Annotated in this window: 110 protein-coding genes, 1 pseudogene, 1 riboswitch and 1 other annotated feature (2 of these 113 only partly in view); of the genes and pseudogenes, 37 read left to right on the top strand and 74 right to left on the bottom strand. The window is 53.9% G+C overall.

Features of this window, described 5'->3' with window-relative positions:
• Positions 1 to 835 carry the 3' portion of an L-glutamate gamma-semialdehyde dehydrogenase gene (gene pruA / locus KNP60_RS02960; protein WP_034778762.1) on the top strand. Its footprint begins 710 nt before the window's first position, so the window shows 835 of its 1,545 coding nt (coding positions 711-1,545); the start codon falls outside the window, past its left edge; the stop codon is at positions 833 to 835.
• A gap of 85 nt (positions 836 to 920) precedes the next feature.
• On the opposite strand, the gene KNP60_RS02955 is transcribed toward pruA, so the two are convergent.
• The 6 genes from KNP60_RS02955 to KNP60_RS02930 form a co-directional block, all read right to left on the bottom strand.
• Entirely contained in the window at positions 921 to 1,736 is an 816-nt protein-coding gene (locus KNP60_RS02955; RefSeq protein ID WP_214754002.1) for a ZIP family metal transporter, read from the bottom strand.
• A 95-nt stretch (positions 1,737 to 1,831) separates the two neighbouring features.
• Entirely contained in the window at positions 1,832 to 2,296 is a 465-nt protein-coding gene (ribH, locus tag KNP60_RS02950) for a 6,7-dimethyl-8-ribityllumazine synthase (RefSeq protein WP_034778766.1), read from the bottom strand.
• Positions 2,293 to 3,477 carry a 3,4-dihydroxy-2-butanone-4-phosphate synthase gene (gene ribB / locus KNP60_RS02945; RefSeq protein WP_214796902.1) on the bottom strand — a complete coding sequence of 395 codons (1,185 nt, stop codon included), beginning with the start codon at positions 3,475 to 3,477 and terminating at the stop codon, positions 2,293 to 2,295. The genes ribH and ribB overlap by 4 nt, the downstream gene beginning before the upstream one ends.
• Positions 3,477 to 4,118, bottom strand: coding sequence for a riboflavin synthase (gene ribE, locus KNP60_RS02940; protein WP_214796901.1), 642 nt, complete (start codon positions 4,116 to 4,118; stop codon positions 3,477 to 3,479). The genes ribB and ribE overlap by 1 nt, the downstream gene beginning before the upstream one ends.
• Positions 4,099 to 5,178, bottom strand: coding sequence for a bifunctional diaminohydroxyphosphoribosylaminopyrimidine deaminase/5-amino-6-(5-phosphoribosylamino)uracil reductase RibD (ribD, locus tag KNP60_RS02935; protein WP_214796900.1), 1,080 nt, complete (start codon positions 5,176 to 5,178; stop codon positions 4,099 to 4,101). Before ribD ends, ribE begins: the two co-directional genes overlap by 20 nt.
• A 152-nt stretch (positions 5,179 to 5,330) precedes the next feature.
• Positions 5,331 to 5,473, bottom strand: a riboswitch (FMN riboswitch).
• A gap of 93 nt (positions 5,474 to 5,566) precedes the next feature.
• Entirely contained in the window at positions 5,567 to 6,379 is an 813-nt protein-coding gene (locus tag KNP60_RS02930; protein WP_034778775.1) for an undecaprenyl-diphosphate phosphatase, read from the bottom strand.
• 452 nt (positions 6,380 to 6,831) lie between these two features.
• Between KNP60_RS02930 and KNP60_RS02925 the strand changes: the two genes are divergently transcribed.
• Positions 6,832 to 7,473: a homing endonuclease associated repeat-containing protein gene (locus tag KNP60_RS02925; RefSeq protein ID WP_233004553.1), complete on the top strand. Its 642-nt coding sequence runs from the start codon at positions 6,832 to 6,834 to the stop codon at positions 7,471 to 7,473.
• 340 nt (positions 7,474 to 7,813) lie between these two features.
• Here KNP60_RS02925 and KNP60_RS02920 read toward each other — a convergent pair whose 3' ends face one another.
• Positions 7,814 to 9,496: a GGDEF domain-containing protein gene (locus KNP60_RS02920; RefSeq protein ID WP_214796899.1), complete on the bottom strand. Its 1,683-nt coding sequence runs from the start codon at positions 9,494 to 9,496 to the stop codon at positions 7,814 to 7,816.
• Positions 9,497 to 9,618: 122 nt separating this feature from the next.
• The gene (locus KNP60_RS02915) at positions 9,619 to 10,449 is read right to left on the bottom strand and encodes a DegV family protein (protein WP_214754012.1); all 831 of its coding nucleotides are present in this window, start codon (positions 10,447 to 10,449) and stop codon (positions 9,619 to 9,621) included.
• A gap of 168 nt (positions 10,450 to 10,617) precedes the next feature.
• Between KNP60_RS02915 and KNP60_RS02910 the strand changes: the two genes are divergently transcribed.
• The 4 genes from KNP60_RS02910 to KNP60_RS02895 all read left to right on the top strand — a co-directional run bounded on the left by KNP60_RS02910 (position 10,618) and on the right by KNP60_RS02895 (position 15,829).
• Complete coding sequence (locus KNP60_RS02910) at positions 10,618 to 11,316, top strand: ABC transporter ATP-binding protein (protein WP_214796898.1); 699 nt, start codon at positions 10,618 to 10,620, stop codon at positions 11,314 to 11,316.
• A gap of 5 nt (positions 11,317 to 11,321) precedes the next feature.
• Positions 11,322 to 13,643, top strand: a complete 2,322-nt coding sequence (locus KNP60_RS02905) for an ABC transporter permease (protein WP_214796897.1) — start codon at positions 11,322 to 11,324, stop codon at positions 13,641 to 13,643.
• Positions 13,644 to 13,729: 86 nt separating this feature from the next.
• The gene (locus KNP60_RS02900; protein WP_034778786.1) at positions 13,730 to 14,458 is read left to right on the top strand and encodes a DUF4261 domain-containing protein; all 729 of its coding nucleotides are present in this window, start codon (positions 13,730 to 13,732) and stop codon (positions 14,456 to 14,458) included.
• Positions 14,459 to 14,554: 96 nt separating this feature from the next.
• Positions 14,555 to 15,829, top strand: a complete 1,275-nt coding sequence (locus KNP60_RS02895; protein WP_214796896.1) for an RNA-binding domain-containing protein — start codon at positions 14,555 to 14,557, stop codon at positions 15,827 to 15,829.
• An 8-nt stretch (positions 15,830 to 15,837) separates the two neighbouring features.
• On the opposite strand, the gene KNP60_RS02890 is transcribed toward KNP60_RS02895, so the two are convergent.
• The 7 genes from KNP60_RS02890 to pulA form a co-directional block, all read right to left on the bottom strand.
• Positions 15,838 to 16,755 carry a DUF5996 family protein gene (locus tag KNP60_RS02890; protein ID WP_214796895.1) on the bottom strand — a complete coding sequence of 306 codons (918 nt, stop codon included), beginning with the start codon at positions 16,753 to 16,755 and terminating at the stop codon, positions 15,838 to 15,840.
• A 106-nt stretch (positions 16,756 to 16,861) separates the two neighbouring features.
• Positions 16,862 to 17,185 (bottom strand): thioredoxin family protein, encoded by a 324-nt coding sequence (locus KNP60_RS02885; protein WP_214710921.1) that lies wholly within the window; start codon positions 17,183 to 17,185, stop codon positions 16,862 to 16,864.
• Between the two features lie 20 nt (positions 17,186 to 17,205).
• A complete protein-coding gene (locus KNP60_RS02880) occupies positions 17,206 to 18,057 on the bottom strand; it encodes a DegV family protein (protein ID WP_214796894.1) in 852 nt (283 codons plus the stop codon).
• 133 nt (positions 18,058 to 18,190) lie between these two features.
• The gene (locus tag KNP60_RS02875) at positions 18,191 to 18,607 is read right to left on the bottom strand and encodes an RDD family protein (RefSeq protein ID WP_233004560.1); all 417 of its coding nucleotides are present in this window, start codon (positions 18,605 to 18,607) and stop codon (positions 18,191 to 18,193) included.
• A gap of 18 nt (positions 18,608 to 18,625) precedes the next feature.
• Positions 18,626 to 19,699, bottom strand: coding sequence for a nitric oxide synthase oxygenase (locus KNP60_RS02870; RefSeq protein WP_214754026.1), 1,074 nt, complete (start codon positions 19,697 to 19,699; stop codon positions 18,626 to 18,628).
• A gap of 104 nt (positions 19,700 to 19,803) precedes the next feature.
• On the bottom strand, positions 19,804 to 22,656 hold the full coding sequence (locus tag KNP60_RS02865; RefSeq protein WP_214796893.1) for an EAL domain-containing protein: 2,853 nt from the start codon (positions 22,654 to 22,656) through the stop codon (positions 19,804 to 19,806).
• Positions 22,657 to 22,851: 195 nt separating this feature from the next.
• A complete protein-coding gene (pulA, locus tag KNP60_RS02860; protein ID WP_251131301.1) occupies positions 22,852 to 25,773 on the bottom strand; it encodes a type I pullulanase in 2,922 nt (973 codons plus the stop codon).
• Between the two features lie 214 nt (positions 25,774 to 25,987).
• Here pulA and KNP60_RS02855 point away from each other — a divergent pair, with 214 nt between their 5' ends.
• A complete protein-coding gene (locus tag KNP60_RS02855; protein WP_214796892.1) occupies positions 25,988 to 27,118 on the top strand; it encodes a GGDEF domain-containing protein in 1,131 nt (376 codons plus the stop codon).
• Positions 27,119 to 27,299: 181 nt separating this feature from the next.
• On the opposite strand, the gene KNP60_RS02850 is transcribed toward KNP60_RS02855, so the two are convergent.
• From KNP60_RS02850 to KNP60_RS02825, 6 genes are read right to left on the bottom strand one after another with little or no spacing between them, the layout of a single operon-like run.
• A complete protein-coding gene (locus KNP60_RS02850) occupies positions 27,300 to 28,958 on the bottom strand; it encodes an FAD-dependent oxidoreductase (RefSeq protein ID WP_214796891.1) in 1,659 nt (552 codons plus the stop codon).
• A 12-nt stretch (positions 28,959 to 28,970) separates the two neighbouring features.
• Positions 28,971 to 30,257, bottom strand: a complete 1,287-nt coding sequence (locus KNP60_RS02845; RefSeq protein WP_214796890.1) for an arsenic transporter — start codon at positions 30,255 to 30,257, stop codon at positions 28,971 to 28,973.
• Positions 30,258 to 30,287: 30 nt separating this feature from the next.
• Positions 30,288 to 30,566, bottom strand: a complete 279-nt coding sequence (locus KNP60_RS02840) for a Fe-S cluster assembly protein HesB (protein WP_214706911.1) — start codon at positions 30,564 to 30,566, stop codon at positions 30,288 to 30,290.
• Positions 30,563 to 32,320 (bottom strand): arsenical pump-driving ATPase, encoded by a 1,758-nt coding sequence (gene arsA, locus KNP60_RS02835; protein WP_214796889.1) that lies wholly within the window; start codon positions 32,318 to 32,320, stop codon positions 30,563 to 30,565. The genes KNP60_RS02840 and arsA overlap by 4 nt, the downstream gene beginning before the upstream one ends.
• A 14-nt stretch (positions 32,321 to 32,334) precedes the next feature.
• A complete protein-coding gene (arsD, locus tag KNP60_RS02830) occupies positions 32,335 to 32,694 on the bottom strand; it encodes an arsenite efflux transporter metallochaperone ArsD (RefSeq protein ID WP_034778806.1) in 360 nt (119 codons plus the stop codon).
• A gap of 13 nt (positions 32,695 to 32,707) precedes the next feature.
• Positions 32,708 to 33,025 (bottom strand): ArsR/SmtB family transcription factor, encoded by a 318-nt coding sequence (locus KNP60_RS02825; RefSeq protein WP_052090154.1) that lies wholly within the window; start codon positions 33,023 to 33,025, stop codon positions 32,708 to 32,710.
• Positions 33,026 to 33,249: 224 nt separating this feature from the next.
• On the opposite strand from KNP60_RS02825, the gene KNP60_RS02820 reads away from it, so the two are divergent.
• The 6 genes from KNP60_RS02820 (at position 33,250) to KNP60_RS02795 (ending at position 38,577) form a co-directional block, all read left to right on the top strand.
• The gene (locus KNP60_RS02820; protein WP_214796888.1) at positions 33,250 to 34,731 is read left to right on the top strand and encodes a SulP family inorganic anion transporter; all 1,482 of its coding nucleotides are present in this window, start codon (positions 33,250 to 33,252) and stop codon (positions 34,729 to 34,731) included.
• Positions 34,732 to 34,840: 109 nt separating this feature from the next.
• A complete protein-coding gene (locus KNP60_RS02815; protein WP_058764343.1) occupies positions 34,841 to 35,254 on the top strand; it encodes a universal stress protein in 414 nt (137 codons plus the stop codon).
• Positions 35,255 to 35,360: 106 nt separating this feature from the next.
• On the top strand, positions 35,361 to 35,564 hold the full coding sequence (locus tag KNP60_RS02810; protein ID WP_082665716.1) for a PLD nuclease N-terminal domain-containing protein: 204 nt from the start codon (positions 35,361 to 35,363) through the stop codon (positions 35,562 to 35,564).
• Positions 35,561 to 36,409 (top strand): ABC transporter ATP-binding protein, encoded by an 849-nt coding sequence (locus KNP60_RS02805; RefSeq protein ID WP_214796887.1) that lies wholly within the window; start codon positions 35,561 to 35,563, stop codon positions 36,407 to 36,409. The genes KNP60_RS02810 and KNP60_RS02805 overlap by 4 nt, the downstream gene beginning before the upstream one ends.
• On the top strand, positions 36,409 to 37,167 hold the full coding sequence (locus KNP60_RS02800) for an ABC transporter permease (RefSeq protein WP_214796886.1): 759 nt from the start codon (positions 36,409 to 36,411) through the stop codon (positions 37,165 to 37,167). The genes KNP60_RS02805 and KNP60_RS02800 overlap by 1 nt, the downstream gene beginning before the upstream one ends.
• A gap of 174 nt (positions 37,168 to 37,341) precedes the next feature.
• Positions 37,342 to 38,577 (top strand): exo-beta-N-acetylmuramidase NamZ family protein, encoded by a 1,236-nt coding sequence (locus KNP60_RS02795; protein ID WP_214796885.1) that lies wholly within the window; start codon positions 37,342 to 37,344, stop codon positions 38,575 to 38,577.
• Positions 38,578 to 38,674: 97 nt separating this feature from the next.
• Here the strand turns inward: KNP60_RS02795 and KNP60_RS02790 are convergent, their stop codons facing one another.
• Positions 38,675 to 39,328: an SMI1/KNR4 family protein gene (locus tag KNP60_RS02790; RefSeq protein WP_214796884.1), complete on the bottom strand. Its 654-nt coding sequence runs from the start codon at positions 39,326 to 39,328 to the stop codon at positions 38,675 to 38,677.
• Positions 39,329 to 39,539: 211 nt separating this feature from the next.
• Here KNP60_RS02790 and KNP60_RS02785 point away from each other — a divergent pair, with 211 nt between their 5' ends.
• On the top strand, positions 39,540 to 40,463 hold the full coding sequence (locus KNP60_RS02785) for a CAP domain-containing protein (RefSeq protein WP_214796883.1): 924 nt from the start codon (positions 39,540 to 39,542) through the stop codon (positions 40,461 to 40,463).
• 39 nt (positions 40,464 to 40,502) lie between these two features.
• On the opposite strand, the gene KNP60_RS02780 is transcribed toward KNP60_RS02785, so the two are convergent.
• Both KNP60_RS02780 and KNP60_RS02775 read right to left on the bottom strand, forming a co-directional pair.
• Positions 40,503 to 40,700, bottom strand: a complete 198-nt coding sequence (locus tag KNP60_RS02780; RefSeq protein WP_214796882.1) for a CsbD family protein — start codon at positions 40,698 to 40,700, stop codon at positions 40,503 to 40,505.
• 56 nt (positions 40,701 to 40,756) lie between these two features.
• The gene (locus tag KNP60_RS02775) at positions 40,757 to 41,155 is read right to left on the bottom strand and encodes a hypothetical protein (protein WP_214796881.1); all 399 of its coding nucleotides are present in this window, start codon (positions 41,153 to 41,155) and stop codon (positions 40,757 to 40,759) included.
• Between the two features lie 146 nt (positions 41,156 to 41,301).
• On the opposite strand from KNP60_RS02775, the gene KNP60_RS02770 reads away from it, so the two are divergent.
• The 3 genes from KNP60_RS02770 to KNP60_RS02760 are packed head-to-tail and all read left to right on the top strand — an operon-like array spanning position 41,302 to position 44,466.
• A complete protein-coding gene (locus tag KNP60_RS02770) occupies positions 41,302 to 42,234 on the top strand; it encodes an ABC transporter ATP-binding protein (RefSeq protein ID WP_214796880.1) in 933 nt (310 codons plus the stop codon).
• Positions 42,235 to 42,239: 5 nt separating this feature from the next.
• On the top strand, positions 42,240 to 43,379 hold the full coding sequence (locus KNP60_RS02765; RefSeq protein ID WP_251131299.1) for an ABC transporter permease: 1,140 nt from the start codon (positions 42,240 to 42,242) through the stop codon (positions 43,377 to 43,379).
• Positions 43,366 to 44,466 (top strand): ABC transporter permease, encoded by a 1,101-nt coding sequence (locus tag KNP60_RS02760; protein WP_214796878.1) that lies wholly within the window; start codon positions 43,366 to 43,368, stop codon positions 44,464 to 44,466. Before KNP60_RS02765 ends, KNP60_RS02760 begins: the two co-directional genes overlap by 14 nt.
• A 42-nt stretch (positions 44,467 to 44,508) precedes the next feature.
• On the opposite strand, the gene KNP60_RS02755 is transcribed toward KNP60_RS02760, so the two are convergent.
• Positions 44,509 to 47,193 (bottom strand): HD domain-containing phosphohydrolase, encoded by a 2,685-nt coding sequence (locus tag KNP60_RS02755; protein ID WP_353048630.1) that lies wholly within the window; start codon positions 47,191 to 47,193, stop codon positions 44,509 to 44,511.
• A gap of 201 nt (positions 47,194 to 47,394) precedes the next feature.
• On the opposite strand from KNP60_RS02755, the gene KNP60_RS02750 reads away from it, so the two are divergent.
• Together KNP60_RS02750 and chrA are read left to right on the top strand one after the other, a co-directional pair.
• Complete coding sequence (locus tag KNP60_RS02750) at positions 47,395 to 47,703, top strand: PadR family transcriptional regulator (RefSeq protein ID WP_058764359.1); 309 nt, start codon at positions 47,395 to 47,397, stop codon at positions 47,701 to 47,703.
• A 5-nt stretch (positions 47,704 to 47,708) separates the two neighbouring features.
• Complete coding sequence (gene chrA / locus KNP60_RS02745; RefSeq protein WP_214796877.1) at positions 47,709 to 48,893, top strand: chromate efflux transporter; 1,185 nt, start codon at positions 47,709 to 47,711, stop codon at positions 48,891 to 48,893.
• A 35-nt stretch (positions 48,894 to 48,928) separates the two neighbouring features.
• Here the strand turns inward: chrA and KNP60_RS02740 are convergent, their stop codons facing one another.
• The 19 genes and pseudogenes from KNP60_RS02740 to KNP60_RS02650 form a co-directional block, all read right to left on the bottom strand.
• Positions 48,929 to 49,432, bottom strand: coding sequence for a YdcF family protein (locus KNP60_RS02740; protein WP_214796876.1), 504 nt, complete (start codon positions 49,430 to 49,432; stop codon positions 48,929 to 48,931).
• A 101-nt stretch (positions 49,433 to 49,533) separates the two neighbouring features.
• On the bottom strand, positions 49,534 to 50,946 hold the full coding sequence (locus KNP60_RS02735) for a glycosyltransferase (protein WP_034778835.1): 1,413 nt from the start codon (positions 50,944 to 50,946) through the stop codon (positions 49,534 to 49,536).
• Between the two features lie 37 nt (positions 50,947 to 50,983).
• Entirely contained in the window at positions 50,984 to 52,225 is a 1,242-nt protein-coding gene (locus tag KNP60_RS02730; protein WP_214796875.1) for a DHHW family protein, read from the bottom strand.
• 18 nt (positions 52,226 to 52,243) lie between these two features.
• The gene (locus KNP60_RS02725) at positions 52,244 to 53,677 is read right to left on the bottom strand and encodes an MBOAT family O-acyltransferase (protein WP_034778837.1); all 1,434 of its coding nucleotides are present in this window, start codon (positions 53,675 to 53,677) and stop codon (positions 52,244 to 52,246) included.
• Between the two features lie 24 nt (positions 53,678 to 53,701).
• A complete protein-coding gene (locus KNP60_RS02720; protein WP_034778840.1) occupies positions 53,702 to 54,181 on the bottom strand; it encodes a hypothetical protein in 480 nt (159 codons plus the stop codon).
• Positions 54,182 to 54,257: 76 nt separating this feature from the next.
• The gene (wecB, locus tag KNP60_RS02715) at positions 54,258 to 55,364 is read right to left on the bottom strand and encodes a non-hydrolyzing UDP-N-acetylglucosamine 2-epimerase (RefSeq protein ID WP_034778842.1); all 1,107 of its coding nucleotides are present in this window, start codon (positions 55,362 to 55,364) and stop codon (positions 54,258 to 54,260) included.
• A gap of 80 nt (positions 55,365 to 55,444) precedes the next feature.
• Positions 55,445 to 56,221 (bottom strand): annotated as a pseudogene (gene tagH, locus KNP60_RS02710) (teichoic acids export ABC transporter ATP-binding subunit TagH); the annotation flags it as partial.
• Positions 56,222 to 56,228: 7 nt separating this feature from the next.
• On the bottom strand, positions 56,229 to 57,026 hold the full coding sequence (locus tag KNP60_RS02705) for an ABC transporter permease (protein ID WP_034778846.1): 798 nt from the start codon (positions 57,024 to 57,026) through the stop codon (positions 56,229 to 56,231).
• Positions 57,027 to 57,042: 16 nt separating this feature from the next.
• Positions 57,043 to 58,332 (bottom strand): nucleotide sugar dehydrogenase, encoded by a 1,290-nt coding sequence (locus KNP60_RS02700; protein WP_214754072.1) that lies wholly within the window; start codon positions 58,330 to 58,332, stop codon positions 57,043 to 57,045.
• Between the two features lie 141 nt (positions 58,333 to 58,473).
• On the bottom strand, positions 58,474 to 60,648 hold the full coding sequence (locus KNP60_RS02695) for a glycosyltransferase (protein WP_214796874.1): 2,175 nt from the start codon (positions 60,646 to 60,648) through the stop codon (positions 58,474 to 58,476).
• Positions 60,645 to 63,716, bottom strand: a complete 3,072-nt coding sequence (locus tag KNP60_RS02690; RefSeq protein WP_214754076.1) for a CgeB family protein — start codon at positions 63,714 to 63,716, stop codon at positions 60,645 to 60,647. The genes KNP60_RS02695 and KNP60_RS02690 overlap by 4 nt, the downstream gene beginning before the upstream one ends.
• An 82-nt stretch (positions 63,717 to 63,798) precedes the next feature.
• Complete coding sequence (locus KNP60_RS02685; RefSeq protein ID WP_034778855.1) at positions 63,799 to 64,125, bottom strand: hypothetical protein; 327 nt, start codon at positions 64,123 to 64,125, stop codon at positions 63,799 to 63,801.
• Positions 64,126 to 64,135: 10 nt separating this feature from the next.
• Positions 64,136 to 66,823: a glycosyltransferase gene (locus KNP60_RS02680; protein WP_214796873.1), complete on the bottom strand. Its 2,688-nt coding sequence runs from the start codon at positions 66,821 to 66,823 to the stop codon at positions 64,136 to 64,138.
• 197 nt (positions 66,824 to 67,020) lie between these two features.
• Positions 67,021 to 69,096: a bifunctional metallophosphatase/5'-nucleotidase gene (locus KNP60_RS02675; RefSeq protein WP_214796872.1), complete on the bottom strand. Its 2,076-nt coding sequence runs from the start codon at positions 69,094 to 69,096 to the stop codon at positions 67,021 to 67,023.
• A 262-nt stretch (positions 69,097 to 69,358) separates the two neighbouring features.
• Entirely contained in the window at positions 69,359 to 71,302 is a 1,944-nt protein-coding gene (locus KNP60_RS02670) for an asparagine synthetase B family protein (RefSeq protein WP_214796871.1), read from the bottom strand.
• A 71-nt stretch (positions 71,303 to 71,373) separates the two neighbouring features.
• Positions 71,374 to 71,874, bottom strand: coding sequence for a hypothetical protein (locus KNP60_RS02665; RefSeq protein ID WP_214796870.1), 501 nt, complete (start codon positions 71,872 to 71,874; stop codon positions 71,374 to 71,376).
• Positions 71,875 to 72,097: 223 nt separating this feature from the next.
• Positions 72,098 to 74,503 carry an Ig-like domain-containing domain gene (locus tag KNP60_RS02660; protein ID WP_214763491.1) on the bottom strand — a complete coding sequence of 802 codons (2,406 nt, stop codon included), beginning with the start codon at positions 74,501 to 74,503 and terminating at the stop codon, positions 72,098 to 72,100.
• Between the two features lie 760 nt (positions 74,504 to 75,263).
• On the bottom strand, positions 75,264 to 76,589 hold the full coding sequence (locus KNP60_RS02655) for an Ig-like domain-containing protein (RefSeq protein WP_214754086.1): 1,326 nt from the start codon (positions 76,587 to 76,589) through the stop codon (positions 75,264 to 75,266).
• A gap of 153 nt (positions 76,590 to 76,742) precedes the next feature.
• Positions 76,743 to 77,117, bottom strand: a complete 375-nt coding sequence (locus KNP60_RS02650; protein ID WP_034778866.1) for a nuclear transport factor 2 family protein — start codon at positions 77,115 to 77,117, stop codon at positions 76,743 to 76,745.
• 180 nt (positions 77,118 to 77,297) lie between these two features.
• On the opposite strand from KNP60_RS02650, the gene KNP60_RS02645 reads away from it, so the two are divergent.
• A complete protein-coding gene (locus KNP60_RS02645) occupies positions 77,298 to 77,579 on the top strand; it encodes a hypothetical protein (protein WP_052090159.1) in 282 nt (93 codons plus the stop codon).
• Between the two features lie 73 nt (positions 77,580 to 77,652).
• Positions 77,653 to 77,885 (top strand) — a binding site (T-box leader).
• On the opposite strand, the gene KNP60_RS02640 is transcribed toward KNP60_RS02645, so the two are convergent.
• Positions 77,882 to 78,454 (bottom strand): DUF3885 domain-containing protein, encoded by a 573-nt coding sequence (locus tag KNP60_RS02640; protein ID WP_214796869.1) that lies wholly within the window; start codon positions 78,452 to 78,454, stop codon positions 77,882 to 77,884. It overlaps the preceding feature by 4 nt.
• Before the next feature lie 43 nt (positions 78,455 to 78,497).
• Here KNP60_RS02640 and trpE point away from each other — a divergent pair, with 43 nt between their 5' ends.
• On the top strand, positions 78,498 to 79,829 hold the full coding sequence (trpE, locus tag KNP60_RS02635; protein ID WP_214796868.1) for an anthranilate synthase component I: 1,332 nt from the start codon (positions 78,498 to 78,500) through the stop codon (positions 79,827 to 79,829).
• On the top strand, positions 79,826 to 80,404 hold the full coding sequence (locus tag KNP60_RS02630; RefSeq protein WP_214796867.1) for an anthranilate synthase component II: 579 nt from the start codon (positions 79,826 to 79,828) through the stop codon (positions 80,402 to 80,404). Before trpE ends, KNP60_RS02630 begins: the two co-directional genes overlap by 4 nt.
• Positions 80,405 to 80,407: 3 nt before the next feature.
• Here KNP60_RS02630 and KNP60_RS02625 read toward each other — a convergent pair whose 3' ends face one another.
• The 7 genes from KNP60_RS02625 to KNP60_RS02595 all read right to left on the bottom strand — a co-directional run bounded on the left by KNP60_RS02625 (position 80,408) and on the right by KNP60_RS02595 (position 86,115).
• Complete coding sequence (locus tag KNP60_RS02625; protein WP_214796866.1) at positions 80,408 to 81,106, bottom strand: ferredoxin--NADP reductase; 699 nt, start codon at positions 81,104 to 81,106, stop codon at positions 80,408 to 80,410.
• A gap of 18 nt (positions 81,107 to 81,124) precedes the next feature.
• Positions 81,125 to 81,877: an iron ABC transporter ATP-binding protein gene (locus KNP60_RS02620; protein ID WP_058764412.1), complete on the bottom strand. Its 753-nt coding sequence runs from the start codon at positions 81,875 to 81,877 to the stop codon at positions 81,125 to 81,127.
• Positions 81,874 to 82,950 carry an iron chelate uptake ABC transporter family permease subunit gene (locus tag KNP60_RS02615; RefSeq protein WP_214796865.1) on the bottom strand — a complete coding sequence of 359 codons (1,077 nt, stop codon included), beginning with the start codon at positions 82,948 to 82,950 and terminating at the stop codon, positions 81,874 to 81,876. Before KNP60_RS02615 ends, KNP60_RS02620 begins: the two co-directional genes overlap by 4 nt.
• Complete coding sequence (locus tag KNP60_RS02610) at positions 82,947 to 83,939, bottom strand: ABC transporter permease (protein ID WP_251131333.1); 993 nt, start codon at positions 83,937 to 83,939, stop codon at positions 82,947 to 82,949. Before KNP60_RS02610 ends, KNP60_RS02615 begins: the two co-directional genes overlap by 4 nt.
• A 24-nt stretch (positions 83,940 to 83,963) precedes the next feature.
• Complete coding sequence (locus KNP60_RS02605) at positions 83,964 to 84,965, bottom strand: siderophore ABC transporter substrate-binding protein (protein WP_200881490.1); 1,002 nt, start codon at positions 84,963 to 84,965, stop codon at positions 83,964 to 83,966.
• Positions 84,966 to 85,255: 290 nt separating this feature from the next.
• Complete coding sequence (locus tag KNP60_RS02600) at positions 85,256 to 85,546, bottom strand: hypothetical protein (RefSeq protein WP_214796863.1); 291 nt, start codon at positions 85,544 to 85,546, stop codon at positions 85,256 to 85,258.
• The gene (locus KNP60_RS02595) at positions 85,543 to 86,115 is read right to left on the bottom strand and encodes a zinc dependent phospholipase C family protein (protein WP_214796862.1); all 573 of its coding nucleotides are present in this window, start codon (positions 86,113 to 86,115) and stop codon (positions 85,543 to 85,545) included. The genes KNP60_RS02600 and KNP60_RS02595 overlap by 4 nt, the downstream gene beginning before the upstream one ends.
• Before the next feature lie 111 nt (positions 86,116 to 86,226).
• Between KNP60_RS02595 and KNP60_RS02590 the strand changes: the two genes are divergently transcribed.
• From KNP60_RS02590 to KNP60_RS02570, 5 genes are all read left to right on the top strand, one after another.
• Positions 86,227 to 86,754, top strand: coding sequence for a TetR/AcrR family transcriptional regulator (locus tag KNP60_RS02590; protein WP_214796861.1), 528 nt, complete (start codon positions 86,227 to 86,229; stop codon positions 86,752 to 86,754).
• 1 nt (position 86,755) lies between these two features.
• Positions 86,756 to 87,064, top strand: a complete 309-nt coding sequence (locus tag KNP60_RS02585; protein WP_034778888.1) for a DMT family transporter — start codon at positions 86,756 to 86,758, stop codon at positions 87,062 to 87,064.
• 11 nt (positions 87,065 to 87,075) lie between these two features.
• A complete protein-coding gene (locus tag KNP60_RS02580) occupies positions 87,076 to 87,417 on the top strand; it encodes a DMT family transporter (protein ID WP_214796860.1) in 342 nt (113 codons plus the stop codon).
• Positions 87,407 to 87,754, top strand: coding sequence for a nuclear transport factor 2 family protein (locus KNP60_RS02575; protein ID WP_214754104.1), 348 nt, complete (start codon positions 87,407 to 87,409; stop codon positions 87,752 to 87,754). Before KNP60_RS02580 ends, KNP60_RS02575 begins: the two co-directional genes overlap by 11 nt.
• Before the next feature lie 136 nt (positions 87,755 to 87,890).
• Positions 87,891 to 88,400, top strand: coding sequence for a hypothetical protein (locus tag KNP60_RS02570; RefSeq protein WP_214796859.1), 510 nt, complete (start codon positions 87,891 to 87,893; stop codon positions 88,398 to 88,400).
• Between the two features lie 35 nt (positions 88,401 to 88,435).
• Here the strand turns inward: KNP60_RS02570 and KNP60_RS02565 are convergent, their stop codons facing one another.
• The 5 genes from KNP60_RS02565 to KNP60_RS02545 all read right to left on the bottom strand — a co-directional run bounded on the left by KNP60_RS02565 (position 88,436) and on the right by KNP60_RS02545 (position 91,401).
• Positions 88,436 to 88,798 carry a VOC family protein gene (locus KNP60_RS02565; protein ID WP_214796858.1) on the bottom strand — a complete coding sequence of 121 codons (363 nt, stop codon included), beginning with the start codon at positions 88,796 to 88,798 and terminating at the stop codon, positions 88,436 to 88,438.
• The gene (locus KNP60_RS02560) at positions 88,795 to 89,568 is read right to left on the bottom strand and encodes an ABC transporter permease (protein ID WP_214751501.1); all 774 of its coding nucleotides are present in this window, start codon (positions 89,566 to 89,568) and stop codon (positions 88,795 to 88,797) included. The genes KNP60_RS02565 and KNP60_RS02560 overlap by 4 nt, the downstream gene beginning before the upstream one ends.
• Entirely contained in the window at positions 89,565 to 90,269 is a 705-nt protein-coding gene (locus KNP60_RS02555) for an ABC transporter ATP-binding protein (RefSeq protein ID WP_021066401.1), read from the bottom strand. Before KNP60_RS02555 ends, KNP60_RS02560 begins: the two co-directional genes overlap by 4 nt.
• Before the next feature lie 63 nt (positions 90,270 to 90,332).
• Positions 90,333 to 90,551 carry a DUF6440 family protein gene (locus KNP60_RS02550; RefSeq protein WP_214796857.1) on the bottom strand — a complete coding sequence of 73 codons (219 nt, stop codon included), beginning with the start codon at positions 90,549 to 90,551 and terminating at the stop codon, positions 90,333 to 90,335.
• A 133-nt stretch (positions 90,552 to 90,684) separates the two neighbouring features.
• On the bottom strand, positions 90,685 to 91,401 hold the full coding sequence (locus tag KNP60_RS02545) for a GntR family transcriptional regulator (protein WP_214796856.1): 717 nt from the start codon (positions 91,399 to 91,401) through the stop codon (positions 90,685 to 90,687).
• A gap of 174 nt (positions 91,402 to 91,575) precedes the next feature.
• Between KNP60_RS02545 and KNP60_RS02540 the strand changes: the two genes are divergently transcribed.
• The 5 genes from KNP60_RS02540 to KNP60_RS02520 are packed head-to-tail and all read left to right on the top strand — an operon-like array spanning position 91,576 to position 95,521.
• The gene (locus KNP60_RS02540) at positions 91,576 to 92,895 is read left to right on the top strand and encodes a 6-phospho-beta-glucosidase (RefSeq protein WP_214796855.1); all 1,320 of its coding nucleotides are present in this window, start codon (positions 91,576 to 91,578) and stop codon (positions 92,893 to 92,895) included.
• Positions 92,892 to 94,211, top strand: a complete 1,320-nt coding sequence (gene celB, locus KNP60_RS02535) for a PTS cellobiose transporter subunit IIC (RefSeq protein ID WP_214796854.1) — start codon at positions 92,892 to 92,894, stop codon at positions 94,209 to 94,211. Before KNP60_RS02540 ends, celB begins: the two co-directional genes overlap by 4 nt.
• Positions 94,208 to 94,540, top strand: a complete 333-nt coding sequence (locus tag KNP60_RS02530; RefSeq protein ID WP_353048629.1) for a PTS lactose/cellobiose transporter subunit IIA — start codon at positions 94,208 to 94,210, stop codon at positions 94,538 to 94,540. Before celB ends, KNP60_RS02530 begins: the two co-directional genes overlap by 4 nt.
• Positions 94,537 to 94,833 carry a PTS sugar transporter subunit IIB gene (locus KNP60_RS02525; RefSeq protein ID WP_214796853.1) on the top strand — a complete coding sequence of 99 codons (297 nt, stop codon included), beginning with the start codon at positions 94,537 to 94,539 and terminating at the stop codon, positions 94,831 to 94,833. The genes KNP60_RS02530 and KNP60_RS02525 overlap by 4 nt, the downstream gene beginning before the upstream one ends.
• A 10-nt stretch (positions 94,834 to 94,843) precedes the next feature.
• Positions 94,844 to 95,521 carry a carbohydrate deacetylase gene (locus tag KNP60_RS02520; protein WP_251131298.1) on the top strand — a complete coding sequence of 226 codons (678 nt, stop codon included), beginning with the start codon at positions 94,844 to 94,846 and terminating at the stop codon, positions 95,519 to 95,521.
• 33 nt (positions 95,522 to 95,554) lie between these two features.
• Here the strand turns inward: KNP60_RS02520 and KNP60_RS02515 are convergent, their stop codons facing one another.
• A complete protein-coding gene (locus KNP60_RS02515; RefSeq protein ID WP_214796851.1) occupies positions 95,555 to 96,115 on the bottom strand; it encodes an AAA family ATPase in 561 nt (186 codons plus the stop codon).
• Between the two features lie 145 nt (positions 96,116 to 96,260).
• Between KNP60_RS02515 and KNP60_RS02510 the strand changes: the two genes are divergently transcribed.
• The gene (locus tag KNP60_RS02510) at positions 96,261 to 98,312 is read left to right on the top strand and encodes an SH3 domain-containing C40 family peptidase (protein ID WP_214796850.1); all 2,052 of its coding nucleotides are present in this window, start codon (positions 96,261 to 96,263) and stop codon (positions 98,310 to 98,312) included.
• 96 nt (positions 98,313 to 98,408) lie between these two features.
• Here the strand turns inward: KNP60_RS02510 and KNP60_RS02505 are convergent, their stop codons facing one another.
• The 3 genes from KNP60_RS02505 to KNP60_RS02495 are packed head-to-tail and all read right to left on the bottom strand — an operon-like array spanning position 98,409 to position 101,533.
• Complete coding sequence (locus KNP60_RS02505) at positions 98,409 to 99,188, bottom strand: VLRF1 family aeRF1-type release factor (RefSeq protein ID WP_214796849.1); 780 nt, start codon at positions 99,186 to 99,188, stop codon at positions 98,409 to 98,411.
• 15 nt (positions 99,189 to 99,203) lie between these two features.
• The gene (locus KNP60_RS02500; RefSeq protein ID WP_034778917.1) at positions 99,204 to 100,373 is read right to left on the bottom strand and encodes a hypothetical protein; all 1,170 of its coding nucleotides are present in this window, start codon (positions 100,371 to 100,373) and stop codon (positions 99,204 to 99,206) included.
• A 32-nt stretch (positions 100,374 to 100,405) separates the two neighbouring features.
• Complete coding sequence (locus tag KNP60_RS02495; RefSeq protein ID WP_214796848.1) at positions 100,406 to 101,533, bottom strand: AI-2E family transporter; 1,128 nt, start codon at positions 101,531 to 101,533, stop codon at positions 100,406 to 100,408.
• Positions 101,534 to 101,695: 162 nt separating this feature from the next.
• Here KNP60_RS02495 and KNP60_RS02490 point away from each other — a divergent pair, with 162 nt between their 5' ends.
• The gene (locus KNP60_RS02490; protein WP_214796847.1) at positions 101,696 to 102,946 is read left to right on the top strand and encodes a hypothetical protein; all 1,251 of its coding nucleotides are present in this window, start codon (positions 101,696 to 101,698) and stop codon (positions 102,944 to 102,946) included.
• Between the two features lie 12 nt (positions 102,947 to 102,958).
• Here the strand turns inward: KNP60_RS02490 and KNP60_RS02485 are convergent, their stop codons facing one another.
• Together KNP60_RS02485 and KNP60_RS02480 are read right to left on the bottom strand one after the other, a co-directional pair.
• Positions 102,959 to 103,123 carry a hypothetical protein gene (locus tag KNP60_RS02485; RefSeq protein WP_034778922.1) on the bottom strand — a complete coding sequence of 55 codons (165 nt, stop codon included), beginning with the start codon at positions 103,121 to 103,123 and terminating at the stop codon, positions 102,959 to 102,961.
• Positions 103,124 to 103,142: 19 nt separating this feature from the next.
• The gene (locus tag KNP60_RS02480) at positions 103,143 to 103,370 is read right to left on the bottom strand and encodes a DUF3221 domain-containing protein (RefSeq protein ID WP_214796846.1); all 228 of its coding nucleotides are present in this window, start codon (positions 103,368 to 103,370) and stop codon (positions 103,143 to 103,145) included.
• 124 nt (positions 103,371 to 103,494) lie between these two features.
• Between KNP60_RS02480 and KNP60_RS02475 the strand changes: the two genes are divergently transcribed.
• On the top strand, positions 103,495 to 104,379 hold the full coding sequence (locus tag KNP60_RS02475; RefSeq protein ID WP_251131297.1) for a tetratricopeptide repeat protein: 885 nt from the start codon (positions 103,495 to 103,497) through the stop codon (positions 104,377 to 104,379).
• Positions 104,380 to 104,428: 49 nt separating this feature from the next.
• Here the strand turns inward: KNP60_RS02475 and KNP60_RS02470 are convergent, their stop codons facing one another.
• The 7 genes from KNP60_RS02470 to KNP60_RS02440 all read right to left on the bottom strand — a co-directional run bounded on the left by KNP60_RS02470 (position 104,429) and on the right by KNP60_RS02440 (position 110,047).
• The gene (locus KNP60_RS02470) at positions 104,429 to 105,178 is read right to left on the bottom strand and encodes an SDR family NAD(P)-dependent oxidoreductase (RefSeq protein ID WP_214754121.1); all 750 of its coding nucleotides are present in this window, start codon (positions 105,176 to 105,178) and stop codon (positions 104,429 to 104,431) included.
• 126 nt (positions 105,179 to 105,304) lie between these two features.
• Complete coding sequence (locus tag KNP60_RS02465) at positions 105,305 to 107,011, bottom strand: methyl-accepting chemotaxis protein (RefSeq protein ID WP_084592853.1); 1,707 nt, start codon at positions 107,009 to 107,011, stop codon at positions 105,305 to 105,307.
• A gap of 190 nt (positions 107,012 to 107,201) precedes the next feature.
• On the bottom strand, positions 107,202 to 109,025 hold the full coding sequence (locus KNP60_RS02460) for a methyl-accepting chemotaxis protein (RefSeq protein ID WP_214796845.1): 1,824 nt from the start codon (positions 109,023 to 109,025) through the stop codon (positions 107,202 to 107,204).
• A gap of 119 nt (positions 109,026 to 109,144) precedes the next feature.
• Positions 109,145 to 109,357, bottom strand: a complete 213-nt coding sequence (locus tag KNP60_RS02455; protein WP_034778930.1) for a DUF2922 domain-containing protein — start codon at positions 109,355 to 109,357, stop codon at positions 109,145 to 109,147.
• A 29-nt stretch (positions 109,358 to 109,386) separates the two neighbouring features.
• Positions 109,387 to 109,599: a hypothetical protein gene (locus KNP60_RS02450; protein WP_058764453.1), complete on the bottom strand. Its 213-nt coding sequence runs from the start codon at positions 109,597 to 109,599 to the stop codon at positions 109,387 to 109,389.
• A 26-nt stretch (positions 109,600 to 109,625) separates the two neighbouring features.
• Positions 109,626 to 109,766, bottom strand: a complete 141-nt coding sequence (locus KNP60_RS02445) for a YvrJ family protein (protein ID WP_016510821.1) — start codon at positions 109,764 to 109,766, stop codon at positions 109,626 to 109,628.
• Between the two features lie 68 nt (positions 109,767 to 109,834).
• Positions 109,835 to 110,047: a hypothetical protein gene (locus KNP60_RS02440; protein WP_029594867.1), complete on the bottom strand. Its 213-nt coding sequence runs from the start codon at positions 110,045 to 110,047 to the stop codon at positions 109,835 to 109,837.
• Positions 110,048 to 110,367: 320 nt separating this feature from the next.
• Between KNP60_RS02440 and KNP60_RS02435 the strand changes: the two genes are divergently transcribed.
• Complete coding sequence (locus KNP60_RS02435; protein ID WP_034778934.1) at positions 110,368 to 110,808, top strand: MerR family transcriptional regulator; 441 nt, start codon at positions 110,368 to 110,370, stop codon at positions 110,806 to 110,808.
• A gap of 29 nt (positions 110,809 to 110,837) precedes the next feature.
• Here the strand turns inward: KNP60_RS02435 and KNP60_RS02430 are convergent, their stop codons facing one another.
• From KNP60_RS02430 to KNP60_RS02415, 4 genes are all read right to left on the bottom strand, one after another.
• Complete coding sequence (locus KNP60_RS02430; protein ID WP_058764455.1) at positions 110,838 to 111,593, bottom strand: Fic family protein; 756 nt, start codon at positions 111,591 to 111,593, stop codon at positions 110,838 to 110,840.
• Between the two features lie 154 nt (positions 111,594 to 111,747).
• Positions 111,748 to 112,092: a YxeA family protein gene (locus KNP60_RS02425; protein ID WP_214796844.1), complete on the bottom strand. Its 345-nt coding sequence runs from the start codon at positions 112,090 to 112,092 to the stop codon at positions 111,748 to 111,750.
• 13 nt (positions 112,093 to 112,105) lie between these two features.
• The gene (locus KNP60_RS02420) at positions 112,106 to 113,935 is read right to left on the bottom strand and encodes an FtsX-like permease family protein (protein WP_214796843.1); all 1,830 of its coding nucleotides are present in this window, start codon (positions 113,933 to 113,935) and stop codon (positions 112,106 to 112,108) included.
• Positions 113,922 to 114,680 (bottom strand): ABC transporter ATP-binding protein, encoded by a 759-nt coding sequence (locus KNP60_RS02415; protein WP_214796842.1) that lies wholly within the window; start codon positions 114,678 to 114,680, stop codon positions 113,922 to 113,924. Before KNP60_RS02415 ends, KNP60_RS02420 begins: the two co-directional genes overlap by 14 nt.
• Positions 114,681 to 114,788: 108 nt before the next feature.
• Between KNP60_RS02415 and KNP60_RS02410 the strand changes: the two genes are divergently transcribed.
• Positions 114,789 to 115,343 carry the 5' portion of a response regulator transcription factor gene (locus KNP60_RS02410; RefSeq protein WP_214796841.1) on the top strand. Its footprint extends 138 nt past the window's final position, so 555 of the gene's 693 nt are visible here — the first part of the coding sequence; it begins with the start codon at positions 114,789 to 114,791; the stop codon falls past the right edge of the window.

The raw sequence follows: 115,343 nt of genomic DNA, 5'->3' as shown, positions 1-115,343 counted from the left end.
CGCTGAAGTCGGTGACTACCTCGTCGACCATCCGAAGACACGCTTTATCAGCTTCACAGGTTCACGTGACGTGGGCTTGCGCATCAACGAGCGCGCCTCGAAATTGAACGACGGCCAAATCTGGCTCAAACGCGTCATCGCTGAGATGGGCGGAAAAGACACGATCGTCGTCGACGAATCAGCGGACCTCGAACTCGCGGCCCAATCGATCGTCAAATCGGCATTCGGTTTCTCAGGTCAAAAATGTTCGGCTTGTTCACGTGCCGTCATCGTCGACAGCGTGTATGATACGGTGCTCGATCGCGTCGTCGAATTGACGAACGAACTCTCGGTCGGCAACACGGAGCAGAACGAACACTTCATGGGACCAGTCATCGATGCGGCCGCGTTCAAGAAGATCACATCATACTTCGATGTCGCCAAAGAAGAAGGCAAAATCGTCGCCGGCGGAAAAGCGGACGACTCGACAGGCTACTTCGTCGAGCCGACGGTCGTCGCCGACGTCGCACCGAAAGCACGTCTCATGCAAGAAGAGATCTTTGGACCGATCGTCGCCTTCACGAAAGCGAAAGATTTCAAAGAAGCGATCGACATCGCCAACAACACGGAATACGGCTTGACGGGTGCCGTCCTCACGCGTGACCGCTCGAACCAAGAGTACGCGCGTCAGAACTTCCACGTCGGCAACTTGTATTTCAACCGTGGCTGCACAGGCGCCATCGTCGGCTATCAGCCGTTCGGCGGATTCAACATGTCAGGCACAGACTCAAAAGCAGGCGGACCGGATTATATCCAACTCCACATGCAAGCAAAAACGACGTCTGAGACGTTTTAATCCATCAGCCCGGCTCATTTGAGCCGGGCTGTTCATTACATAAAGGAGCGCCGACGCAACCGTCAGCGCTCCTTTTGTCATGCCCTCATCCGAGCGCCACGTCTAAAATCATCATGATCGTGAAGCCGAGCATCAATGCCATCGATGCCATATCTTTATGCCCGTTCTCTTGCGACCCAGGGATGACCTCTTCGACGACGACGAAAATCATCGCCCCGGCGGCAAAGCTGAGCGCGAACGGCAACAGCGGCTCCATGACGAGCACGGCCCAGACACCGACCAAGGCAGCCGCCGGTTCGACCATGCCCGATAACTGACCGTAGAAAAAACTTCGGCGCCGGGAGAGGCCGTCTCGTCTGAGCGGGAGCGACACGGCCGCACCTTCCGGAAAGTTTTGAATGCCGATGCCGATGGCCAAGGCGATGGCACCCGTCAGCGAAGCGGACGGGAAATCGGCCGCGACCGCCCCGAAGGCGACGCCGACGGCCAGTCCTTCCGGAATGTTGTGCAGCGTGATCGCCAAGACGAGCAACGTGCTCCGCTTTCGTTTTTGCGGGCGGATACCTTCCGCGTCCTCAATAGGAGATGTCGGATGCACGTGCGGGATCAGTTTGTCGACGACCGCCAAAAACAGACCGCCCGCTAAAAAGCCGACGGTCGCCGGCAACCAAGCCGGCATCGCGTCTTGCTCCGCCATCTCGATGGCTGGCGCAAGGAGTGACCAAAAACTAGCGGCGATCATGACCCCGCCGGCAAACCCGAGCATACTGTCCATCAACCGCGCGTTGATCGACTTCGTCATAAAGACGATGGCCGCCCCAAGCGCGGTCATCCCCCACGTGAACATCGTCCCGAGCAGTGCCTGCATGGCCGGGCTCAGTTGAGCCACCCATTCCCACATCACCGTCGCCCCCTTTTCACCTTATTCTTTTCCCGGGACACACGCGTTGCTAACGACAAAAAAAGAGGAGAGCCGGTTCGCTCTCCTCCATACTATTAAAACGCGCGCATCAAGTTCGCCATCTCGATGGCCGCCGTTGCCGCTTCCCAGCCTTTGTTCCCGGCTTTCGTGCCGGCGCGCTCGATGGCCTGCTCGATCGTCTCGGTCGTCAAGACGCCGAAGATGACCGGTACTTCTGACTGATAACTTGCTTGGGCGACACCTTTTGCCGCTTCGCTACAGACGTAGTCGAAGTGCGGCGTCGCGCCGCGGATGACCGCCCCGAGCGTGATGACGGCATCATATTTCTTGCTCATCGCCATTTTTTTGGCGACGAGCGGGAGTTCGAACGCGCCCGGGACGAACGCGATCTCGACGTCATCTTGTTCGACGCCGTGGCGCTTGAGCGCATCTTTCGCTCCGTCCAGTAAGCGCATCGTGATGAGATCATTGAACCGTCCGACGACGATTCCGACTTTCAAGCCTTTTCCTACCAAGTTTCCTTCAAATGTATGCATCATGATTCTTCTCCTCCAAAATGGTTCATTTTTTGTTGTTTCGTCATTCGGTACTTCTCGTTCGCCGCATGGGCGCCGACGATAATCGGGACACGTTCGATGACCGTGATCCCGCACGCTTCTAAGGCATCGACTTTTTCTGGGTTGTTCGTCATGAGCCGGACGTTCGTGATCCCGAGGTCACGAAGCATCGCCGCGCTGACCCGGTAATCGCGTAAATCGGCGTGCAGACCGAGCGCAACGTTCGCCTCGACCGTATCTAGCCCTTGTTCTTGTAGTTCGTACGCCTTCAACTTGTTGAGCAGACCGATGCCGCGCCCTTCTTGTCTCATATACAAGATGACACCACCTTCGGCTTCCACTTTCGCCATCGCTGTATCGAGTTGTGGCCCGCAGTCGCAACGATATGAGCCGAACACGTCGCCGGTCAGACACTCGGAATGGATGCGGACGAGCGGCGCATATTCGAGCTCACCTTTAAGGAGTGCGACGTGTTCTTCCCGGTCGAGGACGTTCCGATACCCGATCAATCGGAAGTCCCCTTTCACCGAGGGGAGCGATACGTCCGCCTCTCGGCTGACGAGATCCGTCTCCATATAGCGGACGAGCGCTTCGATCGTGATGAACTTTAAATCGTGTTCTTCCGCGACGCGTTCGAGGTCCGCCACCCGGGCCATCTCGCCGTCTGGGCGGATGATTTCACAGATGACGGCGACCGCTTCACTTCCGGCGAGGCGCGCCAAGTCGACCGACGCTTCCGTATGCCCGCGCCGGACCGAGACGCCACCTTTTTTGGCGATGAGCGGGAAGATATGACCGGGACGTTGGAAATCGGCTGGACGGGCGTTGATGTTCGCGAGTTCGCGGACCGTATGGGCCCGTTCGCTCGCCGAGATGCCCGTCGTCGAATCGACGTGATCGACGCTGACCGTGAACGCCGTCCCGTGTGGATCGGTGCTGTTCGCGACCATCGGCTGCAAATCGAGCCGGACGGCCACTTCTTCGGCCAGGGAGGCGCAGACGAGCCCTTTCCCTTCCGTGATGAGGAAGTTCATCGTCTCTGCTGTCATTTTATCCGCGAGGACGACGAAGTCTCCTTCGTTCTCACGGTCCTCATCGTCGACGACGATAATCGGTCGTCCCATCTTCAAATCTTCGACTGCTTCTTCAATCGTGTGGAACATTACCATCCCGCCTTTCCATACCCTTGCGACGCCAATGATTCAAGCGTCATCGGTTTTTGATTTACGAGTTTTTCCATATATTTAGCCAACATGTCACATTCCAAATTGACCGCGTCTCCTGCCTGTTTCATCCCGAGCACCGTCTCACTGTACGTATGTGGGATGAGTGACAACGTGAACCCGCGTTCGGTGACATCAAACACCGTCAAGCTCGTCCCGTCGACCGAAATCGAACCTTTTGGGACGATATAGCGGAGGAGCGACGGCTCGCAACTGATGTCGACATAGACGGCGTTCGCGAGCGACCGTTTTTTCACGATGCGCCCGACCCCATCGACGTGACCCGAGACGAAATGGCCGCCGAAGCGTCCGTTCGCGGGCATAGCCCGCTCCAAGTTGACGTTCGTGCCGGGGCGGACCCCATCAAGACTCGACGCTTTGAGCGTCTCCGGCATGACGTCGACCGAGAAACTGTCGCGATCGAACGTCGTCACCGTGAGACAGATGCCGTTGACGGAGATGCTGTCACCGAGCTTCACGTCCTCGAGGACGACCTGTCCGGCGAGCGTGAGCCGCAGGGATGACCCGTTCCGTTTCACTGCCTTGACACTACCAATCTCTTCAACGATTCCCGTGAACATCGGACTCCCCCTTTCGCATGATCAGTTTAATGTCGGTGCCGACCGTCTCGACCGATTGAACCTCATACCGTTCGACCGTATCGAGCGGCCCGTCATGATGCGAGCGGTAGAAACCGCCCTTGCCGCCGAACACGCGTGGCGACTGATACATGACCCACTCGTCGACGAACTGTCCGTCCAAGAGTGAAGTGACGAGTGTCGGTCCCGCTTCGACGAGCATACGACCGACGCCGCGTGCGTAGACGTCTTGCAGGACAGCTTCGAGCGATGTGTAGTCGGCGAGCTCAACGCCGCGTTGTGTGAACGCGTCCCGCTTCACTCGATCGTCGGACGTCGTGTAGAGCAATACCGGCACATCGTTCGCCGTCCGGACGAGCTGACTCGAGAGCGGCGTACGCAACTCACGGTCGAGCACGATTCGGAGCGGTTGTGTCGTCTCACGGTCGAGCCGGACGGTGAGTGCCGGATCGTCGGCGAGGACGGTGCCGACACCGGTCAAAACGGCGTCGACCGTCGCCCGCAGTTCATGGACGTCCCGTCTCGCTGCCGTCCCCGTCACCCACTTGCTGTCACCGTGATCGAGCGCGACTTTGCCGTCGAGGCTCGTCGCCGTCTTCAAGATGACGTAAGGCCGCTTCGTCTCGAGTGAACGTAAGAACGCCGTATTGAGCGCCCGCGCCTCACGCTCGAGCAGCCCGACCTCGACGTCAATCCCGGCCGCTTTCAACCGGGCGATGCCGCGCCCTGAGACGAGCGGATTCGGGTCTTCCATCGCGATGACGGCACGCTTGATGCCGGACTCGACGAGCAGGTCGGCACACGGCGGCGTCTTGCCGTGATGCGAGCACGGTTCGAGCGTGACGTACATCGTCGCACCGTAGGCGGCAGCGCCGGCCATGCGGATGGCATGCACCTCGGCATGCGCTTCCCCGGCTTTCAGATGAGCGCCGAACCCGACGACCCGGCCGTCTTTGACGACGACGGCGCCGACGCGCGGGTTGATGCCGGTCGATGAGGCGGACTTGGCCAATTGGATGGCTTGTTGCATGTACTGATTCATAATCTCCCTCCTTGTTTCGCACAAACAAAAAGACCTCAAGGAATGATCCTCAAGGTCTCGGTGGGAGGTGTCGGTCGTCATTTGGGCAAGCCAAATAAGCGTTTTCTTTACAGAAAAACGTACGACGAACTACAGGTCACGTGGACCTGTTCTGTTTCCTTCTCCCATCCAGACTATACTGTCGGCTCTAGAATCGCACTAGATCCACCGTTCGCACACGTGCGCCCGGGTCACGGACTTAAGGCTCGCGCCTATCACCGCCGGTTGGGACTTTCACCCGACCCCGAAGGAATATTTGTTTGTACGATTCCACTTTAGCGCAAAAATAAATCGATGGCAAAACGAAATGCGCAAAAAGGCGCCGCTCGAGTGAGCAGCGCCTTCAGAATCATGCCAAGAATAGGACGACGAGGAGACCGACGATCCAGCAATAGAACGAGAAATATTTGAGTTCGCCTTTTGCCATGATGTGTTGGAACCATTTGAGCGAGATGGCCGTGAGCGCATACGAGGCGATGAACGCCAAGATGAGCGGTCCGAACAGTTCACGCGTTTCCGGATTCGTGAACAGCGCCGGTCCATCTAAAATCATCGTCCCGAGACTGACCGGGATGAATAAGAAGAACGAGAAGCGGAGGGCCGACTCTTGCTTGATGCCGAGGAGCATCGCCATGACGATTGTGGCGCCGGAGCGGCTGATCCCTGGAATGAGTGCGACCGCTTGAGCAAGTCCAATCAAAATCGCGTCGCGGAGCGTGATGCCGCCGTCCCCTTTGTTTCCACGCATGTTGCGGATGAACCAGAGCGCAAGCCCGGTCAAGATGAGCGTGTAACCGACCGTGGCGACTCCACCGAGCGTCTCCCCGATCCAATCACCGAACAAGACACCGAGCAAACCAGCCGGGACGGTCGCGACAAGCAAGAGCCCGATGAACTTAACATCAATCATCGTTTCGTCGCTACGATCTTTCTTAAATAAGAACGTCCACAGACTGACGACGAGACGGACGACGTCTTTCCGATAAATCGTCAAGACGGCGAGCAGCGAGGCGAAGTTCACGAATATCTCGAACGAGAGTCCCGGCAGTTCGATATCGAACAGCTCTTGGAAGATGACCAAGTGACCGCTTGACGAAATCGGGATCGGCTCCGTGAAGCCTTGAATCAAACCGAGCAGTAAGTAGAACAACCATATTGTCATATCGTAATATCCTCTTTTCTTTTTTACATCAATTCCATTATTTTAGCAGACCGTCTGTTTCACTGACCAGCCTTTCAAAAAAAATTCGTTATTTTCAAAACTTTCATTGATTAGTCTGAAAATTAAATTTATTATAGAAGAGTACTCAACTGGTGCAACGGTGATGACCCCATTGGCCAGTTGGGTACTTTTTCGTACAGAATATGACATTTACGCCATCATAAAACTTTTTGTTTACAATTGAACCCATTTAATATTAAATTTGTAATAGAACTGTTACCATTTTTTCAAAGTATAAACAGGTCTTTAGACCTACCAGTTCATAAAATCGGTTTAAAAAAACTTGAAGAATGCACTTATAAATTGTAAAAACTGGCCGATAGTATGATTGTAGAAGCAACTTCGTCATCTTTGTCGGTTCAGATATGAGTCCATGGAAGGAGGAACCATCATTGAGTCAAACGCTATCCACTAAATCCCACCACTTGTCCACCGAACAGCAGAGGATGATTCACTGTATCCGTCTACTCGGCGACTTGTTGAAGGAACGTCCCCGTCGCTCTGTATATCGTCGCTTCGCGATGGAACAAAGCTGGCCATCTCCCGAGTCGATTATCCGACAGTTCGGGTCATGGGCAGAGGCGCTCGCCATCGCCGGCTACGAATGGCATGGAGAGGCGACCGTCGACCTCCCAGATAAAATGCCGAAGTACACGCGCGAAGATATCATCGAGACGCTCGCCCTCTACTCGCGCGACATGGGATCGATCATCACGCTCAAAAAATATCAGGAATGGCGCAAGCTTCATCCGAAAGCACCAAGCCATTACCATATCGTCAAGACGTTCGGCTCGTGGCATGACGCCTGTGCCGAAGCCGGACTTGAAGCGAGTGTGACCTATTCCAAATCCGAGCTCTCGAACGCACTCCGTGAAGCGATTCACGAGATGGGCTTCTCTCTTTCCTTCGAGGCGTATCGCGAATGGGCAAAACGAAACAACAAACCATCCACGAAAGCCATCCTTCATCGTTACGGCTCGTGGTCGGCTGCGATTCACGCGGTCGAGTCAGAAATCTTCAATCAGAAATTATAATCTTTCATTCATAAGGAGGACGCCGGGTATCCGGTGTCCTCCTTTATTGCGTTAACAATTGATTGCTTGATCATAGAGGATCGCCACCTCAGCCGGCACCCTCCATTCCTGGGGCGCTGCGGATGCCTCCGCAGCGCGTGCCGCGCTTTACGGGGTCATCCTTGCATCGCTCTCCCCTAGGAGTTCGGGCGCCGGCCTTGGTTAGCGAATCGAACACATCTCACTTGCGTTACAGTCTAACCTCAACTTATAGAAACTGATTAAGCTTCATGTCTGGACGAGTCTAGTCATTTCGGAACACAAGTAAAGGAGAATCTCGATGATTGAGATTCTCCTTTTATCATTGAATCCGTTCCGTCGACGTGTCGCGATAATGGGCGACCCGGTCCCGGCCGTTAAATTTCGCACCGACGTACATGGCCCGGTCTGCGTGACGCAGCAACGTGTCGAGTTCCTCATACTCGTGAATTGTCTCGATGCCGATGCTCGCCGTCACCTGGACGCGAATTCCTTCCGAGCCGAACGGATGAGTGCGAAGCGCTTGGCGAATCTTCTCCCCCGTCACGATGGCAGCAGCCTCATCCATGCGTGGGAAGACGAAAACGAACTCTTCGCCGCCGTAACGGGTGACGAGATCCCCGCTTCGGATAAGACGCGTGAACAATTCCCCAGCCTCGATCAACACCTCATCGCCGAACGCGTGACCGTACGTGTCGTTGATCGCCTTAAAATGATCTAGGTCGACCAAGAACACTGACAACGGATACGATGCGACATCGTTCAACCGCTCTTTCGTCCACCGCTTGAGCGCCCGCTGGTTCGGGAGTCCCGTCATCGGATCGGTCAAACTTTCATGTTGGAGACGGTTCCGCTCGTCAATCCGTTCGAGCGACCAGGACAGTGTCTTCAACAGGCGATGGAGCTCGACGGCGATCGCCCCGTCGTAAGCCCCGTTCGCCGTCGTCGAGATCATACAGCTGACCGCGTTCGTCGTGCTCGACACCGGTTGGATGACGAGTGCCGAATGATGGAGCTCGGTTTGATGTGCCTGCAGGTCGGGATGCCACTCATGAAGCGAATCGTACACAAAGTACGGTTCTTCCGCGTCGCGGTGCCGCTCGAGTGTGGAGGCGTCGGCGACGGGGGTGGACGTACGGCCGCTGATATCATAAAACGTCCGGTGCCCGTCCCGATTGACTTGGAGCCAGCCGCGCTCGAGCTCGACGACTTCCCGTAGCCCGTTCCAAAACTTCTCGATGAGCAGTTGCTCGTTGTCGACGCGGTAAAGTTGCTCTTTCAACCGTTCGACTTGATCGATCTTCGACTGCGTCTCTTCGGTCTCCGTCGCTTTCGATAACCCCATCTTGAGGAGCGACAGGATGAGGAACGTCGCCATCAGCCCCGTGTATCCGAATAGTTGGAACGCCTCGATGGCGACCATCGTGAACAACAGCTCGAGCGAGATGACGAGCCAGTCAAAACGCAGCAGGCGCCACATGATCGGGAGCGGGATCCGTTCCCCAATCAAGAACCGCGATAGCAGGAAACTGAAGCCGAGGACGAGGAACAAGACGGCAAAGAAGCCAATCAGCGCCGTACCTTGTTCGAGCAGATGAACGTTCGGTCCAATCTGTCCGCCGAGCCGCAAATAGACGAGCCCCGGCAAGACGAGGAGCATCGCCTCGATTAACGTATTAAGCGGATAGAAATGCAAAAAACGCCGACGTCCGACTTTGTTCGTGAACGTCCGGGCCTGAAACGTGAGTAAGAGGAGCTGTCCCATCAACAAGGCCGGCAACAGGCCGTACAAGAAGAACGTCATGAAGACGAACATCTCATGGAACGTAAAGTGAAGGTGCCGTCGCTTGAGAGGGTTCATGACGAACAGGGCGCCGAGCGTGAAGATGAACCAAAATAACGACCAATCAAACGTACCTATGCCGAGCCACATGTAGGCGAGGATTCCCATGAAGACGAGCGACCACGAGAACCAGCTTCTGATGAGGTACTTCCGAAATCGCATCGTCTCCCCCCTTTTCTTTATCATTCCTACATAGTATGAAGGGTTTTGGTGGAAGATTCCAGCCGTTGTTTGAAAGTTGTGACAATAAAAAAAAGATCGCGACTCGCGTCACGATCCTGTCATCACTTTGCTTTTAAGAACGAAAAACCGATCGAGCCTGACCCCGTGTGGGCCCCAAGGAGCGGTGCGAGTGTGTCGACCCGAATTTTGGCTTTGTCGCCGAGTTCACGTTTCCACGACTCGGCCAGTTCTGGCACGTTCCCGTGGAAAATCGAGACGTCCGTGCATTCACCCGAATCGATGACTTGACGGAGCGCTTCGAACAACTGGGCTTGCGCCTTCTTATACGTCCGAACCGTTTGATACGGAACGATAAGACCGTCTTCGAAGCGAAGCACCGGCTTCAATTGCAACATATTCCCGATGAGCGCTTTCGACTTCGAGATTCGGCCGCCTTTTTGCATTTGCGTCAAGTTTTGCAAAATCAATTCGATGTGGACGTCCTCGACTCGTTGTTTCATATACGCTTCGACGTCCTCGAGCGTATCCCCACGCTCGACGCGTTCAATCAACTCTTCAAGCATGAGCCCCATCGTGTAGATGCCGGCCCGTGAGTCGATGGCGAGCAGTTTGAACTCGGCAATCTCTGCACCTTGAACCGATGCCGAATACGTCCCGCTCAAGTCCGACGACAAGTGGACGGCGATGCCCATATCATATTGGTCTTTGATGCTCTCATACAAGGTGACGAAGTCGCCGATGGCCGGTTGGCTCGTCGAGACGCGTTCACCTGCATCAATCCATTCGTACACAGTCTTGGCATCGACCTCGACCCCGTCTTTATACGGCTGGTCGCCTTTGACGACATAGAGCGGAACGATATGGATGTCCGGGTGGTGTTGAATCGAATCAGGAAGGACGACCGTGCTGTCCGTAATATAAGCAATTTTCATGTGTTAGCTCTCCTTCAATCTGAATTAGTACCTGGTAATATTATTTTATCACAGGTGAAGCGGTTTCACTATTTTTTCAAAATTGAAATCCTATGAAGTTTCACATATTCCCGTCCGCGATGTGCTCGAAACGGGTAAAAGATAACATCGGACAAAGGAGGAATCGGTATGATTCACATTCAGCACGTCAATAAAATCTATAAGACCGGGGATGTCGAGACCGCGGCGTTGAAAGACATCGATTTGACGATCAATGACGGGGCCTTCGTCGTCATCCTCGGCCCGAGCGGGAGCGGCAAGAGTACGTTGTTGAACGTCATCAGCGGCCTCGACACGGTGACGTCCGGGACGATCACGTTCGGTGACACCGTCTTGACGGACTTATCGTCCGAGCAGATGACAGCGTTTCGACGCGACCATCTCGGCTTCATCTTTCAACAATATAATCTACTCCAAAACTTGACCGTCTACGAGAACGTTCAAATCGGGGCCGATTTATCGACCGACCCGCTCCCAATCGAAGAGTTGTTAGATCAAGTCGGGTTAGCGGCTGCCCGTGACAAATACCCGTACCAATTGTCGGGCGGCGAGCAACAACGCGTCTCGGTCGCCCGGAGTCTCGCCAAAAATCCGTCCATCATCTTCTGCGACGAACCGACGGGCTCGCTCGATGAGGACAATTCAAAACGGGTGCTCGAACTGCTCGAGCGCTTGAACGAGACGTACAACAAGACGGTCGTCGTCATCACGCACAACACGGGCATCAGTGAGATGGCCGATGACGTCATCAAAATGAACTCGGGACGGATCGTGGAGTATACGCACAACCCGGTCCGAAAAGCCGCTCGCGACATCCACTGGGGGTGAGACAGATGCTGTATAAAAACGTATGGAAGACGCTCACCGGCAAATGGATGCAACTCCTTGCTATCGCCGTCATCATCGTCATGAGCTCGCTCACGTATACGATGATGTTTTATGGGATCAGCGGCATCGAAGTGCCGACCGAGGAGTATCTCGCCTCATCGAATCAAGAGGATTTTGCCGTCGAGATGCTGAACCGGGTCACGGAAGAAGAGGCGTCCCTGCCTGAGTTGGCGGACTTCATCGCCTCCGGCCGCTACACGCTCTCGGACTTGCAACGTGTCAACGAGGCGGCCTTCGATGACTTGATCGCGGCACGTATCGACGCCGTTGAGGTCGAGATGGACGTTGCGACGCTTGAGCTCCGCGCCTCGAAGCTTTTGACCTACCCGTTCGGCTCGAGCGAACACCGCGGACTCGTCTTGAAAGAAGCGGACACGATCAACGTGTCTTATCTCGAGGCGGGCCGACGACCGAATCAAAACGATGAGGTCGCCATCAATGCGAAATACGCCGAGAAGAACGAGATTGAAATCGGTGATTCGCTCGACCTCGGTACCCCTTTCACGGTGAGCGGATTCGTCTTGTTCCCTGACTACACGCTCCCGCTGTTTGATGAGAACTTCTTCAATTTGGATCCCGGCACGCAGACACTCCTTTTGATGACGGACGCCGCCTACGACGAGGTGATTGGAACCGAATCGTTCCGCCTTGCCGGTGTCACTGACGGGACGGTCGTGACCGACGTCGAGCTCCCGTTCGTCATCTCGGTCATGGAAACGGAAAACATCATGCGCAGCGGCGCCATCTATAGCGAGATCTCATCTGGTAAAGCGATGGCGCTCGGCTTGAGCCTGTTCATCGTCTCGATTGCCGTCATCATCGTCGCCATCCTGATTTCGAACATGCTCGAGGCCGAGCGCGGACAAATCGGGCTCTTGAAAGCGATTGGTTACAACCGCCGCCAAATCGCGGTCCCGTACCTAGTCTTCATCTTGTTGTTCGCGACGCTCATGCTCGTCATCGGCTATTTCCTCGGGCTCTACTTCGCCGAGCCGCTCAAAAACCTGTACCTCGATTTCTATCTATTGCCGTCCATTACCATCGCCCAAAGCCCGCTCGTCTTTCTCACGGCCGTCTTCGCCCCGCTCCTGTTCTTCGCGCTCGTGGCGGGAGCCGTCATCTATAAAATCATGGGCGAGAGCGCTCTCGCTTTGCTGTCGCCTCGAGACAACGCCTCACTCAATCGACTGAGCCGCATCGTCAGCCGTCTGCTCCGGAACGCCCGCGGCAAGACGAAATTCAAATATTTATACGCCGTCAAAAGCACGGGCAGCTTCATCATCTTCTTTTTCGGTATCCTGTTCTCGACGCTCCTCATCGTCTTCGCCCTCATGATGAACGGGGCGGTCGACCGGATGACGGTCGGCGAGTTGAACGAGGCCGACTATGAATATGAGGCGTACACGACGACGCAACCCGTGCTCGAAGATGGACAAGAGCCGTTCCTCACCTACCCGTTCGCCTTCGCTCAAGACAACCTTGTCACGTTGAAAGGGCTCGATGCGACGAACACACTCTATCCTCTCGAAGACGAAGACGGGAACGAACTGGTACCGAAAGCGGATGAGATCATCGTCAACGCCTCACTCGCCTTGAAGCTCGGCCTCGAGACCGGGGACACGCTTGACATCGAACTCGACAACGAGACGTTGTCGTACCCGATCGGAGGTATCGCCGACGAATATGCGGGCGATGTCGTCTACCTGCCTCGAGCAACGCTCAGCGAACAATTATCGAACGGGACGACACGTGATTTGTTCAACGGGATTTATGCGACCGAACGGCCGGACGAGACGGACTATCCGACGGTCATCTCACGAAGCGGTCTGATTGAGCAGTCCCAATCGATCAATGAGTACATGAACTTGATGATGAACGTCATGATTGGCGGATCGGCCTTGATCGCCTTCAGCATCCTGTTCGTCTTGACCGCACTCACGGTCGAGAAAAATTATTACGTCATCTCGCTCTTGAAAGTGATGGGCTACGACCGGCGCGAGGTCCGCTCGATGATTCTCAATAGCTACTTCATCTACGCGCTCATCTCGGCCCTGCTCAGCATCCCGATCGCCCTCGTCATCTTGCGGGTCATCATCATCGTGTTCGCGGAAGATTATGGACTCGTCTTGCCGCTCGAGTTCGAGTGGATTTATCTGCTTTACACACTCGGTGCGGTGACGCTCCTCTTCTTCGCAAGCACGTTCATCAGCCGTCGCAAGATCGATCAGATTCCGCTCCAAGAAGTATTGAAGACGTATCAAGAATAATTTTTCGCCAAATAGGGCATAATAAGAGAAGAGACCAGGCCTCTCCCTGTGAGGGGCCTGACTATTTGAAGAAGAGGATGATTCTTATGAACCGTACACAAGTATTGCTCGCCATCCCAGGAAACTGGTCATCGGCCGAGGCAGTCAGCGAACAAATCAGTTTACATAGCGAAGGCTACACGATGGCTGGCCTACTGCTGTTAGAAGATGAGACCGGAAAAGCGTTCACGGTCGAAGTCGTCGAGCGCGACCCGGCTCTCGCCGAAGCGATGATTCATGCCAGCTCGGGCGGTTTCACGCCGAAAATCGCGAAAGGGCTTACCCGCCACACGCACATCGTCTATTTGATCGTCGACGTCAATGACGTGACGGACATCGCGGCGGCCCGCCGTGCGGCCAATGCGATCTTGAACGCCGGCGGACTCGGCGTCATGGTCGAGACGGCTGGTGTCGCCTACTCGAAAGACGAATGGCAAGAGTCGAAAGAAGAAGACCTCGCCCTCGACTACTCGCTTCTCACAGCCATCACGGAAGAAGAAGACGCCTACGTCTCGTGGGGCATGAAAGCGTTCGGTCACGCCGACGTCGCCGTACCGGCCACGCTCGAAATTGAAGACGCGATTCACGTCGTCCATTCGTTCAACTTCCACCTCATTTCGGGTGGATCGATGTTCGGGGACGGGGACAGCTTCACGTTCGAGGACGGCAAAACGTTCACGGTCGAGATGGGTGAAGACGAGCGGACGTCCATCGACAACTTGCTCCATAACCCGTTCGGCTTGATTTACCTCGTGCCACAGACAACTGAAGGTTGAACATGGCGATCGATTCGGACTCCCGTCCAAATCGATCTTTTTTTGATTAATCGATTATAATTAATCTATACAAATAATAGATTAGAGGTGAATCATATGAAAGAGTCGCCTACGGTTGAGTTCAAGCGAGAACTTACAGACGCTGTCGTTCACGAAGTGATTGCGTTCGCCAACACGCAAGGTGGTGTTCTTTATATCGGTATAGAAGATGATGGTACCGTCCTCGGTGTCCCTAACGCACATCAAAAACTCGAAGAAGTATCAAACAAGCTACATGACAAAATTCAACCAGCTATTCTAGTCCATTTATATTTAGAAGTGGTTGAGCTCGACAAAAAAGAGGTCATAAAGATAGCTGTGGCCCGCGGAACGAGACGCCCTTATCATTTGAAGAGAAAAGGCATGAAATCATCGGGTGTTTTCATTCGGTACGGTACGTCTGTCACAAATGCCTCTGAAGAAAACATCCGCCAAATGATTATCGAATCAGATGGGACGAACTTTGAAACGATGCGTAGTTTGAAACAGAAACTGACTTTCGAGGAAGCTTCTCACTTTTTTGCTCAAACGAACATCAAATTTGGTGTCGAGCAACAACGTACACTTGGCCTGATGACAGATGATGGCTATTACACAAATTTAGAGCTCCTTCTTTCTGACCAATGCGAACAATCAATCAAATGCGCCCGCTATTTAGGGAACGACAAGCTTGAATTTCAAGATCGTAAAGAATTTAGTGGCTCCATTCTCGCGCAAGTCGAATCCGTCTATGAATACCTTAGTCTGAACAATGCCACGTCAGCACGCTTCGTCGGTCTAAAACGGCTCGAGACCGAAAGTTATCCTAGTCCTGCTTTGCGAGAAGCTCTTGTAAATGCCGTTACACATCGCGATTATAGTTTTAGCGGTAGCATCTTGATTCATTTATTCCAAAACCGAATCGAAATCGTCTCGGTGGGCGGACTCGTGAAGGGCTTAACGATCGAGGATATCAATTTAGGTATTTCTCAGAGCCGTAATCCAAAACTAGCCAATGTATTGTATCGTCTGAAATGGATTGAAAGTTATGGTACCGGGTTACAACGAATCAAAGAAAGCTACAAAGAAAGTCTCGAACGACCATTCTGGACTACGAGTCCGAACGCCTTTGTCGTGACGTTGCCTAAACAACAGCTAACGACACCAGACTCTGACGAAAACGAACTCGAACAATGGCTTAGTCAACAGTCCGAATTTACGACAAGAGAACTCGAAGCCTATTTGAATAAAAGCAAAGGGACTGTCCGAAAACTGATCGAACAGTTGATAGCCGAACGAAAAGTGACCCGTGTCGGAAACGGTCGAACGACGCGCTACCGTACGTTAAACTAAACAAGAGCTCACAGACTTTCGTCTGTGGGCTCTTGTTTTGGTTGCGCCGGCATATCGAGCGGCAAAAAATAATGTGCGCGCCCTTCCCACCCGAGTCGATCACTCAACAGGTCGAACGACGTCCGGAAGAAGGCTTGGATGTCATCTGCCCGACTCACGTTCTCAATCGACAAAAAACATTCGCTCATCTTGGCGTCGTAGTAGGCGTCCGCTGGTTGAAGCCGCTCCGAGCCGAGGTCGGTGTATTGAAACGGATACGGCAAGATGAAGAACGTCGGCACGTCGACGGACTCGTCGCCGAGCCAAAAGCCGAACTCGATCATGTGCTCGTCGAACGCCGCCTTCTCGATCACCTTGTCCTCGGGGAACGGCTCGGATTTTCCGTAGACGATGAGCGATGACACGTCGAACGTGCCCCAAAACAAGGCCGGCTTCACTTTCCGGCATCGGAGCGGGGCGAGAAACGCCGCTTGTTCCCGCACCCCGTACTGGAACAGGCGCACCCCTTTCAGGGCCGTCGATGTGTCATAGACGAGCGGGGTCTCATCGCGGTCGAGCCACCAGATGTCGCGCATCTCTTGCGATTTCGGGTTAATGGTGACGGTGATGCCGGATGCATGGAGTGCGTCGACCATCGCCTCATAATAGGACTTGATCGGCTTCCCGTCCGTCAGCGGAATCACGGTCGTAGCGGTTTCGACCTGCACCGTGATGACCGAGGCCGCGACGTCGACGTCGATCTCGAACAACGTCTCCCCGCTCCAGAGCGGTCCCGTCGAAAATCCATTCACGGTGAGCGGTAACGTGACGTGGGCCCATTGCGGCTCTTGCGGGGCGAGACCGAGTTTGATTTTGCCTAGAATTTGCGACACGAGATGGAGCGTGAGCTTCGTGTCCGCCCATTCGGAGTGGCGTATGATTTCCATCAGCGTTTCCTCATTTCTTCATTCGAACAAGTGACGCAGCTACTCTCCTGATTCCCTGTCCTCGACGCAAACAACCAAAAAAATCCACAGACGAGTGTCTGTGGATTCAACCGCGCATCTCTTGGAGACGCTCGAGTTGATGGGTCAGCTCGCCGATGGGGACGAACCGGGCCCGGCGGAGCGTCTCTCTGCCGTCGAGGAAAAACAGGACGACCGGGACAGTGAAAATCGAGTAGGCACCGGCAATCTCCGGCACCTGATCCGAATCGATGGCGACCGCCTCGATATCGGGGAACTCCGTCAACATCTCCTCGACTTGCGGTTTGAGCGAGTGGCAGACGCTACAGGTCGGATGCGAGACGTAGACGAGCAATTGGTCTGTATTCGCGATCCGGTCGTGTAACGCCGAAAGTGTGGTGACAGCTTCCATCGAACTCCCTCCTTTTTTGATTACGCGTCGAGCCAAAGCACCCCGACCGTCTCAAAGCCGGCGTGGACCGCGATCGATGGGCAGAAGCGCGTCTTGACGACTTCAATGTCTGGCAATTTCGCCTGGATGAGCGCGACGAGATTGTCTTGCATTTCCGGCGCGAGCGCCGTCTGGACGAAGACACGGTTGTTGTGAATCCCGTTCGCGGCGTGGCGGCGTTCAAGCTCGGTTACCATCTCAGCGTACGCTTTTTTGAGCGACCGTGCTTTTTTGAACGGGATGACTTTCCCGGTCTCATCGAGCGTGATGATTGGTTTGATGTTCAAGATGTTGGCAAGGAACATCTCACCGGACGAGACGCGACCGCCGCGGCGCATCGTTTCCATATTCCCGATGATCATGAAGAAGTTCTTCTTGTCGCGCCACGCTTCGAGCAAGGCAACGATCTCTTCGGCTGATTTGCCTTCGGCCTCGGCGGCGAGCCCGAGTCGGACGAGCTCTTGCTGCGCTTCAAGCGCCGCGTGCGAGTCGACCGTGTATACTTTGAAGCCGGCTGCTTCGGCCGCTGCGCTCGAGTTTTTCACCGTCGAGCTCAACCCGTTCGAACAGTGGACGGCGATGGCACAGTCGTATCCTTCCTCTTTCAAGCGCTCATAGCGCGCGATGAAGTCGCCAAAAATCGGCTGTGATGTCTTCGCCTCTTTCTTTTGGTCGATCATATAGCGGTGCAAGTCCTCGAGTGACAAATCGACTTCGCTATAGCCGCTACCGTCGACGATCAATTGAATCGGAACGATATCGACACCGAGCCGGGCCGCCTCTTCCTTCGAGAAATTGGCCATGCTGTCGGTAATCCATGCGATTTTGGTCATAACAAAAATCCTCCATTGGTCGTTCAATTTTTTCCTAATTCATTATACCTCATTTTTCGGATTCGTTCCTTTTTGACTGATTTGGCCGAAAAAAGACAGCGAGACTCATCGTCGCACTGTCTTCGGCTTCGACTCATCGTGTCGAAATCAACTTCGTATGGGCAAACTCGTCATGCGGCAACTCCGTCTCTTTTCCTGCCTTGATTTGTTGGAGCGCCTTCAAGAGCGGCAGCCCAAGCGTCGCTGGATAGACAACGTCTTTATAAAGCGTCCGCTTCACGACTTGCTCGAGCGAGAGCGGGCGTCCGTCTTGGCTCACGACTTTGATGCCGACGACTTGGTCGCCGATTGTCTGCCCATTTTTATTGAGCAAGAAATACACTTCTCCGGCGATCGTCACGAGCGTCGGCAAGTAATACCGTTTCACATCTTTTCCGGGAAACAGCTTCTTCCGAATCATCTTCTCGACGAGTTTCGCCGGCGTTTGAAAAATGAATTGATCGATTTGACTGGCAACGGCGCGTTTCCAAATTGGGACTGCCACGTTCATCATCCTCTCGTTTCGGGTCTAGCCTTTTGATTCCTCTTTTGACTTCGCTTGAAACGCAGAAAACGGACAACCCGAGCGGGCGAACAAGTTCGGCGTCACAATTTCGTCATTGTAGTGGCGATGGAACACGTGCGTCGCGGCCGGTGACATGGGCGGGATGAGCCATCCCCATTGCCCGGTCACCTCACGACCTGCGTCCTGTTCGTTCTTCTCGAACCGTTTGAACTGCTTCGCCGCCGTATGGTGATCGACGATCGTCACCCCGGCCCGCTCGAACGACTGTAGGACGGCGACGTTCAACTCGACGAGGGCCCGGTCGCGCCAAAGCGTCCGCTCTTTCGATGTATCGAGCCCGAGCGACGTGCCGACGAGGGGCAATAAATTATAGCGGTCCGTATCGGCCAAGTTGCGCGCCCCAATCTCGGTTTCCATATACCAGCCGTTGAACGGGACCGACGTGAAGCGCAAGCCGCCGATTTCGAGCTCCATATCGGCGATGGCCGGGACGGCGTGCCATTTGACCGTTCGTCCGTCGAATAAGTCGTACGCCTCGTGTCGAATCTCGACTTCGAGCACCGCATCGTCCGGCAGTTCATAGAGCTGGACCTCACGTCCGTCGGTGATGAGAAGCGGCAGGACGTCAAACGCGGTCCCGGCCCCGACCCAGCCGAGCCGTTCGGCTTGCCTCGTGATGGACAGCGAGAGCGGGTCACCAACGATCCCATCTTCCGTCTCATATGCCGCATAGCGGATGAGTTGCGCGTTCAGCAAACGGAACTCGTTCGGGAGCACGGTCATCGTCGAACGGATTTTCCCGTCGTTCGTCGCGTAGCGCAGATGGCCGACGAGCGCCTCAAACACCTCGTCGAACGTCGTCACGCCCCGGGCGTCCCGGACAGTGAGCGTCTGCCAAAACAGCCGGCCGATGCATCGGTTCGAGTTGCGCCAGGCGAGTTTCGCACCTTCCATCAACTCGTCTGTCGTGAGCGTGTACGTCCCGGTCTGCTCCAGCTCGACGGCGATCGCCTCGAGCCGATCTGTATAATCGCCTTCTAGTTGTGAGAAAAAGTGTCGGATTGCCTGCATGTCCATGTTGTCGATCTCCTCTATGTAGTCTGTCCCTCTCATCTTAGAGAAAATCGCTACGGGTTTCTAGTTTTAGCGTACAGAAAAAGCGAGCCGGTGTTGGCTCGCCTTCAGTCTGTCTGATCGATCAAGTCTTTCGCTTTTTGAATCGTGAATCCTCGCGGTTTTTCGCTCTCTAAAGCGGTCAATCGCTTCTCGAGTTCGACCGTCTGTTCATACGACGCCTCATATTGGTAAAGCCCGTTGGCGAGCTCGGTCAGCCGCGTCACTTGAATCGGTAGCGGTGCCATCCCATCATCTAGCAAGATGACGAGGCTCAGGTCACTGTCGACTGGCAGGCGGATTGACGCGTAAAAGGCGATCGTCTTGAAGCCGCGCCGCATGATGACGATCGGTGACGTGCCGACCGCGACGTCTTGGTCGCGCAGGCGTGTGATCGTAATACCGGCGTGAATCAAGCGACTCGAGGACGGGATCGTCTCGACGTATTCCTCGATCGGGGTCAGCGTGCCCGCCTCGAGCGCCTGTTCGAACTCCGACTCTTTGAGCGGACGGCTGAAAATGAATCCTTGGATGACGTGGCAGCCGAACTCGCGGAGGCGGAGCAAGTCGTCCATCATCTCGACGCCTTCGACGACGACGTTCATCCCAAACTCCTCGGCGATGAGGAGCAGGCTCCGAATGATGCCTTGGGCCTTTCGGCTTTGGTTGACGTTATGGGCGAACACCCGGTCGATTTTAATCGTCTGAGCGCTATACGCCTGCAAATAGGCAAGCGACGAGTACCCTTTCCCGAAATCGTCGAAGGCGATCGGGATGCCGAGGTCGTTCAATCGTTCGAACGCTTGTGTGATCTGTTGGGCGTCTTCTAATAGCGACGTCTCCGAGATCTCGACCTCGAGATAGCTTGCCGGGATGTGATAACGGGAGAGCGTGTCTTCGAGCACATGTTCGAAATGTTCTTGGTACAAGTATTTGGCCGATACGTTGATCGAGATCGGCACTTTCTTCGGAAGCGTCATCAAATACCGGCACACTTCTTCAATCAACCAGTTCGTCAGTTCGAGGTGCAGGCTGCTCTCCTCGGCGAGCGGGATGAACTCGGCCGGCGAGATCGAGCCCCACGTCGGATGCGTCCACCGCATGAGCGCCTCGGCCCCGACGATTTGCCCCGTCCATGCGTTCACTTTCGGCTGATACATCAAATAAAATTCTTTGTTTTGAAGGGCACCGCGCATATCCCGCAGCAGTTCATACCGCTTCAACGATTCGATGTCCATTTGTGACGAGTACAGTTCCAGTTGGGCCCCGATCTTCTTATCGGCCCGGTTCATGGCGATACAGGCGTGCTTAATCAATTCGCTCGCCTGTGTGCCATCCTCCGGATATCGGCTCACCCCGATCGAGATACGGGCGAACAAGTCGTACACATCGACGCGGAAACGGTGGGTCGAGAGTGTGCCTAGCTTCTTGCCGAGCGCGAGCACTTCCGGGTCTTCCAAGCGCCGTGGCAACACGATGAGCACGTTATCCGCATCGAGATGTCCAAGGAGCGCGTCTTTCGGCAAGAGACGAATCAATTGGTTCACCGTCGCGACACGCCACTCGTCGCCAAGTTCGTAACCGAACGTATGGTTGATCTCCGCGATCCGGTTGAACGACAGCGAGAACAACGTGAACGGATTGCGCTTCCGGGTCAAATGATACACCGATTCGGTGATCGATTCGCGATTCGGCATGTTCGTGATCGGGTCGAGCGAGGCGAGACGCCAAATCTCTTCTTGCTGCTCTTTCAACTGCGTGATGTCTTTGACGAGCGTCCGGAACCCGACGACATGGCCGCCTTCAGAAAAAATGGGTTCCCGATTCTCTTCAATCCATTTGACGTTCCCTTTGGCGAAAATACGGTACGAGAACGTCGACGGCTTGCCGCTCAGCGTCACTTCCCGCGCCTGCTTGATTTTCGGGACGTCGTCCGGGACGACGACTTTTTGCCAATAGTCCGGATGGGCATTGAATTGATCTTCCGTATAACCAAAGATGAGCGAGAAGCCCGGCGTCAAAAACTTAAATTGCTTCGATTCGAAATAGCGCTCAAAAATGACCGAGTCGACGATTTCACACAACTGCCTCACTTTCGATCGTTCCTTCGTCAGTTCTTCTTCGGCTGTGACCAAGTTCGTCACGTCGAACATCGCCCAGGTGACGGCTTTTCGGTCTTTCGAGACACCGACCTTCACAATCAACTCCAAATACTGTTTCATCTTCGGGTTGAAGGCGCGCAGTTGCGTCTCATACTCGAATTGCGTGCTGTCTTGAAGCAACGCCTCGAGCGCCGCCGCGAACGCGCCCCGGTCGTCCTCATGAATCAGGTTTCGGAAGTCCTCTCGTTTCATATTCGCGAGCTGTCGCTTCGTCAAACCGAGCAGGTTCCCAGTCTGCGGGGAATGATAGAACGTCCCGGTGTCGAGGTCGAGCTCGATCAAAATGAGCCCAGGGATTCGCTCGAACAGCACCCGGCTCACTTTCATCCGATTGTAGCGTTCCCGCAACTCCGTCTGCGTCGTCAAATCTTTGACGACCCCGTAAAGGCCCGTGATGACCCGTCCGGTATAGAGTGGCGTGTTCGTGATCGACAGATGGATCGAGCGTCCATCCGCATTACGCGCTTGCAATTCGTAATGCACCGTCTCACCTTGGAGCGAACGCTGATGGAACGCTTGGACCCGTTCACTTTCGGCCTTCGGCAGCCATGAGGCCGGGTGGACGAACCGCTCTTCTTCCCCGTTGAACAGAAGCGACAGTTTTTCATTTGAGTCGACGAGTCTCAAGTCACAGTCTAGGACGTAGACGGCGTCCGGATACTGATCGAGCAGCAACGGGTTGATATTGATCCGTTCCCCACGTTCCAATTGTTCAACGTTTGATTCCAATGCATGCTTCCATTGTCGGAAGAAGCCCATTTCCACCACTCCCCGGTGTGACGAACGTCACACGAATATCGTATTATCTTGATTATATAAGATGAGGCCAGACGGATACGCTTCTGTTTTTGAAAATAAGGGGAACAATCTCTCTTTTGTACATATTTTCAAATTAATGTCATTATTTTAAGCGCTAAAAAAGACCACGCACTCGATTGAGCCGTGGTCTCCTGATTAACGCTGTTTCACGACGACCGAGCCGTAAGCCGGTACATCGACCGAGCCCGAGACGCGTTTAATCGTCTTCGTGCCCGCTTGTTTCCCATCGACGATGAGGTTCCATTGCCCGCTCGGCAATTTCACTTTGACCGTCTTGGCGTTGGCGTTGTGCGTGATGAACAAGTCCTTCTTCTGGCCTGGCGCTTTGTCATCGATCGAGTAGCTGATGACGTTCGCTTCGGCTTTGTAGAATTTCAAATTTTTCTTCACGTCCACCGCTTTCGTCATGCGAAGACCTGGGTTGTCTTTACGCATCTCGATCAAGCCTTTCATGTACTGGACGTCCGCCTTACGGTCAGCGGCCCGTTTCCAGTCCATTTGGTTGATGCGATCCGGTGATTTGTACGAGTTGTGGTCGCCTTCTTTCGTGCGCATGAACTCTTGACCGGCATGGATGAACGTCGTTCCTTGGCTCGTCAAGAGAATGCTCGACGCGAGACGATGCATCTTCGTGCGGTCCGCTTCCGACGTTTCTGGGTTCGTGAGTTCGAGCTTGTCCCAGAGCGTGTGGTTGTCGTGCGCTTCGACGTATGTGATCGCTTGCGTCGGTTCTTTCGTGAAGCCTTTGATGTCGGCGCTGTAGTCGATTTCGCCGACGATTCCCGTCTTGATGCGGTTCTCAAGGCCGGCTTTACCATTGATGAAGCCGTTGTCCGTGTCGACGAAGACACTGCCTTTCAAGCCGTCGCGGATGTTGTCGTTGAAGTGTGCGACGCCTGGCATCTTGTATGCGTTCTTCTGGTTCGCTTTCTTCGCCGGGTCGAGTGGCGTGCTGAGGTCCCACCCTTCGCCGAAGACGAGGATGGAAGGATCCACTTTGTTCAACGCCGAACGGACTTGGTTCATCGTCTTGACGTCATGGATGCCCATGAGGTCGAAACGGAACCCGTCCCAATGGTATTCTTTTGCCCAATAGACGACCGAGTCGACGATGAGCTTCTGCATCATCTTGCGTTCCGACGCGGTGTCGTTGCCGACGCCCGTTCCGTTCGCGAAGTCGCCGCCTTCAGTGTAACGATAGTAGTATCCTGGGACGATCTTGTGCAAGTTCGACGCCTGCGCATCGAACATGTGGTTATAGACGACGTCCATGACGGCGCGTAAGTTGTTGTCATGGAGGCCTTGGATCATTTGTTTCATCTCGCGAATCCGGACTTTGGCGTCATACGGGTTCGTCGAGTATGAGCCTTCCGGTGCGTTATAGTTTTTCGGGTCATACCCCCAGTTGTACGATGCATCCGGTTTCGTCTCATCGACCGAGGCCGTGTTGTAGTCGTATACCGGAATGAACTGGACGTGCGTGACGCCGAGGTCTTTCATATGGTCGAGGCCTGTCTTCGTCGCTGTCTTCTTGCCGTTGACGAGGAGACGTGTCCCTGGCTCGACGACGCCGAGATATTTGCCTTTGTTCGTGATGCCTGAGTCATACTTGTCTGACGTGACGTCAAAGATTGACAAGTCGCGGACATGCGTCTCATAGATGATGGCATCTGTCCGTTTCGCCAATTTCGGTTTCATCGAGTTCCAACGTTTCGGCTTCGTCTCGTTCAAGTCGACGACGACCCCTTGGTCCCCGTTCACACCGACCGCCGTCGCGTACGGGTCGACCGCGCGGACGCTGCCTGACGCGTGCTTGACGTTGTACGTGTAGCCGATGCCATCCAAGTCGCCGCGTACTTCAGCGACCCACGTGCCGCGCTCGCCACGCTTCATCGAAATCGTCTTCTTCAAGTCTTTATCTGAAGCAGGGCGCGTTTTCGGCATGTTCCATAGTTCGAGCTTGACGTCTTGAGCCGTCGGAGCCCACAGGACGAACTGTGATTTTGAGTGCTTGTACGTCACGCCGAGCTTGCCGTCATAGGCGTACTTCGCATCGAACTCCGGTGAACGGAGGACGTCGCCCGCTTGGAGCACTTTATCTCCGAACGTCGGATGTTTCGCCGTGATGACCGCCGCCAAGTCGATATCGGCACTGAAGCGGACCGTGACCGATTTGTCGCCTGATTTCTCAACCGACTCGACCGACGCACCTTCGACCGTCAATTCGCTCAAGAACGTCTCATCGATGACGCGGTTGAGCGTGAGCTCCGCTTGACGGAACGTGTCCGCTTCGAATGAGACGATTTTCGGTGAGCGATCGATTTCTGGTTCTGAGTAGTAGATTGTCGAATCGCCTTCGACGAGCCAAATCTCTTTCGCTGTGCTGAGCGCGAACCGATCTTCCCCATCTTTTTCGGCCCATTCCCCTTTTTTCGTGACGAGCCCGATGAGTTTCTTCGCGTCCGGGTTCGCGAACTTCACGTTCGCCACGCCACCGTATGCGTCCGTCTCATCGAAGTTTATGCTTTGGCCGTCGCCACCGTCTGGCCATGTCCAAAGACCCCAATCGGTGTATGTATTGTCATAACGGAAGTAATGAACTTTCATATCCACGTCCGTTGCTGCCGTCTCCCCGTCCGGGTTAGACGTATAGATCTTCGAGTCGCCTGACTTGATCCACACTTCGGCAACGCCGTCTTTGATCATATCGCTCGTGATGAAGCGGTCGTTCTCAGACCCTTTATCCTTCTCCCAGTTGTCCGTACGGACGATGAGACCGAGCTTTTCTGGTGAATCGACCGGGAATTCGTAGGCCGCCACCTTTCCGAAGTCGTCCTCGCCGTTGAAGGCGAAGGCTTTATTCGGGAAATAATCTGGGTTATTCGCCCAAAGCCATAAGTTCCAATCCGTTTGATTGTCCGGGGCCTCTTGATAGTGAACGACGACGAGCGTCGATTTGCCTTTATCGAGAGCGGACGATGACATCGGAAACATTGAGAACACTAGTGCAAACGTTAGCACAACTGCCCATGCCTGTTTCCATCGCTTGTTGACCATGTGGGTCCCTCCTTGTAGCATTAATTTAGGAAAACGCTTACACAAAAATTGTAAACGTTTCCTTTTCGGAATTCAATGTTTTTCTAGACAAACACCTAACGCCTTCCACTTTGCGCCATCGGTTGGGAAACCCCCTCTATTATCCATTTGAAAAACGATTGCATTATTGGTCGATTGGACTGTATATAGAAGTTAGGGGAGGAATTTTAAAAATATGTCACTTACGAACCTCATTAACAACTTGATCGCCAACGCCAGTCTGTTGCTGGTCGGCCTCTATATCATCTCGCGTCTCACGAAGCTGGGCGTGACGACGAAGCTCCCGCTCCGGCGTCAAGTCACCATCTCCTTCTTACTCGCCGGGCTGTCGATTGTGATCACCCTCCACGGCGTGTTGTGGAACGCGCAAGCCGACTTTCAATACGGGTTTGTCCCCATCATCATGTCGGCGCTCTACTTCGGCCTGCCGGGTGTACGGATCACATATGTCGCGAGCATTCTCGTTTTGCCGTTCATCTTGACCGAGACGCTTTTGTTGATCACGTTTCTCGACTACACGCTCGCCGCATCGGTCGCTGTCGCTTTCCTATGGTTCCGCGAACGAATCAAGCCGGCGCGGGACATCCGAATCGTCAATGCGATCAGCCTCGGATTCATCTCGTTGTTCTCATTGTTAAACGTCAGCAATTATAATCAAATCGAAACGTATGTGATGACGCTCCTCGCCTTCATCACCATCGGGTACTCGGCCGGATTCCTGCTCCATATCGTCTACGGGGGCATCCATAAAATCCAACGCTCGGAACGGCTCATCTCGAAATATAAAGAAGCGGCCTTCACCGACGCGTTGACCGGACTTGGGAATCGCCGCCGCTTCGAGGAAGAGATGAAGCGCGTCGACGAAGAAGTGTTCAATGGAACGCAAGACGTTGCCTTGCTCTTCCTCGACATCGATCATTTCAAATCGATTAACGATACGTACGGCCATGATGCCGGTGATGCCATCTTGATCGTATTAGGCAACCGGTTGACGAAAACCGCCCGGACCGATGACATGGTCTGCCGCAACGGCGGCGAAGAATTCTCGGTTTTATTGGCCGACTGCACGTTGTCGCAAGGGTTCGTCATCGGCAAACGCTATTTGCGGCAAATCGCCGAAACGCCGTTCTTATTGCCAGACGGATTGTTCATTGACGTCACCGTCTCCATCGGCATCGCCAGCACGTCAGAGTCCAAAATCGCCACGTCGAGCCAGCTGATTAAAAAAGCCGACGTCGGCTTATATGTCGCCAAACGGAGCGGACGCAACCGACTCGGCAAGTGGAATGAAAAGAGAGCGAACTAACCCCTGATGCGCGGCATCAGGGGTTCATTATAGTTTCTTCCATTCTTCTAACGCCTCTAAGTACCAACGATAGCTCAGCTTGAACGTTTCGTCCTTCTCATGCAACACCCGATAATATCCTGTTCCCCGCACTTCTCAGCACACAAAAAACGACGCCCGATTGATTCGGACGCCGTCTGTGTTAGTTCCCGTACTTTTTAAAGAGTTGATAGTTCTTGTTTCCGCCTGACAAGTTATAGACGTCGGTGAACCCGAGGTTGCGGAGCACGTTTTGGGCCGCGTTCCCCGTCACCCCGCCGTTGCAATAGACGACGGTCGGTTTGGTCTTATCGAGGTCGTTCGATGCCGCACGTAAATCACCGAGCGGGATGTTGACGGCACAGTCAACGCACGCCTTCTCGAACTGCGAGGCTTTGCGTGTATCGATGATTTGCATGTCCTCACCCGCATCAATCCGCTTTTGCAGTTCGCCCGGCGTGATGAGGCGAGCCGCTTTGTCCATACTGTTCGCGAGCACCATGCCCGTGTACATGACCGGGTCTTTCGTCGTCGAGAACGGTGGCGCATAAGCGAGATCGAGATGGAACAAATCATCGACTTTCGCCTTGAACGTAATCGCCGTGACGAACACGTCGATGCGTTTGTCGACACCTTCGAACCCGACGATTTGAACGCCGAGCAATTGGCGTGTCGCCCGGTCACCGATCGCTTTGATCGTCATGTCTTTCCCGCCCATATAGGCCGGCTTATCCGGTTTCGTGTTATGGAGCACTTCGATGTCGTATCCGAGTTCGCGTGCCTCACGTTCCGATAGACCGGTCTGCGCGACCGCTTGGCCGAACACTTTGAAGATGCCCGTCCCGAGGATGCCTCGGTGTTCGAGGTCGCCGCCCGTGATGAGGTCCCCGAGGGCACGCCCCATCTTGTTCGCCGTCGAACCGAGCGGACGCCAAATCGGTTTACCCGTGACGAGCGAGAAGCTTTCGGCGACGTCGCCGGCCGCATAGACGTTCTTCACGTTCGTCTCCATCCGCTCGTTGATGGCGATTGCACCCGTCTCCCCGATCGTTACCCCAATCGACTTCGCGAGTTCCGTGTTTGGACGGACGCCGACCGACAGGATGACGAGATCCGTATCGATCGTCTGGCCGCTCTCTGTGACGACGCGTTCGACGTGACCGTCACCGATGAGTTCCGTCACCGTCTCACCGAGCATGAGCTCGATGCCGTTCTTCTCGAGGTGATCTTCGACCCGGCACGCCATGTCTTTGTCGAGCGGCGGCATCACTTGTGGGAAACGCTCGATGATCGTCACATCGATGCCGCGCAATTTGAGCTGCTCGGCCATCTCAAGACCGATGAAACCGGCGCCGATGATGGTCGCGTGCTTCGGATTCGTAGCATCGACAAAGTTGCGTGTCGCTTCCGCGTTCTGGATGTTACGGATCGGGAACACGTTGTCCGAGTCGACACCCGGGATCGGCGGGATGATGCTCGAGGCGCCTGTCGCGAGGACAAGGCGGTCATAGCTGTCCGTGAACGATTCGCCTGTCTCGAGGTTCTCGACCGTGATCGTCTGTGCGTCGGCATCGATCGCCGTCACGTTATGTCGTGTCATGACGTCAAGTTGGTAGCGCTTCTTGAAGAACGCCGCGTCACGAGGCGTCAAATCGTCGCGTGACTCGACTTCGCCGCCGACGTAATACGGGATGCCGCAACCTGAGTACGAGATATCGTAATCGCGATCGTAAATCGTAATCTGTGCGTCCTCATTGTTACGACGTGCTTTTGCCGCGACCGACGTACCGGCGGCGACTGAACCGATGATGACCAATTTCATAAAAAACACTCCTTAGTAAAGTATTAGGCTGATATATAGTCCGAGCAACGTGATGGCGAGCGTCGGGATCGTCAAGATGATGCCGACTTTAAAGTATTGACCCCAACCGATTTTAAGCCCTTTCGTACGGAGCACATGGAGCCAAAGCAACGTTGCGAGTGACCCGATTGGTGTAATCTTCGGACCAAGGTCGGACCCGATGACGTTCGCATAGATGAGCGCTTCCCGAATCTGACCGGTCGTATTCGTCAAATCGATGGCGAGCGCGTCAATCATGACGGTCGGCATATTGTTCATGACCGATGACAAGATGGCGGCCAAGAAGCCCATCCCGAACGTGGCGCTGAAGGCGTTCACGGCGAACCAGTCGATGAAGTTGGCGAGCACTTGCGTCAGTCCCGCGTTTTGCAGACCGTAGACGACGATATACATCCCGAGCGAGAAGAAGACGATCGCCCATGGCGCCCCGCGTAGGACGGACCGGGTCGGCACGGCCGGTGAACGGTTCGCCATGATGAGGAAGAACAACGAGATGACGCCTGCGACGAGCGAGACCGGGATGCCGATGATGTCACTCGTGAAATATCCGATGACGAGAAGTGCGAGCACGACCCACGACAAACGGAACATTTTATGGTCTTTGATGACCGAGGCCGGCTCGACGAGTTTCGATAAATCGTATTGCTTCGGAATGTCCTTTTTGAAATACAAATACAAGACGAGCAAACTTCCGGCTACGGCGAATACGTTGACGAACACCATCCGCGCCGCATATTCGGCGAAACCGATGCCGAAGAAGTCGGCCGAGACGATGTTGACGAGGTTCGAGACGACGAACGGCAGACTCGCTGTATCGGCGATGAACCCGGACGCCATAACGTATGCCAACACGACCGCGTCCGGCAGCTTGAGCGCCCGCACCATGGCGAGCACTATTGGTGTCAAGATGAGAGCCGCTCCGTCGTTGGCGAACAACGCCGCGACGAGCGCACCGAGCAACGTGATATAGACGAACAGCTTCACGCCGCCGCCTTTGGCGATGCGGGCCATATGTAAGGCAGCCCATTCAAAAAATCCGATCTCGTCCAAGATGAGCGAGATGATGATGATGGCGATAAATGTGAACGTCGCGTTCCAAATGATGCCCCAAACGGTACCGACGTCGTCCAAATCGACGACCCCGGTGAGTAAGGCGATGACCGCCATCCCCATCGCCGAGTAACCGATGCCGAGGCCTTTCGGTTGCTTGATGATGAGGAAGAGCGTCACCAAAAAAATCAAACTAGCAATCCACTGCACAATGAGTTCCTCCAATAGTTCTCTATTTGTTTAGCACGTCTGTTGTAAGCCGCGAAGCACGAGGCTGACGCCGTCTTCTGTCGACTCGACGTCGAGCGTGACGTTCTCCGCCATCGCTTCGGCATCTTTCGCGACGGCGAACGTGAGTCCGTCGAAATCTTTCACATCATCCGTCGTTTCCGGAGCCGCGACGACGAGACCGAGTGTCGGGCCACAGCACCCGGCTTCCGTACAGATGCGAACCGATTTTATTTCCTCTTCAATCAGTGCATCTTTCATAAAATCGATCGCTTCATTCGTAACGTTCATGTAACTTCCTCCTTGAGTAGTTGTGACAGTGCCGGATAACCGACCGGCAGCTGTTCTTGCCATGCGAGTAACGTCGGGCGCGGATAGGCGCTCACACGCTCGAGCCAAGGCGCTTCGCTCGCGACTTTCGCCGTAAACAGCTTGCTCGTCACGTCGAGCGGTGTGAACGATTGGTTGACGACCCAGGCGAACGGTTGAATCTCAGCCCGTTCTAAGTCAGCGACGAGCCGCTCGGCTTCATACACTGGTGTCGCTTCAGGAAGCGTCGTGATGACGACGTGTGTCTGTTTCGGGTCGCGCAGTTTCGGCAACAGCTCGCGGACCGCTTCCGGGACGACCCCGGTCGACCGTTCGAGTTCACGGTGATAACTTTCGGTCGCATCCAAGAGGAGAAGCGTGTGACCCGTCGGCGCCGTATCGATGACGACGAAGCGGTCTTTCGCTTTTGCCACTTGATCGGCGAAGGCGCGGAAGACGGCGATCTCTTCGGTGCACGGCGAACGCAAGTCCTCTTCGAGCATCATGCGCTGCTCGTCGTTCATTTCCCCCGCTTCCCGGAACACATCCATCCGGTACTTCTCGATCTCAATTTTAGGGTCGATCGCATCGACGGTGAACGTATCCGGGACGTCCAACCCGATCGTAAAGGCGACATGCGCGGCCGGGTCCGTCGTTGTCAAATGGACGGCGTGCCCGCGCTCACTGAGCGCGACGGCGACGAGCGAGGCGAGCGTCGTCTTGCCGACCCCGCCTTTCCCCATCGTCATGATGACGTTCGGTCCGTCCATCTCGATTTCGTCGACGAGACGATCGATGGATCCGTAACGGTTCGTGTCATAACGTGTGTCCGGGACGGCGACCGTCTCTCCGTTCACAAAACGGCGGAGCGCCGGGACACCGACGAGGTTCTCATAGGCATATGGTAGCGTGAACGTCTCGAGGTCGGCGACGCCGTCTGGAAGTTCGCGGAGCGCTTGTTGTTGACGCTCGATGAACTGTTTCGTATAGCGGTCCGTCCCTTCTTCGACTGCGACGATGCCGTTGATGACGAGTTGCATCCGTTCGATCCCGATCGCGTGAAGTTCGGTCGCGGCTCGCGCCGCCTCGACGAGCGTCGACGTCTCGGGACGGGCGACGAGCAACAACGTCGTTTCATCGCCATCGGTGAGCGTCTCGACGGCCCGTTTGTATTGCAGTTGCTTATCGGCTAGGCCGGCGAGCGGACCGAGGCAAGACGCACCGGTCGTGTTCGTCTCTAAAAATTCATCCCACGCGCTCGGCAACGTCAATAACCGCAGCGTGTGACCGGTCGGCGCCGTGTCAAAGATGACGTGATCGTACGTCTCACGTGCCGACTCGGACGTCAACAGCTCGGTGAACTGGTCGAACGCCGCAATCTCGACCGTACAGGCGCCGGACAGTTGCTCTTCCATCGACTGGATGGCCACGTCCGGCAACACGCCGCGATATGGTCCGACCATGCGTTCCATGTATTGTTGCGCCGCCTCTTCCGGGTCGAAGTTCGCGATGGCGAGACCTGTATCCGGGACGAGGCGCGGTGTCTCGTCAAGTTCCATCTCGAACACGTCTTGAAGGTTGCTCGCCGGGTCGGTCGAGACGAGCAAGACACGTTTTCCGCGGTCAGCGAGCGTCAAGGCGAGGCTCGACGCCGTCGATGTTTTGCCGACACCGCCTTTCCCGGTCAAAAATACGTAACGGGTCGGCTCGATTGTCGTGAAGTCAAAGCGATTCATGATGACGCGCCTCCTTATTTTTTGAGCGTGATGCGCACTTTCGGTTTCGCGCCGTCTTGTGTGGCGAACGACTCGACCGGGAGTTCTGTCAATCGGGCGATCTCTTCGTTCGTCATATAGGCGCCCCGTTTGACGATTTCACCGTCGACGACGGTGAGCGGAAGCGTCTCGAGCCCGTTCGCGATTTCAGCTTGGACATGAGCGTTCTCGACGAAGCGGTTCGGCTCAGAGGCGAGGTTATAACGGGCCACATCAAAGCCGCGTTGTTTCAATACGTAATGGATGGTCGCGATCCGCGTCAGTTCGGGATCGATCGACGGACCGCATAGTCCGGTCGGACAGCACATGGCTGGTTCGAACACTTCAAGTTTCATCGTTGACTCCTCCTTAAATCGCACACTCGGCGTCACAGTCACAACTCGCATCGACCGTCTCGATGTTGTCGAGCAGCTCGACGACGATCGCATAGAACGGGCTCGTCTCATTCAACCGATAGTGAATCCACTGCTTGTCGCGGCGTTCCAACAACAGTCCCGCTTGGCGCATCATTTTCAAATGACGGCTGATGGCCGGCTGCGAGATGTCGAAACAGTCGACAAAACTGCAGGCACACTGCTCCCCTGCCTGCATTTGCTTGAGCATCGTCAAGCGGGTCGGGTCGGCGAGCACTTTGAGCACTTTACTTAAATCATCTACCGTATGCATCGTCATTCTCCTTCTCTGTATAACAAATCCGTTATATAACCTTTACGTTATGAAATTACCATAGTTTTTCATTCGAGGCAATTGTCATTTCAGAAAAAGTTCGGTATGATGAAACACGTTGTGAAAACATGTGTCGGTCGAACGACTTCTTTCATATAATGCGGCGTTTGATCTTCGTGAGACTCGAAGATCAAAGTCAAAAATATATAGAGAGGTGTGTTCTTTTGGAAAAATTGAATACGATTAAACAAGATTGGCTCGGCAACGTCCGAGCTGACGTCTTAGCCGGCTTCGTCGTCGCACTCGCGCTCATCCCTGAAGCGATTGCGTTCTCACTCATCGCCGGAGTCAACCCGATGGTCGGTCTATATGCGTCCTTTATCATCGCCATGGTCATCTCGATCGCGGGCGGTCGTCCGGCCATGATTTCGGCCGCGACCGGTGCGATGGCCCTCGTCATCGTCTCGCTCGTCGCGGACCACGGACTCGAGTACTTGCTTGCAGCCGGGATGTTGGCCGGAGTGTTCCAAATCGCGCTCGGCTATTTCGGCATCGCCCGATTGATGAAATTCATCCCGCGCGCCGTCATGGTGGGCTTCGTCAATGCGCTCGCGATTTTGATTTTCCAAGCGCAATTGTCGAACTTTGAAGGCGAGAGCTGGATCATCTGGGCGCTCGTCGCCGGTTCACTCGCCATCATCTTCTTATTCCCGCGTATCACGAAAATGATCCCGGCCCCGCTCGTCGCCATCGTCGTCATGACGGTGCTCGCCATCACGCTCGGTCTCGATACGAAAAACATCGGTGATATGGGAACGATCTCAGCAACGCTACCGGAATTTTTATTCCCGAACGTCCCGTTGACGTTTGACACGTTGATGATCATCCTTCCTTACTCAATCTCCCTCGCATTCGTCGGATTGATTGAATCGCTGTTGACGGCACAAATCGTCGATGACATGACAGGTACGGACTCGAACAAAAATCGCGAGTCGCGCGGTCAAGGGATCGCCAACATCATCGCTGGTTTCTTCGGCGGGATGCCAGGTTGTGCGATGATTGGCCAATCGGTCATCAACGTCTCGTCAGGTGCTCGCGGCCGACTGTCGACGTTCGTCGCCGGACTCGCGTTGTTCCTGATGATTATGACGATGAGTGATGTATTGATGCTCATCCCGGTCGGCGCTCTCGTCGGTGTCATGTTCTTCGTCTCGTATGCGACGTTTGACTGGGGCTCGCTCAAAGCGATGCGTACCGCTCAAAAATCGGATACGGTCGTCATGCTCGTGACGGTGCTCGTCACGGTCGTCACCCACGACTTGTCACTCGGTGTATTCGCCGGGATCTTGACGGCAGCGATCCTCTTCGCCGCAAAAATCTCGAAAGTCGAACTCGATCGCAGTGTAGACGCCGATCGTGCCCGTTACATCGTGAACGGTCAGCTCTTCTTCGCCTCGACGTCTGAGTTCGTCAATCAGTTCGATGTGACCGAAGACGCCGAAGCCGGTGTCAAACACGTCACCATCGACTTCTCGAACACCCATCTTTGGGACGACTCGGCCATCGGTGCCATCGATAAAGTCGTCTTCAAGTATCGCGAAGTCGGGATCGAGCCGGAACTATTAAACTTGAACAAAGATTCAGAGAAACTGCTCAATACGCTCGCGCTTCACTTGAAACAACAAGAAGCAAACGCCGGCCATTGATTTGGTCTCTACGGGAGTGGACATTCGCGTTCACTCCCATTTTTTTATCCATGGCTCTACAAAATCGCATATACTAAAAGTAGATTGTGTGAAAGAGGAGGACGTTTTTATGGGAAAGGTATTTTTAGCGGCAGACGGATCTGCCCACTCGAAGCGGGCGCTTGAGAAAGCGATTCAGCTCGCCAAGGCATCAGACGCATCGATCGACATCGTCCATGTCGTCAGCGCCAAAGAATCGAAAGAAGCCGCGCTCAACTCGACCGGAAAACTCGATCTCGAAGCGAAGCGAAAATTGATGTTACAACCCCTGTTCGACCAAGTGGTCGCGGCCGGGCTCGAATATGAATATATCGAACTTCGCGGCGAACCCGACGTCGAACTCGTCAAATACGCGAACCATCAGCCGTACGAGTACGTCGTCGTCGGTTCACGCGGACTGAACACGTTCCAAGAGTTCGTGCTTGGCAGCGTCAGCCATAAGCTTGCTAAACGCGCTCTCGCCCCGGTCATCATCGTCAAATGATCGTCACCCTTTCTTTGCGGAGAAAGGGCTTTTTTCTGTTCCATACAGGAAATAGGTCCTATGTGTGGAATGGAACAGTGAACTCATTTATGAAGGAGGAACATAATTGGATATTGCCAATGACTCAAATTTATTGCTCATTTTATTGCCGCTCCTCATCCTGCAACTCATCTTGCTCGTCGTCGCCTTGATTGATTTACTGAAGCGACAAGAGACGAACGGACCGAAATGGGTGTGGCTCCTCGTCATCCTGTTCATCAACATCCTCGGCCCGATCGTCTACTTCTTATGGGGACGGACGAAGCGATGAACGTCACCAAACTGACGAAACGATTCGGCACGTTCACCGCGCTCGACGACGTCAGCTTCTCGCTCCGACCGGGTTGCACGTCGCTCCTCGGTGAGAACGGGGCCGGCAAGACGACACTGCTCAACATGATTGCCCGCGTGACGACACCGACGTCGGGTCAAATCGTCGGGCACGACGCCATTCGTATCGGTTATTTGCCGCAGCGGCCAGCGCTCTATCCATCGCTCACCCCGGTCGAGACGATCCGTTATGCGGCCGAGTTGACCGGGGTAACGGGTGTCGACCCGGTCAATCTGCTGAAACGGGTCGGACTCGAGCCCGTCGATCGGCCAGCAGCGCACTTGTCCGGCGGCATGCGGCAACGGCTCGGCATCGCTCAGGCACTCGTACATGACCCGGAGTTGTTACTGCTCGATGAGCCGGTGTCGGCGCTCGACCCGCGCGGCCGCCGGGAAGTGCTCGACTTATTGAGCGACTTGAAGCGGGAGCGGATGATTCTCTATTCGACGCACGTGCTCCCTGACGCCGAGGAAGCGAGTGACTGGGTGCTCCTGCTCCGGCAAGGGCGCCTGCTCATGGAAGGGACCGTGACCGATTTGCTCGGTTCGAAGTCCTCGATCCAAGTCCGTCTGTTCAACGACGTCTTGACGGAAGAGGAATGGCGGACGCTCCCCGGTGTCAGTCACGTCACCCGCTCCGGGACGACGTGGGAACTCGAGACGGATGCGAAAGACGTGACGGAACGGGCGCTGCTGCTGCTGCTGCTGGAGCGCGGTCTAAGACTCCAATCGCTCCATGTCGGGCACCCATCGCTCGAGTCACTCTTCTTGGAGGTGAACGCCTGATGAAACTGGCCATCTTCAAACAAGAGTGGAAAGAGTCATGGCGCAATAAACGGATGATTTGGGTACCGATCGCCTTGATGTTGCTTGCGGCGATGCAACCGCTCACGCTCTATTTCCTCCCGGACATCTTGGCCTCGGGCGGCAACTTGCCGGACGGTGCGGTCATCGAGATCCCGACCCCGTCACCGGAAGAAGTGCTCATGTCGGCGAGCGAACAGTTGCGGCAAATCGGACTGCTCGTCGTCCTCTTGTCCGCCATGCATACGTTCAGCCACGAACGGTCGCTCGGCACGCTCGCCTGGCTCAAATCACTGAAAATTCCGGCCACGCGGATCGTCCTCAGCAAATGGGGACATTACTCGCTACTCGCCGTCGTCGCGATCGGACTTGCCCAACTGAGTGCCGCCTACTACACGATCGTCTTGTTCGATTCGTTCGATGTCACCGACTTCTTGCTCGCGACCGGACTGCTCATGCTCCATTTCGTCGTCCAGCTGTCGATTTTCTTCATGCTCGCGGCGTTGCTCGAGAGCGGACTCGTCGCCCTCGTCATCACGCTCGGTCTCCACTTCATCATGTCGCTCCTCCTCGGTTGGCTCGAGTGGGATTGGATGCCATGGCGGCTCGGCTCGTTATCGGCCGAAGTGCTCATGGGCGAGAGTTTACTCGTTTGGCCTCTCGTCAGCGGCATCTTGTTAATCGCCGCCACGTTGTTCATCGCCTCGAGACGGCTGTTGTTCATCAGCCGTTCGTCTTGAGGTGCAAGCATCATGTGAAAGCCATCGGAAAATTCCGATGGCTTTTTAGGTATAACGAATCAAATTAAGAAATATAACTTCCTATTTTCATTACATATTATTGAATTAAAGATACAAAATGCTACACTTCCAAGTAAGTAGTAAAGCGCTTACATTCATAAAGGAGGAACTCTTATGAAGAAATGGATTGGCGGTCTCGCCGCCCTCACACTCGTCACGTCGTCCGTCGTCTTGCTGGATGCCGACGCCAAGTCCGTCCCGAAGAAGCCGAAAGTCGAGCTCGGCGTCGACCGCTTGATGGAAAATCCTGAACTGTTAGCTGGGAAACGCGTCGGATTGATCACAAATCCGACCGGGATCGATGCCAATATGACGAGCATCGTCGATTTGTTCCACAACTCGGATGATTTCGAACTGACGGCACTGTACGGACCGGAACACGGGGTCCGCGGTGATGCCCAAGCCGGATCGACGATTAGCTCGTACATCGACGAAGTGACGGGACTCCCTGTCTATAGTTTGTACGGTGCGACGAAGAAACCGACGGCCGAGATGCTCAAGGACGTCGACGTACTCGTCTTCGACATCCAAGACGTCGGCACGCGCTTTTACACGTACATTTATACGATGGCCTACGCGATGGAAGCCGCAGCTGAGAATGACATCCCGTTCGTCGTCCTCGATCGGCCGAACCCACAAGGCGGGCTACGCGTTGAAGGACCGGTGCTCGACCCGGCCTACTCGAGCTTCATCGGCCTCTATCCAATCCCACTCAAGCACGGCATGACCGTCGGTGAGTTGGCACGCCTGTTCAACAAAGAGTATCAGCTTCAAGCCGACCTCGAAGTCGTCAAGATGAAGGGTTGGAAGCGGACGATGCTGTACGAGGACACGGGACTCCCGTTCGTCATGCCGTCACCAAACATGCCGACGACGGACACGGTCAACGTCTATCCGGCGACCGGTCTGTTCGAAGGGACGAACTTGTCGGAAGGACGTGGTACGACGAAGCCGTTCCAATTGATCGGTGCCCCTTATGTGAAGGCGCATGACTACGCGAAGACGCTGAACGCGCTCGAACTGCCGGGCGTCACCTTCCGTGCCGCCTCGTTCACACCGACGTTCTCGAAGAACGCGGGCAAACTGTCGCACGGCGTTGAAGTATACGTCACCGAGCCGACGAAGTTCGAAGCGGTGAAGACCGGGATCGCCATGCTGAAAACGGCGCACGACTTGTATCCGGACGATTTCGAGTTCCTCGCCAACGACTTCATCACGAAGCTGACCGGCAACGCCTATGTGAAAGATATGATTCTCGCCGGCGAGTCGCTCGAGGCAATCATGGAAAAAGTCGATGCCGAGCGCGATGCGTTCTTGCCGATTCGGAAAGAGTATTTACTTTATAAGTAACATTCAGGCAAGAAGATTCACATCAATACATGTATAACATTATTCAACAGAATATAAGCAGAGCATTGAAGAAGTCTATTCAATGCTCTGTTTTATTTTAAATATTTAGTCCTAACCACGTTCTAAATAGCTTGGCTGCTTCACCCTCAGCCAGAATCCCGCTTGTTGAACTAGTCGTAAAGGGGAGCCATCGTTCATCTTCAGACCCTACAAATCCTAGCCTTGACCAACTTTCAATGAATTCAATAAAATTGTTGGCTAATCGATATCCATGCCCTTCTCCATCATCATGACTCAAATAAACAATTGGAGCATCATCGTGACCGTCAATCAAGTCAAAGGCAAAATAATCCCCATTTCCGACTTCACAAAAGGCGAGTTTGTTGTGCCAAATTACGTCATATTCATCTTCCATATTTGAGAACACTTGATTAACCCACTCTTTTCGCTCTTCTTCTAATCGGGGAAGTATTTCTAGACTCCAATGCAGATTACCACTAACCGATTCTGTAAACTCATGCGGGGTTACTAAATCCTCAGGTAGAGACCAATAAAAACTAAATTGCCCAGCGAACTTTTGTAAAACAATTTTAAAACTCTCTGGTAAATTGACTCCAAGCCGCTCTTCCATTTGAAGGATTTGCTTGTGAGAAGTGGGCGGTTCAATTACGACTTCCTGAACATCCCCTCCAATCTGTTGAATGTTGAAAGCAATCGTATGAATTCTTTTCTCTAGTAATTCGTAATTCATTTTGCTCCTCCATTTCATAAATATTCATCGATAAAAACAATATACCAACAACTCGTTAAAGAACACGGTATTTATTCTTTTAATCTCTCGTTTAAATGTAAGAGTGTCTGGTTCAGGCGACTATACGTTATTTGTAACGAAATGGTAATACCCACGATTGCCCTATTCAATATATTATATGGTTATATTATTGAAAAAGGAGCTTCCCATTTTGAAAAAATCTGCCTCAGTCTTACTCGCTGCCGCCCTGGCGACCGCGTTCACGTTTACTCCGCCGACCACTCCGCTCACCGTCAATCCGACGACGGTCGAGGCGTCCTATCGTGAGACGGCCGTCAATACGAAAGGTTTCGTTACGGGAATCAGTCAAATCAACGTTCGAAAAACACCGTCAAGCTCAGCGACAAGTGTAGGTAAAATTGTTCGGAACGGCACGATGATGGTCCGGACGTCGTTTTCGACGAACGGGACCCGCTGGTACAAGATCCAGTGGGGAACGGGCTACGCGTACGTCCCGGCTGCCTACGTCAAGCTGTCGACAGCGGAGGTCGCGTTCACGAAGGCGACATACGTCGCCCCGTCGAGCGTCTATTTGAAGTCGCATCCGCTCACGACCTCATCGAACGTCGTCTTCCTGCGCCAAGGGATGAAGCTCGATACGATTTCGTATCGCTACACGGGCACGACGCGTTGGTATAAAGTGAACATCGGCACGAAGACCGGCTATATTTTGGCGAAGCATATCACGTTCAAAGCGCCGGCGAGCGGCGTCTTGGCCGAGACGAACGAAGAGCGTCAATCAGCAGGCCTGTCAGCGCTGGCTGCGTCGAGCGAAGCGAACCGCGTCGCCCAAGTCCGGGCCGACGAGATGGCTCGGACGGGACAATTCTCGCATCAACTCCGTGAGAACGGTAGTCCGGGAGATACGCTCGACGCCTATAACGTCAGTTACCGAGGCTGGGGCGAGAACATCTATATGGGCTCGAGCGACCCAAGCGTAGCCGTGAACGCCTGGATGAACTCGGCCGGCCACCGCGCCAACATCTTGAACGGGAACTTCACGCATCTCGGCGTTGGCGCCGCCAAGAGCGCACAAGGGTCGACGATTCACGTCCAAGTCTTTTTGACCAAATGAAAAAAGGGAAGTCGCATCAATCGCGACTTCCCCTTTTCATTAGCGGCGTTCGTCTTTCAGGCTTTCAAGGTTTTGTTGGGCTTGGCCCGTCTTCTCTTTGGCCGTCCCTTTCACTTGATCCTTTTGACCTTCACGTTTGAGCGATTGATTGTCCGACGCTTTGCCGGCCGCTTCTTTCGCTTTCCCTGCCGCTTTATCGATCAAGCCATCGACTTTTTTGTTGAGTCCGTCTTTCATATGAATCTCCTCCTCTGTGATATCATGTCTAATTCATGTACCACTCTGAGGAAAACTCAAACATAGTGCTCTTTGACGAGTACCCGGAATCGGGGACGAACGGTCAGCTCGATCGTCGTCACCGTGCGGTTCCGGTCCTCGTTCATGACGATCAACAGCTCGGCGTGGTCGCGCCGATCCTCGAGCACCTCGACTTTCCCGACCGTTCGGAGGAGCTGATAATATATCAACTCGCCTGACGCGTCCTTGACGTTCACTTCGAACTCGTGATAGCTCGGTGAGATTTTGAAATAGAACGACTCCGTCCCGTTCGAGAAACGGAACACCGACTCGTCATAATAAAACGGGAGGGTCGTATCCATTCGTTTCGGCTCGACCGTACAAAACAAAGCCCACGCCATCTCGTCGGGAAACTTCTCACTCGATTCTTCTTTATTGAACTGCCACTTTTTCATTACAATCCCTCACTTCGACTTCCATTAATTGTCTGAATAATTCGACTATTATATTTCATTCGGCAACGGGTTCGGAAGTTCCTGCAAACGGGAAGAAAACCTTGTACGCTATTTCACGTTCTTGAGTTGAAAGGAGTTGCGTCAACGTGTCCATCATCGCGCTCGACCATGTCACGAAACGGTTTGGAGAAACGATCGCCTTGAACGACTTTTCCCTTCACGTCGAGGCCGGCGAACTATTCGGCCTACTCGGACCGAACGGGGCCGGTAAGACGACCGCCATCTCCGTCATGCTGAACTTATATCCCGCCGACAGCGGTTCGATTCGAATTTTTGACCACTCGATGCCAAAGGACGAGCAGGTTATCAAACGACGCGTCGGGATCGTCCCGCAGCACGTCTCCGTGTACGATCAGCTGACCGTCTTTGAGAACATCCAATTCTTCGCCGAACTGTATGGCTTCAAACCGACCGAGGCGAAACAAAAGACCGAGGCCGCCCTCGATTTCGTCGAACTCACCCCGCACCAAAAGAAACGTCCGCCGGAACTGTCCGGGGGGCTCCTTCGTCGTCTCAACATCGCCTGTGGTATCGTCCATGAACCCGAACTGATCTTTATGGATGAGCCGACCGTCGCCATCGACCCGCAGTCGCGTAACACCATTCTCGAGAACATCCGCGAGTTGAACCGGCGCGGGGCGACAATCATTTATACGTCTCACTATATGGAGGAAGTCGAGATGCTATGCGACCGCGTCGCCATCGTCGACGAGGGCCAGATTATCGCTGAAGGGACGCAAGACGAACTGAAGGACCAAATCATGACGCTCGAGACGGCCCGCATCAAGGTCGATGCTCTCACCCCGGGTCTTCTCGAACGGTTAGAGGCGCTCGAACGGGTGAAGAAAGTTCAATATGAGGAACCGTTCCTCGAGGTGTCGCTCGAGAAAGATACACCGCTCGCTCCCCTCCTTGACGTCCTTCATGATGAGAAGGTCCGTTTCACCTCGATCACGGTCGACCGTCCGTCGCTCAATACTGTCTTCCTGGCCCTGACCGGCAAGACGCTGAGGGAGTGAATGGGATGAAATTATGGACGTTCATCAAATACGATGTCAAACAACAACTGCGCGACCGATCGACTATCTTTTGGATGCTCATCTTTCCCATCATTCTCATCTTCGGCCTCGGCACGATGCTATCGGCCATCTTCAACAACAACTTCTCGTTGCCGGTCACGGATGTCGCTTACGTCGAACAGTCGACCGACGACTACCGGGTGCCGCTCGAGTCGTTTCTCGCCGACGAAGAGATTGAAGAATTCATCAATCTTGTCCCCTATGACAGTATCGCCGCGGCCGAAACCGGGGTGAGCGACGGTGAGGCCGACGTCATCCTCCACTTGGACGGAGCAGACGTCCGCTTGCTATATGAGGAACCGTCGACGATCGAGTTCGACGTCCTCGAGGCCATCCTCCGCCAATACACGGACGTCGCCAATCAACAGATCATGCTCGCCGAGGCTGGCGTCTCCGCACCGTTTACGCCTGAGACGTTCATCGACAGCGAGAGCGTCGACTTGTCAGGGCGGACACCGACGTCACTCGAATACTTCACCGTCACGATTTCCATCATGACGGCGCTATTTGGTGCCTTCTACATCACCGGTATGCTCAGCGAGGAGCAGCCGATGACAGGGAGCTATCTCCGTATCCAGGCCGCCCCGGTAAAGCGGATCGAGTACCGTCTGGCTCGCAGTTTGAGCCGCTACACGCTCATCTTCTTGCAACTCGTGCTCGTCTTTTGGTTCAGCCACTTCGTCTATCGCAGCTTCTCGCTCGACTACGTCCATTTCAGTCTCTTGTTCGTCTCTTGGCTCGCTCTCGCCCTATACGGCACCGCTTTCGGGTTTTTCGTGTCGAGCTTGCCACGTCTCTCACGGGCGACGAAAGACGCGATCGTCAACGGATTCGTCGCCATCATCATGATCCTCTCCGGCGGCTATGTCCCAGGATTCGATCAAGTGACGCTCAGTGTCGCGCCGTGGGCCAAGTACGTCTTCATGCCGATCTTCATGCGGGAAGGGATGCTTCAGGTGCTCCTGCGCGGTGGGGATACGTCCGTATTTTGGCAGAGTCTCGGCTGGCTCGCCATCCATCTCCTCGTCTTTGCCGTCCTTAGCCTGTTGCTATGGAAAGGGGTGAACCGCCGTGGTGCTATTTAGACATGTCGCCAAACGGATGCTCCGGAAAAAAGGACTTTGGGTGTTCACGTTCGTCTCCGTGTTCGGGTTCGCCCTCATCTTGTCTTTCCTCAGCTCAACCTCCGCCTTGAACGCCTCGATCGGGATTCTCGACCGTGACGGTGGCGTGTTGGCGGGTCGACTCATCGAAGAGGCCGGTCGGTTCGGGTCGGTGTCACCCCTTGAGACCGACGAGACGGATGAAGCGCTCCTGCAAGGACAAGACATCATCTTGACGATTCCAGACGGATTCACCGAGGCGCTCTTGAATGGTGAGACGCCACGTTTGTCGTTCAGCGCAATCGAGGGAAGTGATGCCGCGTTAATCGAACAAGCGCTCAACTCCCACCTGTCCCGCGAGCGACAACTGCTGATCGCAAGTGACTTTGACGAGGAACGTTTCAATGCTCTCGCGGAACGGGAGACGGAGAACGGCTATACGCTCTCGAGCGAGCCGTTCCAACAGAGCGTGGCGACGACGGCGCGGACACAGGCGTTCCTCGGATTATTGTCGTTCGTCATGATGTCGGCGTTCCTTCAGTTCATCCCGTTGTTCGTCGCCGACGACCGGGACGAGAAGATTTATTCGCGCCTGTTCGCGGCCCCGGTCACGCCACGACGCTACATCGGCTCGCTGTTCTTATCGTTTTGCGCGGTCGGGTTGCTCTACGTGCTCATGATGCTAACCTTCAGTGCCGTCCTTTATCGACAAGACATCACCGCCCATCTGCCTGTCCTCACGCTGTTGTTCATCGTCTATTTGTTCGTCTGCCTCGCCATCGGTTCGCTCATCGCCATCCTCGCCACGAACCGGGAGAAGGCGAACATTTGGCAGACGTCCGTCACGATGGCTGCCGCCATCACTGGGGGCGCCTTCATCAGCCTGACGTGGTTACCTGATACACTTCAGGTCGTCGGGCGCTTCTTGCCGACGTATTGGTTCAATTATGGGGTCGCCCAGATGTATGAAGACCATTTCCCGGTCAACTCGGTCCTCATCATGCTCGGCATGGCGCTCGTCGTCTTCCTCGTCAGCGCCTGGGCATTGAAGAAACGACCGCTCACATAAAAAAGGGAGAGCCTCGGGGCTCTCCTTTTTCATGCGATTCGATTAACGTTGCAACGTGGGGACGACCTTCTTGAAGAACACCTCTACGAGTTCCGGGTCGAACTGTCGGCCCGCCTCTGCTGCGATGACAGAGAGCGCTTCGTCGAGCGTCTTCGCCTTCCGATAAGGGCGTCCCGTCATCATGACGTCGAACGTGTCCGCAATCGAGATGATCCGTGAGGCGAGCGGGATTTGCTCGCCGCTAATCCCTTTCGGATACCCGTTGCCGTCCCAGCGCTCGTGATGGGCAAGCACGATCTCCGACAGCGGTCCGTACTCCGGCACCGTGCTCAAGATGTTATAGCTCACTTCAGGATGACGTTTGATTTCACGCCATTCAGCCTCGGTCAACGTCCCAGGCTTGTCTAAAATCTCATTGCTGATGGCAACTTTGCCGATATCATGTAGCGTTGCTGCCGTGACGAGCTCGTTCACGTCGGCGCTCGTGAAGCCCATCGCCCGTCCGAGTTGCCGTGACAGCTCAGCGACGCGTTGCGAGTGCGCTTCCTCGCGTGGAATTTTCTCGTAAAGCGTTCGCATGATGAGCTGAATCGAATGGTGGCGTCGGCTTTGTTTCTCCGACACTTTATGGTGATACATCCGGTCCTCGGCCAAATTGAACACTTCCGCGATGGAGAGTGCGTCATCTTCCTTTACCGCTTCCCCAAACGATGCCGAAATCGGCAGCCCTTCGATCGATTTGGCGAGGAACAGTTGGCTCAGGCGATCGGACAAGCGGTTCGCCTCTTCAAGTGACGTATTCGGCATGATGATGACAAACTCATCCCCACCGATTCGAGCGACCGTATCCTTCCCTCGAATCTCACGTTTGAGCGTCATCGTCGCCTCGATTAACAAGCGATCCCCGACGAGATGACCGAACGCGTCGTTCGTCAGCTTCAACCCATTGACATCGACGACAATCAAGGCGAGCGGATAATAGTCCGGCTCGTCGTACGTGATGAGCGCCTCATCGAAGTAACGGCGATTCTTCACCCCGGTCAACTGGTCGTGATAACTCAAATACTCGATTTCCATCTCATATTTCTTCTTCTCGGTCACGTCACCGATATAGCCGTGCCAAAGGACATGCCCTTCATCAAGCTTCTCTGGACGCGACGATCCTAAAATCCACGTTGTCCGACCGTCGGGCGTCAGGACGCGAAACTCCGCATCCCAAATCGTCAAGTTCTCGTACGACGTCTCAATGCTCGCCATCACGTTCGGATAATCGTCGGGATGGATTTTTGAGAACACGAGACCCGGGTCTTGTTTCATCTCCTCGAACGTAATGCCGGTCAGTACCTCGAATCCTCGGCTAAAGAATGGGAAGTGGAAGCTACCGTCCGGGCGCCGCTCGAACTGATAGATGGCACCGGGCACTTGATCGGACAGCTTCGTGAGCAATCGGTCCCGCTCGGCGAGTTCTTCCTCGAGCTGGACGCGTTCCGTCACGTCTTTAGCGACGGCGTAAATATAGTTGCCTTGGACTTTCGAGTGCCACTCGATTGATCGATAGTCTCCATCGATGGTCCGGTATCGGTTGACGAAACGGAAGATGTCTTGGCCTGCTTCGAGCAAGGCGAACGCTTCATTCGTCTTCTCGACGTCATCGGGATGAATCAGGCTCGTGAAGTCCATGTTCTCGAGTTCTTCGAGCGGAAACCCGAGCACACGCTCCCACGCCACGTTCAAATGGAAAATCTCATGATTGGTCAGGGACATGATGCACTCCAAGTCGACGGTCGCGAACCCTTCGAACATCGACTCCTTCGCATCCCCGATTTGCCGGTCCGCTTTCGTCATCTGCTCGAGGATGTGCACGATATACAATTCGACGAGCCCAAGGCGGCTCGCCTCTTTATTTCCTTGCATGACAATCGTCAAATCCCCGTAAAAGACACCGTCCTTCTCGATTTTAAACAAGACGACTTGGCCAAGGTCAAAAATCCGTAAAATATTTTTGATCAGTCGTTTCGGCAACACCCCGTCGACGAGCGGTAAAATGTCGTCGAACACGATTGGGCTCGGTGCCTCGAGTAACTTGGACCGTTTCGGGCTCATCGGCCATTTGCGGCCGACCGGATGGAAGCCTAGCACATCGAGACTGCGCTCGAGCAGTTCATCAATGCCCGAGAGCGCCACGGTCGAGTACGTCTGTCCATCATCGTCGACTAAATTGAGCGTCACGGCCTTGGCACCGGTGAACCCTCGAATCTGGTCTAGGAAATGTTGGTTCATCAACAATTCTCGTCCGGTCGTCACGAAGCGGTGCGACACGTTGACGAGTTGTTTCAGCGCATTGTTCTCTTGGACGTGCGGTGTGATGTCGTGGAACAGCGTCGACACATGACCCGGACGCTCGCTAAAGACAGACAGTTCATACCAGGCCTTGTTGCGACGTGAGAAATGTTCGAACGTGATGGCTTCGCCACTACTGACAGCACGCGCGACTTGGACGATCCATTCCCGTTCGCTGTATTCAAAATCTTTCAACTTGTCGGTGATCCGTCCACCGAGAAACTGTTCGCGCTTTGCTTTCATGATGCGCTCGAACGCTTCGTTCACTTCATGAAACTCGTAATCGACGGGCTCCCCCGCCTCATCGTAGAGCACTTTAAACTCGACGTAGCCTTGGGGCATATGGCGCAACAAGGATTGAAATTTGGTCTGGTCTAAGTCTGCCACGTCGGTCCCTCCTCCGTTCAATTCTACTTTTCAGTTTACCTCATTTCTTACAAATTCCCTATATTTTCCGAATCGATTCTCGCCAATATGCGCACATTAAGTTTTTGTAAATGACACCTCTCGGCTTGCACCTCCCCATCTCGATTGTTAGTATGATTACGAAAACCGATATCGAAAACCGATTTTAAGGAGATGATGCACGTGGAAGACCGCGTTCTTCGAAAACTGTTTCTCGGTTTTATCCATATCCATATCTTGCACCACGCCTCTGAACACCCGGTGTACGGAGCATGGATGGTCGAGGAGCTCCGCGAGCACGGCTACTCGATTAGCGCCGGCACGCTCTATCCGATTTTGCACTCGATGGAACAAGACGGTCTGCTCGTCCGGACGAACGAGCTCGTCGAGGGTCATATCCGGAAGAATTACACGACGACCGAAAAAGGCCTCGTCGTCTTGGCGGAAGCCCGTCAAAAAGCGTATGAACTATTCAAAGAAATTAAGGAGTGAAGCACATGTCCAACCAACGCGTAACGTTCAAAACGTTACTTGAGATTTTATTCGTATCGACCCGGCTCGGCCTGACCTCGTTCGGCGGACCGGTCGCCCACCTCGGCTATTTCCATGAGGAGTACGTCCGCCGTCGCAAATGGATGGACGAACGCGCCTATGCCGACCTCGTCGCCCTCTGTCAGTTCTTGCCGGGCCCGGCGAGCAGCCAGGTCGGTATCGGCATCGGGATCGTCCGTGGCGGCATCCTCGGCGGGATCACGTCGTTCATCGGGTTCACGGCCCCGTCCGTCATTGCCCTCATCTTATTCGCCCTATTGGTATCGGGACTCGACGTCTCAGACGCGGGCTGGCTTTATGGATTGAAAGTCGTCGCCGTCGCCATCGTCGCCCACGCCATTCTCGGAATGGCCGGTAAATTGACGCCGGACGCGAAGACGCGGACAATCGCGTTCTTCGCACTCGCCGGAGTCCTGTTATGGCAGACGACCTATAGCCAAGTGCTCGTCATCTTGCTCGCCGGACTTGCCGGGTTCTTGCTGTTCAAACCGCAAAACCTCGACGTCAAGTCGGCTTCGTTTCCGCTCTCGAAACGGCTCGGGGCGACGCTTCTCGGCCTGTTCGGGGCGCTCCTCGTCATCTTGCCGATCTTACGGGAGACGATCGAGAGTCAATCGGTCGCCATGTTCGACAGCTTCTACCGCGCCGGGGCCCTCGTCTTCGGCGGCGGCCACGTCGTCTTGCCGCTGCTCGAGCGTGAACTCGTACCGGCCGGTTTCTTAAGTGAAGAGGCGTTCCTCGCCGGTTACGGGGCCGCCCAAGCCGTACCGGGACCGCTCTTCACATTCGCGTCTTATCTCGGGGCGGTCATCAATGGCGTCCCGGGCGGACTGCTCGCCACGCTTGCCATCTTCTTGCCGGCGTTCCTGTTGATCCTCGGCGCCTTGCCGTTTTGGGATGCACTCCGTCGCAACCCAAAAGTCGCCGGTGCGCTCATCGGTGTCAACGCTGCCGTCGTCGGGATTTTGATTGCCGCCTTCTATCAGCCGATCTTCACGAGCACGGTGAACGGTGCGGTCGACTTCGTCTTCGCTGCTTTCTTGTTCGCCATGATCGCGTATTGGAAGATGCCGCCTTGGGCGCTCGTCATCGTCGGGGTCATCGGCGGGATGATCATCGGCACGTTATAACACGAAAAAGGGACTTCTTCGCGAAGTCCCTTTTGTCATGGGCGCCATTTCCAGCGCATATAGTTGATGAACAGCTTCACGTACGCCAACTGTTCACGGACGACGTACTTCAGTTTTGTGGCCGTCGGCGTTCTCGCATACAGTGCGTCGGTCGAGAGCCCAAAGTACAGGCGTCCGACGAGCCTGGCCCGCCTCACATGAAAGTCGTTCGTGACGACGGTCAGACCAGACTCTCCACTCCAAATCGGACGGCTGAACAGAAAGTTCTCATACGTCGACGTCGACTCCGCTTCGATATAGATTCGCGCCGCATCAATGCCACGTGCCGTCAACTCCCGGGCAATGACGCGGGCCTCCGCCATTCCTTCATCAGGTCCTTGTCCCCCAGAAGCGATGAGTTCGACGTGCGGATATTGATTCGCGTATTCAGCCGCCGCTTCAATCCGGTGCAACAAGGCACGGGACGGTTGAATCCCGTTCACTTTTGCACCGAGGACGAGGACGTAGCGATACGTGCCGTCAGCGTTTCTTTGTGCCATCTCTCTCACCTGCCTCGGGATGATTATAGCAATCTTTTTAAAATCGAGGGACAACGAAGGACCGATGGAATTTCCACCGGTCCTTCGTTATAGCCGCCAAGTCACATAAAGAACTTACCAATCGGATGTGATTTCGCTTTGTCGAGTTGTTGCTTCAACGTCTCGATTTCTTTAGCCAAACCTTCTTTCTCAGATTCAAGTTGCTTCACCGTCGTTTCAAGGGTGGACACTTGCTTGTCCTTGTCACGATTCGAACGGTTCGCCGCAATTAAGTCACGTTTCACTTGGTTCGTGTTCTTACGGGCTTGATCTCGTTCTTCTTTCGTTTGCTTACGGAGCGCTTCTTTCTTATCGAGCTTCCCTTCTAGCAATTGGGCCGCCCGATAATAGTTGAGCTGTTCGTAACGGCTGTACGGATACACCGCCTCCACTTCGACAGCAGGCCCGCCATCGGCGATCACTTCTTGGAGCAATTGCTCCAGACGAGTTTGGGGGACCACGTCTCGGAATTCTTGGTCGACCAACTCGGCTGAGAATGTCGAGAGTTCAGCCCGGTACGACTCGTCCTGTAGGCGCTTGATTTCATCACCAATCGAGCCGCTCTTATAGCCGTCATACTTTTTCCCGATACCGCCAAAGTTAATTTTGGCAGCGTCACGCCATGACTCTGGAGTGATCAAGCCGTGGTAGCCTTTACTGCCGACGGCAATCGTTGGCTTTCCGACAGCCATGGCTTCGAGTGCCGCTCGACCTGGAGCGATAATAAAGTCGGCTTCGCTCATCGTCTCTGGAAGCTCTTCCTGACTGAGCCAGCCGAGCCATTCGATTTTTTGGTTCGTCCCTTCAACGGTCTCTTTATACCGAGCCTCGTACTTCTCGCGCTGAGTCCCGTCTCCAATCACATACCAATCAATCGGCATTTGTTGGACGCGCTCATCTTTCAAACCGTCTAAAAAGACGTCTAAAATAAACAGCTTATCTGGGTCAATGCGGGATGAGAACATCCCGACGAGACGTTCTTTCTTACGCGCTGGTTTTTTCGGTTGGAACAAATCCGATACCCCGTTCAAGATGACTTCTACTTTCGGGGCAATCTGTGGACAATGCTCCACCAAATACTCCGCGATCTTGTCAGACACGGCAATGACTTTTGAGATACTCGTATGGTACTGATCGATGTCATCGTGATACATCCCATGAATGACGAGCACGAACGGAATATTCTTTGCCTCCGCCACCGCTACACCGAGTTGGCGCGAGTTGAACGGGTGGGCATAGACGACGTCGAACGGCAATTCAATCAACTGCTCGATCACGTCTTTGACATTCTCGTTCGTATAGTCCGTCTCGATGACGGTCCCGCCGAGCGAGCGAATCTCATCCGCAAACGGACCTGGTTTCGAGACGACCGTGATATCGTGTCCATGTTTACGTAAATGGCGGACCGACGCTAAAATGTGAAGGTGCAGCCCACCCATCGCCGAGTGGAAAAATACAGGTAACAGAATCCTCATTTGATTGATCCCTTCTCAATTTCGTGTGATATACAGCTTAGAACGAATCTTCGTAATCCCCAGACATCCCGGAGATGCGGTCGTTATGCATGAACAAGACGAGGTCGACATCGTTCTCTTCGACGTAGTCCGTGATATCGACTTTGCCTTCCGCGTAGCGTACGTCAATCGCCGACACCGTCCCGAACGATTCACCGAGGAAGCCGAGCACCGGGTTGGCGTACGAATCCTTCAAGACGAGCACGTGCAAGTCGTTGACCGGATCTTTCTGCTCGATGCGCAGCTGTCCGTAGTTGTCTCCCATGAATACACGATAGAAGTCAGAGAACCGAGCCGTCTCTTCGGCTTCTTCGCGCACGACGACAGAGTGACCGCAGTCATCACCGTTCCGGCAGACCTCGGTCGTGAAGCCATCTTTCGGTTCCAACCATTCCAAGTAGTCGAGTCTCTCGACGTACGGGAGTGAGATTTCACGGGCGTGCGAGCCGAAGTACGGTTGGTCGATCTTGAACGTCTCCATATCGGACGCCTCAAGTTTCGGTACATCCTTATAGTCTTCTTGGAGCCGTTCGATGATTTGTTGATACCCGAGGAAAGCCCCGTGGACGTTCCAATGGTGGTCGTTATAGAAATAGATGTCTTCCATCGGTTGATTGAAGATTATCTCGCCGAGGTCGATGAGTTCGAACTCGGCCCCTTCGACCGCGTCATGTAAATTGCCGCGGCTCTCCAAGTCCCCGCTCATGACGTAATCCGGAATCAACTCATTTTTAGAGGCGAAAGCCGGTTTACTTGGAGCTGAGGCGAAGTAGACCGGGACGTCCTGTTCTTGCATCGCCGCCCCGAATTCCGGGAACAGGCGCTTCATGTTGTCAAACTCGCGCACCGGCTCGTCCGGACTGATGAGCACATCATTATCGAGGGCGAGCACCCCGTTATTGACTTGTTGTCGGAAAACGTTCTTTTGGAAACCGGCCTGGAGCCCCATCCAACGGTCACGTTGGAACACTTGGTCACTCGAATAGGTTTCAAACGCTTCCATATAGGAGCCATCGCGCACGGCCTTGACTGATGCTTCTGGTTGTTGTGCGAGTTCACGCCCTTCTAACACGGACACTTCCCGATCTTGACCGAACCAATACGTGGCCAGACCGAGAAAAAGTACGCCTAGAAACACACCGAGCAATAGAAAGTCAGCGAACCAGGACTTTTCGAGCCCTTTCGGTTTTTCTTTGATCGGGCGTGGACCAGGCTTTCGAGAATCTAACGGCTTCTGCATCGTATTGCTCCTTTCTCTTTAGAAGCGGAAGTAGATAAATGGATTGAACGTGCTCGACACGATATACGAAATCGATAAGAAGAAGAGCACGGTCACGCCCGTCACACGGACAAGTCCGACGATGCGACGAGTCGTCATCGATTTCGTCTCATCGAGTTCTTGGCTCAATAGTTTCCCTACGACGATACGCGGGATTGGCGTTGCCCCTATGATGGCGATCGTGAGGACGACACCGTATTGAACCAAGTAGTAGAGCGCTTGTTGGTCGAACAGCGGACCGCCGTGAAGACCGAACATCGCCTGTAAATAACTGATCGCATATGGGAAATCGTCGGCTCGGAAGAACACCCAACCGATGATGACGACGAACAGCGTGAACGATAGCGATAGCCAAGACGGCATCGCTTTCAACCATTTCCCAAGAAATGCACGTTCGAGCATGATGAATACTCCATAGTATACACCCCAGGCGATGAACGTCCAGCTCGCCCCGTGCCATACACCGGTCAAGAGCCAGACGATGGCCAAGTTACGATACGTCTTCCACTCGCCTTGGCGATTTCCGCCGAGCGGGATGTAGACGTAGTCTCGGAACCAGCTTCCGAGGGACATGTGCCATCTGCGCCAAAACTCCGAAACAGAACGTGAGATATACGGGTAGTTAAAGTTCTCTAAGAAGTGGAACCCAAACATGCGCCCTAGCCCGATGGCCATATCCGAATAACCTGAGAAATCGAAGTAAATTTGGAGCGAATAGGCGATGACCCCGATCCAGGCGAGTGTCGTCGACATCTCGCCGGCCGGCATGCCGAAAATCTGGTCGGCGACGTAGCCGGCACTGTTCGCTAAAATCATCTTCTTTCCGAGACCGATGACGAAGCGCTGAATCCCAGACACGAAGTCATCAATCGTCTCGCGCCGGTCGACAATTTCATCGGCGACCGTCTGATAGCGGACGATCGGTCCGGCAATCAATTGCGGGAAGAACGAGACGTAAAGTGCCAAGTCGAAAATGTTGCGCTGGACTTGACCGTCTTTGCGGTACACGTCGATGACATAACTCATCGCTTGGAACGTGAAGAACGAGATGCCGAGCGGGAGCGGGATTTCCGGGTCGTTCAGCGAGAAGCCGAGGACGCTGTTGACGTTCTCGACGAAGAAGCTCGCATATTTGAACACCCCGAGCATCCCTAAGTTCCCGAGCACCATGAGCGTCATCCATAACTTGATTTTCTTTTCATGTTGTCGGTCACGATCGACGAGCCGTCCGAAGACGTAGTTCATCACGATCGACGCGAGCATGATCAAGACGAATCGCGGTTCGCCCCACGCGTAGAAAAATAGACTCGCGGCAAGCAAAATCATATTTTTGACGGGACGCGGCGAGATGAAGTACAAACCGATGACGATCGGCAAGAAATAGAATAAAAAGACGGTTGAACTAAATAGCATCTGAGTTAGTCCCTTCCTACAAGATTACTCCTCAAACGAGAGATATAAATCGTCGAGTCGAATGGTCCGGGGCTCCGTCGTCTCAATCACATACTTGTAAGAGAGTTTGAAATACTCCGCACCTTCGACTTGAGGAATCGACTCCTCGATCTGGTTGACGCCCGGGTTGAGCGTCAACTTGAAGCGTTTGTTCGAGACACGTTCCTTATCTTTATATTGCATGAAATACATCTCGAGCTTCACGGTCGCATCGCTGAGCACGTGAATCTGTGTATCGAGGCCAATTGTCTTACAAGGGTCCATCTTGGCGTCGGGTAAAAACATTTGTGACGGCGGGATTTCAAATTTCAAATCGAACAGTTGCACATAAATCGAGTCGGACTCACTCTCCGGCATGAACGTAACTTCTGTCTTATACCCTTCTTCACGCATCCGTAAATGGTCTTTTTGAAAGCCGCGCGGATAATAATGATAAATCGCAGGGCGAATTCGTTTGACTGCCATATCGTTTCCTCCGTTTATAAGAAAAGAGTCGCCGTACGCATGTACGAGACAACTCTTATTCTTTTACATTAAGTTATTAGAAATCCGTTGCCAAAATGGCGTCGACGATGCGTCGTGACGCTTCCCCGTCACCGTAAGGGTTCGAGGCTTTCGACATCTTCTCGTAAGCCGTTGCATCCGAAAGAAGCTCATCAGCGAGACCGAAGATGACTTCTTCCTCGACACCAGCGAGTTTCAACGTACCAGCGGCCACGCCTTCCGGACGTTCCGTCGTATCACGAAGGACGAGGACCGGAACACCGAGTGACGGTGCTTCTTCTTGCACGCCGCCTGAATCCGTGAGGATCAAGTGCGAGATTGACGCATAGTTGTGGAAATCGAAGACGTCGAGCGGCTCAATCAAGTGAACACGGTCGATGTCGTGCAAAATCTCGTTAGCGAGTTCACGGACGACCGGGTTCATATGGACCGGATAGACGACTTCGATATCGTCATATTTCTCGATCAAACGACGGACGGCGCGGAACATGTTGCGCATCGGCTCGCCGAGGTTCTCGCGACGGTGGGCCGTGAGCAAGACGAGACGGCGGCCTGATTCACGGATTGAGTCGAGCAACTCGTTCGTGTAGTCTTCACGGACCGTCGTTTTGAGTGCGTCGATGGCCGTGTTGCCCGTGACGAAAATCTTGTCTTCCGGTTTGTTTTCACGAAGCAAGTTCTCTTTCGACGTTTCCGTCGGTGCGAAATGAAGGTCGGCCATCACGCCTGTGAGCTGACGGTTCATCTCTTCCGGGAACGGTGAGTACTTGTTGTACGTGCGAAGACCCGCTTCGACGTGTCCGACCGCGACTTGGTTATAGAACGCCGCGAGCGATGCCGCGAACGTCGTCGTCGTGTCACCATGGACGAGGACGATATCCGGTTTCGTTTCAGCGATGACTTCACCCATGCCTTTGAGCACGCGTGACGTCACGTCATACAACGTTTGTTTGTCTTTCATGATATCCAAGTCGTAGTCTGGCTTGATTTCAAACAACTCGAGCACTTGGTCGAGCATTTGACGATGTTGCGCCGTGACGACGACGATCGGTTCGACCCCTTCACGTTTCTTCAACTCGAGGACGAGTGGTGCCATTTTAATCGCTTCCGGGCGTGTCCCGAAGACAGTCATTACTTTTTTCATCGATTCGCTAACTCCTCTTCTGTGAGCGGCGGCAAGATATACGTCTCGCCGAGCTCTGTAGATTCGACAACGGTTGTCCGGCGTTTCAACTTATCCGCTTTAAACGCGTCTTGTTGGTCTTTCGATAAGTTACGGAACCATCTTAAAAACTTGTTGTATTCACGTGCGACTTCTTCGACCGGTCCGTATTCGCGGACCTCGCCGAACTCGAGCCAAAGTCCGAGCGTACAGAACTGCCGGACTTGTGACACGGAGTGGCTGATGAAGAAAATCGTCTTGCCTTGATCCTTGAACTCGTTCATCTTCGTGAGACACTTGTCGGTGAACGTTTGGTCACCGACCGAGAGCGCCTCATCGATGACGAGGATATCAGGGTCGATATTAATCGAAATCGCAAATCCGAGACGCGACTTCATCCCGCTCGAGTATGTCTTGACGGGTTGATAGATGAAGTCACCGATATCGGCGAACTCGACAATCTGTGGCGTCAGCTCGGCGATTTGTTGTTTCGTCATCCCGAGCATGAGCCCTTTCAATTCGATATTCTCCATCCCGCTCAAGTTCCCGTTCAAGCCAGACGAGATCGCGATGAGCGCCGTCTTGCCTTTTAACTGGATTTGACCGTGGGTGGGCGGCATCACATCCGCGAGCAGGTTCGACATCGTCGATTTCCCTGACCCGTTGATGCCGATGATGCCGACGACTTCGCCCGGCGGCACTTCAAACGTGACGTTCCGGAGCGCATAGAATTGCTTCCCGTTCGTTTTATTGAGGAAAATCTCCTTCAATTTGTCGGTCGGCTTGTTGTATAACGTATAACGTTTTGACACGTTTTCAAATTTAACTTGATACATGATAGCCTCCTCAAATGTAATCGATGAAATATCGACGGAAGCGCATATGGATCATCGAACCAACAAAGAAGAGGACGAGCACGATCGCCCAGTAGTAGAGACCATACGCCCAGTTGTTCGCGAGCCAATCGGTACCGAGGAACATCGAACGATAGCCTTCAATCAAGTAATACAATGGGTTGACTTGAAGAATATCTGCGAGACGGCCGGTCGGAACCCAAAAAATCGGCGTCAAGTACATGAGCATTCGCATGAGCGATTGCAATAAGTTTTGTAAGTCGCGCACGATGGTCGTCAGTGCGGACGTGATTAACGCTAGCGAGTAAAGTAAGGCAAGAGCACTGATCGCCAAGTAAATGAACCAAAGCGAATGCAGCCCCATCGGATAGCCGAACGCCCACATTAACACGTAGGATACCGCCACTAAAATGGCATGGCGATAAAACAACGATAACAGGACGTACGCAGGAATCGTTGAGATTGGAAAGCTCATCTTAGAAACTAACCCAATCTTCGAATAGACAGACCGAGCCGTGGAAGTGATTGCCGCGGCAATAAAGAACCAGACAACAATCCCCGCAACGAGCCATGGCAGAAACGGCACGCCATCAATCGGCCTGCCGCTTCGAATACCAAATCCAAATACAAACCAATAGACTGCGATTTGCAGCAATGGCGTGACGAATTCCCATAAAAATCCGAGGTACTGCATTGAATAGTTGCTCTTCGTCTCATACGTCGCGAGACGCATGATCAGATACTTACTCGATTGCAGTTCTGAAAGAATAGCTTTCGCGGATTTAAACATGTGAATTCACCTTGAATCAACGTACGAGATTCGTTTCCTTTGTAAATTTGTACAAGTTGCCGTAGTTTACGACAGCCACATCGTCGCCAGCTGGCTTCACGATGTTGCGCGTGTCAAAGATCATCGGACGACGCATCGCTCCACTGAGTTCAGCGAAATCGAGTGTCTTGAATTCGTTGTGGTCGACGAGGACGAGGACGAGGTCCGCATCTTGAATCGCTTCTTCTTTCGATACGAGGTCGAAGCGGCTCGATGTCGACTTCTCGACGTGACCGTCATGAACCGAGATGTTCACGCCGCGGTCGAGCAAGAGCTCACAGATGTCGACGGCTGGGCTTTCACGCATGTCGTCGACGTTTCCTTTGTACGTCACGCCGAAGACAGCGACTTTCGCGTCTTCGATGCCCGCAACGAGCTTCTCGACGTTGTCGGCCACGTAAGCTGGCATCGAGACGTTCGTCTCACGCGACAAGTTGATAATTTGAGCAAGGTCAGGTGACTTCGCGACGATGAAGTACGGGTCGACCGCGAGGCAGTGACCACCGACGCCAGGACCTGGGCTATGCAAGTTGACGCGCGGGTGTTTGTTCGCCATCTCGATGACGTCGAGGACGTTGATGTCGAGGTCGTTACACACTTTAGCGAGTTCGTTCGCGAGGGCGATGTTGACGTCGCGGAACGTGTTCTCCATGAGTTTCGACATTTCAGCCGTCTTCGCATCCGTCTTGACGATCTCGCCTTCGACGAATGTGCCGTAGACGCGTGCGCCAGCTTCCGCACAGGCAGGCGTGATGCCGCCGACGATACGGTTGTTGTGCACGAGCTCATGCAAGATTTGTCCTGGAAGGACACGCTCTGGGCAGTGAACGAGGAAGATGTCTTCGCCGACGACGAATCCAGCTTCTTCAACGATCGGCTTGACGAAATCGTCCATCGTACGTGGCGCGATTGTCGACTCGACGATGATGACGTTGCCTTTCTCGACGAATGGAAGGACTTTACGTGTCGCGTCCAAAACGTAAGTGAGGTCGCACGACTTGTGCTCGTCATCATTGTTTGGTGTCGGTACGGCGATGATGAAGGCGTCCGCTTTCTCCGGTGAGAGTGACGCACGGAATTTACCTTTTGCGACGACGTCGGCTACGACTTCGCCAAGACCTGGCTCTTCGATGTGGATTTCGCCACGGTTCAATTTATCTACGACGTTTTGAGAGATATCTACCCCAACGACGTCGACGCCGTATTTAGCGAAGACTGCCGATGTCGGCAAACCAATATACCCAAGACCTACTGTACATACTTTCATTTGTAGTAACCTCCAAGTGTGTGTGTGCCCTGCGATTTCTCAGTGCGAGCATGTCCATCATTTTATTTCAGTTTCGACAATAAAACAATACTCATTATACTCTTGAACAAATCAGCCGAGCAATTACATTTTAATGACAAATCAATGTTTTTCCGTTTCGGACAACGCCTCTAGTATAAGCTGTTCCAGCTTTTTAGCAAGTGTTTCGACCGCGAAGTGCTCAAACGCATAGGCTTGAAGCGGTTTTGCAGCTTCGAGCAAACGGTCTGAATCGTAGGCGTACGAGCGAATGATGTCGACGGCGTCGGACACATTTTCGAGCAATACGTCGTCCGGATAGATTGTCTCACTTCCCGTCCAGTGACGGATGAGCGGATACGTCCCCGACGTCATCGCTTCGGCCGGAGCCAAATGGAAGCTCTCGAGATCGCTCATCGAGAGGACAAAACCGATCTTTTGCAACCATTCCGGCACGTCGTCGCCGTGGCCGTCGAACTGGACGCTCGATTGGAATTGCGGCTCTTCGAGACGGGCGAGCAACTTGTCGTAATACGCCCGCTCCTCTTCCCGCTTGTTGATCCAGTAGATCTCGTTCGGGTGATGTCCTTTAATGAAGAGTTTATAGCGGCTGTCTTGTTGTAACAGCTGCTCGAGCAAATCGAGCGCCAAATCGAGCCGTTTCAGTTTCGGGTTGACGCCAATCATGCCGAGGTGGAACGTCAAATCTTGTTTCACTTTCGGCTGCGCTAAACGCTTGCCGTCGACGGCGTTATAAATCATCGTCATCTTATGGCGCGGAATGCGGAACAGACGGTACATCTCTTCGAGCATATACGGCGAGACGAGGATGATTTTGTCGATATTGTGCAAGTTGTATTGGCGCGGGAATGGCGTCTCTTTCTCTTGACGGTGAATCCGCACAATCAGCTTCTGGTGCGGCAGCTTATGCTCCGAGTACCAGACGGCGTTGCCGAGTCCCCACTCACAGAAGATGATGTCGGCCTGCTCAAGACATGCCTTACTATGGTTGACGTTGTGAATCTTATGGCCATCCCATTGGTCGACAAGCACGTTGAAGCGCGGGTTCTCCGAGAACTGCTTCATGAACAGCTTCAAGAACTTCAAGTCATGACCAGCGAAAACGATCGTCAACTTCTTCATCGCCCACAACTCGTCGCGCAGACGCGCGTACGTGTTCGTGAACGTGTAGTACTGGGCCATGTCGTACAAGCGCTTGGCGGCCTCACGATAGATGGTGGCGTCCGTGAGTGCGAGGCGTGCCTTGTCGATGAACTCCGTCTCCGAGTTGACGAAGAGCGGATAGTCGGCACCGAGAATGAGCTCGTGCATCGGGTTACGATTGAGCAGTACCGGTTTTCCGAGCGCCCCGTATTCGAGCAGCTTCGTCGACAGCTCGAGCGAGGCGTCGAGTTCCGGATGGCGCCAAGATACGCCGACCGCACTCGACTCGATTAACGTCTCGACGTCGCGGCGCGGGATACCTTTCAACCACGTCACACCCGGGTCGTGACCGAGCCGGTGTGTCACGTCTTTGCGGAAGTTCGGGTTGTTCGGGTCTTGATTGAACTTGTCCCCGGCGACGTGAAGCTCGGCCGCCGGATGTGTGCCACGCAGTTTCGCGAACGCCGTCAAAATCTCGCTCGAATACCAGAGCGGGGCGAATTTGCCGGTATAGACGAGGCGGTCGTTCGGTTTCGTGAACGATGGCGTCGCCTCTTTCACGTTCGGAATCATCGGATTCAAGATGAGGAACGGACGCTCTGTCGGAAGGAACGTCTCAAAATAATCTTTCATCGCCGACGTCTGGCAAAGCATGCGGGCCGAGCGCGAGGCGATTTGTTTCAAGCGGGCCAATTCTTCGTCCGACGCCTGCGTATGGTCGTGGGTGAAATCCGTGATATACGTCCACGTCTTCGCCATCGTGTCTTCATATGCTGACAAGTTGTAGGCGAGCTGGAAGCCGCGGATGAACGCCAAGTCGTACGACCCGCTCATCATGAGCTCATGGATGAGCTGGGCCGCCTCAGACGGCTCGAGCACTTTCTTCTCGTAATAAGGTTCGTCCTTCTTCGGCGACGTCTCGCTGAACACGTCGAGGAAACGGACGTTCGGCAACTCACGAATCGACGCCGTCACTTCCGGTTTCACGATCGAGCGTTTCAATAAGATATCGACGTGAATCGACGGGTCTTGTTTCAACATGTGAACGACGGATGTCAGCCAAATGGCCGACCCGTCGATCAAGTTCAAGTTCACGTCCCCATAGACGAGGACGCGGAGCGGTGCTTTCGTCATAACGTTACCTCCTGGACCATTGCGTCGGAGAGATTAGCTCCGCCTTTGACGTATTGATACGGGTCGATGCTGAAGATGCGCTCCCCGGACTGGGCCAGTTCTTGGAGTGACGCATCTTTCGTCAACACGTCGAGTGCCTCTTTCACGCTATAGAAGCGGAGTGCCGCCGGTTTGACGAGCGAACGTGTCGGCACAGCGTCGAACACGTAGCGATAGCTCGCATCTGTGTCTTGTTTCTCGAGCGTCCCGTCAAACGTGTAATGGTCGCCTTTCGTCAAGATGTTGGCGTCGGCATAACGCGCCGCCAAGATATAGTCGGACACGTACGACGGGCCGTAGTAGTCTTCCCGGTTGACGTACGCCATCCATTCGAAGCCGTCCAAAATCTCGGACAAGGCGTTGTACTGCGTCAAATAGCTGAGCATGAACGTCGAGATCTCCTCGGTGTTGTACTCGTTATAGACGTCGATGTAGCCGTCGAACTTGTCGAGGAACACGACGAGATGCGTATGGGCATAGTCTTGCGCTTGATAGATCGACACGACCCGCTCCATCTCTTCTTTCGAGCGGACGATGGCGACCATGGCGACTTTGGCGTGATCGACCCGATACGGGATGCCAATCGCACCGACGACTTGGGCGAGTCGTTGCGTGTACGTGTGATACGTCAACACGTGACGCATCCCGCGCATGGCGACGTCCTCATAGAAGGCGTCATCCGTCAACAGCTTCTTGAACGTCTCGTCGAGCATGGCATCGCCCTCATCGAGGAAGACGTAATCGCCGAGCATCTGCTTGACGCCAATCGAACGCGTGCTGACGACCGGTGTCGCACAGGCGAGTCCTTCGAACACACGACGCGAGAACATCGTCGGCGAATCGTTGACCGAGTTGACGTTCAGCATGACTTTGAAGCCTTTGTATGCTTTCGCGATCTGGTTATATTTCAAACTGCCGCGAATCGAGTCACGGAACTGCTCCGGGAATTGGAGCTGGTCCGTCTCGCCGCGTTGGTTCATCTCATAGTTGCGGTCATAGATGACGAGGCCGTAACGGTTCGCTGCGGCGAACAGACGGTCCATATCTTGACGACGCGACTCGTGACGGTTCGCGTAATACGAGCCCGCGAACGACGCGTACGGTTCACGCGTACCCGGCAAGCGAATCGGATTGTGCTCTTTCGGTTGCGCGGCGAACGGGAGCGCGCCGACGCGGTCGTGACCGCAGTCGCGGATATAATCCTCGACCCGGTTCTCGTCAGTCGTGTAGACGTAGTCAAACCGTTTGGCTGTCTCGATGAAGCGATCGTAGTGGATCGGGTCTTCCTTGTTCCAGAACACGGTCGGGATGTTGTTATGACGGCACCATTCGAGCAGGCCGTCGAGTTCTTCCCACGTGTTCGTGCCGTATTTGACGATTTTCTTCTCCCACGCCCCGGCGTTCCCTTTCCACGCCGACTCGACCATCAAGAAGTCAGGTTGTTCATCGGCAAGGACGGCCGTCCAGTTGTCCGGTGTGAACGTGATCAAATCACATTCCGGACGGTACGATGCGGTCGTGAACTCATCGAAGATGGCCGCGACTTTCAGTTCGTGCAGCTCACGCGGCACGGCACGGAAAAGACGGGCTTCACGCACGTCGAGCCATTCCGGGCTGCGCGTCCGGTCGCTGATGATTTCCTCGGTGACACGAATCCGGTCGATGACCGCTTCCCCGTCCCCGTCGACACGAAGCGCGAAACGGAGGCGACGCGCCTCTTTCTCGAACTCAAAGATTTTCTCTGAACCGAGTTGGACTTGCTGCATATTCAATCGGCCTTCCGTCGAATACGTGATGATATAGAGGACGACGTTCGTCCCTTCGCCCATCTCCCCATCGACCGTGACCCGGTAACGACTGTTCGATTTGACGTCGAACAAGAAATCGACCGGCAACAGTTTGAAGCTGTTGTTCGTCTCGGCGTATGAGATGTAACGGCGATTGCCTTCCCCGGTCTTCAACTTGACGACGAGCTGGTCGTGTTTATGTTTCAGTTTGATCGTATCCGGCGTCGGCACCGTCCACATCGATGGTTTGAGCGACAGGATTTCTTCGCGACGGACGCTCTTCTCGCGGACCATACCGAGCTTCAATCCATGGAGCTCACCGTGACCTGAGAAACGGACGAAATAGCGGACCGTTGTATGGCTCGGTGTCAGGCGGATAATGCCGCTCAGCCCGAGCGGGACCTCGATCATTTGGTCTTGGCCGTCCGCCGTGTACGTGACGACGAACAGGGAAGCGTTCGCCGTGCCGGTCACCGCTCCTTTTAAATAGAAACGATAGACGTCATCGTCCATGTCCCCGAGCGGGAAATCGATGGCACGTTTCGTGTTCACGTGCGGGAGCGCCGACTCGCCGACGCCGAAATGGACGTACTGGCTGCCGACGCCGTGAAGCAACAGTTTGTCGTCTTCGAAGTCGACGACGCGGTTGATCGCCGAGATCAACTCGAGCTGTTTTGGTGTCAAATCGATGCGATAGTCGAAATCAGCGTCTTGCATATGGTAAGCCATACCTTCGACGTCCCAGAGCGAGACACCGTTGACGTTCAACTCGATGACGCTATAAGAGCCTTTCCCTTCCGTCTCGATGGCGAAGCGGACTCGCGTCTCGTTCGCGAGCAAGGCGATGTCGGTCGGTGCCTGATTGTAGACGAACACGTCACGCGAGTGCTTGTTCCGTTGGTAGAGCGACACTTTGACGACGGGATTGACGTCTCCTGTCGCCTTCGCCCGAAACTGGACGTGCAGATGACGAGTTGATTTTGAGAACATTTGCTTGAGGTCAAGCGCCTCTTCTTTCCCATCTGCTCGGTACGCGAGTGCGACCGCTTCCGGCCGTGAGACGATGACGTCCGCTCCTTCTAAGTGCACCGCATTCGATGCGGTATACCAATTCGGGACGATCGGTCCCCCTTTACGGGAAATCACGCGATTGCGCGTCTTATTGATGATTCGTTTCCCGACGCGACGTGAGCGCTGTAAACCAAGATGTGCCGCACGACGTGCTTTCGTTTGCCAACCCATATGTCTTTCCTCCAAACTGCGGGGATGTTCCCCTCGATTTCACTAATAAGGAAGCGACATATCACATGTCGCTCCCGGTTGGTCATTTTCGTTTGACGATTTTGCCGACGCGGCTTCGGATGGCCCGCACTTTAAGGAGTACTTTGCCGACTTTAGACTGTGTCAAACTTTGATATTTACGATTGATTTGAGTAAATTTCCGACTCATTTGGTGATAGCGTTTATCGGCCTTCTCGACTTCTTTCGAGATCCACTCTACCGTATAGAGCAGTTCGGCATAACGATGCAAGAGACGTTGGTATTGTTGACCCCTGATCCGGTATTCACGTTGAAGTCGTTTGTTCTCCTCGATTTGTTCAGCGAGCTGCATCTCGAGAAGGTTCTTTTCTTGTTTCAATTGTTCACTCATGGTTGTCACCTCAACGGAATACGTCGAAATATAGACGTTTCAATTCATTTTTTTGACCGCTCTCGTACAGATCGATGAACTGTTTGAAGCGCGGGCTTCTCGGTTCGAGCGGCTTGAACTGCTCATAGATGGCATATAACAGGTCCGCATTGCCGAGGAAGTCCTCTTCCCGCGACCGGCGAATGAACTGGAGATACCATAGCTCGAAGAACCGTTCAAAGCGCGTCTCGCGATAAACGTCGAGCACACCTTCACGTTCGAACGCTTTCGCTCGGGCCGTCTCACGCAAGAGACACTTCTCGAAGTAACGGCGTGTGATCGTGTTGACGGTCGACCCGGCCACGGCCGCGTAATAATCGTGGATCGTCAAATCGACGAGTGCGACCCGTTCTGCCGACAAGAACATCTCTTGGAAGAAGAGCGAGTCTTGACCGACCGCACCGATCACTTGCTTCAATCCGTTCTCGACGATGAAGTCGCGGCGGATGACCATCGCTTGGATGCTTTGGACTTTGAAGTTGTGCTCGAGCAAGTAGGAGCGCGGATCTTCGATCATGCGAATGCCATCTTTTTCAAGCCCTTCGAGTTCAATCATCGCCTCACGGTTCGACAGCTTCAACATACTGCCGACGGCGAGGTCGAGTCCCGGTTCGCGTGTCATCAACTGATACAGCTCATGATAGCCGTCGTTGACCGCCTCGTTATCCGGATCAAGGAACGCGATATATGGAGTCGTCGCAAGCTCGACGCCCTTATTACGGGGGCGTGAGGCACTACCGCTGCCGCCATCCGCGAACGAGTACGTGTAGACGTTCGCGTGCTCACGTGCCAAGCGCTCGACGTACCGAGCCGTCTCGTTGTCGGTCGAACCGTCGTCGACGAGCCAGATTTCCATGTCGTCAAACATCGAGCTCCGCTTCAAACTGAAGAAGCATTTGTTATACAAGTAACGGCCGTTGTTATATACCGGCACGACGACAGACAGTTTATAGTCACGCGGTGCGTTCGGCGTCACGACGACCTCGCCTTTGACGAGCTCGTATCGGTCAATCGCATAACCTGGTAACGTGCGCGTTTTGAGCGTCCGCGTCGCGACTTCTTTGAGCGACAACTGTTCGGCGACGAACACCGAACGGTGGACGTCGGTCACGTCCGTCACATAGTCATGTTCCGGGCCCGAGACGAACGTCTCGCCGTCGAAGTAGGCCGTTTTCGTCACGAACGAGACGTCCGTGTATTTGAAGGCGTTAATCATGTCTTCCAAGTAGTACGCCTCATACGTATAGGCCGAGTCAAAGAACGCGACGAACGCCGCTTCTTGTAAATCTGTCTCGGTCACGGCGTCCGCCATGCGGAAACGGACGCTCGCATAAGTCTGTGCGTCGATCATCGCTTGGAGACGCGACTCGTCACCCGAGCCGACGACGAGGACAGGGCGTGCCCCGAGCGTCTCCGTCTCGAGTCCGAGCGCGAACAACATCTCTTCAAACCGGTCGTGTAGCGTATGGCCGCCCATAACCGTGCGAACACCAGACAGTTGCTGGCGGACCATCTCGTCTTCTGTCTTGAACATGTTCAAGATTTGTTTTGCGTCCAAACGACCCGTCGCGATGAACACGTTCGGGAAATCGTTGTTGACGGCGATATTATAGTTCGTCAAGACGAGATTGCCGCGCGCCTGTGCATCATAGATCTCTTGGGCGCAGTAAGTCGGACTGTTCTTCACTTCGTTGACATGAAGAATCCAGTCGACCGATTTTTTCAAGTCATCCATGTTCGTCTCGCTGGCGACGAGATATGGACGATACGCCTCGCCGACTTCTGTATGTTGATCACGGTTCGACTTCGTCACAAAGAGTTGATGGTCCGTCTCTAACACACCGTCCATCAATTTGTTGACGTCGTCCATGAACACGTTGCGCATCGGGAACTCGTTCGTGACGAGGACATCGTTCAGACGCGGGCGCGTCATCCCGATCGGATTGTGAAGCAATTGGTTGACGAACGGCTTGATGACGAAGACACGGTCATGGTTGCACAGTTCCGTGTAATCTTGAACCCGTTCTTCGTTGGCCGTAAAGACGACATCACATTTTGCCGCGAGTGATGCAAAACGAGCGTAATGGTTCGTATCGACCTCGGTATGGAACACGGTCGGGATGTCCCGATAGTTCGCTTGTTTGATCAGTTTTTCGAGCCATTCACGCGAGTGCGATCGTGGTGTGCTCATATGATCAAAACTTGTCGCCGCTTCTCCTGGAAGAATCGGGCTGATCATCAGGAACTCGATATTTACGTTTGAATTGACGAGCTCTAAAAACTCGGTGACCGTACTGAACGTATGGATGTTGCAGACGTTACGCCACGTCTCGGCCCGTTCGACCGGTCCGACGAACGCCACGTCGATGAGTTTCTTCTTATAGTAATACGCGGTTCCGTTCGACGACGGGAATGAAGCCACGTCGCTCGGGAATCGCTCGGACGCCGTGTCCCATTCTTGTTCGAGAGCCGTGTGGTAGGCTTCGAGTTTGGCGTCGTCCCAATACGGGAGCTGGGCTTTCTTCGTCAAAGACGGCAAGTCGTTGATGAGAACGACATCGCCTTCATCTAGTGGTTCTTTTTGTGAAATCCGTTCCCGTTCGGCACGTACCCATTTCGTGTGCGCTTGAACGTCGGACAATAATCGTCTTACATCCATTAAATTCGCCTCATTCTTTCATCATGTCGTATCGTAGGCTTCACACCTACACCCTCTGTCATAGTATCAAATATCAGATAGGCAAGCAATTTCAGTCAGATGACAATCCATTGACCCGTCCCTCTTGTCGTATACCCGACTTTCACGACCATTAACAAAAAAACACTCCCCTGAAAAAATCAGGAGAGTGAAACTGCTTAGTTTGCTGCTGTGTCGACGATGCGACCTTCCACTTTCGGCTCAACGGTTTTGAGACCGGCCACATGGTCACGCAAGTTTTCCCAGTCCGAGAGACCGAGGTCTTGAACGCGTCCTTCTGTATAAGCTTTGCCGAGTTCTTCGAAGCCGTCGCCGCCTTTCGCCGTGAAGGCGTTCGTCGCGACTTTATATGTCGTCGTGTCGTTCGCAACGAGGACGTATGCGTCGTCTTTCAAGTACTCGATTTTTGTCACGCGTTCGCCTGACGGTTTCGAGCTATCGTACGTCACTTTCAAGCCAGCCACGTGAAGGAAACCGCCGTTTTCGCTCGGAAGTGGTCCGACGCTGCGCTCGAACGTTTGGTAAATCTCTGTCCCAGTGAGGTCAGCGATGGCGAGCGTGTTGCCGAACGGAAGCGTCGTGAGCACTTCGCCGATCGTGATTTCCCCTTCATCGATGGCTGCACGGATGCCGCCGCCGTTTTGCATCGCGCCGATGACGTCCGCGTTGAACGTCTTCGCTTTCGCGAGCATACCGTCTGTGATCAAGTTACCAAGCGCCGTCTCGTTTTTACGGACGCTCTCACCTGTCGTGTTACCGATGTCGCTCGTACGCGGGTTCGTGAGCGCTGCCGTCGCTGTAGCGCCGGTCGGTTGGTTTTTCAAGGCGTCGACATCTTCTTTGAACGGCGCGAGGAGTTGCGTCGCTTTCGCGTCTGCTTCAAGTTTCGACACGTCGATGACCGAACCTTCATGTGCGACGACTTTACCGTCATGGTCGAACGTGACGTCGAGTGTGCCGAGGTATTGGCTGTACTGGTACGCTTGGACGATGATGGTCGGGTTATCCGAATCCGCGTTCTTCACGACCGGTTTCGTAAGCAACGAGTGCGAGTGTCCGCCGATGATGACGTCGATCCCTTCAACTTCTTCCGCAAGGATTTGATCGTTGTCGACCGCTGGGTTGTCATCATAGCCTAAGTGCGTGACCGCGACGATGTTGTTGACGCCAGCTGCCTCGAACGCTGCCACGGCTGCTTTTGCTTCCGCGATGTAGTCTTGGAATTGCGTGTCGCCTGGGCTGGCGATGTCAGCCGTCTCTTCTGTTGTGAGACCGAAGAATCCGACTTTGACGCCGTCCACTTCTTTGATGACACCTTCATAGAGACGACCGTTGTATGGCTTGTCCGTCACCGCATCGCGGTAGAGCGATTTCAAGTTCGCATCAGCTGAGAAGTCGAGGTTCGAACTGACGAACGGGAAGTTCGCATAGCGGATGAACTTGGCAAGCTCTGCGTTGCCGTCTTCGTCGCCGCCGAGGTCGAACTCGTGGTTTCCGAGCGTCATCAAATCGTATTTCATGTAGTTCATGAGTTTCAAGTCAGCCATACCTTCAAACTTGTTGAAGTAGAGCGAACCTGAGAATACGTCCCCCGCATCGATCAAGAGAGCGTTCGGCTTCTCGGCACGAACTTGCTTAACGGCTGTCGCGCGTTTCGGCGCCAAGTCGAGTGAAGCGTGCGTGTCGTTCGTGTGCATGAATGATACTGTATTCCCACCGACCGAATATGGAAGCTCAGCTTCGATTGTGCGGCCGTTGCTCGTGAACTTCGCATGTGCCGTGAACGATCCGATTTTTGACGTATCGATGCCATGGACGCGGACGAGACGCTCGACTGTACCGTTCGCAAAGCGAACATCGAGACGAAGTGCGCTCGGCACGTTTTCCCCTTGTTTGAACGAGAGTGCTTCAGCCGGCTCGATGGCGACCGGATAGTTCAAAACGCGGACGCGCTTCTCGACTTTCAACCCCTTGCCGAGAACGATTCCTTTCGCCGTTTGATATGTACCGAGTTTGTTCATCTTGACCGAAGACTTGTACCAGTGAATCTTGGCCCCTTTGTATGTCTTGTCGAGTGACGCGTCGAGGTCCCCTCCGCGGACGAAGTCCGTTTTCAGTTTGACCGTCTTCGCTTTCGGTGCCGCGTCAGCTGTCGCTGCCGGAACGATCGATGAAGCGGTGATGGCCGCCACAGCGAGTGAAGCGTACAACTTGTTCGTTTTACGTGTGAGCATTTGATTTTCCCCTTTCAAATGTGGTGAAGCAGAACTAAAACGAATGATAGCGCTTACAATGTCTGACGGAGTACAATTGGCCTTGCTCCCTATTCCGTCTTCAGACCTATCGTTTCAGAGACCACTCTCCTCTCTAAACATATCCAATTCCACTAGTAAATACAATTAATTTTTCGTTAATTCCGTGTATCTTTTCCAAAAAATCCCCCGACTGCAACATCGAGGGATTCCTTGGAAATTGAAACACGTTAGGCAAAAAGCCTTACTCCGCTTCAATCAACTCATGAACTTGTGTGAACGGACTCGATGCCCCAGCCTTCAAATGACCGTGCTCGATTTCTTGAAGACGCAGCGCCTCAAGTTGCATCTTTGAGGCCGCGCCCCATTTGTTCGGTCCACAGTCACGGAGGGCGACCGTCCGGACCATGAACTCGGTCGTCTCAGCCGTCGCATCGAACTCGACCCATACTTGGTTCGGGCCGCCCCAGGCCGCGATATCCTCGGACAAGTACAAGACCCCGTCGACCCAAATCTCGTAGCGCATCCGTCCTAAGCCAAGGGACGACCGTTTCTCGAACGGGTTGAGCACGTTCAAGTTCAAGCGATACGTCTGTCCTGATTTCGTCGGTAGAATTTGCGTGTAGACCATGTGATCGCCTTTTTTCATCGCGTTCGCCTCAAGATGATACGACACGTTCGTCGTCAAGCGACGTACGTTCAGTGGGATCGTCGACTCGTCCAACCGTCCGCTCGTGATGACCCCGTTCAGCGGCATCCAGTCTTGGTCGAGCGTCGGATGCAGATAATCGCGCATCGTGTCTCGTTTATTCACGCCCCAGAACGCGAGCACCGGCCACTCATGACCGATCACTTCATAGAACAGCTTTGCGTATAGACGGTCCCCATATTCAGGCGCGAGGAACAACTCGAGGATGGCCCGGGCGTTGAACGGAATGTACGTCTCGAAAGCGACGTCGCTCTCGGCGAGCACTTGCTGGTGCCACATGCCCATCCGGTACTCCCAATATAACAAGTCGTACGGGTCATAGCCGTGGAGCGTCGCCTCGGTCAACCCGACCGCTTCAACGTAAGACGTCCATAACGCGACGACACGGTCATCTTCCCGCGACTTCCATGAATAGCAACGAATCGCGCCTTCGACGGTGAACTCGGCCGGGAGGGTACGGTTTTTCCGGTAAAAGGCACGACCGATCTCGAGGATGTTCGACCGTAGATGTCGCGTCGGCCGGTCGTTGTACAGCTTCATATATTCATAGGCGTGGGCATGACCGTGATTTGACGTCACACTTTGGCGCATCATATCGCGAAACGGTTTTGTCTCGTCCGCTTGTTCGAACGCTCGGCCGTCGACCGGGATGATACGATGGGCGAATCCGAGGTCGCGCGCCATCATCGTGGCGACTTCCGCATCGATATCGAGCGACTCGACGTGCGCCACGTTTTGGTAAGTGAACGCCTCGATGTTTGCGAGGAACGGTTTCAGGAGCGCGAGCGACAGACGGCTGTCGATCCCGGCCGTGAGGGAGAAGATGATGCGTTCGTCTGTCTCGAACAGCTGATGCAACTGGTTGTCGAACCAGGTCCGGAGCGGTTCGATCGCCGCCTCGACTGGTAGCGATTCAAGCGGACGCCGTGGATAATAACGGGTCATCACACATGACCCATCGACGAAATGGTTCGGAACGAGAATCCGGATCGTCTCATAGATCGTGAAGTGACCCGGCAAGTGGTAATGGTTGTGTTGACGCAACTCGCTTGAACAGAGCGGGTGCGGTGCGGACTGGACGTCTTCTTGCAACAGCTCTAAATGACTGGCGGCCCGGAGCGGCGCTTCTGTCGTGAAGTAGACGCCGCGCATCCCTGTCGCATCGTGGTAGAGCCGGACGGATGCCTCGTCGCCACGAATGAGCACATAACGACCGCCCATGAAGTCGAGTGACTCATGAAACGCTTCCGTCGTTTCTGCGCTCAGTCGCGCAAGCAAGTTCATCCGGTCACGCTTCATCGCTCGGATGTCAATGACATCCCCCATAGCGAGCATCCACCGATTTCCATTTTGAATCAAGTCGACCTGAGTGATTGGGTCATAGTAAAAGAAGTCACCGTTCGGCAAAGTGACCATATCCCACCCGTCACGTGTGGTCTGTGTCGGCGTCATTAAAAATCCACGTTGATAAGCTTGCATCGTTTTCCCTCATTCTATAGTAAATTCTTGCCTCGACTCGAAAAAAGATGAGCACCGGACGTGCCGGTAACTCATCGAGATTGACTGATGATGGTCATCCAAATATTAGAGGTAGAACCCGCTGCTTTTGCATAGTCAGCCGGTTTAGCCAAATTGAGCTGAACACCGTTTTGATATAAATACAAATGGGTCACTCTCCCGCCACCAGAAGCCCCGATCGTGATGCCTCGTTTCGTGAGCGTCTCGTCCGGTTCGGCAATGATAGAGACGACCGAATCGCCGCGATCACGACGGACGATGATCGTCCCACGTTTCGGGTCGATTTGGGCCCCTGTGAAGCCCATCGGTTTATGACTGCTGTTCGAGTGTATGTATAGGCCTTTCGCATCTAACCGTAGCGCCATCCCGCTAAATCGCAAATCGTTTCCCAAGGTAGACGCATGAAGCTTCACTTTCGCCTCGGCTTCTTGGTTTTGTTGATAGATGACGCCAGATAAAATCAGACAGACCAAGACGAACGTCCTGACGAGAAATTGGAACTTTCGTCTCTGTTTCCGTTGTGCACGACTCATAATACCCCTCCAAATTATATATTATTCCTAAAGAAAATAGAACCAATATAATAATACCTTATTTGTTTTAAATTTCCATAATTTATTGGGATTAATATGTATTTTTTTCAGTTTACTACATAGTAAAACCGGCAGCGTCAAACGCTACCGGTTTCAAGATGGCTCCGCCCGAAGGCTTTGCTCTATTTAACCCTAAGGGAGGGTCAATAAATGTCAGCGCTAATTACTTAGCGATGTTCACCGAAGTGAACAATGGGTGTTTGTTGTTCGCGAGGTCGAGGACTTCGAACGCAGCACCTGGTTTGAGCGTGAGCGTTTGAGCCGTCTCAGCCGGAGTCAACACACGGTCAACCGTGATTTTGACTTGGTTCGACTGCGATCCCATGACTTCTGAGACTTTCGCAGATTTCGCGAGGTCTTGGTCGCCGACGAAGAGTTTGAAGTCTTCATAGCCGTCCTCGATTGAGTAGTCTGCGATCGACTCATCGAACGTGAGCGTGATGATCGCGTAGTCGCCTGACACGTTGTTCGACGTGAGAACTGCCGAAGTGAGACCTGGAAGGTCGTTTTCAGCGAACTTCTCGTTCAAGGCGAGTGTATCCATGACGTTGCCCGCCACGTCTTTAACGTTTTGGATTGTGAACGCGTATTTACCAGATGTCTGGATCGCGCCTTCTTTGAGCGTCAACTTGATGACGTCACGTTTCTCGTTCGTGAAGACGGCTTTCTCAGCGATCGCTTTGCCTTCGATCAAGAAGTTGCCCAAGTAGAGTGATGATGGGTCAAGTTTCTCGCTGAACTTGAGGTAAAGTGTGCTGTTGTCCTTCTCTTGGAAGTAGTAGCCATCGAACGTCGGCTTCTCTTTCTCGATTGGGCTCGATGTGATTGAGAACTTGATTGATTGAGCCGCGCTCGCGTTGCCGACGACATCCTCTACGAGGTTCTTCGGAAGCGTGACCGAGTAGTTTCCAAGTTCAAGATCCGAGATCGGCGTCTTGATTTGGTTCTTCGAGTAGTACGAAGCGTCTGTCCATGCTTTGACTTTCTTCTCGACACCGTTCGGCGTGATGTACGAACCGACCATCTCACCATCGTAGAGCGCGTTCACTTCTTCAGAGAACGTGAGGACGAGGTGGTTCTTGCCGTCGATGACTTTCACTTCTGCTCCAGTCACAGTCGGTGCAGTCGCATCGTTTGTGAAGTTGACGAGTTTCGTTGACGCTGCGCCGTAGTTGCCAGCGAGGTCGCGGAACTCAGAAACTTTCACGTCGATTTGACCGATGAACGTGCTGTCACGGACAGTGAGGACTTTGCCTGACTCGTCGAGCCATGCGTTGTCGTCAAGGTCAGCTTCGATGTCACCGTTTGTAAGCGTGATTTTCGCAACATGGTTGTAACGATCCACATAGACAGCCTCAGAGAATGTCACTGTGAGGTAGCCCGGTTTCGAAGACGACATGCCGACGACTGCAGGTGCTACACCGTCAACGACTTTCTTCTGAACGACCTTCGTCACTGGGTTTGGTGTGATGAAGTTGCCAGCGAAGTCACGGAGACCGACGAGCGTCAACTTGTAATCTTTTCCTGCGACGAACTGAGCGTCTGACAAGTCAAGGATGAACGACTTACCGTCCCACGAGAGCTTGTCGACATCAACTTTGTAGCCAGCGCCAGAAGCGTCTGTCAACTCAAGTTTCTTCTCAAGCGCTTCTTCTGAGTCAACGTTGACCGGCTCAGAGAACGTGAACTTCACGCGGTTGTTTTCAAGGTACTCAGGATCGTTAAGGACTGGGCGCACGTTATCTGTGAGCGTGTAGATTCCTTTGAACGGTACGAGATCTTTGCCGTCAAGACCTTTGATCTTCGAGCTGGCAAGCACGGCGTAACGGCCGTCGAATGTCTTCTCGGCGCGAACGACGAGCGTTTTGCCGTCTTTCGAGAGTGTGCCGCGCAGTCCTTTAAGGCGTTGCGCATCTGGGATGTGATCGATTTCGACCGTTCCATCTTTGAGCATGCCGTTATAAAGAAGTGTGCTCGCGTCAACCGGTTTCGAGAAGTTGATTTGAAGTTCTTTGGCGTTGAGCAACTCGACGCTTGATACCATCGGTGCTGACTCGACGACTTTATACTTGAACGATTTCGAAACCGTTCCATACGCTTTGTTCGAGTAAGTGAACGTCGCAGTGAACTCGCCGACTTGCGACGTGTCGATACCAGACCATGAACCCGGCTTCATGTAGACGCGGTCTGCGAATTTGACCGGCTGCGAGCGGATACCTGAGACGGCTTGTCCTTTTTCGAAGACGAGCATTTCTTTCGGTCCGATCACTTCTTGAGCGTAGTTCAAAACGCGAACGCGCTTCTCAACTTTGATGCCCTTCCCTTTGACGAAACCTACCGCCGTTTGGAAGACACCGAGCTTGTTCATGTTGACTGAAGACTTGTACCAGTGGATCTCTGATCCGTGATACGTCTTGTCAAGCGCTGCATCCAAGTTCCCTTGACGTACATAGTCCGAGCTGAGCTTGACGACAGGCATTGCCGCTGAAGCCGACATTGCTGGTGCGACCGCTGCCGCTGTCACTGCAAACGCTGCCGCTGCCGTGACAAATTGTTTTTTGTTTGCCATCTTGTTTAAATCCTCCCTTTGGTAAAATGCGATTTCTGCGTCTTCGACTCCCCCTCGTCCTCTCGATCACGCCTCAAGGCACCCTTACTGCCATGAGTTATGTATAGCATCGATAGGACTTGGGTCATACAAAAACAGGTATCTAAAACCATACATTGACTTTTAGCCTATGCATCGTCCCAGATTGCTTACATCCATAATATACATAACGTTTCCAATTGAAACAAGCGACTTTTTATCGAAAAAGGGAAATGATAATGCATTTTCGTATTTTTATTTAGAATATTCAAGACGCCCATCCAGAATTACCAGTGTGATTAAAATAGCATAAAATCAACAAAGTAAGCGCTATCAATGATTTTAATCAAGATCAGACTTCTGTCATCAGATTCGATTTTTATGAAATGAACACTTAAAATATAATTTCCAGTTATCGTTTTGGATTTTACATTTAATAAACCTATATTACCTTTAATTTACATTTAATTATGTGAGTAATGTTTTTTAATAAACCAATTTATTACCAATTCAGAACTTCTACTGATTCGTCCGACACGAATTACGCTTTTCGAATAGGACTTTTGGGTCAGATGAATATGGACGATTCATAGCCGGTGAGACGTTTTTTCTTCAATACGACAGAAAATATCCAGTAAATGGTTATCGAGAAATCGGAGTATGGTTCTTGTATTGTCATTTTGCTAAATAATCACACACAAAAATCGCCCTTCCTGAGAAGGGCGATCTGAAGTATTGCTTTTTAATATCCAGCGTAGCTGAGTGATTCGATGAAGGCGCGTTTCTCGCCAGCGTAGAGCGGCCATTTGACGACACCTTCGCTGCCTTCCACCGTGACGATGATCCGGTTCTGTGGACGGACGTTCGTTTTGATGAACTGAATGAGTTTTGCATCCGGCTCAAAGATGTACCACTCCCCAACCGAACCATCCTCATACTCCATGTACTCGACCTCTTCCGGGTCAATGTTCACTTTGTATGACTTGCTGCCGACTTGGATGCGGAGCGTCTCCATATCGAGGTAACCTTCGTCTGATTCGATGTCGACGAGAAACGCCATATTCGCTTTTGATGGCTTCCCGAAGAAGACAGGCGCAAACGTCTCAGCGTAGCGGACGTCCCCTTCGCTATCGAATACTTCTTTATGAAGCGTGATTTGGCCAGGCAAACGATAGAACTTGTTGTATAGCGCATGTTGCACGCCGAGCTTGAGGGCGCCGCCTTTATTGCCGGCTCCGTCTACTACATACAACTCAATCGGTTGTCCGAGTTTTTGTTTCGGGATCTTGATGGCAAACTTCCCGGTCGACATGACTGGGGCTTTATACGTCTTCGTCCCGATCTTCGCATAGACAGTTGCATACGCTTCGGCCGTACCAGTGATTGCCGTTGCGGTCGTCGTCACGCTCTGCGTAACGCGTGGACGCATCGGGGCACGACCGTCTTTGATGACTTTCGTCGAGCGCGTGAGGCTCGTCGCCCCCTTCGCGTCGACTGTCGTCGCCCGGATGACCGTGCCGATTGGAAGGACCGCTGTCGTGCGGCGATAGACGCCTTTCGCGTCATAACGTGCCGTGTACGTCGCGTTCCCGACTTGAAGCGTCAATTTTGCACCCGGTGTGCCGGTCACGACGATGTGACGGGCCGTGCTGTTGACTGTGCCGATTTTCGGCGTCGCCGGACGTGCGGCCGGATCGACCGCGACGACGACTTGTGTCGTCTCGCTGACGTTTCCGGCAGCGTCACGCAAACTGACCGAGATGACTTTTCCGACCGACTGCGGGCTCATGTTGAATTGAGCCGTTCCTGCCTCTGTGACGACGCGCGTATACACTTTGCTGTTGATGCCAATCAAAGCTGTCGTACCGGCCTCGCCTTCGATGACGATTGATTTCGACGTGTGGAGCGGTGTCGAGACGACCGGTGCAAGTGGCGCCGTGACGTCGACCGTCTCGACGACCGGTGGCTCTTCTGTCGTCGAGCCTTCTGCTTGTGCTTGAAGCGGCAAGAGTGGCGAGACGATGAGCGAACCGGCTAAGAACAACTTTAAATACGATGAATGATTCATGACTTTCCTCCATTATCTAGGTTTATCATTATTTTGGTTGGTTTCCCTATTTTATTGTAATAACATCTCTAATAAAAAGTTCGTTTTTTTAAACATCAGGTGAATGATTTCATAAAAAAAACTGCTTTGGATGTACCAAAGCAGTCCTCCCTCTCATACTTCATGAATCATCGTCGCCTGGCCGCCTTGCCAAAGCCACGTGTCGTTCTCTTTCACATAGACATGCAGCACCCAGAACCGGCCTTCGTAGGCGTTCGTTCCGAGGATGAAACGCTCTTCAAGCAATAGTTGCACGAGGGCGATCTCGCCTGCTACCGTCTCGTCGAACGTGACGGTCTCCTGCGTGATCCACTGGACCGACGCTGGGTCGACGAACTGATCTAAAAACGTTTCTTTATCGAACTGACGTCCGCTCGAGTCGACGTAACGAAACTCGTCGTGCATGATGCCGCGCATCGCGTCCAGGTCGCCCTTGACTTGAAGCGCGGCCCGTTCGTCAGAAAGTTGTTTTAAGTTGATTGTTTCCATTGATGTACCTACCTTTCGCGTCCATCATAACATACTCGTATGCTCGAGTCGTCCCACTCGTAATGGCCGTCTCAATTGTTCGATTGTACGTAACCACATCGGTACTATTCTTTTTCTTATCCCCTATTCCCTGTATACTTATCAATATACAATTTATCCCATTTAGAAAGGACGATGCTTATGGATTTGATCGACCCGTTCATCTGGCAACTCGTCATCGTCCCTATCCTCACCATCGGGACCGGTGTCCTCATCGCGTTACGATTCGAAAAGGCTTATATCGCCCCGCTCATCACGTTGGTGCTCAATCTCGCAATTGAAATGACGATGGGCCTCGTGTACTACGGGACGCTCACTTCTCCATCGTCTTGGAATTGGCTTTTCCCGATTCCCTCGTTTCTCATCGCCTATACGTTTCTCAGTAAACGGAAGACCGAGCGCCAGATAGAAAAACATTCCTGAGCCTTAATCATTCTGACAGTTTCGATATTGACATTCTGACTTCAGCCCGTTAAAGTAACGATAACATTCATACGAACTCGCGATGAGAAAGAAGAGTAGCGTGAAGATACGTCTCCAGAAAGCCGGTGGTCGATGTGAACCGGTGACGTGTTGCACGTGAATGGGCTTTTGAGCGTTCAGACCGATACGTAGGCTCTGACGGGTCCTCCCGTTACCGAGGACAGCGAATGATGGTTCGCGATGAGTGGGGAGGCGCGAAGTCTCTCAACGAAGGTGGCAACACGGGGAAATCTCCTCGTCCTTCATGTCCGATCGGGCATGAAGGACGAGGAGATTTTTTGTTTGATTGCTTGGAGGTGTTCGGGTGATGTCCCGCGGATATAGGCACCACGGTCATCATAAACAAATAGTACATGTCCTGCTTCCTGATGAATGAACTGAACGGCAGGATACGACATGGCCCAGCCACGCAGTCGTGGTCTCAATGGTTGAAAGTCTTGGTGACAAATCGCCTCCAACAAACGAGACATCCGGATCTGGTCTCGATCAGCAATCGGCACGATATACGTCCAGAGCGTCTCCTCCTCTTCTTCGGAACGAATCAACGCCGTCTGAAAGCGGAGCGATTTGTCGCGAATCAATCGAAACATACCGGTGTTGCCCGGGTGATCACCATAAACATGATACACGAGCGTGAAGCCCTCACCGTTCGGAAACAAGGTGTCGAACAACCCCTTCGCTTTTCGTATCACGGCATCGAAATACGCTTGATTCAACTCATCCGATTGATCGAGAAACGGACTTAATTCTTCTTCTAGCTCGATGTGCTCAGTGAGCGCATCTCCTGAGAATTGATTCGGTTTTAAGATGTGCATCATAGTTTCCCCTTTTCTCTCAAATTATAAGGAGGTTATCGATATGAAACAACTCATCATCAACGGCGACGAACTGACACCGGTGGCAATCTTTCATCGATTAGAAGGAGAACGGAAAGTGTTGCTCGAGAGTCGCGCCGAAGGCAAGCACGGCCGCTACTCGATCATCGCTTCGAACCCAGTCGAGACGATTCGCGCCAACGGCAACGAAGTGACCGACGCATCCGGCACGATGCACACGGAAGATCCGCTCGCCTTGTTGTCGGAACTGGTTGCGCGGGACACACCGGACGCCCCCTATCCGTTCATCGGCGGTGCCGTCGGCTATATCGGCTATGACATGCAGCGCGTCTATGAACCGATCCCGAATACCCCGAGCGAGACGCGTGGTTTGCCGGACGCCTTGTTCCAACGATATGAGACGGTCGTTCTCTATGATCATGTCGAAGAGCAGGTCATCGTGATCGACACTGGAAATGATGATGCTACAAATCGGCTAGACCACGTCAAACGAGCCCTCGAGACAGCGAAGACACACGAACTTGCCCCCGTCGTCCGCACGAGTGAACGCGTGTTGACCGGCAAAGAGGAGTTCGTCGAACGCGTCTTGCAGGCGAAAGAAGCCATCCTTGCCGGTGAAGTGTTCCAACTCGTCTTATCCCAACGAATCGATGCGACGTTCACCGGCGACCCGTTCCATTTCTATCGGACGCTCCGGAAACAGAACCCGAGTCCGTACTTGTTCTATATCGACCTAGGCGAGGCGATCATCCTCGGGGCGTCACCAGAGAGTCTTGTTCGCGTCGAGGGAAATCGCGTCTCGACGAACCCGATCGCCGGCACCCGCCCCCGTGGCAAGACAATCGAAGAAGACGTGCGTCACGCTGCTGATCTCATTCAAGACGAGAAAGAACTCGCCGAGCACCGGATGCTCCTCGACCTCGGTCGCAACGACATCGGCCGGGTCGCCAAAGTCGGCTCGGTCACGATACCGAAACAGATGGAAGTCGAGCGCTTCAAAAACGTCATGCATCTCGTCTCCGAGGTCGAAGGTGAACTGCGCGACGACTTGAATCCGATTGACGCGCTGCGGGCCTGTCTCCCGGCCGGTACCGTCTCGGGCGCCCCAAAGATTCGAGCGATGCAGCTGATCGACGAATTGGAAACGGTGAAGCGCGAAGTGTATGCCGGGGCCGTCGGCTATCTCGACGTCCGGGGCGGCTATGATTTTGCTCTCGCCATTCGGACGATGGTCGTGCAAGGTGACACGGCCTATGTCCAAGCGGGTGCCGGTATCGTCTACGACTCAGATCCGGTCTCGGAATATGAAGAGACATTGCATAAAGCCAAATCCCTACTGGAGGTGTTCGCATGATTCTACTCATCGATAACTACGACTCGTTCACGTATAACGTGTATCAAGATGTCGCCCGGTTCAGCGACGTCTTGGTCGTCCGCAATGACGAACTGACAATCGACGCGATCCGCGACCTCAATCCGGCTGGCATCATCATCTCTCCGGGTCCAGGTGGCCCACTGGATGCCGATGTCTCGCTCGACGTCGTCCGCTCTCTTTCCGGCACCATCCCCATTCTTGGCGTCTGTCTCGGACATCAAGTCATCGCTGAGGCGTTCGGCGGTACGGTCGGACGGGCTGAACAGGTCATGCATGGGAAGACGTCTATGATTGAGACGACCCCGAGCGTCTTGTTCGACGGGAACCCGAGCGAGGTCATGCGCTATCATTCGCTCGTCGTCTTGGAGACGGACCTCGTCGTGACCGCTCGCACGCATGACGAGGTCATCATGGCGCTCGAACATCCCGAGCACCTGACATATGGTGTCCAGTTCCATCCCGAATCGATTGGAACGCCAAACGGACGTGACGTGTTCAAGCGCTTCGTCGACTTGTGCCATGCAAAAAGACCGAGGAACGCGTCCTCGGTCTGAGCGTCAGGCCTTCAAGAAATCTTCCATTTGGAAGTCATGTTTGTCGAGCACGATTTGGTCCGGCGTCACGCCATTTTGACGCAATTTGGCAATCGTCTCATGCAAGAAGTCATCGCTGCCGACAAGGTAAAACAGTCCGTCTTTGTCTGCGGCGAGCGTCTCGACCAGCTGGTAATAGTCCGGACGATTGTCGACGAACTCGGCCGTGAATCCATTCGTTGACGCGAACACATCGTTAAACAAATATTCTTTCGACGAGTCGACGTTCAACGAGTGGAGGTGCGGCACACCTTCCCCGTTCGCCAAATACGCGAGTACGAGCGGGCGGAACGTCGCAATGCCGACCCCGCACGATAACAGATAGACGTTCTTCCCTTCCCGCTTCAATGGCACGTTCGAATGCGTCTTGAAGATGGCAACCTTGTCCCCGATGTTCATGTCACGCAAGATTGATTTAAACGTCGAACATTCCGGTTTGACCCGAGTCGTGATACCGATCGCGCCTTCATGCGGCAACGTCGAGATCGACATGTGCCGAATCAACGTCCGGTTCGGTCGATCTTCCTTGTTAAATCCTTCGAGCGCGAAGTGCGTGTGCGCCCCTTCTTCCCACGTGAAGCCCTCGGGCAGATCCAGTTTGAACGTGTAGGTGTCTCGCGCTTCCTGCACGACTTGTTGAATTGGTGTCCAATAAATCTGCATGCTGATCCCCTCCTTCTATTAATAGACCGCGATCGGTCCATACGGTCCTTGAATGATCTCCAGTTTCGTCTCAAAAATGTCAGATAGGATGTCGGCGTCCATAATCTCTTCGACCGTACCAAAGGCGGCGATGTTCCCGTCTTTCATCGCACAGATGCGGTCCGAATATTTCGCCGCGAAGTTGATGTCATGGAGCACCGTGACAATCGTCCGTCCAAACTCGTCGGCGACGTGCCGCAAGTATTCCATCATCTGGACCGAGCGAGCGATATCGAGGTTGTTGAGCGGCTCGTCGAGGAGCACGTATTCCGTCTCCTGACAGAGCACCATCGCGACGTACGCCCGTTGGCGCTGTCCGCCCGACAATTCATCGAGATAGCGATGCTCGAGCGACGTCAAGTCGAGGAAGTCGATATATTTCGAGATGATCCGTTCATCCTCTTGCGTCAACCGCCCTTTTGAGTACGGGAAACGTCCAAAACCCGCGAGCTGACGGACGGTGAGACGCGTCACGAAATGATTCTCTTGCCGTAAAATCGTGACGATTTTCGCCAAATCTTTCGATTTCGTGCTCGACACGTCCATCCCGGCGACTTGGATTTGACCCGCGTCTAAATCGAGCAAACGGCCGATCATCATGAGCGTCGTCGATTTCCCAGCCCCGTTCGGTCCAATCAACGACGTGAACCCGGCCTTCGGGATGTCGAGATTGATTGGTCCGATTTGGACATTATCCGAATACGATTTTTGTACTTGTTCCAATTGAATCATAGCGATTTTCTCCTTAAGATAACTGCCAAGAAAATGATGCCGCCGAACAGTTCAATGATGACGGACACGACACTCGGCGTATTGAGAATGTGATACATAAAGAAATACGCGCTCGTCAACACGAAGAACCCAAGCGCGAACGCCATCGGAAACACGTATTTATGATCGTACGTCGCTGCCACTTGATAGCTGAGCGTCGCCACCAAGAATCCAAAGAACGTCAACGGTCCAATCAGCGCCGTCGATACCGACATAAGAAGCGAGATCAAGACGAGCGTAAAGATGACGCTCCGGCGATGGTTCACCCCGAACGAAGTCGCCACGTCTTTGCCGAGTGCGACGACGTTCAAGCGATTCGAGAAACTATACAACAACGTCCCGACGACAATCACAATCGGAATGACGATCGGGAAGTAGGCCGCATCGGCATGCATGACCGATCCGAACAGACGGGCCTGCAGGACGTCGAACTCGGACGGCGCGAGCATGCGTCGCATGAACGAGGACACCGAATTCAATCCCGTCCCGATGATAATCCCGACGAGAAGCATCAGTTGCAGGTTGCCGTATTTCCCGGACAAGAGCCAGCCGTACAAGAGCAGACTCATGAGCACCATGAGGCCAACCTGGGTCAAAAAGGCACCGGTTCCCGAAAAGCCGATTAGCGCACCCGCCCCGAAGAAGAAGATCATACTCGTCTGAATCGTCGAGTAGAGCGCGTCGAACCCGAGCAAGGATGGTGTGATGATGCGGTTGTTCGTCACCGAATGAAACGCGACCGTCGCCAAGCTTTGACAGAGCGCGGCAATCGCCATCGTGATGACGGCGACGACCCGACGCTCGACGACCGGGACGAACGACGGTGAGTCGAACGGGACCGGATTGTTGTAGACGAGTAACCCGAACGCACAGAACAGTCCTCCGACGATAAAGAAGGCCAGGAACAACCAATAGCGGCGCTGTTCTCGTTTCGAACGGAACGCCGTCGCACACCGATCGTCTGTATGCACGGACCGACCATCAACATCGTATGCTTCCCGATGCTTCGTCTTATTTTCAATAAGTGTGCTCATCGTACCCCTCCCGTCTTCCGTTGTCTCAAGAGAATTACGATAAATACGATTGACCCGACCGTACCGAGAATGAGCGATACCGGCAATTCGAACGGCATGATAATCGTCCGCGAAATCAAATCGCTGACGAGGACCGTTCCCATCCCGATGACGCATACCCACGGCAAGTTGCTGCGGAGGTCGTCCCCGCGAAACATCGAGACGATGTTCGGGACGATCAGCCCGAGAAACGGCAGATTACCGATGACCGTCGCCACGACCCCGACCGCGAGCGCGATCAATCCCGTCGCAATCAAGATGAGACGATTGTAATTGACGCCTAAGCTCGTCGCGATGTCCTCGCCGAGACCAGCGAGCGTCAAGCGATTCGCGAGGATGAAGATGAAGAACGTGACGAGGATGATGAGCCACAAGTATTCATACCGTCCGACCTGAACTGATGCGAACGACCCGACGAACCAACCTTCGATCGTCTGGCTGGCTTGAAAGAATAGACCGAGAAACGTCGACACGGCCGAGACGACCGCCCCGAGCATGAGTCCGATAATCGGGACAATCAACGACGAGCGGAGTTTGACCGAACGCAGAAACCAGAAGAAGACCATCGTCCCGATGAATGAAAAGACGATTGCCCCCGTCATCCGCATCATGAGCGTCGGAGCCGGGACGAGCAGATACACAGCGAGCAGGCCGAGCCCCGCCCATTCGAGTGTACCTGTCGTCGTCGGTTCGACGAGACGGTTCTGTGTGATCAGTTGCATGACGAGCCCCGACATCGCCATGGCGGCACCGGTCAACATGATTGCACTCGTACGCGGGACGCGTGTGATCCAAAACATGTCCGACCCACCTTCTTGACGAATGTCATAGACGCCGGTCACGAGCGAAAGGCCCGCCAATATGAACACCACAAGCATTGCTACGATAAAGGACTTCGTCCATATGTTAGAAAAGGAGGGCTGAGACAATGTCTCAACCCTTGCTGTCATTGGTTTTTGCACAACGTGACTCCCTTATTTCGAAAGCGCGGCTGCGATATCGTTGAATAGTTCAGAATAAGTTTGAATCGACTCGTTGATGTACGTATCGTTCGGCGCATACACGATTTTTTCGTCTGTCACGGCTTTCGTTTTTTGGAGCGCCGGTGCGTTATCGATCACGTCCGCTGCAGGCACTGCGTCTTCCATGCTTGAAATGGCCGCATCACGGTCGAGGACGAACAACCAGTCCGGGTCACTCTCCGCAATCGCTTCGACCGAGACCTCATCCCCTTGATGGTCCCCTGTCGTTTTCGCTACTTCGAGGGCTGGTGTCCAGTCAAAGATGTCATACATCGGTCCGAAGACACGTCCTGTGTTCGGTGCCGAGAAGCCGATATTTCCGCCTGAGACGATGACTGACATGACCGTGTCTTCACTGTCGTATGCCTCTTTCACACTGTCAATCGATGCTTCGAAGCTCGCGATGAGCTCATCTGCTTCCGTTTCTTTTTCAAAGATTTGTCCGAGTGAGCGCGTCGTTGTCTCAAAGCCTTCGACCAAGATTTCACCTGGCGTGCCCGCATCTTCCGGGAGCTCGATGTTCAAATCGATGACGGCTGCTTCCGGAACCAATTTTTTAATGTCGTCGTAGTAGTCGGCGAATCGTTGGCCGACGATGACAACATCCGGATCCACACCGGCAATCGCTTCTAAGTTCGGTTCATTGTGCATCCCGACGTCAACGATGTCTTTGTCGTTTTTATAAGGCAAGTCCGCTGGAATCAATCCGATTGGGGCGGCGACCAAGTCGATTTCCCAATCCGAGAGCGTCTCGAACGTTCGGTTATCGAGCGCGACGACCTTCTCCGGGTTGACCGGCACATCGATCGTTCCGTGTGCGTCCGTGATTTCAACTGTCTTCGGTGCCGTCTCCGCTTCCGCGCTTCCTGCGTCTTTCGTCTCGTCCGTGCTACCGCATGCGGCTAGCGTGAAGACGAGTGATGTGAGCATGACTGCTGCTTTCCATTTCCCCATTCTTTCCATCTCCCTGTGTATCTGTTTTTGAATGACGACCTTCTCAGTGAGTCCGCAACCGTTTCACGATTCTGCTCTATGTATGGATACTGACGCTTTCTCACTGATAATGATTATCATTGTCGTTTTCATTGAGAAGCATAACAAACAAAAATAGGTTGCGCAATGCCAAATTTTCAAATTGGAAATGGAAATATTATTCTTTCTATAATGCCGATAAAAAAAGAAAGCGGAACGCCTGTCCACTTTCTAAGCAAATAGAGTTCATTCGTTCACTCTCATTTGTCCGATTACGCTTCCGAAATCCCGTTAGCGAGCACCAACAAAAAAATCCAAATCGATAGTGGCACGATCAACCCAAGATTCCCAACGAGGCTGAACACGCGTACCGTCTTGTCTTTTGAGAACAGGCCCCAAATCAATGTGGCAATCAGGGCGACATCTAGAACAATGTAGACCCATATGGCCGTCATCAAGTTCAAATCCGGGAAAAAGCGGCCGTTCACAGTGAACAGCGCCACGATTGTCAAAATAGAAAGTCCAAACGTCACGTAAATCGGTGCATAACGTCGTTGAATCATATAATCACCCCACTCTTCTGTTGGACCATCTGTCGACATCGAAGGATGCACGTCTCGACGTAGCCATCGAACTGGTGTGGCAAAAACATCGTATACGTCCCTTCCTCTTTCGCCTTCGCATCTTGCTTGATTTTGAGGATGAGTGCCAGCAGCTCGCCTTGTGCGGCATTGGTTAACACGTCGAAATCGAAGGCGTCCAATCGCTGCACTAAACGAGCGTTATATGAATCAAAATCGGTATAATACATCGCCTGCTTTTCTGGGTCTTTCGTAATGACTTGCTTGAGCCAGGCTTTATAAAACCCCTGCAACCAAATCTCGTCCGCGACGAGATGGCAATAATAGCCGAGGCGGAACGATTGATTCTCGTCCGCACTGTCCACCCAATATTGATCAAGGTCGAGCCGTCTTGTCATATCCTCATGCCGTCCCGCGTAATAGTGGGTGTTTTGTTTAGGCATCGTCGCATCGGGCGCAAGATTTCCCAACAAAAAAGCCGTGCGATCGACATCTGTCAAATACGCCAACACCTCATTCGCGATGACGAGATGCATCAAATGTGAACCCATCATCCCTCCCCCCTTTTCCTAATTATCCCATTCATGTATTCATCTCGACAATCCAACTCTAGTCTGATACGCTCACTATACTGACCGTTCAGTATAGTGAGGAGGACACACATGAGTAAAAAACAATTGTTACTGCGGACCGCCGCACAGATCATTCAAACCGAGGGCATTCAACAACTGTCGATGGACCACTTAGCCAAACGCGCCGGTATCACGAAAGGTGGCGTCTTATACCACTTTGAAAGCAAGGCCAACCTGTTGCAGCAGATGAATAGAATGGCGCTCGATGAATTTGAAAATCGGATCGTCCATCATCAAACCGGGTTGGATGGTCCTTATCCGTTCACACGCGCCTACGCCCTCGCGACGCTCGATTATAGCGATGGTGATGCCGACTTGATTGCCGTCTTCATCTCATCCCAAGAAGATGCGAGCGGAAAGCTTTGGAACGACGCCGCCAAACGTTGGGATAAACAGTTCGCCGCGGATGGTCCTGACGCTGATCGCGTGCTCGAACTTCGACTGCTCTGTGACGGGTTTTGGTTCGCATTGACATATGGCTATAGCGCTGCGTTCAAAGATCGGGCCGCCCGCATCATCCGACAAAAGTGCGACGCGCTGTCAAAAGGAGAATCGTAACATGGGCTTCGTCTATCTCGTCGGTGCCATCGTCTCTGAACTGTTCGGTTCGAGCATGCTGAAGCTGAACGCGACGACAACGAGCCGCCTGCCCGTCCTCGGTGTCGCCTTCGGTTACGTGACGGCGTTTTACTTGTTGTCGCTCGCCCTCCTTTCGATCCCGCTCAGTTTCGCCTATGCGTTTTGGAGCGGGGTCGGTACGGCCGCGACGGCGCTGATCGGCTTTCTTGTCTTCAAGGAACAAGTCCGGGTTCAGACCGTTGTCGGCATCGGGCTTGTCATCGTCGGGCTCGTCTTGATGAAACTATGAGGAGGGAAATCATGAAATCCTATGGAATCTTACTGTTATCGATTGCGTTCGAAGTGCTCGGGACGTCGATGTTGAAGCTGTCGGACGGATTCACCAATCTGTTCCCGAGTCTCGTTCTCTTAATCAGCTTCGCCATCTCGTTCACGTTGATGGGCATCGTCTTGAAGAGCATCCCACTCAGCATTGCCTATAGCGTCTGGGCCGGACTCGGCACGGTCGCGACCGGGCTGATCGGGGTGTTCGTGTACGGTGAAGTGTTGTCGACGTTGAACAGCATCGGCCTGATCGTCATCGTGCTCGGCGTCATCGTCATGAATTTTGGAAAACGGGAGGAGCAACCACATGCTGGCTGACTTGATCGAACAACAGGAACGGGCGTTACTGACGACCGAAGTGCGCACATCGCCTGAGCACTTGCACCGTCTACTCACGGATGATTTTTTTGAAATCGGCAGTTCGGGGCGCATGTTATATCGGACGGCATCTGCCGCCACGATGGACCTCGGCGAGATTCACATCACCTTATCCGACTTCTCACTGGATAGCGTTCAAGACGACGTCGTCCTGGCCACGTATCGGACCGAAGACCACTCCACTGGACGCATCGCCTTGCGCAGTTCGATTTGGGTGAACGTTGATGGCCAGTGGAAGATGCGTTTCCATCAAGGGACAATCGTTCCGCCTTCTTGACACTAAATACGTCACCTCAAAAGGGAGTGTCCCAATCGACACTCCCTTTCGTCGTACCTGGTTCATTTTTGTACATACCCATCATGTTCATTTTGCTTATAATCAACCCATCCGATGAGGTGAAAGGAAGATGAACATGAGTCAACACACAAAAAAGCAATGGTTTCAATCCGTTCGTCCGAGGCGTTCCGTAGAAGAACAGCTGGCCCTCAAAGCGTCGCGTGAAGCGAAATTGACGTTCGAGCCGACCATCCCGCTCGATGCCATACGTAAAAAACGACCGACCGTCACCGTCACGTTCACGGTCGGGGGCTTCGGCGTCCATAACGAGTCCACCTTCACGTTTTTTGAAGATGGCGCGGTCAAACGGGAAATCATCTGGCGTGAAGAGTTCGACTTGAGCACGGCGATCCCCCGTTCCGGTTGGTACAACGAAACAGATGCCTTCCGCGTCCATGAGCGATTCGTGTCGCTCGTCTCCCATCGCTGGCCTGAAGTGTTCGAAGAGAAAGGATGCTTCACGATGGACGGGACGCAGTGGAACTTCACCGTGAACCGTCACGGCAAACTGTTGCACCAGCATAGTGGCAGCAACGCCTATCCCTCCAATTGGAAAGCTGTCATCGAACTGTTCAGCATCTCTTGAACGAAAAAAGAGCACCCACTGTGGGCACTCTCCGTTTAGATGGCTTGAATCATCTCGACTCGATTGCCGAACGGGTCGCGGAACTCGAACCGGTCGAATCCGGGAATCGGGATGCCCGTGAGCCGCTCGATGCCTTCCGCCTCAAGTTTCTGTCCCCATTCCGCTAAATCGGTCACAGCATAGGCGACATGTCCTTTCGTCGACAGCCGGTCAAACCCGTCCTCGGTGCCGACGTGGACGCTACGGTCGCCGACCTCGAGCCAAAAGCCGCCCCGCCCTTGAAGCGACGCCGGTTTCTCGATTTCTGGAAGACCGAGCACGCCGCAATAAAACGAACGGGCACGGGCTTCCTCCCCTTTCGGGATCGTGATTTGCACGTGATGGATGCCTTGAATCATGTCGTTTTCCCCTTTCGATACGTCAACCCGACGAACTGAAGCTTTTGGTTGAACAGGCGCGGATACGCGAGATAACCGACCATGACCGCCGAGATCGACGCGGTCGTCAAGATCAGGAATAAGATGAGCAACTGATACAACACTGCTTCCATCGGGTCGGCCCCGCCGATGATGAGTCCGCTCATCATACCCGGGAGTTGGACGAGCCCCATCGTCTTTTGCGCCTCGACGGTCGGAATCATGCTCGTGCGGATGGCGCTCTTCAAACTGCGCTCGATCGCTGCCTTCGGTGTGCCACCGAACGACAAGATGAGCTCAATCACTTCATCGCTCCGCTCGACCTCGTCTTTAAACTTGTTCAAGAACAGGAGCGACAACACCATACAGTTCCCGATGACCATGCCGCTGATTGGGATGACTTTCTCCGGCTCGAACGGGATGATGCCGAGCCCGAGCATGAGGCCCATCGTCAACGTCTCGACCGTGACGAGCGTGAGCAGAATCATCCATGTGATGCCGGGGATGCCGTCCCCTTTCTTGATAATGTTCTGCGTCGCCGCCCCGATCATGAGCAGGATCATGAGCAACATGAACACCGGGCTGTCGCTCTCGAAGACGAACGTCAAAATATAGCCGATGATGAGCAACTGAACAATCGACCGCACCGTCGCAATCAAGATGTCGCGTTCGAGTCCGAGTTTTAAGAACAGCGCCAAACCGAGCGGGATGGCGACGAAAATCAACGAGGTCATCAGTTCGATGAACGTCATAGCTCTTCCCCCCTCACGAAACGACCGATCATCGGGTTGTCCGACTCGTCGATGAACGTCGCATCGCCGAACTCAATCAGTTCCCCGTTCCGCAAAAACCACATGTCATCACTGACACGGCGGGCTTGATCGAGGTCATGCGTAATCCAGACGACGGTGACCCCGAAGTCTTTTTGCAGCCTGACAATCAACCGCTCGATTTCTTTCACCGTCCGATAGTCGAGGCTCGCCGTGATCTCGTCCAATAACAGCACGTCCGGCTTGTTGACGAGCGTCCGGGCGATGGCGACCCGACTTCGTTCCCCGCCCGACAACGTCTTGATCGGTTGGTCGAGCGAGATGCCGCCCAAGTCGACTTTCTGCAACAGGTCCGCCGCCCGCTCACGTTCGAGCGTCTCGCCGAAGATGGCTTTCGGCAGGTTCATGTTGTCGTACACCGTCCCGTCAATCATCGGCGCACTTTGGAACGCCATACCGACACGTTGGCGCAACTCGATGACGTCAATCGAATCGATGTTCTCCCCTTTAAAATAAATCGCGCCGGCGTCCGGCGATAACAGGCCGTTGATGTGCTTCAGGCACGTCGTCTTACCGGCACCGCTCGGACCGACGAACGTCGTGATCCGTCCTTCCCGAAAATAACCCGTCACGTTATGTAAAATGTCTCCATGACTCACGTTCTTGAATTCAATAATATGCATCGGCGTCGCCTCCCATCATGTCATGCTGTCTGTCTCAAAAATACATGTATAAGTTGTCTGAACTCACAGTCTATACCCTTCCTCGACCACAACATCACCATTCGCGTCGAGTAGCGGAGTGATGCCGCCACCGGTCCCGACCCACGTCTGGATATAGTTCACGCCGGTGGCCGTGTCGACGAGAATGGTGATTTGACCGAGTTCCGGCAGTTGTTCCGTCAACTTGACGTGAAACCGTTTCGTTCCCGCCGCTTCTTCTGCTGTTTTCTTTTTGAATAACATTGTATCCCGCCTTTCTACTTTCAACTTTACGCAACATATCCCTCGGTTTCAATGAATGAGACGCATCCATGACTGTCGGATGTGAACCCCCTTTAATCCCTACAAAAAAACACGCCACTCTCGGCGTGTTTTTTCATGAATAGCTCCGCTCGATGACGAAGCTCGTCTTATCTCCTCTGAAGTAGGACCGTGAATATTCGATCGTGCGTCCCGAGGCATCCTCGGTCACCGTCTCGATATAGAAACACGGTGTGCCGAGCGGACAGTCGAGCAACCCACTCACTTTCTCATCGGCTAGCGCGATTTCGAGCGACTCCGTCGTTTTGGCGACATGGACGTCATGGACTTGCGACAGCGTCTGGAAGAGCGAATGCTCGGCCTGGTCTTTCGTGATGCCCGGTGCGATTTGCCACGGGATGAACGATACCTCGTATTGCGTCGGCTCCCCGTCGGCATGACGGATTCGCTCGATTTTTTGAATCGGCGCCTGTTCGTCGACGGTGAACACGTCCGCGAGTTGTTTCGTCGCTGAGACGACGGACAAGTCGATGAGCGAAACTTGCCCGCGCTTGCCTTGGACGGCGAGCTGGGCCGCGTAGTTGTTCGGCGTGTGCGATAACGTCTGACGTACCTTCTTGCCGGCGACGAACGTGCCGCGCCCTTGTTGGCGAACGAGATATCCTTCCGTCGTCAATTGGTTGAGGGCACCGCGTACGGTCGTCCGACTGACGTCGAACTCCTCACACAAGGCATATTCGGTCGGGAATTTCTCCCCTTCAGTATAATGGCCGCTCTTGATGCGGGATAGTAGTTCTTCTTTAATTGCGGTTTGAAGCGTCGATTGCGACATGCTGTCACCCCTTCTGTCGTCCTTCTTTCCTTTATTCTGATACAGGAAACATACAAATGCAAATACAAAAAACAATTTGTATTATTTGTACTTTTTATATTGCGACAAGTTGTATCATTTGTTATATTTGTTACAACAAAAAGAAATCGCTTTCACAAAGGAGGAGTTGGCACTATGGCAGTCAAGGTTGTCATCATCGGTGGAGGTTCAAGTTATACCCCCGAAATCATTGAAGGATTCATTCAGCGGCAAGCGACGTTCCCGGTCCGGGAGATCGTCCTCGTCGACATCGAGGAAGGGAGAGACAAATTAGACATCGTCGGCCGTCTCGCCGAACGGATGATTCAAAAGGCAGGAGCGGACATCTCGCTCAGTTGGACACTCGATCGAAGAGAGGCACTGCACGGGGCGGACTTCGTCTCGACTCAGATTCGGGTCGGTGGCCTCGCGGCACGTGCGCTCGACGAACGCATCCCGCTCAAGCATGGATTCATCGGCCAAGAGACGAACGGGGCCGGCGGCTTGTTCAAGGCGTTCCGTACGATTCCGGTCTTGATCGAACTCGCCAACGAGATGGCCGAGATTTGCCCGGACGCTTGGCTCGTCAACTTCACGAACCCAGCCGGTATCGTCACCGAGGCCGTGTTGAAGCATTCGGCCCACAACAAGGTCATCGGCGTCTGCAACATCCCGTTCAATATGCGCAACTCGGTCGCCGAGATTTTACAGACACCGGTCGACCGCGTCGGCATCGAATTCATCGGACTCAACCATTTCGTCTTCGGCCGTCACGTCTGGGTCGACGGGATTGACCGCACGGACGACGTGCTCGCCGCCTTGAACGACGGCACCGATTACTCGCCGGCGAACATCGTTGGGCTCGGTTGGAGCGAATCGTTCTTGAAGTCACTCCGCATGTTGCCGAACCCGTACCACCAGTACTACTTCCAGACGAAAGATGTGCTCGAGAAAGATCTCGCCGCCTACGAACAGAACGGGACGCGGGCCGAGGTCGTGCAACAAGTCGAGGCGCAACTGTTCGAGAAGTACAAGGACATCGAGCTCGACGTGAAGCCCGAGGAGCTCGAACAACGCGGAGGCGCCTATTATTCGGACGCCGCCTGCAACTTGATGGACTCGATTTATAACGACCGCGGCGATATCCAGACGGTGAACACATTGAACCGAGGCACAATCCGCGATTTACCGGACGACGCCGTCATCGAAGTGAACGCCGTCATCACGAAATCGGGACCGCGTCCGATCGCCATCGGTTCGCTCCCGCTCCCAATCAAAGGACTCATCACCAATTTGAAGACGTTTGAACAACTCGCCATCCAAGCGGCCATTTCGGGCTCGTACCACGACGCCTATCTCGCCTGCTTGATGAACCCGCTCATCCAAGATGAGAAAAAAATCGATTCGCTCCTCCGTGATCTGTTCGATGCACATGAAGCGTACTTACCACAATTCAATAAGGAGGTTTACTCGTGAACAAATTTATCGAAATCGCTGGGCGCATCGGCTCCCAGCGTCACTTGGTCGCCATCCGCGACGGATTCGTATCGGTCATGCCGCTTATCATCGTCGGCTCGCTCGCTGTCCTGATCAACAACTTCCCAGCCATCAACTTAGGTGGCCTCTCGCTCGACTTCGTCGGTATGATGAACGGTGCGTTCGGTGAAGGCAATTGGCAAGGGCTCGGCGGAAACATTTGGACGGCCTCGTTCGCCATATTAGGGCTGCTCGTCGCCTTCTCGATTGGGTATAACTTGGCCCGGTCGTATGGGGTCGACGGACTCGCTGCCGGTATTCTCTCGGTCGCCTCATATATCATGCTCGTTCCGGTCACCGAGGACTGGGGGCTGAACTTCGCTTGGCTCGGCGCGCAAGGGTTGTTTGTCGCCATCATCGTCTCCATCGTCGTCACCGAGCTGTTCCGTTACCTCATCAACACGAAATTGACGATCAAGATGCCGGACGGAGTACCGGGCGGGGTCACCCGTTCGTTCCAAGCGCTCATCCCATCGATGCTCATCTTGACGCTCGTCGCTGCCGTGCAGTTGTTCATGACGCTCCAAATCGAGCTCAGCATTTTCGAAGTCATCTTCAAAGTCATCCAGCAACCGCTCCAAGGGTTCGGCGATTCGCTCGCGGCCGGTCTCGTCATCGCCTTCTTGAACCATATCCTTTGGTTCTTCGGGTTGCATGGCACGAACATCATCGGGTCGGTCATCGAGCCAATCTATCTGCCGCTCATCGAGCAAAACTTGGCTGCGTTCCAAGCAGGCGCGTCAGCATATGACGTCCCGTTCACGGTCACAAAGCCGTTCCTCGATACGTTCGTCTTCATGGGCGGATCTGGTACGACGTTCGCACTCCTGCTCGCCATTTTCATCGTCGTCCGCAAGCAGCGCAATCACCCATACCATCAAGTCGCGAAACTGTCGGCCCCGGCTGGACTGTTCAACATTAACGAACCGGTCATCTTCGGTCTTCCAATCGTGTTGAACCCGGTCATGTTGATCCCGTTCATCTTGGTCCCGGTCACGCTCACCATCGTATCGTACGTCGCGTTGACGACCGGCATGGTACCGAAGACAGTCGCCATCGTACCATGGACGACGCCACCGATTATCAGTGGTTACCTCGTCACCGGCGGGAGCGTCCGCGGTATCTTGCTCCAACTCGTCAACTTGACGATTGCGACGGCGATGTACATCCCGTTCGTCATGGCAGGAGCCAAGGCGATGACGGCCGAAATCAATAAGAACCAATCTGCTGCCAACGAAGGAGAGAAAATTTCGTGAAAACTGAAACGATGCAACAACTATCATTCATGATCATCTTGCACGCCGGCAACGCCCGTTCGTCGGCGTTCGAGGCGATCGCTGCCGCCAAGCGCGGTGAGGTCGATACGGCCGAAGCAAAAATGAAGGAAGCGGACGAAGCATTTCTCGAAGCACACAAGATGCAGACCGAGCTGTTGCAAGAAGAAGCTCGCGGCGCATCAAGTGAGATGAGTGTTTTGCTCGTCCACGCCCAAGACCACCTCATGACGGCGATGACCGTCAAAGAACTCGCCATCGAGATGATCGACATGATCACTCGACTCAATCGATTGGAGGAAACGAAATGAACATCTTACTCGTCTGCTCGGCAGGCATGTCGACATCAATCCTAGTTGAAAAAATGCGTACTGAGGCCGCAGCCCGCGGGTTAGAAGCGAGCATCGATGCGATTCCTGAGTCACGTCTCAAAGAACAAACGAACGTCGACGTCATCTTGATCGGACCGCAAGTCCGCTATCTTGAAAGCAAAATTAAGTCGTCGGTGTCGGTACCGGTCGCCGTCATCGACAACATGGCGTATGGTCTCATGAAAGGCGACCAAGTGCTCGACCAAGCGCTCGGTCTCGTTCAAAATGCATAAGACGTTTGTTTTGATCAACGCCGATGACTTTGGGCTGACGACCGGGGTGAATCGTGGCATCATCGACAGCCACGTCCACGGTATCGTCAACTCGGCGACGATGATCATGAACGGCCACGCCGTCGAAGAGGCTGTGGTGCTCGCGAAGCAATATCCGACTCTTCACGTCGGTGTGCACCTCGCCTTGACGTGGGGACGACCTCTCGCCGAGACGAGCACACCGCTCACGAAAGAAGACGGGACGTTCCGCTACACGAACCGTTTTCTGACCGAGACGGCGCCAGACCCGGAGCTCGTCTATCTCGAGTGGAAAGCCCAAATCGAGGCGTTTCGCGCGACGGGTCTCCCGCTCCATCATCTCGACAGTCATCACCACGTCCATGGCTGGCCGGCGATTCAAGACGTCATCGTCCGTCTCGCCGAAGAATATGGCACGACGTTTCGGGCCTTAACGACACTCGACGCACGCCGGGATTTGTGGGTGACCGAACGGTTCAGCGACCAATTCTACGGTGATGGCGTCACACGAGAGACGCTCGACGCGCTTCAACCAGGCGGTTCAATCGAGGTGATGGTCCATCCGGCCGACATGGACGACACGTTACGAGGTGTCACCTCGTATCTGGCAGAACGTCTCGTCGAGAAAGAACTGCTCACATCTTATCAACGCCCCGAGTGGTGGGCATAACAAAAACGAGCTCCTTCGCGGGGCTCGTTTTCGTCATAGCTGGAAATGTTGTTTGATTTGTTCGGCGACCGTCGTCGCATCGAGATGTGTGTTGTTGATGCGCAAGTAGTTGTCGACATCGAGTTCCCCGTCCCGTGAGTTCAATCGATATAGCGTCGCCGTCTGCTTCAACTCGCCTTCCGACCAGGCGATGTCCCGCTTCGTCGGTTTATGCGTCAACCGGTTCTCCGTCGTGTTCCGGACGAGCCGTTCCTCGATGTCTGCCTCGAGCTCGACGTAATAGATGTCGGCCCCGTTCGACTCGAACAGGTCGGTCACTTGTTTGATATACGCCCAGTCCTCCTCTAAATCGAACGCCCAGACGAACGTGAAGATCATCCCGTCCAAATCACTTTTCGCGACCGCGTCGAACAGCTCATGGCGGAACAGTTGGACGAGGCGACGGCCTTCTTCCGTCCCATAACTGAAGAACGGACTGACGAGGTCGATCGTCATATGGTTATGAAACAGCTTCAAGTCAGTGATTCGTGCGAGCTCTTGCCCGACCGTCATCTTGCCGACGGCTTGCGGACCAAATAAGACTACAAATTTCATGGTTTTCCCTACTTTCCGGATGCTTTTTGTTATTCTAGCATGCCATATCGGAGGCAAGATACAATATCCCACCTCATTTTCTAACATTTTCCTTTTCTAAGTCGATATAATAACAGATGAAACTATAGACTTGAGGTGCTACATAATGTACAAACGCGTATTCAGTTTGCTTGTCTTATTCAGCTTTTTCTTGGTGGCTTCCGTCTCCGCAGAAGCGACCGTCCTATTAATCAAGGTCGACACACCACTCCTCGTATCGATGGAAGACAGTGATAGCTTGACCGTGTTACCGAAAGGCACAGCCGTCACTGTTCTCGATCGGTCCGATACCCACGCCCTCGTATCAGTAGGTGAACAAACCGGGTACGTCCCGAACGAAGTCCTCGCCGAATCGGTCACGAAAACCGTCATCGCTGAAACGAACCTGCTGGATGAAGCAGGGAATGCGGTCGAGTCTTTATCATACGGTGCGACCGTGAGCGTCTACGATTTAGAGGACGAGACCACACTCCTGCGCGTCGTCGGCGAGACGGCTCGATTCGTCCAACGTGCTGCGCTTGCCGATACGGCGCCTCCACTTCTTGGGGAGACACGTTATGTGAAATCGAAGACTGACTTGTATGCATCGCCGCGCACGGGTCCCGTCGTGGGGCAATTGCCACTCGGACAAACCATCACCGTGTTCGGACAAACGAACGGATATTTCCGCATCCAATCGGGTGACCGCTATCGCTATGTACCGGCGCGTGCCCTTTCAAGTCGCCCCGTCAAAACGACGGAACGGTACATCTCAAAAGATACGTCCTTGTACGCCGATGCGACCCAATCCACTCGTGTCGGGACGGTCAAGCGAGGTCAACGCATCAGTATTTACGGACAAGTCGGGAGTCGGTCGCGCGTCTTCACAGGCGGGCAGTATCGATTCGTTCAAACGAGTCATACGAGCACGACCAAACCTGCCCCATTGAAGACCGGTCAACGCTACATCACAAAAAACGCCACTCTTTACAGCGAATCGTTCAAACAGATCGGGACGTTGAAGCGCGGAGCACTCGTGAACATTTATGGGACATACGGGAAGTACACGCGCGTGTTCACGGGCGGACAATATCGCTTTGTCGCAACCAGCCTGACGAGCACGAAGAAGCCGCCGCTCTATGACGCGACAGGTAAACGTTACGTCAAGTTCGATGAGGTCGAGGTATATCAGACCGCGTCCACGTCTTCTAAACAAGTGACCGAGTTCAATCGGGGACGGTTGATTGAGACATACGGTACGAGTGGACATTACACACGCGTCAAAATTGGGACGAGCTATCGTTTCGTCGCCACTGCTTACTTGAGTCTAAACAAGCCGCTTCCGAAACCGAAAGTCGGGACCGTCTTCTACACCCAACTCAGCGGGACACCGTACTTTTCGAACGATATCGCCTATACTCGTCCAGCCGGACAGTTAGCACGCGGCGCCAAGCTCGTCGGGCTTCGCTCGATCGATGACGACTTTTGGCAAGTCCGGCTCGCATCCGGTAAAAAAGTATATGTCTTGAACCCGTATATTGCCAAGACGAAACCGAAGGCGGTCGCGGCGAAAAGCGTGAACGTCAAAGCGCATTACCACACGTTCAAACGCACACCGTTCTATGCGAATCCGTACGATACGAAACCGATCGGGTACCTCGACTCGAACCGACGGGTCTATCCGCGGTCCCTTCACGGCGATTCGTATTTGATTCAAGACAGTTGGCGACCGGTTTACGTGAAGAAGCAGGACATCCGTATGAAATCGGACCCGTTACTCGCGTCACGTGGCAACACACAAGCCGAGCGCATGATTGCGGCGGCTGCGAAACATCTCGGGACGCCGTACACATGGGGTTCGCAGTCTCCGCTCAATGGCGGGTTTGACTGTTCCGGACTCATTCATTACGCGACCAACCAAGCCGGTAAAGTCGGCGGACGGACGAACGTGAGCGGTTATTGGCAAAGCAACCATTTCAAGAACCGCCGGACGAATATTTCGAGCGGAAAACGAGGCGACATCATCTTTTTCCACGGGACGTATCGCAACGGACCATCTCATATCGGCATCATGCTCGACAAAGAGACGTTCATTCATGCGGGTGGTGAGATGCTCCAAATCAATTCGATTCATGATCCGCAGTGGCGCCCTCATTTCCTCGGCTACAAATCACTTTAATTTAAACACGCCTGTCCTCCTATGAGGTCAGGCGTGTTTTTGGTGACACGATGGGCGCCTACTTCAGAAGTACCAATGTCCTGTCGCTCACTTTCTTCACGCTTCAAACGCCCTCCGCAATACCTCCTCTTCCTCGGCATGTCCCAAATTCCGATTCACGACCCGCTCGACGTCGAGTCCGAGCTCCTCTTTCAACAAGTTCGCGCTCCGATCTTGGCCGATGATGACGACCTCACTCCACTTGTAATGCTTATGCAGTTTACGAATCTCTTCGGCGATGTCCCGATAGAATTGATGGATTTGGTTCTCTTTCCGGCTATCGAATTGATCCACTTGGCTGCTCGATGAAGCCTTACCGCCCGCACCGCGCCCTTGATAGCGTCTCCATTGGTCAGTGTCTAAATCAAGATCGAACACGACGACGTCCTCGACTTCACCGAGTCTGGTGTCATATGCCGTAATGCTGTCAAGCTGGGCGAGCAAGATACCCGTGTTTGGGAACTCGGCGTCGAGCTTCTCGATTTGATCCAAGTTCGGTTTGTCCCCGTAATGAAACTCGTTATCGACATCGAGCTGTAGGAAGTGCAGTTCGAACAAGCCGTCATTCCCTTCCGCGAATAAGACGATGCTGCGCAACAGCTTATGTTCGTTCCCTAAAATTTCTCGCTCGGCCCGTTCGCGAAGCTGTTTGAACGCCTTCCGTTTCGCCTCATCTCCGCTCGCCTCGACTTCTTGCTCGAGCCGGCGCAACTCGTTTTTCAAGTGGATCTCCCATTTGCCACGCTCACTCGGTTTCGTGCTCAAGTACAGACTGAGCACCCCCGCCTCTGCATTGTGAAGTTGCTTGATTTTGCCTAGTTCAGTTGATAATGCCATGTTGTCTCCTCCTTCTTAATAAATGAAAGCAGCAAGTATCCCCGTGATGAACACGGATGTGATGGTCACCGTCGAGAACCCGGCGACAATCATTTTCGGTAAAATCTCATCCTCGATGATATGCACTTCCTCTTCCGTTTCCCCGATACTCTTCGCGGCCTCTTCACTCAAGATGAGTGTGCCCGGGAATCCGTACAGCGCCGTCAACCCGATTGCCATCGACATCTCTTTCGAATAGCCAAGGAAGCGTCCGACGATGAGTGCGAACAACAGCAGTCCGGACACACCGAGGACGAACGAGATGGTAATCGGGACAATCAACTCGAACAAAGCACTCGGTGATAGCGTCGCGAGCGGACCGAAGATGATGAGAAGAATCGCAATCATGATGAGACCATAGGCATCAATCCCGTTCAACGCGTTCGCTTTCAAAATCTTGAAGCGGCGCAACACAATCCCGAGAATCAAGGCGATGACGAACGTGTTCAAGTAGCCGTTCGTCCAGCCACTCAAGACGGTCGAGAGGAGGACGACAACCCCCATGACGAACAGCGTCCCCGCCGTCGTATGAAACGCGGCCGGTAAAATCGAATCGTCTGTCTCGTCATGGACGACCGCGTGCTCTTCCGGTGTGACGAGCGTGCCGTCGCGATGCGCCGTCCGGATGCGACGTGCTTCTTTCCGTAGGATGATCGAGGTGAGCGGGAACCCGATCAACCCTTGCGTCGCCGCAATCAACACTGGGAAGACGGCGACCGAGACGAGCCCGGCATTGACGGCCGCGTCTTGGACGAGGATGATGGAGATCGTTCCGCCGCTGATGGCTGCGATCGCACTGAGCACGTAGTTCGTGTCGAGGAAAAACTGACCGAGGCCATATAGGAAAGCAGCAATCCCGAGGACAGCGGACACCCCGATGACGAACGTCTTCCATTGTCGTTTGAACTCATCGAGGCTGATGAGCGTCCCAAGATGGACGATAACGAGACCGACGACCGTCTGACCGAGCGTCAGTAACGAAGAGGAAGGCAACAAATCTTCCGGGAATAATCCCGATTTGAACCCGATGAGAAAGATGACCGAGGCGACGAACAGAGACGACAGGAGCGCTTTCGTCTTCTTTGAGACATAGTCGCTAATCGTCCAAATCAGCATGACGATCGTGAAGGCGAGTAAGGAGTTCATGCCGGAATCCCCTTTCAGGATTGAGTCCTACATCAACGAGTTGAATCACTGGAGTACTTCGACTGTTTACGGAGCGCATATAGTTTTTGAATGTTGAGGAACGTGACTTTGAGGACGGCGTAGAGCGGGACGGCGAGCAACATACCGACGATACCGGCGAGACGCCCCGCCACGAGCAGGACGAGCGTGATGGTGATGGGATGGACACGAAGTGACTTGCCTTGGACGAGCGGTGAGATGACGTTGGCGTCAAGTTGTTGGACGATGGTGATGGCGATGATGACGTAGATGGCTTTGACCGGTTCATCGATGAACGCGATCAGGACGGCGGGTGCGGCCCCGAGGAACGGGCCGAAATACGGGATGATGTTCGTTGCGAAGATGAACAGACCGAGCGGCAGGAAGAATGGGACGTCGAGCAACCACAAAGCGATTGTCGCGAAAAAACCGACGAACGTACAGACGATGAGCTGGGCCCGGACGTAGCGTTTAATCGTCTCGTGCATGTCGTGCAGGATGTGACGGGCGTCCTGTTCATATGTCGGTGGAATCCAGCGGACGATCGCACTCGCGAGCTTGCCGCCGTCAATCAGCATGAAGACGTATAAGAACAAGGCGATGAACAACGTGAACAGCCCTGAAATGACGAGGGTAAGCAGACGGCCGAGCGACCCGGCGACCGAGCCGATGACGACACCGAGCGCATCGGCCAATTGACGGACCCACGTCTCGACGGACGTCGCGTTCTGTTCGGCGTACTCACGGAACCAGCTGTACTCCTCAAGGCGCGCGTACAATAACAGGAATTGACGATAACTCTCTTCGGCAAAGCGCGGGAACGTAGCGAGCAAGGCGAGCAATTGCCGCGTAATGAGTGGACCGAGCGTCAGGACGAACAGGACGCTCAATAGGAGCAACAACAGCAGAATCGTCAAAATCGCGAGCGACCGGCGCTTGAACTTCCCTTCCAACCAATCGACGAGACCGACCGTCAAATAGAATAAGATGCCGGCGAACAAAAACGGTGTCAGGACGGTGGCGAAAAAGATGCCGATCGGATAAAACAAGAACTCGACTTGTTTGGCCATGAACAGAATCGTCAAGATGAGCAACACCCAAATCCCATTACGGAAGGCACGGGTCGTCCAAAAGGGCTGCATGTCGGTTTCCCCTTTCTGAAACGTTACATTAGTTCTTTCCCGTTTTGAACAAGTTCAGTCCACCTACCTGTTTCGTATGTGCCCCCGACAAATATTTGTTTACCCCCGACAAATATGAGGAATAGGCATATCATCTATGTTTATAAAGGAAGGTGTCATCCCGTGACTTGTCCACGCTGCGGAGCGAAGACCCGCTCGAAAACTACTGTTTGTCCGACGTGTGGCCATCGCCCGCGTCGCTTGAAATGGATTGCTGTCCCTATCGTCATCGCACTCATCGCCTTCGTCTCGTTTTTGACGAACGCCTATCTCACCGACACTCCGCGCTCGAGTGAATCGCTCGCCGACAAAGTCGATTTAAACATCACCGAAGATACGGTCTCGGCCGACGGGGCCACCACCGTCGACCTCGAGACGTTGCAAGATAGCTTATATACGATTGGAACGGGCTCCGGCTTTTTGATTAGCCCGCAAGACGTGTTGACAGCGGCCCATAACGTCGCCGGCATCACTCGCGTCACATTGAAACAAGGCGATGAGACGGTGAATGGCACCGTCGTCGGTCGGACCGACGCCATCGCCGTCATCCGCATCGAGAAAGTGAAGGCGACACCGCTCTCGTTCAGTCACGCGATTGTCGGACCGGACGAGCCGGTGTTAACGCTCGCGCCGGATGAGCAGATCGAAGGAACGCTCACGTTCGAAGAAGACAGCTATAAACGGGAATTCGATTTACCGAACCGCGCCGTCGGCAGCCCAATCGTCACGGCCAATGGCCGGGTGCTCGGCATCCATTTGGTGACGAAGACGCTCCCGGTCGCCTTGTTCGAACAAGACGTATTGTCGTTCCTCGAGTCGGACACGCCGGCCCCGCCCCCGACGAAAAAACGCAGTACGCCGGCCGCTGAACTCGCACCGGTCGCACCGATCACACCGGTCCCGAAACGAGAGGACCCGGCAGAACCCGCTCCGGCTCCAGAACCGGAACCGACACCGGAACCAGAAGCTGCTCCCGAAGCTCCAACTGAAACCGAGGAGCCAGCAGAAGAACCGGATCCGGTCGAAGAGGAAGCACCAGCCGAGCCGGAACAACCGGCCGAAGAACCCGAGACGCCTCCCGTCACGGAACAACCGACCGAACCTGACGTCCCTGTGACCGAACCGGCGGAACCGGTCGAGCCAGAGAAGCCAGCCGCTCAGGAGAAAGAAGCGGAAGCACCGGCACCGGTCAAAAAGCAAGACAAACCGAACACAAAACCAAAGGCAGATCAGCCCGACACAAAGCCGAAACAAGACAAGACCGACAAACCGGTACCACCGCCCGTCACCGAGGAGAAACCGGACGCAACTGACGCGACCGAGGATGTCCCGGACGAGCCGGCAGAAGACGAAGAAAGCACGCCATCTGAATGATGACGTGCTTTTTCATGTGTCTTTTCGAGAGCGTCGCTGCACGTTGCCGACCGCGGCCCCGAACAACAGCAGGATGATCGACAACATCCAAAACGGCATCACGTCCTGCAACAACCAGACGATCAGCGCACTGATGGCGATGACGACGCCCATCCATAAAAAATTCGACTGTCCCATTTGTTTCACCTCAGCCTCATCATAGCACATCAATTCGATGCGCCGTCGCCTGTGGCGGCAGCGAGCGGGTCATCTTCTCATCGTGCTCGACGCGCACCCGTTGCCCGACGGCGAGCGGTGTCTCGTCCTCTCGCAGGGGCTCCTCCCAGTGAAATACGATCCCATCGAACGGCTCGGCATCCAAGTTCGGCGCGACTCGAATCCGCGTCGACTCGAGCTCGACGATATACCCTGTGAACGTGACCATCTCCATTCCTCCATTTCCTCGGAAATCCTTCCCTTTTCTTTTCCCATTTTTTGAAATTAATCTACTCGTCCGTCCGATTGCTCGGTATAATGAAGCCACACTCATGAACTTGGGAGGGACCCTCATGAAACACACCATCGATTTACACCATCCAGATTTTCAACGCACCTTCCTTGAGATGATGCTCCTTGAAGAACTGATTGACGATTATAACGCCGAGTCCATCGAGTCGCTCATCGTCCGCGGCGAGACGCACTTTCCCGAGGACCCGTTCTTCCCGGCGATGCGGGCGTATCCGCTCATCCGCGAAGGCGAGTTCGGCCGGGCCCGCGCCGCGCTCGAAGCAGCGGGCGAAAAAGGCGACCATTATATGATTCACTGCCTCCACGGTCTCTTGAGCGATGATACGAATTTCACGTTCGAGGCCGAGCAGTATTTCCTTCGCGCCGTCGAACGCTATCCGGACGTGCCGATGGTCCAACGCGCGATTGCCGTCCATTACTTCAACCGCAAGTTTTACGGGGAGGCCGGACTCCACTTGATGCATTACGTCCGGCTCGCCGGGTTCAACGAAGAGACCGTGCCGATGCTACTCGAATTCTTCCAAGCGTTCGATGAGATTCCGCTCGAGATGAACGATGAGCTCCTCAAGGTGGCCATCGGATACTTGAACGCGAACCCGCGCAACCCGCGCGCCCACTCGCTCTATGCGTCCATCTGTAGCCATCGGGTCGAGATGCTCGTCAAGCGGTTGCCGGAAGACAATCATCAGCTCGACGACGAGACGATCGCGATGCTGCTCGAGGTCGAAGAGCACGGCATGTGGAGCGCGACATATGACGACAGTGAGGACCATATGTTCCGCGCCATGTTCGCCGATTATATCGACAACGTCGTCTTGCCGAACACGTCGAAACTCTATGTATACCGCTTACGTCTCCGCTATTGGTATCACCGGCTCACGCACCGTTTGACCGGAGGGTATGGGGATTCGATGCGTTCGTCGTAAATCAACAAGGGGTCCTGCCACCGCATATCGGTGACTGGACCCCTTCTTTTTATCCCATATACGGATGAATCGGTCCGCGCAACTCGAACGAGTAGTCCTCGTGGTTGACGATGCCAACGACCTGGTCGCTTTCGAGCAACTGCAGCAAAAACTCGGCCATCTCTTCGGCCGTATGATACTTCTCGACGTTTTGGCTATAATCAAAGTCCTCTTCTTCACGGGCACGGTTCGCAAAGCCGGTCTCCGTCGCGGCCGGTGCGAGCACTTTCGCCCGCAGCTTGTCCCCGTCGTTCATGAGCTCTCGGGCGAGTCCTTCCGTGTACGCACTGACGAAGAATTTCGACGCGCTGTACGTGACGCCTTTTTTGGCGATGTGATATCCGACGACAGACGCGACGTTCACAAGCGTCGCCCCTTCGACGTTGTGATAGTCGCGGACGTATAGGCTCGAGAGCACCGTCAACGCCTCCACGTTCAAGCGGATCATGTTCTCGATTTTTCCGACCTCGACGTCTTTCACGAGATTCGAGTCCCCGAACCCGGCGTTATTGACCCACGTCTCGATATCGAGATCGGCGAGTGACTCATACAATCCGTACACGTTCTCGCTATAAGACAAGTCTTTCGCTTTGATGATGACGTCACTCTTCGGTGAAATCGATTTGATCTCACTCCGCAGCTTCTCGAGTTCATCGTGACGACGCGCCACGAGCACGAGCGACTTCCCTTGTTTGGCGAATTGTTTCGCCGCTTCATAGCCAATGCCTGAACTTGCCCCGGTGATGACGGTATATTTCATAATCCTGTCCCCTTTTCACTGTAATCGAGATCGATATCTCTCTTCGGCAATTCCCCTAACCCTGCCCCCTCAATCCTTGGAACACGCAAAAACCGTCCTCCCCTGAACGGGAAAGGACGGTCCGTCTTACGTTTGGAAGCGACCGATGAGCGTCTGCAAGTCACCGGTCATATTGCCGAGCGACTCGGCGACACCGTTCAACTCTTGAATCATCGCGAGCTGGGCGTCGGCCGTCTCACCGACACTACGCATCGTCTCGGCCGTGCCTTCACTGTCACTCGCCATATGGATTGCCGCTGTCGCGACTTGTTTCGTCGTCGTCGCAATCTCGCTCGAGGCGACCCGGATCTGTTCCGTGTTCTCGACCGAGGCGTGCAATTGCCCGACGATTTGTTGGAACGACGCCGTCGCTTCTTCAAGCAACGCCGTGTTCGTCTCGACGCGACGGGCACTGATGGCGTGACGTTCGAGCACCGCATTCGATTGCGTTTGAATCGATTCGATCAAGCCGGCGATTTGGGACGCCGATTGTTTCGACTGTTCCGCAAGCTTGCGGACTTCTTCGGCGACGACGGCGAAGCCTTTCCCTTGTTCCCCGGCCCGGGCCGCTTCGATGGCCGCGTTCAAGGCGAGCAGGTTCGTCTGGTCGGTGATCGACTGGATGACCTCGGTGATGAGGGCGATCTCGTCTGACTGTTGTTTCAACGCCGTGATCGACTGGCCGGTTACGACCGTCTCCGATTCGAGCGCGAGCACTTCTTGCTTCGCTTGTTGAATCGTCTGTTCCCCGCGTTCGGCGAGCTTCAGACTCGTCTGGACGTCTTGACTGATCGTCCCGATCGACGTGGCGATCCGCTCGACGCCTTCGTCGGCCGCCGCGACCGCCTGTCCGCTCTTCGAGGCAGCCGCCGCCTGGTTGACCGTCTCACCGACGACTTGTTCAATCATCCGCGTCGTCTCCTCTGTCTGCGACGACATCTCTTCCGTGCTCGCGTACAGTTCTTCCGACTGCGCCGTGATTTCTTGGGCGTTCCGGCTCACTTCGTCGATGAGTTCGCGGAGATTGCCTTTCATCTGGTTGAAGCCAAGCATCAACTCGCCGATTTCATCGCGCGTGAGCGCTTGTAGGTCAGCACGTGTCAAATCACCGTCAGCGACGATGCCGACCTCGTCCGATAGTTGGCGAAGCGGGACCGTGACCATGCGTTGGAGGAAGTAGCCGGCGCCAAGCGTGAGTACGAAAATGATGACGGCAATCACTGCAGAGTATATCAATGCACTTTGACCTCGGCTCTCAAGCTGCGCTTGCTTCGCCAACATCGCGGCTTCCGATTCGGCTTGCATCGTCTCGCCTGACTCAATGATCGATGCCGTCACATCCGGCATCAACCGGAGCGCGAGTCGGTCCACCGTCTCTTGATCATCCGCGTCGATTGCTTGAATCAACTGTTGTGCTAAGTCATCGTAACCTAACGCGTATGACATCAAGTTCTCTAGTTCTTTCGTCTCTTCTGTCGAAGGCGAGAGTTCTAACAGGGCGTTGATTGCTTCTTTTTTCTCTTCTGACCCTTGCTGCTCTGCTTCAAGCCGGGCCGGCTCTTGTTCAAGAATATAACCACGCAGGCCATACGCCTGACGGACCATCCCTAACGATAGTTCATCGGCCGCCTTCATCCGCATGACATCTGATGAAATCATTTCTTCATATCGGCTCGTCGCATCGTTCAGCGCCATCAGATTGTAACCCATCCCGATTACGACGAGTAAAAGAATCATTCCAATCCCGCCAAACAGTTTCTGCGTCAATGTGAGTTGATTTAGCCTTTTTTTCATCTTCTCGAGGAACGCGTCCTCTCACACCTCTATTTCTATCAAATTTTGGAATCACATGATTTCTATCGGTTTGTGCAAACGGTTTTCCACATTTGTTTCCAATTCTTTTATCGATTGACCTTATTTACGAGTCTTATGTTCCATTTTTTGTCACAAAAAAACCGCAGCTCCTCACGGCTGCGGCCTCGTTTCATAACTTGAACTGTGACACACGATTCGAAAGTTCGATCGCTTGTTGTTCGGTTTCGTGCATCCGAGTTTGGACGTCGTTGAACCGCTCGACGGACAGTTGGACTTTCTCCGAAATCGATTGCGTCCCGTCCGCCCCTTCCGTCACGGTCGTCGCGACTTCTTGGATGACGTGGAGGATGCTGTCGGTCATATGGCGGAGTTGGAGCGCGTTCGTCTCGAACGTCTGTGCGGTCTCCCCGAAAACGGTCGCATCCGCTTCATATTGCGTGGCCGACTCCTCGAGCCGGTCGTAATCGGCGAGCACTTTCGTATCGAGGAACGTCAACATATCGGCCGAGCTCGTGTTGAGCCGGGCGACCGAGTCGATGACCGTATGCGATACCGCTTGAATCTCGTTCACCGTCTGGCGCGAGTTCTCGGCGAGCTTACGAATCTCCGAGGCGACGACGGCGAAGCCGCGACCGGCATCCCCGGCCCGGGCCGCCTCGATCGATGCGTTCAAGGCGAGCAAGTTCGTCTGATCGGCGATGGTCAAGATGGCGCTCGTCAAGACACGGATCTGTTCGACCGACTGCGCCCCTTTGATCGCCTCGTCGAGTTCGATGCGCTTCTTGTCGATGATGGTGTTCGCTTCCGTCTTCGAGGCGACGGCCTGCTCACGGAGCGCATGGGCCCGACGCTCGACATCGCTCGCTGTCTTGGCGCTCTCGTTCGACAAGTCGACGATCGTATCGATGGAACTGCCCATCTCGACCGTCGACGCACTCATCTCTTGCGACGACGCGGCCGTCTCTTCCATCCCAGCCGTCAATTCTTCGACCGTGCCTGACGTCTCTTCCATATAACGGCTCAATTGTGTCACTTCCGTCGCCACTTCTTTCGACGACACGAGGACGACTTTCGCCGTCTTGTCGACATCGACCATGATGTCGCGCAACGTGGCGAGGAACGTGTTGAACGAGCGGCTCACTTGAGCGATCTCATCGTTCGACGTGACCGGGATGGCCATCGTCAAATCGCCGCCTTGCGAGGCCAATTCGTCAAATTTCTCTTGGAGCACCCGCATCGGTTTGATGATTGAGCGCAATAAGCTCAGTCCGAGAAACAAGAGAAGGACGAACGCTCCGATCGTCACGACGAGCAGTGCGATGAGCGACTGCCCGAACTCGCGTTCCATGTCGGCGCCGACGCGTTCTGATCCTTCCGAGTTATAAGCAACGAGTTCGTTCAGGCGTTGCGTGAAGTTATCGTATGTCGATTGTGACTGGGCGTCATAATACGAACGGGCCATGCCGTTATTGCCGGACGTGCTGAAGATGAGCATGTTGTCCGATACACGCTGATACATCTCCCACTGCCGACTGAAGTTGGCGAACAGCTCTTTGTCTGTCTCGCCCGTCGCCGTCTGTTCGTATTTCGGGGCGATCTCATTGATGCGCGTCCGAATGTCTTTCATCTCGGTCATCAATTCTTCTTTCGCGGCCGCGTCGTCGGTCACAATGTGTTCGAGTTCGAGCGCGCGATAGTTCGCCGCGAGCGTGTTCAGTTCATGGGCGTAGTCGAGCCCTTTGCTCCAGTTGTTGACGATATCATCGCCTTGCCGGTTCGCATCGGCGAGCGACAAGAGCGAATAGCCGCCGACCCCTGCGACCATGAGGAGCGCGAGGATGACGAGTCCCCACAGCTTTTGACGGATGGTCAGGTTCTTGCCAGTCACCCGCTTCCCTTCACGCGTGCTCGACTTTCGCCACTTCGGTTTCCATTGAAAGCGCCGGACGTTCAAACGGTTCCGCAACACCTTCCACTTCTGTTTCACTGACATATGTATCTTCCCCTCTCGCGTGCAACGTTTCTTCCTATATCGTCTTGACGTCGAGGAATCTAAAGGAAATTGACCAAAATAAAAAAAGATGACTGAAAACTCAGTCATCTCTTGACTCGTTATTGGACGTTCAACACGGTTTGCGTGCCTTCAATCATCTTGATTTCTGTCCATTTGACGACGCTCTTGCCGAGTGGGTCGTTGGCGACCATGAAGTCGGCGAGTGCTTGAACTTTTAACGGATCGACCGGTTGTTTCACGTTATTCAAACGGAAGCGTGATACTTTATTGAACATATCCAAAAATGCGATTTCTACTTTAGTCTCAGTCATGGGTTAGTCCTCCTTGGATGTGGGTGTGATTAGACGAGATCGTATTCGCGAACGACCGACACGGTGAAATCTTCTTGCTCGGTCAAGTCGAGCATGAGGTGGCCGAACGCCTCGGCGTTGTCAGCCGTGAGCGCCGCCCGGATCGGACCGAAGCGCTGCGTTTTCTTCGTCGGTTTCAAGCTGTTCAAATCATGGTGCGTCGTCAAGACGAGCGTCGCTTTCTTTTCAGTCAATACGGCCATGGGGGATGGCTCCTTTCAGGGATGGATTACGATTCGGATGGATAGGTCGAGTCGAGACGCTCGAGCAATTGAATCATGCGCTCAAGGCGCGTCTCAATCCGATGGAGCAGATAGAGCGAGACGACGATCGGGAAGCCGAGATTCGAGATGAGTTCGGGCCAGCTCATGTGCCCACCCGCTCATCGGACAAGGCTCCGGCGGAACGCATTAGTACACGCATCAGGGGTTCCTCCAATTAGAACGTCACGTGGAACTCACGCGACACGACGTATGCGGCGGATTCGACCGCGAGAAGCGGAATCAACAGATCACCGAACTGCTTGATCTCCTCGGTCTCCATCCGCGCACCGAGTGGACCGAACCGGACGAGCTGACGCTTTTCCTTGCCGTCAACGAGCCGCTTCGTGTCGAGATAAAAGACGCTTGCGTATTCTCGATACACTGCCATATGTCTCACCTCCTTCGCCCCTATTAACCGAAGTTGGTGAATGTTTGCTCATATTTCCTTGTAACCTTTTTGTAACGACTATAGACCCATTCTGAATGAAGGCGCATTCATCGTCACAAATCGGCTTTATTCCTTGAATTTACATACCAATTAGGGTATCTTAATAGGCGTCAACCGAATTTTGAAAACACGCCTAAAGTCCCACGAATTCATTTCCCCACTTTGAAAAAACTGACAGTTAATTACTTGAAAATGGGGTACTATACGGAGGAGGGCATTTTCGAAATGACCAGTTTGACTTGAAGAAGGAGATACTCTAGATGAACAGCTTAGACTTCGCACTCAACACTTCTATTCCTTCCGCTCAACTCGACTTCGACCATACCGACCTGACGTTTTACGCGACCGACTGGGATGATTATCGCCCTGAAAACGCGAAGCCGTTCCTGTACAACGAACGCCCATTGACCGTCTATCCACTAAAAGAACTGAGCCGTGCGTTTCATGTCGCCGGGATTCCCCGTAGCCAGCAACAGCTGATCAAATGGGAAACCGACGGCGTCTTGCCACCGACCCCGTTCACGATGGGACGCAAGCGCTTCTATACGGAAAATCAGATTCGGACTATCGTCGACATCGCATTGGAATGCGGACTACGGCCCCGGACACACGTCAAAAAGACGAACTTCTCCGAGTTGGCCCATAAAGAATTGGCGTACATACTCCAGTTAGAATTAAAAACCAAACTGCCGCATGAATGAGCGGACATGAGACAGCCCTTCCTGACGATTCAGGAAGGGCTGTTTTTGGATGGACGAGGGGCGATGGCGCTCAAATACAAATCAAGCGATGTTTCGACCTCTGTAGCGACCAGATTGATAAAGTCGTTGTACATTTCTGTCGTATGCGCCCGATCTAGCGCATTGTAATAACTCAGGCGATTTTCGACTTTGATGACGACAGGCGGATAACCGGACTTCATCAACTCCAAATTGAGCAATAACCGAGACGTACGACCATTTCCATCAATGAACGGATGAATCCCCTCGAACTTAGCATGCAATAAAGCACCCCGTTCAACTGGATGCATCGTATTCGTCTCTGTTTCATACCAATTTATCAGCTGCTCCATCTGTTCTTGAATGAGATAAGGAGGCGGCGGCACATGAGCGGCTCCGGCAATAAACACTTGCTGATCCCGATAGACGCCTGCATACGCATCATCAATGCCTTTCAAGACGAGACGGTGCAAATTTTTAATTTGCCACTCCGTCAGCGGCTCTTCACGTCGAACAATTTCTTCTACGTAGGAAATGGCATCTTGGTGGTTGATCACTTCTAGATGTTCTCGCATCGTCTTCCCGCCAACCGTTATACCTTCCAACACCACTTTGGTCTCGTTGATTGTCAACGTATTTCCTTCAATGGCATTCGAGTTGTATGTCCATTCTAAAAAGAGTTTTGCTCTCAAACTTTGAAGCGTATACGTCGGCAGCGGTCGGCTTTGATCTAGTTGCTCTTTTTTATTCGTCAGTTGCTCAAACATATAGCCCGCTTCCTTTCTTAAAGTGTTAGTGATTCTATTATACGCTTGTTACCCAGAGCAAGTCGATTTCGATGGGACGCCCCAATTCATGACACATGCGAAAAAGCACGACACCTCAATTCCCACAGACGGGTTATGCACCGTGCTTTATTTTTTATAACTTCTCTCGTGCCGCTTCGGGGACGTCCGCGACAGACACTTCGTCGTATGACGTAACCTCATCCTTGTTTTTGACGTACAACTTCAAGTACGCCCCGTCCCGAAGTTTTTTCGCCGCTGTGAACGTGACCGCTTGCGAGTCCCCGTCCTTCGTCAGCGCTTCTGTCGAGTAGACGTAGCGGCGGACGACGTCACCCGAGTCGAGTGTCGTCTCTTCCACTTCCGTGACCTCTCCCACCTGCACATAGACATGATCTTTCCCTAGCCGTTGCCAGTCGATATTGACGAGACCGATGACGACGACGATGAGCGCGAGGCTCGCGATGATTCCTTTTTTCATGATGTTCTCTCCTTCATATCACTTGTTTCGTGAACCGTCGTACGGTCAACACGTAGTAGAGCGCATAAATCGCGCTGTATACACCCATCCAGACAAGCACCGGCACCGTGAAATCCATCGCCAGCAATCGTGAGAATGCGACGAGGGCGACCGAGGCGTGCACGATCCCGAGTGAGAACGGCGCCAGGAACACGACGGCAATCTGTTGACGGATCGTCCGTTTCACATCCCGCTTCGAGATGCCGACTTTCCGCAGCACCGCGTATTTGGCCCGGTCCTCCTCAGCCTCGGTCATCGTCTTGAAATAGATGATGCTACCGGTGGCGACGAGGAAGACGAGTCCGAGGAAACTGCCGACGAACAACAGCGCGCCGTGCACGGCCATCGACTCGCTATACAACGCTGTCGCGCTCGAGAAGTTCGCCTCAATCGACAACGACTCGGATAAGGCGGTCTGCTCTTTATAATCGGCGACCGAGACGGCCTGATACGCCAACGCCTCTCCCGGCAGTGCCGTGAACACGTCGTCCGGCGTGACGAGCAGCAAGCCGCCGAACGTCATGACGTTGAGCGGTGTCTCCTCATAGCGGGAGGAGACTTCATGCGTCACGCCATCAAGCTCGACCGCGGTCACGTTTTCTGAGAACCGCTCGTCATAGAACGGATCGATCAAGTAGACCTGGTCGGAGGCTAGCGTTTCAGGTGTATCCCAGCCCAGATTGGACGCGACGTCACGGAACGTCGACTCGTCGATGACGCCATATTCGCGTTCTCCCATCTCCCCAGCGACACGAACCGTCTTCTCGAGGACCGTCGTCTGATGGAGCACGTCGGCGTCGATGTCACGTGTCTCCCCTTGCCAGGCGAACGTGTACGGGGCGTACGATGTGACTTGTTGCTCGGCGTAATAATAGACGCTGAAGATGGCACCGCCGGCCGTGATCGCCGTCGAACTGATGATGCTGATGAGCGTCAGCGTCTTGGCGTTGCCACGGATCCGGTATAACAGCTGTGACGTCGTCAACAAGTTGAGCCGACGCCACGCCCAACGCTCATTCGCTTTCAAGCGGCCGAGGATGAAGATGAGGACGCTATGGAACAATAGGCCCGACCCGACGATCGTGAGACCGATGATGAGGAGCGGCATCGCTGCCGTGAGGTATCCCCAAAGTGGTGATGTCGCCAAGTCTTGCAAGGCGAGCCAATAGGCCGCACCGAGGACGAGCACCCCGAGGAGCGCCATGAACGGGCTCGCTTCCGGGACGTCCTCCCCTTTCTGGTCGGCATGGAACAGCTCGATCAATTTGAAGCGATAGATGACCCGATAGCCTTGGAACGACGTGAACAAGAAAATGGCCACGAACACGAGCGTCGTCTCGATGAGCGCCGACGTCGAGACGGTGAAGCCAATCGACAAATCGCTGTTCATCAAGCGGAGCAACAGCTGTAACAGCGCGTTCGAACCGAGCAGACCGAGTCCGATCCCGATAAGGAGCGACACCGCTCCGATGACGAGGTTCTCGAACAAAAGAAGCGTCCCGATTTGTTTCTTGCGCACCCCGAGCAGCAAATAGAGCCCGACCTCGCGTTTCCGTCCTTTTAAAAAGAAGGCGTTCGAGTAGGCGATGAACAAGGCGACGAAGACGAGCAAGATGAACGTCGAGGCGCTCATCAGGCTGCGGATCTGTCCCGACGTCTCGGCCATGCCGCTGATCTCGTCGCTATGTTTGAGCGTCGCGAACGTGAAATAGATGATAATCGAAAAGATGGTCGTCCCGACGTAGAGCGCATAGCGCGACAAGTTGCGGGCGACGTTCTTCTTCGCCAAATCAAACAGCGTCATCGGACGCACCGCCCTTCAGCTCGTCAAGGATCGTCTGATAGAAGGCGTCGCGCGACGTCGTGCCGCGGATCAGTTCTTTCGACAACCGTCCGTCCTGGATGTAGAGGACCCGGCGACAGAAACTCGCGGCGTAGGCATCGTGCGTCACCATCATGATCGTCGTCTCGGCCTCGTTCAGCCCGGCGAGCGTCTGGAGCAGATCCGTCGCCGACTTCGAGTCGAGCGCACCCGTCGGCTCGTCGGCAAAGATCAACTTCGGATTGGAGATGAGCGCGCGGCACACCGCCGTCCGCTGTTTCTGACCGCCCGAGATTTGGTACGGGTATTGATCAAGGATCGCTTGGATCCCGAATCGTTTTGCGAGCGCGTCGACGCGCGACCGCGTCTCCTCGACCGGTGTCTTCGTGACGGCGAGCGGGAGCAAGATGTTCTCCCGGACCGTGAGCGAGTCGAGCAGGTTATAGTCTTGGAAAATAAAACCGAGATGGTCGCGGCGGAAGTCGGAGAGCGCCTCTTCTTCGAGCTTGGCGATATTCTCGCCGTCGACGAGGATGTCCCCGTCCGTCGGCGTATCGATCGTCGCGAGCACGTTCAACAGCGTCGACTTCCCGGCGCCCGACGGCCCCATGATCCCGACGAATTCGCCGTGGTCAATCGTGAACGACACCCCATCGAGTGCATGGAAGGCGTTGCCACCGGTCACGTATGTTTTTTTAATGGCATCAACTTGTAGTAATGGATTCATTGTTCAGCACCTCTTTCTGAATACAACGATACAAGCCGTACCTTAACTGAAAATCACGCGTACCTTACAAAAAGCTTAAATGTTATGCTTGAACGAGAGGTGATGATCATGGAACAACCACGCATCTTAATCGTCGACGACGAGAGAGATTTATGTACGCTCATCCAAAAAGCGTTAGAGAAAGAAGGCTTCCGCGAGATTCGGACGGCCCACACAATTCAAGACGGACTCGCAACGTTCACGGCGTTCGCACCCCATCTCGCCATCCTCGACGTCATGTTGCCGGACGGCGAAGGTTACGAGCTGTGCCGGCAAATCCGGAACACGTCGAATATCCCGATCTTATTTTTGTCGGCCAAATCCGACGAGGTCGACAAGATTCTCGGCCTCGCCATCGGCGGCGACGACTATATCACGAAGCCGTTCAGCCCGAAAGAAGTCGCCTTCCGTGTCAAGGCGCAGCTCCGTCGCGTCTCGCTCTATGACGCACCCGAGCTCCCTAATGATACGGTCGTCGGCCCGTTCCGCTTGAACGCGGACGGCACCGAAGTGGATCGCGACGGGGTCCGGCTCGAGCTGACGGCCAAAGAAGTCGGCCTGCTCGCCTGCTTTATGCGCAATCCGAACCGAATCCTCAGTAAAGAGACGCTGTTCACGCAAGTG

This window comes from Exiguobacterium sp. s5, from assembly GCF_018618075.1.
GTDB classification, from domain to species: domain Bacteria; phylum Bacillota; class Bacilli; order Exiguobacteriales; family Exiguobacteriaceae; genus Exiguobacterium; species Exiguobacterium mexicanum_A.
The sequence above is the reverse complement of the archived record's forward strand: the minus strand, read 5'-3'. Positions and strand labels throughout refer to the sequence as shown.

Coding starts and splice junctions, on each gene's coding strand:
- KNP60_RS02740 (WP_214796876.1), bottom strand. CDS start 49,432: ATGGCACAAAGAAACGCTGACGGCACGTATCGCTACGTCCTCGTCCTC.
- KNP60_RS02805 (WP_214796887.1), top strand. CDS start 35,561: ATGAACGTCACCAAACTGACGAAACGATTCGGCACGTTCACCGCGCTC.
- KNP60_RS02905 (WP_214796897.1), top strand. CDS start 11,322: ATGCTGTATAAAAACGTATGGAAGACGCTCACCGGCAAATGGATGCAA.
- KNP60_RS02510 (WP_214796850.1), top strand. CDS start 96,261: ATGTACAAACGCGTATTCAGTTTGCTTGTCTTATTCAGCTTTTTCTTG.
- KNP60_RS02655 (WP_214754086.1), bottom strand. CDS start 76,589: ATGAATCATTCATCGTATTTAAAGTTGTTCTTAGCCGGTTCGCTCATC.
- pulA (WP_251131301.1), bottom strand. CDS start 25,773: ATGGTCAACAAGCGATGGAAACAGGCATGGGCAGTTGTGCTAACGTTT.
- KNP60_RS02580 (WP_214796860.1), top strand. CDS start 87,076: ATGAAATCCTATGGAATCTTACTGTTATCGATTGCGTTCGAAGTGCTC.
- KNP60_RS02555 (WP_021066401.1), bottom strand. CDS start 90,269: ATGCATATTATTGAATTCAAGAACGTGAGTCATGGAGACATTTTACAT.
- KNP60_RS02780 (WP_214796882.1), bottom strand. CDS start 40,700: ATGAAAGACGGACTCAACAAAAAAGTCGATGGCTTGATCGATAAAGCG.
- ribE (WP_214796901.1), bottom strand. CDS start 4,118: ATGTTCACGGGAATCGTTGAAGAGATTGGTAGTGTCAAGGCAGTGAAA.
- KNP60_RS02850 (WP_214796891.1), bottom strand. CDS start 28,958: ATGAAATTGGTCATCATCGGTTCAGTCGCCGCCGGTACGTCGGTCGCG.
- KNP60_RS02470 (WP_214754121.1), bottom strand. CDS start 105,178: ATGAAATATACCGTCATCACCGGGGCAAGTTCAGGCATTGGCTATGAA.
- KNP60_RS02565 (WP_214796858.1), bottom strand. CDS start 88,798: ATGATTCAAGGCATCCATCACGTGCAAATCACGATCCCGAAAGGGGAG.
- KNP60_RS02885 (WP_214710921.1), bottom strand. CDS start 17,185: ATGGAAGCTGTCACCACACTTTCGGCGTTACACGACCGGATCGCGAAT.
- KNP60_RS02515 (WP_214796851.1), bottom strand. CDS start 96,115: ATGAAATTTGTAGTCTTATTTGGTCCGCAAGCCGTCGGCAAGATGACG.
- KNP60_RS02675 (WP_214796872.1), bottom strand. CDS start 69,096: ATGCTCACACGTAAAACGAACAAGTTGTACGCTTCACTCGCTGTGGCG.
- arsD (WP_034778806.1), bottom strand. CDS start 32,694: ATGAAACTTGAAGTGTTCGAACCAGCCATGTGCTGTCCGACCGGACTA.
- KNP60_RS02570 (WP_214796859.1), top strand. CDS start 87,891: ATGAGTCAACACACAAAAAAGCAATGGTTTCAATCCGTTCGTCCGAGG.
- KNP60_RS02640 (WP_214796869.1), bottom strand. CDS start 78,454: ATGCACATCTTAAAACCGAATCAATTCTCAGGAGATGCGCTCACTGAG.
- KNP60_RS02665 (WP_214796870.1), bottom strand. CDS start 71,874: ATGAGTCGTGCACAACGGAAACAGAGACGAAAGTTCCAATTTCTCGTC.
- KNP60_RS02790 (WP_214796884.1), bottom strand. CDS start 39,328: ATGAATTACGAATTACTAGAGAAAAGAATTCATACGATTGCTTTCAAC.
- KNP60_RS02920 (WP_214796899.1), bottom strand. CDS start 9,496: ATGCGATTTCGGAAGTACCTCATCAGAAGCTGGTTCTCGTGGTCGCTC.
- KNP60_RS02445 (WP_016510821.1), bottom strand. CDS start 109,766: ATGAGCTGGCCCGAACTCATCTCGAATCTCGGCTTCCCGATCGTCGTC.
- KNP60_RS02895 (WP_214796896.1), top strand. CDS start 14,555: ATGAAAGAGTCGCCTACGGTTGAGTTCAAGCGAGAACTTACAGACGCT.
- KNP60_RS02620 (WP_058764412.1), bottom strand. CDS start 81,877: ATGATTCAATTGGAACAAGTACAAAAATCGTATTCGGATAATGTCCAA.
- KNP60_RS02435 (WP_034778934.1), top strand. CDS start 110,368: ATGAACAGCTTAGACTTCGCACTCAACACTTCTATTCCTTCCGCTCAA.
- KNP60_RS02440 (WP_029594867.1), bottom strand. CDS start 110,047: ATGGCAGTGTATCGAGAATACGCAAGCGTCTTTTATCTCGACACGAAG.
- KNP60_RS02450 (WP_058764453.1), bottom strand. CDS start 109,599: ATGGCCGTATTGACTGAAAAGAAAGCGACGCTCGTCTTGACGACGCAC.
- KNP60_RS02700 (WP_214754072.1), bottom strand. CDS start 58,332: ATGAAAGTATGTACAGTAGGTCTTGGGTATATTGGTTTGCCGACATCG.
- arsA (WP_214796889.1), bottom strand. CDS start 32,320: ATGAATCGCTTTGACTTCACGACAATCGAGCCGACCCGTTACGTATTT.
- KNP60_RS02420 (WP_214796843.1), bottom strand. CDS start 113,935: ATGACGCTGTTTGATTTGGCGAAGAAGAACGTCGCCCGCAACTTGTCG.
- KNP60_RS02890 (WP_214796895.1), bottom strand. CDS start 16,755: ATGGAAATCATACGCCACTCCGAATGGGCGGACACGAAGCTCACGCTC.
- KNP60_RS02695 (WP_214796874.1), bottom strand. CDS start 60,648: ATGACGAAAGCACCGCTCCGCGTCCTCGTCTATGGGGACGTGAACTTG.
- KNP60_RS02930 (WP_034778775.1), bottom strand. CDS start 6,379: ATGACAATATGGTTGTTCTACTTACTGCTCGGTTTGATTCAAGGCTTC.
- KNP60_RS02875 (WP_233004560.1), bottom strand. CDS start 18,607: ATGAACGTGGCAGTCCCAATTTGGAAACGCGCCGTTGCCAGTCAAATC.
- KNP60_RS02495 (WP_214796848.1), bottom strand. CDS start 101,533: ATGCAGCCCTTTTGGACGACCCGTGCCTTCCGTAATGGGATTTGGGTG.
- trpE (WP_214796868.1), top strand. CDS start 78,498: ATGAAACAACTCATCATCAACGGCGACGAACTGACACCGGTGGCAATC.
- KNP60_RS02430 (WP_058764455.1), bottom strand. CDS start 111,593: ATGTTTGAGCAACTGACGAATAAAAAAGAGCAACTAGATCAAAGCCGA.
- KNP60_RS02865 (WP_214796893.1), bottom strand. CDS start 22,656: ATGGGCTTCTTCCGACAATGGAAGCATGCATTGGAATCAAACGTTGAA.
- KNP60_RS02685 (WP_034778855.1), bottom strand. CDS start 64,125: ATGAGTGAACAATTGAAACAAGAAAAGAACCTTCTCGAGATGCAGCTC.
- KNP60_RS02915 (WP_214754012.1), bottom strand. CDS start 10,449: ATGAAAATTGCTTATATTACGGACAGCACGGTCGTCCTTCCTGATTCG.
- KNP60_RS02415 (WP_214796842.1), bottom strand. CDS start 114,680: ATGAATCCATTACTACAAGTTGATGCCATTAAAAAAACATACGTGACC.
- KNP60_RS02480 (WP_214796846.1), bottom strand. CDS start 103,370: ATGGTCACGTTCACAGGGTATATCGTCGAGCTCGAGTCGACGCGGATT.
- KNP60_RS02725 (WP_034778837.1), bottom strand. CDS start 53,677: ATGCTATTTAGTTCAACCGTCTTTTTATTCTATTTCTTGCCGATCGTC.
- ribH (WP_034778766.1), bottom strand. CDS start 2,296: ATGATGCATACATTTGAAGGAAACTTGGTAGGAAAAGGCTTGAAAGTC.
- KNP60_RS02615 (WP_214796865.1), bottom strand. CDS start 82,950: ATGAGCACACTTATTGAAAATAAGACGAAGCATCGGGAAGCATACGAT.
- KNP60_RS02550 (WP_214796857.1), bottom strand. CDS start 90,551: ATGTTATTCAAAAAGAAAACAGCAGAAGAAGCGGCGGGAACGAAACGG.
- KNP60_RS02855 (WP_214796892.1), top strand. CDS start 25,988: ATGTCACTTACGAACCTCATTAACAACTTGATCGCCAACGCCAGTCTG.
- KNP60_RS02485 (WP_034778922.1), bottom strand. CDS start 103,123: ATGGGACAGTCGAATTTTTTATGGATGGGCGTCGTCATCGCCATCAGT.
- KNP60_RS02660 (WP_214763491.1), bottom strand. CDS start 74,503: ATGGCAAACAAAAAACAATTTGTCACGGCAGCGGCAGCGTTTGCAGTG.
- KNP60_RS02575 (WP_214754104.1), top strand. CDS start 87,407: ATGCTGGCTGACTTGATCGAACAACAGGAACGGGCGTTACTGACGACC.
- KNP60_RS02705 (WP_034778846.1), bottom strand. CDS start 57,026: ATGTTTAAATCCGCGAAAGCTATTCTTTCAGAACTGCAATCGAGTAAG.
- KNP60_RS02775 (WP_214796881.1), bottom strand. CDS start 41,155: ATGAAAAAGTGGCAGTTCAATAAAGAAGAATCGAGTGAGAAGTTTCCC.
- KNP60_RS02680 (WP_214796873.1), bottom strand. CDS start 66,823: ATGGATGTAAGACGATTATTGTCCGACGTTCAAGCGCACACGAAATGG.
- KNP60_RS02455 (WP_034778930.1), bottom strand. CDS start 109,357: ATGACTGAGACTAAAGTAGAAATCGCATTTTTGGATATGTTCAATAAA.
- chrA (WP_214796877.1), top strand. CDS start 47,709: ATGTCCAACCAACGCGTAACGTTCAAAACGTTACTTGAGATTTTATTC.
- KNP60_RS02460 (WP_214796845.1), bottom strand. CDS start 109,025: ATGTCAGTGAAACAGAAGTGGAAGGTGTTGCGGAACCGTTTGAACGTC.
- KNP60_RS02800 (WP_214796886.1), top strand. CDS start 36,409: ATGAAACTGGCCATCTTCAAACAAGAGTGGAAAGAGTCATGGCGCAAT.
- KNP60_RS02610 (WP_251131333.1), bottom strand. CDS start 83,939: ATGACAGCAAGGGTTGAGACATTGTCTCAGCCCTCCTTTTCTAACATA.
- KNP60_RS02900 (WP_034778786.1), top strand. CDS start 13,730: ATGAACCGTACACAAGTATTGCTCGCCATCCCAGGAAACTGGTCATCG.
- KNP60_RS02840 (WP_214706911.1), bottom strand. CDS start 30,566: ATGAACGTTACGAATGAAGCGATCGATTTTATGAAAGATGCACTGATT.
- KNP60_RS02645 (WP_052090159.1), top strand. CDS start 77,298: ATGGATTTGATCGACCCGTTCATCTGGCAACTCGTCATCGTCCCTATC.
- KNP60_RS02585 (WP_034778888.1), top strand. CDS start 86,756: ATGGGCTTCGTCTATCTCGTCGGTGCCATCGTCTCTGAACTGTTCGGT.
- KNP60_RS02525 (WP_214796853.1), top strand. CDS start 94,537: ATGAACATCTTACTCGTCTGCTCGGCAGGCATGTCGACATCAATCCTA.
- KNP60_RS02505 (WP_214796849.1), bottom strand. CDS start 99,188: ATGGCATTATCAACTGAACTAGGCAAAATCAAGCAACTTCACAATGCA.
- KNP60_RS02670 (WP_214796871.1), bottom strand. CDS start 71,302: ATGCAAGCTTATCAACGTGGATTTTTAATGACGCCGACACAGACCACA.
- KNP60_RS02540 (WP_214796855.1), top strand. CDS start 91,576: ATGGCAGTCAAGGTTGTCATCATCGGTGGAGGTTCAAGTTATACCCCC.
- KNP60_RS02595 (WP_214796862.1), bottom strand. CDS start 86,115: ATGGGTTCACATTTGATGCATCTCGTCATCGCGAATGAGGTGTTGGCG.
- KNP60_RS02690 (WP_214754076.1), bottom strand. CDS start 63,716: ATGGGTTGGCAAACGAAAGCACGTCGTGCGGCACATCTTGGTTTACAG.
- KNP60_RS02500 (WP_034778917.1), bottom strand. CDS start 100,373: ATGAACTCCTTACTCGCCTTCACGATCGTCATGCTGATTTGGACGATT.
- KNP60_RS02765 (WP_251131299.1), top strand. CDS start 42,240: ATGAAATTATGGACGTTCATCAAATACGATGTCAAACAACAACTGCGC.
- KNP60_RS02425 (WP_214796844.1), bottom strand. CDS start 112,092: ATGAAAAAAGGAATCATCGCGAGCCTCGCGCTCATCGTCGTCGTCATC.
- KNP60_RS02735 (WP_034778835.1), bottom strand. CDS start 50,946: ATGAGGATTCTGTTACCTGTATTTTTCCACTCGGCGATGGGTGGGCTG.
- KNP60_RS02720 (WP_034778840.1), bottom strand. CDS start 54,181: ATGGCAGTCAAACGAATTCGCCCTGCGATTTATCATTATTATCCGCGC.
- wecB (WP_034778842.1), bottom strand. CDS start 55,364: ATGAAAAAAGTAATGACTGTCTTCGGGACACGCCCGGAAGCGATTAAA.
- KNP60_RS02795 (WP_214796885.1), top strand. CDS start 37,342: ATGAAGAAATGGATTGGCGGTCTCGCCGCCCTCACACTCGTCACGTCG.
- KNP60_RS02730 (WP_214796875.1), bottom strand. CDS start 52,225: ATGCAGAAGCCGTTAGATTCTCGAAAGCCTGGTCCACGCCCGATCAAA.
- KNP60_RS02650 (WP_034778866.1), bottom strand. CDS start 77,117: ATGGAAACAATCAACTTAAAACAACTTTCTGACGAACGGGCCGCGCTT.
- KNP60_RS02880 (WP_214796894.1), bottom strand. CDS start 18,057: ATGACCAAAATCGCATGGATTACCGACAGCATGGCCAATTTCTCGAAG.
- KNP60_RS02955 (WP_214754002.1), bottom strand. CDS start 1,736: ATGTGGGAATGGGTGGCTCAACTGAGCCCGGCCATGCAGGCACTGCTC.
- KNP60_RS02605 (WP_200881490.1), bottom strand. CDS start 84,965: ATGGGGAAATGGAAAGCAGCAGTCATGCTCACATCACTCGTCTTCACG.
- KNP60_RS02815 (WP_058764343.1), top strand. CDS start 34,841: ATGGGAAAGGTATTTTTAGCGGCAGACGGATCTGCCCACTCGAAGCGG.
- KNP60_RS02825 (WP_052090154.1), bottom strand. CDS start 33,025: ATGCATACGGTAGATGATTTAAGTAAAGTGCTCAAAGTGCTCGCCGAC.
- KNP60_RS02625 (WP_214796866.1), bottom strand. CDS start 81,106: ATGCAGATTTATTGGACACCAATTCAACAAGTCGTGCAGGAAGCGCGA.
- KNP60_RS02600 (WP_214796863.1), bottom strand. CDS start 85,546: ATGATTCAACGACGTTATGCACCGATTTACGTGACGTTTGGACTTTCT.
- KNP60_RS02630 (WP_214796867.1), top strand. CDS start 79,826: ATGATTCTACTCATCGATAACTACGACTCGTTCACGTATAACGTGTAT.
- KNP60_RS02475 (WP_251131297.1), top strand. CDS start 103,495: ATGAAACACACCATCGATTTACACCATCCAGATTTTCAACGCACCTTC.
- KNP60_RS02545 (WP_214796856.1), bottom strand. CDS start 91,401: ATGTCGCAATCGACGCTTCAAACCGCAATTAAAGAAGAACTACTATCC.
- ribD (WP_214796900.1), bottom strand. CDS start 5,178: ATGAATCAGTACATGCAACAAGCCATCCAATTGGCCAAGTCCGCCTCA.
- KNP60_RS02560 (WP_214751501.1), bottom strand. CDS start 89,568: ATGACGTTCATCGAACTGATGACCTCGTTGATTTTCGTCGCCATCCCG.
- KNP60_RS02590 (WP_214796861.1), top strand. CDS start 86,227: ATGAGTAAAAAACAATTGTTACTGCGGACCGCCGCACAGATCATTCAA.
- ribB (WP_214796902.1), bottom strand. CDS start 3,477: ATGTTCCACACGATTGAAGAAGCAGTCGAAGATTTGAAGATGGGACGA.
- KNP60_RS02910 (WP_214796898.1), top strand. CDS start 10,618: ATGATTCACATTCAGCACGTCAATAAAATCTATAAGACCGGGGATGTC.
- KNP60_RS02870 (WP_214754026.1), bottom strand. CDS start 19,699: ATGGACATGCAGGCAATCCGACACTTTTTCTCACAACTAGAAGGCGAT.
- KNP60_RS02465 (WP_084592853.1), bottom strand. CDS start 107,011: ATGAAAAAAAGGCTAAATCAACTCACATTGACGCAGAAACTGTTTGGC.